Genomic DNA, 111,836 nt, shown 5'->3' with positions numbered 1-111,836 from the left:
TCCTCGAACGCCGCGTCGCTGCTGCCCCGGTAGGTGTAGGTCACCCGCATCGCCCCCTCCGCCCTTGCTGACACCGTCCCGGTGGAACACCGGAGCCGCCGGGGCGGTTCCGCGGCGGGCCTCAGGGCCGGTGCATGCGCGACAGCCGGTCGGCCAGCCGGATCGGCTCCGGCAGCCGCCATTTGGGGGTGACCCGCAGCACCAGCTCCACGGCGGTCTGCAACCCCACGCGGTGGCCGACCGACACGAACAGCGGGTTGGTGCCGTCGCGGGTGCGCAAGGCCACCCCCACCATCTCCTTGCGGTGGTACATGGGCGAGGAGGAGCCGCGCGCGAGCCCCGGCGGGTCGAAGCGCCCCACCAGGCGCGACTTGGCGACCCCCACCGTCGGCAGCCCGGTGACGACGCCGAGATGGCAGGCCAGCCCGAAACGGCGCGGGTGCGCCATCCCCTGCCCGTCGACCAGGACCAGGTCGGGCGGCTCCGGCAGCATGGCGAGCGCGGCCGCCATGGCCGGCACCTCGCGGAAGGACAGCAGGCCGGTGACGTAGGGGAAGCTGGTGGGCCGCGCCAGCAGAACCGAGCGGGTCAGCTCCAGCGTTGCCGGATCGACCTCCGCCACCGCCGCCCAGGTCAGCCGGTCGGCCTCGCTGTAGTGGGCGTCCACCGCCGCCAGGCGGCGCAGCGGTCCGACATCGTCGCGGGCGACGACCCGGGTGCGCAGGCGCTCCTGCACGGCCCGCGCCTCGGCCTCCGTGGTCGGCCAGCCCGCCGCGGTGCCGTCGTCATCGTCGGGATGGTCGCCGGGGAACCCGTCCATGGCCGCGGGCCCTCCGCCCTATTCCTCCACCGGGTGGCAGGGACGGCTGGCGGTGGGCCAGGGCTCCCCCAGGTCCTCGACCAGGCAGGTCCAGGACGGGCCGCACAGGCGGATGCAGCCGCCGCCGGCGAAGTGCAGCAGCACGTCGCCGTCCTCCGTGCCGAGGCTGAGCAGTTCGAGGATCTGCCGGCGGTCGCGCAGGTCGATGCCGCGGGTGCGCACCCGCTCCACCCCGTCGAAGCGCACGCCGCAATGGACGCGCTCGTAGGGGAACAGGTCGTCGTCCTCGGCCGTGGGGCCGTCGTCGGCGCGCGGCGCGTCGGCCGTTTCCCATCGGAAGCGGTTGACCACGAGCACGAAGCGCTTGTCGCCGGGGACGTAGCCCATCTCGCCGATCGGCACGATGGCGTCCTGCAGGCAGGCGGAGACCACCCGCAGGTCGTCCTCGTCCTCGGCGCGCAGGCGGATCGGCTTGCTCATGGCCCCTCCCTTCCTAGTCGTCGCCGCCCTCGCCGCCGATCCGCTCGATGTCGGCGCCGCAGGCGGCCAGCTTCTCCTCCAGGCGCTCGTAGCCGCGGTCCAGATGGTAGACGCGGTTGACCGTCGTCTCCCCCCTGGCTGCCAGCCCGGCCAGCACCAGCGACACCGAAGCGCGCAGGTCGGTGGCCATGACCGGCGCGCCGGTCAGCCGATCCACCCCCCGCACCAGCGCCGAGGCGCCGTGCACGGTGATACGCGCGCCCATGCGCATCAGTTCCGGCGCGTGCATGAAACGGTTCTCGAAGATGGTCTCGGTGATCATGCCGGCACCCTGCGCGGTGCACAGCAGCGCCATCATCTGCGCCTGGAGGTCGGTGGGGAAGCCGGGGTACGGCTCCGTCATCACGTCGACGCCCGCCAGCGTGCCGTTGGCGCGCGAGACGCGGATGCCGCCCTCGATCTCGGTGAAGGCGACGCCGGCCTGGGCCAGCACGGTGGCGGCCGACGCGATGAGGTCCAGGCGGGTGTTGAGGATGTCCAGCTCGCCGCCGGTGATGGCCGCGGCCATGGCGTAGGTGCCCGTCTCGATGCGGTCGGGCACGATGGAGTGGGTGGCGCCGTGCAGCCGCTCCACGCCGCGGATGCGCAGCGTGTCGCTGCCGATGCCGGTGATGTCGGCGCCCATGGCCACCAGGCAGTGGGCGAGGTCGCTCACCTCCGGCTCGCGCGCGGCGTTGACCAGCACCGTCTCGCCGCGGGCCAGGGTGGCGGCCATCAACAGGTTCTCGGTGGCGCCGACGGACACCTTGGGGAACACGATCTCCGCCCCGCGCAGACCGCCGGGGGCGCGGGCGATCATGTAGCCGCCCTCCAGCTCGATTGCCGCACCCATGGCCTGCAGACCCTTGATGTGCAGGTCGACCGGGCGCGCGCCGATGGCGCAGCCACCGGGCAGCGACACCTTCGCCTCGCCGAAGCGCGCCACCAGCGGCCCCAGCACCAGCACCGAGGCGCGCATCTTGCGCACCAGGTCGTAGGGCGCGGTGGTGTTGGTCACGCCGCGCGCCGTCAGCTCCACCGTGCGCCCGGCGCACGCGCCGCCGGCCCCGTCCAGGTGGATCGCCACCCCGTGCTGCAGCAGCAGGTTGCACAGGGTGTTGATGTCCGCAAGGATCGGCAGGTTCCTCAGGACCAGCGTCTCGTCGGTGAGCAGGCAGGCGGTCATCAGCGGCAGGGCGGCATTCTTGGCGCCGCCGACGGCGATGGACCCGCTCAGGGGTCGGCCGCCGCGGATGCGGATCTTGTCCATGGGAAACCCGGTGTCGTGCGGAAAACGTCGGTGAAGGGAAGCGGCGTCAGAGGCGCGGCAGCGTCACGCCCTGCTGGCGCATGTACTTGCCGGCCTTGTCGGCGTAGGAGACCTCACAGGGGCTGTCGCCCTTGAGGAAGAGGAACTGGCACAGCCCCTCGTTGGCGTAGACCCTGGCGGGCAGCGGCGTGGTGTTGGAGATTTCCAGCGTGACGTGGCCTTCCCACTCCGGCTCCAGCGGCGTCACGTTGACGATCAGGCCGCAGCGGGCGTAGGTCGACTTGCCCAGGCAGATCACCAGCACGTCGCGGGGCACCCGGAAATACTCCACCGTGCGGGCCAGCGCGAAGCTGTTGGGGGGGATGATGCAGACGTCGGTCTTGCGATCGACGAAGCTGTTGCCGGAGAAGTTCTTGGGATCGACGATGGCGTTGTCGACATTGGTGAAGATCTTGAACTCGTCGGCGACCCGCGCGTCGTACCCGTAGGAGGACAGCCCGTAGGAGATCACGCCCTCGCGCTCCTGGCGGTCGACGAAGGGCTCGATCATGCCCCTGGTCTCGGCCATTTCGCGGATCCACGCGTCCGGCATGATGCCCATCGCCACCAACTCCCCAGATCGAAAGAACAGGTCCGAACCGGGTTTGTAGCCGAGCGCAACGGGTGGCTCAAGCACGGCGACTCCGCGCCCGCGAATTGACGCGGATGCGGGACAGGCTCATCTTGCGGGGATGACGTCCTGGCGCGCGACATGGAGGGCGGCGGCATGACCACAACGGATCCCGTTCTCGTCCGCCTGCGCACGGCGCTCGACGCGTTGTACGGCGAGCGGCTGGAGCGAGTCGTCCTGTTCGGTTCACGCGCCCGCGGTGACGCGCGGCCGGACTCCGACTACGACGTCGCGGTGTTCGTGCGGGGAATGGCGGACCGCTGGGCGGAGGTCGATCGACTGAGCGACATCACGACCGAGATCCTCTATGACACCGGGGCATTCATACACGCCATGCCCTTCCGCGCCGGCGCCCAACGGGACCGCACGCCGCTGATGCACGAAGTGCGACGGGAGGGGCGCGATCTGTGAAGGAGGAAGCTGCCGCGTTTCTCGGCAAGGCTCCGCGCTGCCTCGGCTTCGCCCGCCGAAACCTTAACGTCGGGCTGACGAACGACGCCGGGCGCAACGCCTATCTCGCAGCGTTCCACGCTGCTCAGGCCATTATCGTGGAACGCACCGGGAAAGTGGCAAAGACCCACAGCGGCGTTCACTCGGAATTCGCGCGGCTGACCGGAAGCGAACCGGCTGTCGGGCCGGAGATCCGTAAGTTCCTTGCACAAGCCTACGATTTGAAAGCGCTGGCTGACTACGAAACCGGGCCGGACTCCGACGTTCCACCGCAACGCGCCAGCGAAGCGATCACAAGGGCGGAGCAGTTCGTCGCGTGCATTGCCTCATTGCTCGACGACTGCGGCTCCACCTGACGTCTAGGGCTGAGGACCACCCTCACCGTCCCCCTCATCCTCCCCCTTCTCGCGCGCCCGCGCCTGCTCCTTGCGCTTCTTCAGGTTCTCGCGCAGGCGCGCGGCCAGACGGTCCTGCTTGTCGGCGGGCTTGGGTCCGGGGCGCGGGGTGGTCTCGCTGCTCATGCGGCGCTCGCGGTCAGGGAGGGGGCGGCGGGGGCGGTGTCCCAGCGGTCCTGCCATGCCTGGACCATCAGGACGCTCCACAGCAGGTACTGCCAGTTGCGCCGGCCCGACAGATGCTCGGCCCAGCGGGCGCGGATGGGGGCCGGGTCGAACAGGCCGTCGTCGCGCAGGCGGCGCTCGTCCAGCAGGGCTTCGGCCCAGTCGCGCAAGGGGCCGCGCAGCCATGAATCGATGGGCACGCCGAAGCCCATCTTGGGGCGCTCCACCAGGTCGCGCGGCACGTGCCGGTCGAGCACGCGGCGCAGCAGCCACTTGCCCCGGCCATCGCGGATCTTCTGGTGCATCGGCAGGCGCCAGGCGAACTCCACCACCCGGTGGTCGAGCAGGGGCACGCGCGCCTCCAGCGCCACCGCCATGCTGGCGCGGTCCACCTTGGCCAGGATGTCGTCGGGCAGATAGGTGGCGGTGTCCAGATACTGCATGCGCTCGACGAAGTCGGGGACGCGGGCGGCCACGCCGTCGTCCCACAGCAGGCCGCGCGGCTCGCGCGCGCCGATGACCAGGGCGTCCGGCGCCTCCCAATGGGTGATCAGCCCGCGGTAGAGGGCGTCCGGCCCGCCGGCCGCCAGCACGCCGGCCAGCTTGTGCAGCTTGTCGCCGGGCAGGCGCGGCCGCAGCCGGGCGGGCACCGGGGCGAACAGGGCGTCCCATCCCGCCGGCGGCAGCGCGCGGATCGCCGCCGCCCCCGCCGCCCGCAGGCCGGCCGGCAGCGGCCCCAGGCGCCGCCACAGGCCGGCGCCCCAGAAATAGCGGTTGTAGCCGGCGAACAGCTCGTCGCCGCCGTCGCCGGACAGGGCGACGGTGACCGAGCGCCGCGTCAGCTCCGACACCAGCAGCGTGGGGATCTGCGAGCTGTCGGCGAACGGCTCGTCGTACCAGTCGGCCAGCCGGGGAATGACGTCCAGGGCGTGGCGCGGCTCGACGCGCAATTCGGTGTGGTCGGTGCCGAGATGGTCGGCGACGGCGCGGGCGGCGGCGGCCTCGTCGAAGCCGGCTTCGGCGAAACCGATGGTGAAGGTGCGCACCGGCCGGTCGGACTGCGCCTGCATCAGCGCCACCACGGTGGAGGAATCGATGCCGCCGGACAGGAAGGCGCCCAGCGGCACGTCGGCCACCATCTGCCGCCCCACGGCGTCCATCAGCAGGGCTTCCAGACGCTCCGCCGCCTCCGCGTCGGACAGGTCGAGGCGCCCGGCGATGCCGTCGCGCACCGCGGCCGACAGGTCCCAGTAGGTCTCGCTCTCCGGCTCGGCGCCGGGGCGCACGGTGAGGATCGTGCCGGGCTCCAGCTTGCGCACACCCCGGTAGATGCTGTGGGGTGCGGGCACGTAGTTGTGGCGCATGTACGCGGCCAGCGCGTCGCGGTCGACGGCGGCGCGGAAGGCGGGGTGGGCGCGCAGGGCCTTGGACTGGGAGCCGAACAGCAGCGTCCCGCCGAAGCGCCCCCAGTAGAGCGGCTTCACCCCGATCTGGTCGCGCACCAGATAGAGGGTCTGTGCCGCGCGATCCCACAGGGCCAGCGCGAAGATGCCGACCAGCCGGCGCGCCGTCGCGGCGACGCCGCGGGCGGCCACCATCTCCACCAGCACCTCGGTGTCGGACTGGCCGCGGAAGACGTGGCCGGCCGCCTCCAGCTCCGCCCGCAGGTCGCGGTAATTGTAGATCTCGCCGTTGTAGGCGATGACCCAGCGCCCGTCGGCCGACGCCATGGGCTGGCGGCCCAGCGGCGACAGGTCGACGATGGCCAGCCGCCGGTGGCCCAGAGCCACACCGGCGGCGGCATCGACCCATTCCCCGTCTCCGTCGGGGCCGCGGTGGCGGATGGTGTCGTTCATCCGCCCCAGCGCGTCCTGCATGGCCGCGGGGTCACGGTCGCCGTCGCTCGTCAGGAAGCCGCAGAAACCGCACATGGCCGGGCCTGTCCGCCGTCGTGGATTGAGCCGGAGGGGAAGATCAGTGGTCGGAGCGGTGCAGGATGCTGTCGCGCAGGCCGGTGTCGTACCCCATGCCGGCCGCCGTCAGCCGCACCCCGCCGGACTGCGGCGATCCGGCGATGACGCCCTTGCGCTCCAGCGCCTTCCACACCGCGGGGTTGGACAGGCCGGTGGCGTCGGCCGACGACACCACCGCGTCGCCGAGGTGGAAATGGTTGCCATGGGCATGCGGCAGGCGGGTGACCAGGAACGCCCCCTCCTCCCCCTCGGCCGGACGGTTCTCCAGCCGCGCCACCTCTTGCAGCAGCGTCAGCGTCTTGAGCTGAAGGGCGTTGAGGCCGAGCGGGTTCTTCTTCGGTGCCATGACGTCGCTTCGATCGGTCGTTTCGGGAAGCCAGTAGATCGACAGCCCGCCGCGCAAGTCAAGCCGCGGCGCATGCGGTCCCGCCGCCGCCGGCCACTGCGGGCTGGCGTTGGCGGACCGCCCGGGGCATAAGACGCCCATCCGCACGCCGGCGCCGACGCCCCGCCGCCGGCGCCGTTCCCGCCGATGAGTTTCCGCCCGTGACCGAGCGCGCCCGGCCCAAGCTGCTCTACCTCGTCACCGAGGACTGGTATTTCTGGTCGCACCGCCTGCCCATGGCGCGGGCGGCCCGCGACGCCGGTTTCGACGTGGCGGTGGCGACCCGCGTCGACGCCCACGGCCCCCGGATCGAGGGCGAGGGATTCCGCCTGCTGCCGCTCCCCTGGCGCCGGCGCTCCGTGAACCCCGCGGGGGCGCTGGCCGACGTGGCGGCCATCGCGCGCCTCTACCGGCGCGAACGGCCCGACATCGTCCACCACGTGTCGCTGAAGCCCGTCGTTCTGGGCGGCCTGGCCGCCGCCGCCGCCGGCGTGCCCGCCGTGGTCAACGCCCTGACCGGCCTCGGCTCCGCCTTCGGGCGGGGCAGCGTGAAGGCGCGCCTGGCCGGTGCTGCGGCGCGGCCGCTGCTGGGCGCCGTGCTGCGGCGGCGCAACAGCGTCACCGTCCTCCAGAACGGCGACGACCGCGACCATCTCGTGGCCACCGGGCTGGCCGTGGCGGAGCGGTGCCGGGTGATTCGCGGCTCCGGCATCGACACCGTCCGCTACGCGGTGCTGCCCGAACCGCCGGAGCCGCCGGTGACCGTCGGCTTCGTCGGGCGGCTGCTGGCCGACAAGGGCGTGCGCCCGCTGGTGGAGGCGCAGCAACACCTGCGCGCCGAGGGGCTGGACGTGGCGCTGATCCTGGCCGGCACGCCCGACCCCGAGAACCCCACCGCGATCCGCCCCGACGAGGTGGAGCGCTGGCGCGCCCTGCCCGGCGTCGAGCTGGCCGGCCACGTGGAGGACGTGCGCACCGTCTGGGCGCGCAGCCACATCGCCGCCCTGCCGTCCCGCCGCGAGGGCCTGCCCAAGAGCCTGCTGGAGGCCGCCGCCTGCGGCCGCGCCATCGTCGCCACCGACGTGCCCGGCTGCCGCGAGGTGGCGCACGCGGGGGAGAACGCGCTGCTCGTCCCGCCCGACGACGCCGCGGCCCTGGCCGGCGCCATCGCCACCCTGGCCCGCGATCCCGACCTGCGCCGGCGCTTCGCCGCGGCCGGGCGGCGCCTGGTGGAATCCGACATGGCGGCGGAGCGGGTGGGGGCGCGGACGCTCGACCTCTACCGCAGCCTGCTGGCCGCCGCCCGCGGCGCCCCGGCCGGCGCGCCGGAGCCGACGGCGCCATGACCGCGCAGATCCTGCTGCCCTTCGTCACCCTGGCCGGGTCGCTGGCCCTGTCGTGGCTGCTGGTCGGCCGGGTGCTGGTGTGGCTGCGCCGGCGCGCCATCCTCGACCACCCCAACGACCGCTCCAGCCATTCCGTGCCGACGCCACGGGGCGGCGGCTGGGGCGTGGTGCTGACGGTGCTGCCGGTGTGGGCGGCGATCGCGCTCGCCCACGGGACGGCGGCGACGGTGCTGCCGCTGCTCGGCGCGGCGGCGGCGCTGGTCGCCGTGTCGTGGGCCGACGACCGCCGCGGCCTGGGGCCGGCGCCGCGGTTCCTGGTGCAGATGGCGGCGGTGGCGGCCGGCCTGGCGGTCCTGCCGCCCGACGGCCTCGTGCTGCAGGGGCTCGTGCCGTGGTGGCTGGACCGCGTGCTGGCCGGCTTCGCCTGGCTGTGGTTCGTCAACCTCTTCAACTTCATGGACGGCATCGACGGGCTGGCGGGGACGGAAGCGGCCACCGTCGGCATCGGCCTGGCGCTGGTCGCCACCCTCGCCGGGGCGGCCCCCGACCTGACGCTCCACGGCCTTGCCGTGGCCGGGGCGGCGCTGGGATTCCTTGCCTGGAACTGGCATCCCGCGCGCGTCTTCATGGGCGACGTCGGCAGCGTGCCCCTGGGGTACCTGCTGGGCTGGCTGCTGCTGGCCGCGGCGGCGGCGGGGGCGTGGGAGGCGGCGCTGCTGCTGCCGCTCTACTTCCTGGCCGACGCCACGATCACACTGCTGCGCCGCGCCGCCGCCGGCAAGAAGGTGTGGCAGGCTCACCGGGAGCATTTCTACCAGAAGGCCACGCAGCGCGGGCGCAGCCACGACCGGGTGGTGCTGGCGGTGCTGGCCGCCAACGCGGCGCTGATCGCCCTGGCCGTGGCGTCGCTGAGCGCCGGCTGGCCCGCCGTGCCCGCCGGCCTGCTGGTGGTCGCCGGCCTGCTGGCGCACCTGGCACGCCCGGCGGCGGCCTGAGCATGGGGGGAACGGCGCGATGAAGATCCTCGTCACCGGCGCCACCGGCTTCGTCGGCCGCACCCTGGTGCCGCTGCTGGCGGAGCGCGGGCACGAGGTGCGCGCCGCCGTGCGGCGGCCCGACGCCACCGTCCCCGGCGCCGCCACGGCGGCGGTGGGGGAGATCGGGCCGGACACCGATTGGGCGGCGGCCCTGCGCGGCGCCGAGGCGGTCGTCCACCTGGCGGCACGGGTGCACGTGATGCGCGACCGGGCGAAGGACCCGCTAGCGGCGTTCCGGCAGGTCAACACCGAGGGCACCCGCCGCCTGGCCGAGGCGGCCGCGGCCGCGGGGGTGCGGCGGTTCGTGCTGGTCAGCTCGATCAAGGCGGTGACCGACGAGAGCCGCCCGGCCCCGGTGGCCGAGCGGGACACGCCGCGCCCCGGTTCGCCCTACGGCATCTCCAAGCTGGAGGCGGAGCAGGCGCTGGCCGCCGTGGGCTCGCGCACGGGGATGGAGACGGTGGTGCTGCGCCCGCCCCTGGTCTACGGGCCGGGGGTCGGCGGCAACTTCCGCACCCTGATGGAGTTGATCCGCCGCCGCGTGCCGCTGCCGGTGGGCAAGGTGGAGAACCGCCGCAGCCTGCTGTTCGTGGAGAACCTGGCCGACGCGATCGCCCTGGCGCTGGTGCACCCGGACGCCGCCGGCCACGCCTTCCTGCTGCACGACAGCTTCCCCATGTCGACGCCCGACCTGGTGCGCGGGCTGGCGCGGGAGATGGGGGTGAAGCCGCGCCTGATCGCGGTGTCGCCCGACCTGCTGCGGCTGGGCGCCCGCCTGGCCGGCAAGCGCGCCGCCTATGACCGGGTGGCCGGCTCGCTGGTGGTCGAGGACCACCTGATCCACCGCACCCTGCTGTGGCGACCGCCGCGCAACACCGCCTACGGCTTGCGCGCCACCGCCGAATGGTTCAAATCTTGCCGCGGCTGAGCCCCGGCCGGTACCGCTTTTGCCAGGTTGTCCCATGATGCGCATCCCGTCCCCGCGGGCGTTCGTCGTCTACGCCCACGATCTGCTGATGACGGGCGTGGCCTTCGTCGTCGCGCTGTATTTGCGGGTCGGCGGCCTCGCCTTCACCGACTATGCCGAGGCGCTGGCCCTGGGGGCACCGCTGATGATGGTGGTGTCGGCGGTGGTGTTCCGCCTGTTCGGCCTGTACCGCGGCATCTGGCGCTACGCCTCCATGCCCGATCTGGTGCAGTTGCTGCGCGCGGTGTCGGCGGCGGTGCTGATCTTCGTGCTGGCCATGTTCCTGCTGACGCGCCTGCAGGACCTGCCGCGCTCGGTGCCGCTGATCCTGTGGTTCGTCCAGCTCGTCCTGCTGGGGGGCCCGCGCTTCGCCTATCGTCTGCTGAAGGACCGCCGCCTGGGGCTGAGCGACGAGATCGGCGGCGTGCCGCAGATCCCGGTTCTGCTGCTGGGGGTGGGCGACGCGGCGGAGCTGTTCATCCGCTCCCAGGGCGGCGGCGGGCACGCCCCCTACCGGGTGGTCGGCCTGATCGACGACAAGAACCGGCGCGTCGGCCAGTCCGTGCGCGGCGTGCCGGTGCTAGGCGGCTCCGACGACCTGGCGGACATCGTGGCCGCCCTCGACCGCCGCGGCTGCCGGCCGCAGCGCCTGATCCTGACCAAGGAACAGGGGGAGATCCGCGGGGCGCCGGTGCGCGACCTGCTGGACCGCGCCGGTTCCCTGGGCCTCACCCTGTCGCGCCTGCCCAGCCTGACCGAGTTCAAGTCGGCCCTGGACGAGGGCAAGGTGGAGGTGCGCCCGATCGCCCTGGAGGACCTGCTGGGGCGTCCGCAGGCGGTGCTGGACCGCGGCGCCATCGCCGGGCTGATCGCCGGCCGGCGGGTCATCGTCACCGGTGCCGGCGGCACCATCGGCAGCGAGCTGGTGCGCCAGATCGCCGCCCTGGAACCGGACACTCTGGTTCTGGTCGATTGCGGGGAGTTCAACCTCTACACCATCGACCAGGAGATCCGCGAGCAGCACCCCGGACTGGCCCTGCACACGGTGCTGGCCGACGTGCGCGACCGCGAGCGCATCGCCCGCCTGTTCCAGGAGCACCGGCCCGCGCTGGCCTTCCACGCCGCCGCGCTGAAGCATGTGCCGCTGGTCGAGGCGAACCCGGCGGAAGGGGCGCTGACCAACGTGGTGGGCACCCGCAACGTCGCCGACGCGGCGCGCGCCGCCGGTTGCCTGGCCATGGTCTTCGTGTCCACCGACAAGGCGATCCGCCCCACCTCCGCCATGGGCGCCACCAAGCGCTTTGCCGAGAGCTATTGCCAGGCGCTGGACGTGCTGCCGCCGCCCGACCCGTCGCAGACGCCGACCCGCTTCATGACCGTGCGCTTCGGCAACGTGCTGGGCTCATCCGGTTCGGTGGTGCCGCTGTTCCGGCGTCAGCTCGCCCGTGGCGGGCCGCTGACCGTGACGCACCCGGAGATGCGGCGTTATTTCATGACCGTGCGCGAGGCGGTGGAACTGGTGCTCCAGGCATCCGCCCACGGCGTCACCCACCCCGACGGGCGTGGCAAGGTGCTGGTGCTGGACATGGGCGAACCGGTGAAGATCGTCGATCTGGCGCGCCAGATGATCCGCCTGGCCGGCCTGCGCCCCGACCAGGACATCGCCATTGCGTTCACCGGCCTGCGCCCCGGCGAAAAGCTGTTCGAGGAGATCCTGTCCGCCGCCGAGGCACCGACCCGCACCGAGGCGGACGGCGTGTTCCTGGCGTCGCCGCGGGTCATCGACTACGCCCTGGTCAACCGCGCGCTGGGCGAGCTGGAATCCGCCGCCCGCGCCGGCGACACCCGGCGTGTCCTGACCATCCTGGCGAACATCGTGCCCGATTACGGGGCCGAAGCGGGCAATGCGCGGGCCGATGCCCAGGCATGACGCACGCCTGCATTTTTTCCGTCCATGGGGCTTGCACCGGCCGGAACCCTGTGGCATATACCCGCCCACCCCACGACGGGGCTGCCGTAGCTCAGTGGTAGAGCACTCCCTTGGTAAGGGAGAGGTCGAGAGTTCAATCCTCTCCGGCAGCACCATCAAAAACAGTGGGTTTGCGGCTGAGGCCGGCAACGCGACTTCCCGAGTTTCGACCGTTATCCGACCGATACGCCGGTTATCCACGGGATTTCCGGCCGTTTTCGCATGTGCGTGCTTCAACGTCCGTTGGCGCTATCCAGGAGCGGCCCCGACTTGACGCGCCCTTCCCTCCCCGTCCCGAAGCGGCGGGCTGGCGGCGGGCCGGGCAGTGAGTTGGGTTGCTCAGGGCGGAAGCTGTCACGCCGCCCACGCCTCCCATGCCTGGACGCGCTGCCGGAGCAGATCGACGTAGCCGACCAGCGCATCGCGTCCGGCCGGTGCGACGCACGCGACGACGCCCTCGGTGTTGGGCGGCACGAAGACGGCATCCGGGTCAGCAATCGGCACCAACAGCTCCGCCGGCGGTTGAACGCGCACCGGGACCGGCACCTTGACTTCGACGGGCCCGGCACCGGCGCAGCCGGCCAGCAGGGCGCACAGGATCAGCGCGCGTACCATCGGTTCAGCTCCTCGACGGATTGCAAGTCGAGCTTGGCCCGCGGCTTCAGCGCGGCGACGACGCGCGCATCAGCCTGCACCGGCATGGGGCAGGATTTCGGTAAGCGTTGCCATTGTCTGGCTCTCCTGTAGCGAGGATTACTTCTTGAGCTTGGCGACGGCCGCGCTCCACCCAGGGGCGACGGGCACCGTCGGCTGGCGGGTGGTGTCTGTGACGATGGCCTCGTCCCGAGCCGCGGCGGCGCCAGTGGCCATGTTGCGGGCGACCTGCATGTCGCCCTGGCAGCCACGAACTGCACGAGGCTGCTCTTCATGTTCGGAGCGCGCAGGGTATCGCAGGCCGGCGGTCAGCATGGCGAAGCCGGCATTGGCGCAGGCCTCGACCACCGCAACGGCGTCGGCCGGAGTGTCCGCCTCGGGGGCGGGCGCCGGCTAAGCGCGGGCTCCCCACACGCGCGATTTCGCAAGCGCCACGATCCGCTCGGGCGCTTGGGCGTAGGCCCGGAACCGGGAAAAGGCGAGCGGCTCAGCGGCATCGGCACCGTCGGGCTCGGCATCGTCCGCAACCCCCTGGGCGACGGCTTCGGCCGGACCGAGCCACGTCTCGGTGCGCATCATTTCGCGCACCTCCTCGGGGCTCTTGCCGCAGCGGTCGGAGTAGACCTGGGCGTAGACGTTGCCCATGACGTCGAGGGCGCCGGCGACCCGGCGGTGTTCCTCGGACGTTCCCCAGGCCCGGGCAGACGGATCGTGGATCATCAGCAGGGCGCCGGGGCGCATGGTGATGGTGTCCCCGGCCATGATGAAGAGGCTGGCGGCACTGGCGGCCCATCCCTCGACCACCATGTGCACCTTACCCTTGTGCGCCACGAAGGCGGAATGAAGCGCCGCCCCTTCGGTCGCAATGCCCCCGCCGCTGTTCACGCGCACGGTCACGTCGGTGTTGCGCCCGACCTGCGCCAGCGCGTTGATCAAGTCGGACTGCGAGAACACCTCGCCGTCCCACCAGGGGTCGCCCCCGACCGTCCCGGTCAGCAGGATTTCGGTGCCGTTGACGATCACAGCCATGTGTCGTTTCCTTGAAATTGGAGAGGCAAGGGCCTATCCTAAGTGGGCCTGTTGAGGACGGAAGGCCCGCCCGTCACGCCTCCTTCGGGAGGTACGATTAAGGAGCTTCGGTTCCCCAAGGGATCCGTAATGGGGCACGGCTCAGGCGCAAAAAGGCTCGCTTCGGCGGGCCTTTTTGCTGTCACACCTTCTTCAGATGACCGCCCGCGAGCAGGGTATCGAGGCGGGACTGGTTGATGGCGAACCCGGACACCACGAGGTAATTGCCCTTCCGATCGGGCGTGACGGCAACAGGCACCTGGATGGCGACGTCGTTCCCAGGCAGGCCCTTGACCCTCAGGACGAAATCCACCTTGTCGGGGTGGCGCGGGTGGTGCCCGACGTAGTGGGGCCGGCTGTGGCACTTCTTCAGGTTACCCTTGAGCAGGACGTATTCCTTCCGGTGCTTAGTCGCCAATTTATCATGGTCGGGCTTGGGCACGACCGCGTTGCCCGCCCGGAGCTTGATCCCGAGCAGATCGGCGAGCACCCCGACGTTCAGCGGGCCCACCTTGAAACCGCCGGTGATCCAGCGCCCATCGGGCCCACGCCGCTGCGCGGGATCGTAGGCCATCCACCGGTCAAAAGGGTCGGAGGCAGCCTCCACCTGCAGCGGCAACTCCTGACCGACATGGTCCTGCTTGGCAGGCCCAATCTTCAGAGCGCGCTCGCGCTCGGCGTCGGCCGCACGTTGCGCGTCGATCATCTCAACGTCGTCGCCGCGGTGGGCGACGGTGTTGCCTGCCTCAGATCTGACATTTTACCGCGAACCGTTCGTGCGGCCCGATCCCCCGCGGCCACGGGCGCCGGTGCGCATCGTCGGCGGTCCGGCCATGCTGCGCACGTTGGCGCCGATCGGCGCCGCCCGCGGCATGCAGCTCGGCCTGGTACATGTGTTCGTGCACACCCCGAAGGGGTAGGGTCTCTACATCGCGGCGGCGTTCGCGGAGGGGGCGGGCTTGTCGACCGGGTCGTGGCGCCGATCGTTGGCGCGGTTGGCACGATCCTGCTGAGCGGAGTGTGGCCCCCTGGTTTCCGAGACAATAAGTGTATCGCAAAAAACCGATTCGAAAAGTATAGTCGACGCGACCCGGCCTCCGCCATGCTATAATGGCAAGCATACATCGGAGGAAACCATGCATCTGTCCGACGTCCGCGACGCCGACCTGATTCAGGAAGGTCATGACAGGAGGCGTCTCGGTTCCTGCTTCTTCGGGATGGGGCGGACGAGGTGTTCTATACCGTTCTCGCTGACGGCACCCTGAGGGAGCGGGGCCGGTCCCGGATGAGCGACGAACTACGGCGCCTTTTTGCCGCCAGGGAAGCGGCCGCCGACTTGTGATGCGCGTGCCGCACCACGGCGTGGTGCGTGTCCTGTCCCAGCTTGGTTCGGTTGCCCGAGCGCAGAGCAACGCTCATCCGGCTCAGCGGCCCCTGAAGATCGTCCGGCACCTTCGGGTGCCACTGTTCGATCTTGGCCGGGCCGTACGGTATCCTGCGGGTTGTCCGATCCCCTCCCTCACACGAGGTCGATGTCGCCGACGGCGGGAAGATACAGCGCACCCACCGCCGGGCCATCTGCGCGCATGCTGTTGCCTGCCACGGCGAGCCGATCGGAACCATAGAGACGGGGCTCAACTCCGCCGCTGGCCGTACCGGCATCCCGGATTGCACCCCTCATGCGCTGCGGCATACGGCTGCGATGCGGATGGCCGGCAAAGGGGTCCCGCTGTGCCGGATCAGCGGCATCCTCGGGCATCCGGAGTCGCGGATAACCGAACTCTACGCCCACCACCACCCGGACCATCGCCCCCTGGTAAGGGAGAGATCGAGAGTTCAATCCTCTCCGGCAACACCATCCTTCCTCGCGGGCTTCGCCGGATCTTCTTCCGGCACCTTCCCCTGATCCATCATTCACGCAAGCGTCATCGCCGGGACCACTTCGGGCGTTTCTTTGTCGTGACCATGCGCCATCTGGTGCCGGTGTGTGTCGCAAATGCCGCGCCGGGAGTCCGATGAACCGGCGGGGCCCCGGACCGCACCCGATAAAACGATTAATGGTTGCGGATCGCCTTCCGAATCCTTATACCTCCCGTTGCCGACGATAAATGATTCGCATGCAGCGAATACACCTTGATGGCCACCCCGGACCTGCGCCGGGGTGGCCGTTTTCCATTCCGGAACCCTGTGGATCCGGGGGCGACCAAGCGGGGTTGCCGCCTCGCGGCGGGAGTGGCACAACGGATATCGTTCGTACACCCAACAGGAATGCGCCCATGACCGGGGACACCGCAGGACACGTCGGCATCGTCGCCTGTTCCGCCGAAGGGGCGGCGTTGTGCTATCGCACGGTGTGTGCGGAAGGCGCGGCGCTGCTGGGCCCCCACGCGCATCCCGAGGTATCGCTGCACTCCCTGCCCCTGTCGGCGTACGTGGCGTGCCTGGACCGCGGCGACTGGCAGGGGGTGGCCGACCTGATGCTGGTCTCGGCGGACAAGCTGGCCGGTGCCGGGGCGGACTTCCTGATCTGCCCGGACAACACCATCCACCGGGCCCTGCCGCTCGTCCTGCACCGCTCCCCCCTGCCCTGGCTCCACATCGCGGAGGTCGTCGCGGCCGAGGCGGCGGCGCGCGGGTTCCGCCGGCTCGGCATCACCGGGACGCGCTGGCTGGTCGACGGCCCCGTCTACCCCGACGCGCTGGCGGCGTGCGGGCTGGAGTGCGTGCGTCCGGCCGAACACGAACGCGACGCCATCAACCGCATCATCATGGACGAACTGGTCTATGGCGTGTTCATGCCCGCAGCCGTCGCCCGCTTCCGGGAGATCATCGGCCGGATGAAGGAGGCGGGCTGCGACGCCGTCGTGCTGGGCTGCACCGAGATCCCGCTGATCATCGACGACTCCAACTCCCCCCTGCCGACGCTCGATTCCACCCGCCTGCTGGCGCGGGCGGCGCTGCGCCGGGCCGTGCCGCGCTGAAACGGCCGCGCCCCTGTTGAGTGGCGGTAGCACCCCGCAGCCGCTCATGAAAGGGCACAGGCCATGTCGATCCGCATCCACGTCGCCGCGCTGGCACTGTTTCTCCTGTCCGCCTGTGCCGCCAACCACACCGCCACGCGACCGGACGCCGCCCCCTATCAGCCGGGGGTGCAGTCCCCGTCCCTCGACGTGCCGGTGTTCGATGCGATCGGCCTGTTCTGATACGGCCGGAAAAAGGATCCGTTCCATTGGTTTCCGGCCGTGAAACCCGACAGATCAATGCTCTGCATTGATTGATAGGGGCAGACCGACGGCATCATTCTGATGCCGTCGGTTTGACGCAGCGTTTCACCGCCACACTCCTTGCTGAACGGCCCCCGGTTGCAGGATCGCGCAACCGCAGCCGACGCCCACCGCACGCGACCGCCGGCGACGGCTGCGCCCGCGGAGAAACCCCATTGACAGACCCCTGCTGATCCCGCATTTTGAAAGCCATTCAAAATGAGGCCGGATGGCAAATCCAGGCCATGAACAGGGACTGCACTCGATGCAATACCAATGGCAATTTGCCATAGTACTAGAGTATTGGCCGATCTTTGCGCGCGGGGCTGTGACCACGCTTCAGATTACGTTATTGTCGTCTATAATTGGTTTATTCATTGGTTTGTTGGTCGGCGTCAGCCGTGAATCCGCCGGTACTGCCGTCCGCGTCGTAACATCTATATATGTGGAACTGATCCGGGCAACGCCGGCGCTGGTCCAGATCGTCTGGCTCTACTACTGTTTTCCGATCATCTTCGGGGTCCAACTCAGCGCCATGACCTCCATCATCGTCGCGCTGGGCATCCATTCCGGGGCCTACATCTCGGAGATCGTCCGGGCGGGCATCAACGCCGTGGACACGGGCCAGTTCCTTGCCGCCAAGTCCATCGGCATGAACCACTTTACGGCGCTTCGCCGGATCATCCTGCCCCAGGCCGGCCAGAAGATGATCCCGCCCCTGATCAACGAATTCGCCAACTTGATGAAGCTGACGACGCTCGGATCGACGATTGCCGTCTACGAGCTTCTGCAGGAATCGAACAATCTGATCGCGACAACGTACAGACCTTTGGAAATCTACACGTTCCTCGCGATCTTCTTCTTCATCATCACCTACCCCTGGATCTGGTTGTCGCAGCGCCTGGAACGGCGCCTGAAGATGCGCGCCTGACCGATCCCGCGCCCTCCACCGCCGGAGTTCCATTCATGCTGCGCATCACCAACCTCGGGAAGAGCTACGGCAGCGCCCGTGTCCTGAGCGGCATCGACCTCGACGTGCAGCCGCACGACGTCCTGGCCATCATCGGGCCGAGCGGCTCGGGCAAGAGCACGCTCCTCAAATGCATCAACTTCCTGGAACGGTACGACGAGGGCGAGGTCCGCTTCGGCGGGCAACTCGTCGGCTATGTCGAGGCCGGCGGCCGGCGGCGGCCGGCCACCGAGCGGGAGACCAACCGCATCCGCGCCGAGATCGGCATGGTGTTCCAGAACTTCAACCTGTTTCCCCACATGACGACGTTGCAGAACGTCATCGAGGGGCCGATCCGGGTCCGGGGCGTCGCCCGCGACGAGGCCGTGCGCGACGCCGAACGCCTTCTCGCCAAGGTCGGGCTCGCCGACAAGCGCGACGTCCGGCCGACCAAGCTGTCGGGCGGCCAGCAGCAGCGCGCCGCCATCGCCCGCGCGCTGGCCATGCGGCCCCGGCTGATGCTGTTCGACGAACCCACCTCGGCGCTCGACCCGGAGCTGGTCGGCGAAGTGCTCACCACCATGCGCGAGCTGGCGGCCGAGGGCATGACCATGGTGATCGTCACCCACGAAATGAGCTTCGCGCGCGACGTCGCGAGCCGGGTCGTCTTCATGGAAGGCGGCCGGATTGTCGAAGAGGGGCCACCCGGCAAGATTTTCACCAACCCGGACAACGCGAGGACCCGAGAGTTCCTCGCCCGTGTCCTGCATTGATGAGGCTGACCATGTCCGTTATGCGCACGCTTCTCTTCACGTTGCTGGTTGGTACCCTGGTGGCGTTTACGGGATTGGCCCGGGCCGCCGGCGAGGTGGAGGCGATTCTCCGCCAGGGCGAGCTGAAGATCGGCTACATCCCGTCGCCGCCCGGCACCGCCAAGGACCCCAAGACCGGCGAGCTGACCGGGTTCTACGTGGATGCGGCGCGGAGCATCGCCGAGCAGATGGGGGTTCGCCCGGTCTTCGTGGAGACGACCTGGGCGAACTTCGTCGCCGGACTCCAGGCCGGCCAGTTCGACATGTCCATCGGCGCGACCTTCGCCACCGTCAAGCGCGCCACCGTCGTCGACTTCACCCGGCCGATCTTCTATCTCGGCAGCGTCGCCGTGGTGAAGAGTGACGAGGAGCGCTTCGCCTCGCTGGCCGACATGAACAAGCCGGACGTCCGCATCGCCGTGGTCCAGGGCACCGCCGCCGAAGACTTCGTGCGCCGCACCATTCCCAACGCCCGGATGACCTCGCTGGCCGGCGGCAACCTGACCGCGGGCTTCATGGAGGTGGCGGCCGGCCGCGCCGATGCCAGCTTTGAAGACCTCTTCACCGCCACCCGCTTCACCGAGCAGCAGCCGGGCGTGAAGATGCTGTTCACCGACCGTCCGGTGAACTTCCTGCCGATCGCCTGGACCGTGCGCAAGGGCAACAGCGAACTGCAATCGGTCCTCAACGTCGCGCTCGACAATCTGCTGACGTCCGGCCAGTGGGACATGATCGCCGCGAAGTACATCACGGGCGGCCGCTACGTGAACGAGCCCAACCTGCGGGAATTCCCCAAGCAGGCCCCCTGATCGGGCCGGGAGGGCCGCCGGCCCGCCCGTTACCCCGGGCCGCCGCCCTCTCCGCCACCCTTCCCCATTCCCCCTGAAGGACACCGCAGTCCATGCCGCACTACCCGAGCTGGCAGGAAACCCTCGCCGGCAAAACCTGGCGCACGACCCATTTTCCGCGCATCAAGGCGGACATGCCCACCTTCCTCGGTGTTCCCTACGCCATCCGGGACGAGGATCTCGCCGGGGCCGACGCCGTGATCATCGGCGCGCCCTTCGCCGCCGGCTGGGGCACCAAGTACAGCGGCGTCGACAAGGCGGAATGGCTGGCCGCCACGGTGCGCGTCCGCCAGCAGTCGATCCGCTACCGCGGCGGCTATGTCCAGGACTTCGACCTCGACATCTTCGAGCATCTGAAGGTGGTCGACTACGGTGACGTGGACATCCCCGTCGAGGCGAGCTACGAGGGCACGGTCGAGCGCATCCTGGAGGCCCAGGAGGGGGTGGAGCGCAAGGTCAGGGCGGCCCTGGCCGCCGGGGCCGTCCCCATCGTCATCGGCCAGAACTCGCCCTGCGCCTCCTACGCCATCGGCCGGCCGGTGGCCGAGCACGTGAAGGGGCCGGTCGGCATGATCAGCCTCGACACCCACTGGGACTGCTGGCCCTACGACTGGGCCACCATGAACGAGCACATCGCCGGCTCGACCAACTGGAAGGACAAGCTGTTCCGCGACTGCCCCGGCTACGCCATCCGCAACCTGGTGGAGATCGGCGAACGGGGCATGCTGGAGAACCCGGAGATCGTCCGCCACTATCTGCGCAACGGCGCCTGCTTCATGCCGATGTGGAAGATCCGCACCGAACTCGGCATCCAGGGCGTGATCGACAACCTGCGCCACGCCTACGACGGCACCGCCGGCGTCTACGCCCATTTCGACATGGACGTGCTGGGCGGCGCCGGCCCGACCGAGGGCGACGTGCTGGGGGAACTGGCCGAGCCCATCGGCATGACCGACTACGAGGCGATCCGCATCGCCCACGAGGTGGGCAAGCGCGGTTGCGACGGGTTGTCGTTCCTGTGCATCCCGCCCGGATCGGCGATCATGTACCGGGTCATCGTCTATGCCGTGACCTACTTCCTCGCGGGGCTCGCCATGCGCAAGGCCGGCCGCACCGGTGCGTGACCGCCCGGCGGGTGGCCACCGCCCGCCGCGCCCCCCTTCCCCGTACCCCTGACTTTTGCGGCCCGATCCGCCGCCGCTGCCGGCGGCGGATCGGGCCGGGGATGACCGAGCGATGATTGACGTCAACGGCGACGCCGTGCTGGCGACCCTGCGGACCCTGGCGGGGTTCGGTGCGTCGGGGACCGGCGTGTGCCGCCCCGCGCTCTCGGCGGCGGATCTGGCCGCCCGACGCTGGCTGGCCGGCGAGATGGAGGCGATCGGCCTCGCGGTGACCCTCGACGCGGTGGGCAACCTCTACGGCGCCGCCCGCGGGGTCGAACGGACGGTGCTCATCGGGTCCCATTCCGACAGCGTGCCCACCGGCGGCTGGCTGGACGGCACGCTCGGCCTCGCCTACGGGCTGGAGATCGCCCGCGCCCGGGCGGCGGCCCACCCCGGCGCGCCGGTGGGCATCGACCTCGTCGACTTCTCCGACGAGGAGGGGCGTTTCCTGAGCTGTCTGGGCAGCCGCTCCTTCTGCGGTGAACTGACGGCGCTGCCCGCCGGATTCGCGGCGGCCGCCGCCGCGGCCGGCCTGCCGGAGGTCGGGCCGGCGCGGCTCGACCCGGCGCGGCACCGCGCCTTCTTCGAGGCGCACATCGAGCAGGGGCCGCGGCTGGAGGCGGCCGGCCGGTCGATCGGGCTGGTCACCGGCATCTTCGGCATGCGCCGCTACGCCGTGCGTTTCGCCGGCCGGGCCGACCACGCGGGCACGACGCCGATCGCGCTGCGCCGGGACGCCGCCCGCCTGCTCTACCGCTTTGCCGACGCCTGCGACGCGCGTTTCCGCCGGGCCGGCTCGGCGGACAGCGTGTGGAACCTGGGCAAGGTGGCGCTGGAGCCCGGCGCGGTGAACGTGGTCACCGAACGGGCCGAGCTTCTGCTGGAGATCCGCGACCTCGACCCCGCCGCTCTGGACGCCCTGAGCGACGCCCTGGCGGCACTGGTCGCCGAAACCGACGGGGAGCTGGGCGTGCGCGTCACGCTGGAGGAGATGGGGCGGCTGCCGCCGGTGTCGCTCGACCCCGGATTGCAGGCGCTCGTGGCCGCCGGTGCCGCGGCACTCGGCGCCCCGGCCATGCCGCTGCCGAGCGGGGCGATCCACGACGCCATGGTGCTCGCCCGCCGCGTGCCCTCGGCCATGCTGTTCGTGCCGAGCGTCGGCGGCCGCAGCCACACTCCGGTGGAAGACACCCGGCCCGAGGACATCGTGCTGGGGGCACGGGTGCTGGCGCACGCCGTCTTCGCCTGCGCCGACACCCTGTGATACGGCCCGGCGCCGCCACGCGCGGCGGTGGCGGAGGGTGGTCCGGCAGAGTAGGATGAGGCGTGGGGGGCCGGCCGGCGCCGGCGATCCCCCGGAACATCGAAGGGAGTCATGGTGGCGGGGATGACGCAGGACGAGTTGCTGTCGGAGAATCTCGGCAAGCGGCTGCATGAGCTGCGCGTGTCGCGGCACCTGACCCTGTCGAGCCTGGCGAAGAGCTGCGACTGTTCGATCGCCCTGCTGTCCAAGATCGAAAAGGGTAAGGCGCGGCCGTCGCTCAACACCCTGCACCGGATCGCCACGGCCCTCGACACCAACATCGGCAACCTGCTGCCCACCGCGCGCGCGCAGCCGGCCACCGTCGTGCGCAAGGGGGACCGCCCGATCCTCTCCGACAACCTGCTGCGCGGCCGCGACGGCGTGCAACTGGAAGCGCTGTCCATCTTCGCCCCGGGCAGCTCCTTCCAGGTGAACATCCACCATGTCGCGGTGGGCGGCCGCTCCGACGGCTGCATCACCCATCCCGGCGAGGAGTTCATCTACGTGCTGTCGGGAACGATCGATCTGATCCTGGGCGAGGAGACCACGCGCATGGAAGCCGGGGATTCCGCCTTCTTCGCCTCGGTGATCCCGCACGGCTACGCCAACCCCGGGGACGTCCCGGCCGCGGTGCTCTGGCTGAACTCGCCGCCCACCTTCTAGGCGGCAGCTACGCCGCGCCGCCGCGGTCCTCGCTGAACCGCAGGCGGTTGCCGAAGGGATCGGTCACCTCCATGACGTCGGCGTTCCAGGGGGCGCGTTCGATGCCCGGGCGCATGTAGGGGTAACCGGTCGCCGCGATCTCCCGGTGGAAGTCCGCCAGGCCGGTCATGGGAACGAAGACGGTGGAGCCGGGGCAGGCATCCCCGTGGTGTTCGCTGAGGTGCAGCACCAGCGTGCCGCGCGACACCCGGAGGTAGACCGGCGCGGTCGCGTCGAAACGGTGCTCCCAATCGACGGTGAAGCCGAGGAAGCCGACGTAGAACTCCTTCGCCTTCTCCACGGAGAAGATCCGCAGGATCGGCACGGCGCCTTCGAAGCGGGGGGTCATGGGGCACGTGTTCCCTTCATTCCACCGGCACACAGTCCCGGACGATCAGCATGTCCATGGCGCGGTCGGGCGGAGTCACGCGGGGGGCGGAGCCGCGGATGAGATGGCACTCGCCCCCGGTGTACAGGATGTCCGCCACGGTGAAGCGGATGCGCTTGACGTTGGAGGCGAAGGCCACGATGAACGTGTCGCCGACCCGGATCACGTCGGGGATGGCGATCCCGCGGCCGTAGTGCCGGCAGCTTTCCCACATCAGCCAGTCGCGGCAGAGCTGGAGCACCGGCGGCCCCTGCACGCGTACCGCCGCGGGCCGCTCGGGCTGCGCCCCGCTCCCCGGTCCGGACGCCGCGGCGGGGAGGGACGCCAGCAGCGCCGCGAGGATCAGGACCGCCCGCCCCGTCCCCGGCCGCCGGCCGCCATCACGGCCCGACATAATGGTCCATGACCGCCGCCTGGTCCGCCACCCACACGGTGCAGCGGACATCGGGGTCCTGAAAGAAATAGACCTTGCCCGGCAGCCGGCGGTTCTGCGGATCCACCAGGTTCGCACCGCCGGAGAAGGCGACGCCGTAGCTGCGCCCCGGCGTGCGCGCCCAATAGAAGCCGTTGACCTCCTGGATGAAGGCGCCCAGCCGGCACAGGCGGGACAGCGTCGGGTCGGCCGTGGCCACCTCGGGAATCGCCATGGGCAGGCGGTAGACGACCTGTGCGCGCGCAAAGCGGGGACGCAGCGGCGGCCGTTCCGGCCGGTCGGGCGGCGGGCGCAGCAGCCCGCCCATGTGGTCGCGCTCCGGCCGGTCGGGCTTCATCGCCTCCACCGCCGCAGCGGGTGCGCTGACCGCCAGCAGGCCGGCCAGGGCCACCGTGAGCAACCGCACCATGACGCGCCCTCCTTCCGGCACCGCTCCTGCGGAGCCGAACGGGCAGTCTACCACGTCCGGTCGGTGCGGCGAAGTCCGGCCGGTTCAGGCACGGGGCGAGCGGGTGAAGCGTAAAAGGCACCGAGAGGCACCCCCCACCTTCTTCACCACCGGCACGTTGACCATTGTTGAGGTGGTCTGTCGCACCGGCAAACCGGCCGGCGTCGCCACCCGGCAGGCGCATCCCAAGGTCCGCCAAACCGCGCCGGCGAAAGGCCGGACGTGTTATGTCTCTCGAAACGCCACGCGCTCATGCTATGCTGAAGCGTGCTCCGATAGCGGGTTGAAGGGAGGCATTGCCTCCCCAGATTTCTTTGCCGGTAGTCTGTGCGCATACGGAGGGACCGATCGGTCTGATGAACATGACCAACGTCAAAGATCTCTATGCAGCACAAACGCGTGCGGCGAAGAAGCATCTTACCGAGGCTGCCGGCAATGCCAAGCCATCCGCCGGCTACGAGGAGGAGGAGAGGCTGATTGCACGCTTCCGCAAGCGTGCTCGTGAAGATTTCAAGACACTGCGTCCGGCCTCCTCATCGTCGGGAGCCTGAGCGGCCGGTCCCGCTGTGAATCCACGCCGGGCAGGACGTAGCCGTCACGCCGACATGATGGTCGTACTCCCACCGGTGCGAAGAGCCGCCGTCGGAACGGCCATCCAGCGTATGTTCGGTCTTGCCGACCGATTTCAGGTGCAGGACCAGCGCATCCGCTTCCCGCGGCAGTTCGAGTTTCTTGACCCCCTGCACCTCGTCTTTCCACAGCGCAATGCTGCTCGCCTGCTCGAATGTGCCGATGTCGTTTTGGCGCGCCATCAGGCCCAACGACGTAAAGCTGAGGACCGATGTCCCGGGGTCGTCCGCCAACACGGTGGCGTAGCGCCCCGGCCAGCGGGCGCCAAATTGCGGGCCATCCATCAACAGGGCGATCAGCAGATTGGGCCCGATGGCGCGGACCACTGCCTGGCACGGATCAACGCGGGCGAGGTCCTCGCAGATCAAAGTCGTCAATGTGGTGTTGCCGCGATAGACCAGCACATCGAGGCTGCGACTCAGGATGGTGATGTTTTCCCACCAATTCTTGCCCCCATCAAGGGTATCGAGCCCATAATCCTTGATCTGTCCGCGGTCGAGCTTCCAGCGATGATGTTTCTCACGGATCAGCACCAGCGGCTCCCATCCGGTGATGGCACCTTTGCGCTCGTCGCCCAGCAGGAAGAATGGAGCGATGGCAACGAAATTTCCTGACCGGCCGGTGCGGTCGCATGACATGCCGGCGATCAGGAAATCGATGCCGCCGTCGCGCGCCAGTGCCCGGCCCAGACGCAGGAACTGGTCGTAGTCCAACGCAAGTTCCGGCAGCACAACGCCATCCACGCGCTCGCCGCGGGCGCGCGCCTCCTCGATCAGGGCCAGGACGAACGTAACGAAGCCGCGGCGCTTGCGCCGGTCGTCCTTCTCGGGCAGCCAGATCTGATCGGTGTCGAACCAGCCCCAATGCGCATCAGCGACACTGCCGGCCGGGCGAAAGGCGCCGTGGCCAACTCTGTAGGGGAATGGAATCAGCAGAAGGCCAAGTCCGTTCGTGTTTGCCCCCGGTTCGGTATCGAACGGCGACACCACCCACCGGGCTCGCACCAATCCGCGCGGCGGCAGAAGAGCGAGATGGTGGGTCAGGGATCGCAGCGTACAGCCGGTGGAAGGGGTGCGCGACTTCGGCTGGACGCACAGCACGTCTTCGGCCGCCGCCGACAGCGAGAACGGAGCGTGCTGGACCCGCCGGAACACGCCACCGGTGGGCACGTCCTCACGGATGTACGCGCCCGCCATCAAGGCGTAGAACGGATTGCTGCCGGAGAAGCCGATGCCGAGCGACGCTTCGTCGGCGATCATCATCAGCTCAAGACACATCGGCCACCACACCGGCACCGCGGCCCTGTCGTCGAGCACGGTGTAGACGTCTTCGTTCCCGTGGCATCCGAGTTCGCGCCACAACTCCTCAACCTCACCCGGAGGGGCGGGAAGACGCCGGGGTGGTGTCACCGTTCCCGTCCGCCATGCCTTGCCGATTGCAGTGGCACGGTCGCGGAGGGTGTCGTCCACCAGTATCCTCCGGTATCCGGAGTCGGGCAGGTCCGGCACGGCGGGGGACACGTGATGATAGGCACCGGACCGTTCGAGGAGATGGCCGGTGAAGGCGAACAGGTCGGCAGGCAGCAGCGGCGCCCGACCGAACGGAGCGTGCCGTTGCGGCTCATGGGGAAACAGCGAAGCATAGACCTGAAGCAGGGTGGCCATCGTCGCCTCACCAATCGCCCTGTTCAGCCCGTTGGTCCTCGCGCACGGCGTCGTGTTCGTAGCTTTCGGCGATGCGCTCCAGCGTCGCGGCGGTCCTGGGCCAATCCAGCGCGAGCGCGCGGGCGTCCGCACGATAGGTCCGCGCCAGCACCCGTTCCTGAACTCCACCATCCCGCAGGGAACGGGAAGTGACGCCGCGGCGGTTGTACACACCGATCTGAAATCCCAGTTCGACGTCCCGGCTGCGGCAGATCTCGATGATCTCCCGCACCGGCTCCGGCGGCCAGGACTCGCCCTCCCGGCGCCGGGCGGCCGCCAGGATCTCGCCGATCTTCTGGTCGCCGATCGCACCCCGGCCAGCCCGGGCGCAGAGCCGGCGGGCCTCCTTCACCCAGGCCTCCAGGGCGGCACCATCGATCTCCCCGGCGTCGTCGCTGCCGGGGATCCGTGACCAATGGTGCAGCACGAAATAGGCCTGCTTGGCGATGCATGCAGCCGCTTCCCGGTCGGCCGGTTCGGGATCAGCCACGCCGCTTTCCTCTGCCGGTCGGAATATGGTGCAGAGGATCTGTACAAAGAGTTCCGGATCGGAGGCCATGGCCTTCCCCAGGGTTCTCGGGGGACGCTCCGAACGTCGCAGAACCCGAAAATAGGCCCATTCAAGGCGGACAAGCTCCGCTTCGCCGATGCTGCCGTCCTCATCCAGGCGCTTGAAGAGCAGCCCGATATGGTAGCTGAACATCGTGGCGTCATGCGACGCCGGGCGGTCATCGGTCGACGGCTCCTGCACCGCGGCGTCGAGCACGCGGATGAGAAGGTCGCCGGATACCGCCACGGTCTCGATGTGGCTGGCCAGCCATTCGATCGCGCTGCGGCTCCGCCCGACGGCCATGAGCTTGCCACAGACGACGTCCGGATCTGCGTCCTTGTCGAGCGTCCAGGCCCAGATCCGCTTCCAGTACTCCCGTTCGAGATCGGCATCGACCTCGGCAAGGCGCATCCAGGTTGCCGCGGACATCGGCAGAATGAGCGCGATCCGGAGCCGCATGCGCGCGCTCCACCCCTCGGCCAGAGCCCGGTCAAAGAGGCGTTCCACCCAGTCGCTTCCGTGGTCCTGCCCATAGCGACGGAGCATGCCCTGTGCCAGCATCTCGGCGTTGGCGTCCTCCGCGTCCAGAGCGGCCATGAGGATGGCGGTTTTCACGGTCTCGCCAGCGTCGCAGGCCACGATGGCCCGGCCGAGCGCACCGGGATACTGAAGCGACTGCGCAAACCGCAAAACGCCTTCGGCATCGTTTTCCGCAACGATCTCGCCGGCTGCTGCCTCCTGCTGAGCCGCCCGGACCCGCTCTCTGACTTTCCATGAAACGTTGTGCTGATGAGGCGCCCCCGCCGTCTGGAAAAGCCACGCGTGGCGTGCCGTTGCCGCTTCCGGCTCAAGCGCTTCGTAAATGGGATCGAGTGGCTTGAGGTCCTCTTCCCTCATGGCCCATTCGGCGTCGGCAAATCCCCGGTGCCGGTCGAGCAGCTCACGCAACGCCCCGCGCAGGTCTTCCCGGGTTGCCGGATCACGGAAAATGGGAACCGCTTCGGCAAGTCGCTTGGCGGCATCAGCCTGCCATTCCGCGTCGAAGTTCTCCCACACCTCCAACAATGCCTTCCAGCGGCCTGCGTTCACGCCGGCGCCGTCCAGCAGCCTTGTCCCGATCTCCCGGTACCCTCTGATGATGCCGGCACGCGTCACGGATTCCTGCCGTCCCCCGGCAAAGTCACGCCACTGCGGCAGATGGGAGGGCATCAACATATCGTTGGGCGTGGGAGCCAGGGCCAGCAGGGTCTCCCAGCCCACCTCGGGATGGCGGCGCAACAAGCCATCCAGCACCCGCAAGCGATCTGCCTCGCTTGCGTGGGTCTGCGGGTTCCATACCAGGAAGATGCGGCGCAACGAGGCAGACGGGCGGTTGGCCATCCGGCCGCCGGGATCGCGTTCGGCCAGCAGGGCCAGGATTTGCACCACGCGGGCAAGGCAGTCCGGACTCCAGGCGAGCATCTCCAGGGCCCAGAGGAGGTCGGCCAGATATTCCGAGGGTCCGAGCCGCCCCTCTTCGCTGCGGAACAGCGCGCGAAGCGGCTGTTCGGGTGCGTCCTGCGCCTCATCCAGGGCCTTCAGAAAGGCGCTCGGCGCCGCCTCGGCCAAGCGGCTGAAATCGTCGGACAACGACCACCATAGTCGCTCGTCCGCTCCGCGCAGGAGGGCGCGCACGGCATCTTCCGCCCGCCGCGCGGCGTTGCTGACATTGACCGCCCGGTCATGGAATACCCCGAGCGCGATCATCGCTTCGGCAAGGCCGCGGCGCAGAGCAGCGGAAGCACGGCCTGTTTCGGAGTCCATCCGCCAGCGCTGGTCGGCGCTGATGTCGAAGGCGGGGTCGGGGACGCCCAGGACCTCCCGGAACGCCGCGGCGTGCCGCTCCACTTGGGAGTCGGTCAGGCCGGGCGCCAGCAGAAACCACGCATCACGCAACGAGGCAAGCGTCCACATCGATCCCGAGCGACGCAGAGGACCGTCAAGCGAGGCTGCCAGCGGCGCCAGGGTCGCTTCCACCTCCGGATACGGTTTACCGGCCAGTCGTTCTATGATGCGGCGATCAGCCTCCGAATCGCCGTTCCACGCCCCGGCCAGCATCGCAGCCAGCAGGATGGGGGAAGGTGTCATGGCCCACGCCGGCCGGCGGCCGGGAGCGGCGGGCATGATGCGGCGCAGGATCGACAGACTGCGTCCGGCGTCGGCGGCCAGCGGCTGCGCCCTTTCCCGTGCCACGCCGAGATCCACGAGCGCTGTCTCGATGTCATGCCGCCATGGCCGCGCCAGGCGGACCACCCCGTCGGGAAGCCCCGCCTCCGAACCGTACGCGGCGTACACGTGGTGTCCGTCCTTGACCAGCCCGGCGGCCAGGCCGGGGTCGCCGCCGTTCAGCACGACGATGAGCTTCGGACCGATCCCCATGAGGTCGCGCGCGACATCGTCGGTGCCGGCAACGAGGCAACGGCTGTGAAGGGCGGCGGAGTAGGGTGCTGGCAGTTGGCCAATGGCGGCGTGCAGGAACGCCATCGCCTCGTCGGCGGCTTCGGCCTGGACGGACAGCAGGGCCGGGGCGCCGCCCAGCCATTTCAGAACGGCTGTCGCCTGCGCGTCGCGGCCGGTGAGGATCAGGTCCGGGCTGAGGCGGGGCTCGGTCGCCAGTGACCACGTGTCCCACACTTCATCGAGGTTGCTCAGTTCCGCCGGTCGCCGTCCGATCCGAATCGCCAACCATTGCGCGACCGCAGGGCAAGCGTCGAGCCATTGGATCAGATCGTCGGCATCGATCACACGGACCTCACGCCAGACTCCGTCCGCTGCCTTTGCCTTGGCCCAATCGGTCTTGCCCGGCCAGCGATGCGGCGTGACGAAGATGAAAGCCGTCTCTGCCGGATTCACATTTTTCGGTGCGCCGGACCGCTTTGCGTAATCCGCTTCGGCCTTGTCGCTGATCCTGGTCCGCTGCACGCCGAGTTCCCAAGCCGAGCACCCGGCCGGCACGAACGGCACCGCGTGATCGGTTTCACACAGCCCGTCCCAACCGGGAAGATGGATGCTGTCGCCAACGGGAAAGCGCAGCCTGGCCGCGAACCCGCAGGACGCATAGATCAGACGGCTGATCAGTTCGGGAAGGTCGTTCTGCGCATCCCGGCGCTCCCCCCATTGGGTCAGGTCGGTCGCGTTGATCCACCGCACGGGCATGCCGGGACCCGGCTCCGCAAGCGGTGCCGCCGGCTTGGCGGCCGTGGTCACCCCTCCGTCCACGAAGCTGAGCCCCTTGGCTTCCAACGCCTCGCGAATCGCCTGGGCGTTGTTGGGCATCGGCGTCCGTTGCCCGCGTTCAAAATCCGCCACGGTGGAGACGCCCACACCCGCTGCCGAGGCCAAATCCTGTTGGGACCAGGCGAGCAGCGCGCGCGCGGCACGGACGTGTTGAGGCTTCAGAACGTTGGTCATGCGCCACGTCATAAAAAATCGCTGACCCCAGTATGAAGGTCTGAACACTCGCGGTCAAGGGGTCCTGCCAATGCACGCCGCTGGTGTGCCGTCCACGCGTCCACCGACGCAGACGCGTGGCGAAGCGTTCGGCTGCCGGTTCTCCAACCGCACGGGGCGGCTGACGCGGGACTGGATTTCGTAGACTTCCAACATCGGGGGGATGTGATCGGAAATCAGCTCGGTCCGGAGTTGGGACCGTTGGCTGTGCGAGCGTTGCTGAAGGTCGAAAGTGACTTCAGGCCCGCTCCCCCCGGTCGCTGCGCAGCCGCTCCAGCACGCCGGCCACCGGCATGAGGGCGAGCAGGAGCAGCCCCCCCGGCAACCCGGCGAAGCCGGCGGCCAGCGCCGCGGCGAGGGCGGGGACGGCGGCGTCGCCCGACACGGCGGCCGTGCGCGCCGGCACCGGCCGCGGGTCGGAGGCCGCCCACAGGGCGTCGGGCAGGATGCGCCACGCCAGGATCAGCACGAAGGGCAGCGCCGCCAGCCCTGCGTAGCCGGAGCCTCCCCACCCCAGCATCAGCGGCAGCAGGACCGCCGACGCCACCAGCCCGAGCGCCCCGTAGGCGGCCCGCCGGTCGCCCCGCCAGGACGGTCCGCAGGCCAGCATGGCGATCCCCGCGCCGTAGCTGAAGAGGACCAGTGCGGCCACCCGGACCACCGCCGGCTCCGCCGCGACGCCCCCGGTGCCCAGCAGGAAAAAGCCCGCCAGCGCCGTCCCCGCGGCCGGGGAGGCCAGCCACGGACGGCCGCCGGACACCGCATGCACGGCCAGCGCCGCCGCCGTGGCCACCGCCATCCAGCCGGTCCCCGCCGACACATGGGCCGCCGCCGGCACCGCGGCCGAGACCAGGACGCCCGCCGCCACCGCGGCCACCGCCCGCACGACCGGCGCCTCGCCCTCGGCCAGCGCCCCGGACAGCAGCGCACCGGCCAGCGCCAGCGCCGCGGCGGCAAGGCCCGGCAGCCAGACCGGGACGTCGCCGGAGACCGCCACGCCCGCGGCGTGTCCGGCCAGCGTCGCCGCCAGCGCACCCGCCACGGCGACCGGCCGCAGCAGGCCGGCAACCGCGTGCAAGGGGTGTGATCGACGGGACGCGAGCGTGCCAGTGGACGACGACGGCATCGGGCCGTGCTCCGGTTGCGCAGGATGGGGTGTGTGCATGAACAACCCCGGGACGGCGGTCCTGTTCCACGCAGCACCTTTCGGAGGGGCGGCGCCCCTTAAGGAGTGCATGCCTCGTTCGTTCGTGGACATTCCTCTGGCGCGGCGGTGCGCAGCTTGGCATCGTCACGGGACACCATCATCCGGGGAGGTTTGCATCGTGACCGCCGCCTACACCGTCCATGGCCATTTTGCGTCGCAGCCGGCGACGCGCGTCGTCCTGTTCCTCTCCATGGCCGACCAGCCCTTCGTCTACCGCCATGTGGATCTTGCCGGCGGGCAGCAGAAGACACCGGAACACCTGGCGGTGACCCGCTTCGGCCGCGTCCCGGCGCTAGAGCACGGCGATGTCCGGCTCAGCGAATCCGGCGTGATCCTCGGCTATCTCGCCCGCACAACCGGGCGGTTCGGCGGATCGGACCCGCGGGAGGATCTGCGCATCGCCGAGTGGCTGTCGTGGATGGCCGACGCCCTGCTGCCGATCCAGCGCGCCCGCGCCATCCGCCGCTTCAACCTGGACCCCGCCGCCCTGCCCTTCATGGACGCCGCGGCGGCCGGCGGGCTGCGGCAGTTCGACGCCCACCTCGCCGCCGGAACCGGCTTCGTCGAGGGCGGCCGGGTCACCATCGCCGACATCTTCGCCTTCCCGTGGATCGACCTGCTGGAAGAATCGGGCATCGACGTCGCCGATTTCCCCAACGTCCGGGCCTGGCACGCCCGCATGCTGGAGCAGCCGGGCTGCCGGCGCCAGTACGACCTGATGCCGCGCCCCGACGCGGGATGATGGGTGCCGGCACTCCTGGACAAGGGCCGTGAAGTCCGACTAGAGGTGGGGTCTTCGCGGCATCCTTCCCGGACGGTCGAGCATGAGCTTCCGACGGCGCCTCATCCTGCTGGTTACCGCCCTGCTGTCGGTGGCCGTCCTGGCGACCACCGCGGTGCTCGCGTGGAACACCCATGCGGCGCTGCTGGACAAGGCGCGCGCCGACGGCCGGCTGGTGGCCACCCTGCTGGCCCGTTCGGCCAGCCTGGCGCGGGACATCCCGCGGGAGGTGGAGGCGGTGGTGGGCGACCAGATGGTCGCCCAGGCCACGCTGGCCGCCCATCTGGTGGCCGTGGCGGAGGCGGCGAAGCAGCCGGCCCGGGCGATCAACGACCGCCTGAAGACGATCGCCGCGGCCACCGGCATCGCCGAGTTCTGGATCACCGACCCGCGCGGCCGCGCCTACCTGCACAGCGTACCCGGAGTCGATTTCACCTTCAGCCCCGACGCCAAGGCCCAGCCACAGGCGCACGTGTTCCACAAGCTGCTGCAAGGGGCGCCTCCGGTGGTCCAGGAGACGCGCAAGCGCGAGATCGACGGCAAGGTGATGAAGTATGTGGGCGTGGCCGGCGTCGACAAGGCGCGCATCGTCCAGGTCGGCATCCCCGCCGAGCGCCTGGTCGAGATCGGCCGCCGCGTCGGGCTGGAGCGCATGGTCGATGCCCTGCTGGCAGGCGGCGGCATCGACGCGATCTGGGTGCTGGGGGGCGACCTCGCCACCCTGGCCCACGGCACCGTGCTGGGGACCGACCGCAACCCGGAGCCTTCGGAGCGTGAACTGGCGGAATTGCGCACCGCCATCGGGGAACGGGAAACCCGGGCGATTCTCACGGGCGCCACGCTGACAGTCATGGCGCCGATCCCGGCGGAGGACGGTGCGGTGTTGGGCGCTGCCCTGGTGCGTTTGCCGGCAGACCAGCTTCTGGCGACCCTGCGCACCCAGCTCTGGCTGGCCGGCGGCGTGGCCCTGCTGGTACTGGGTGGCGGCGTGGGCGCATCGGTCGCCCTGGCACGCCGGCAGGCCGACCCCATCGACCGCATCACCGAGGCCGCGGCGGCGGTGGAGACCGGCCGCTTCAACCCCTTCTCCCTCAATCCCGTGATCGAGCGCGACGACGAACTGGGCCGCCTCGCCCGCGTCTTCCGCGCCATGGCACGCGAGGTGGAAGCCCGGGAGGAGCATCTGGACACGCTGGTGCGCATCCGCACCGCCGCCCTGGAGGAGAGCACCGCCAAGCTGCAATCCGCCTACGACCGCATCGAGGCGGAGTTGGACATCGCGCGGGAGATGCAGCTCGCCATCCTGCCCACCCGCTTCCCGGTGCGTCCCGACCACCAGGTGTTCGGCACCATGACGCCGGCGCGCGAGGTGTCCGGTGATTTCTACGACGTCTTCGACCTGGACGACCGCACCGTCGCCATCGTCATCGGCGACGTGTCGGGCAAGGGGGTCCCGGCGGCCTTCTTCATGCTGATGGCGCGCACCGCCATCCAGGACCTGGCGCGCGAGGGGCTGCCGCCCGGACGGCTGCTCGCCGCCGCCAACGAGCGGCTGTGCGGCCAGAACCCCATCGACCTGTTCGTCACCGTGTTCTACGCCACCTACGACCGGGTGACCGGCGAGGTGCGCTATGCCAACGGCGGGCATTGCCCACCCCTGCACCTGGGGCCCGACGGCACCATGGATCGGCTGCGTCCCACCGGCGGGACGGCGCTGGGGGTGATGCCCGGCCTGCTCTACCGTGAGGACCGGGTCCGGCTGGAACCCGGCGGCACGCTGTTCCTCTACACCGACGGGGTCACCGACGCGCTGGCACCCGACGGTGTAGCGTTCGGCGAGGAGCGTCTGGTCGCCTGCCTGGCGGTGCCCGAGGGCAGCCGCTCGGCCAGCGCCCACGCGGCGAACGTGATCGAGACGGTGAGTGCCTTCACGGCCGGCGGGGAGCCGTTCGACGACCTGACCTGCCTGGTGCTCCGCCGGCTCGCGACGCCGGACCCCGCGGCAGTGCCGCCCTCCTGACCGGTGCGGCCATGACCGCCGGTCAGGTCGGCATGCCCGGCTGGCGCAGGCCGAAGAAGTCCTTCTCGGTGGCGACGATGCAGGCGTGCTCGCCGTCGATCTGCACGGCCGTCCAGGTGGAGCCGTCCGGCGCGCCGAACAGTTGCAGCGTCAGTCCGTCGTCGTCGCTCACCGGCGCCGTCGCGGGCAGTTCACCGAAATTGTCGACGATCAGGGTGGCGATGTCGTCGTAGAGCGGGCAAGTCGTGGTTCCCTGCGCCACGAACAGGGACGCGGCGGCGATCAGGCTCAGCATGGCGCACCTCGCGATTGGTCATCCTGCCCTGATAAACACTCGCCGACGGGTCCGGGTTGCCGGCCCGCCGGAAGAGGTGCAAGGGTTCTTTCGGGGAACCGCATGACCGAAGGGGGCGCGATCGTGCGACTGTGCGCATTGGGTGACAGTGTGGTCAACGGAACCGGTGACGATGCGATGCCGGGCCGGGCCGGACGGCTGTGCGCGGCAGCGCGCGCCGGTGTGGCCGCCTGCGCCGCGTGGAGGGACGAGGCCGCCGCCGGGGACGGCACCCATCCCGGCGCCGGCGGCTACGCCGCACTGACACCCGGCCCGCCCGACCATCGGCGGCCCCCTCACCGTCGGTCGTGACGGCTGGCGTCGTGGTCGCCGTGCTCGCGGCGGTCCACGGTGTCCCGTCCGACGATCTTGTTGAAGCGGCTGTCGTCGTCATAGAGCAGGGCCAGCTTCGACGCCTCGAACTGTTCGAAGAAGTCATCCCACGAGATGGAGTCCATCGCCCCGGTGTCGCTGTTCGGCGCGTCGGGAAAGGTGATGCGCAGGATGCCGAGGCCGGGTCCGTCGTCCCCGGTGCCTTTCACCACCGCGGGCTTGCCGCCATGGCCCTCCGCCCAGCGGCGGATCTGCTGATGGTCGGTCGTCGCTTTCGCCATGGTTCGTCTCCCGGACGGCGTGCGCTGTGCCCCCCTCAAACAGACGGCGCCCCGCGGCTGTTGCGGCGACCGGATTCGCGGGCGCGGGCATCGCTTTCGCGTTGCAGGCGGTCGCGCAGGAAGGCGAGCACCGCCGCCTCCTCCGCCTCCAGCCCGGACAACTCCTCGCGCAGGTCACGCTCCACCTCCCGCTTCAGGGCGTCCAGGAGTTCACCCTCCAGGTAGGCGTCGACCACCTCGGGGTGGACATAGCTCTTGCGGCAGACCGAGGCGGTGTTGCCCAGCCGGGCCGCCACGGATTCGATGGCGCGGGTGACGTTTCGTTTGGCCTTGGTTTTGCTGTCGAACGCCTCGAATTCGGTCAGGGCCATGGCCGCCAGCACGGTGCCGGCCCAGGTGCGGAAGTCCTTGGCGGTGAAGTCCCGGCCGGTGATCTCCCGCAGGTAGTCGTTGACGTCGCCCGAGGTCACGACCCGCCGCTGCCCGTCGTCGTCCAGGTATTGGAACAGTTCCTCGCCGGGCACGTCACGGCTGGCGCGCACGACGCGGGCCAGGCGGCGGTCGCGCAGCCGCACGTTCCATTCCTTGCCCGACTTGCCCTTGAAGGTGAAGCGGATCTCCGACCCGTCGATGCGCACGTGGTCGTCGCGCAGGGTGGTCAGGCCGTAGCTGCGGTTCTCGCGCGCGTACGTCTCGTTGCCCACCCGGATCAGCGTCGTCTCCAGCAGGCGCACCACGGTGGCCAGCACCTTCTCGCGCGGCAGGCCGCGCCGCGACAGGTCGGCGTCGACGCGCGCGCGGATGGCCGGCAGGGCGCGGCAGAACTCCAGCATGTGGCCGTACTTGGTGCCCTCGCGCACTTCGATCCAGCGGGGATGGTAGCGGTACTGCTTGCGCCCGCGGGAATCCCGGCCGGTCGCCTGCAGGTGCCCGTCGGGATCGGGGCAGATCCACACCGACGTGTAGGCCGGCGGGATCGCCAGCTTGCGGACGCGGGCCAGCGTCTCCTCCTCGGTCACGGTGCGGCCGTCGGGCCAGCGGTAGCAGAAGCCCTTGCCGGCGCGGCGGCGGCGGATGCCCGGTTCCTCGTCGCTGACATAGGCGAGGCCGGCGCAGGCGGCCGCCTCGCGCGGGTCCGACGACGGCGGAGGGAGCTGTTCGGGCGGGGTGCGGGCGTCCATGGGCGGGGATCCGAAAGGAGAGGTGTTCTCATCAACCGTGGCGAGGCGTGTTCGGTTGCCGTATCGTCGGCGCCGGACCACCGACGGGAGCACCGGGACCATGGACGAAACGCGCGCCACCGCCGCCCTGCCCCACCTGGACGTCGCCATCGTGCACCGCGCCCTGCCGGAGGAGGGCGCCGAGGCGATCTCCATCACCCTCAGGGCGACCCCGTCCTTCGACGCGGCCTTCACGGCCCTCGCCCCCATGCTGGCGGCGCCCATGCTTATGGCCGCCGCCCATCCGGCCGGACCGTGGGCGGCCCCCATGCTGGCGTGGGCCGGGATGATGCAGCGGGCCTGGACGCCCTGGCTGGCCCTGATGGCACCGCCGCAACGCCCCGGTGAAAAATAAGGGCCGGTAAGGATTCGTTAGCCCGCGGCCGTCACCGTCGCGCCGTTCCGCCGGACCCCATCCGGCGCGAGGCGCGGAGTGATCGATGGCCAACACGGCGTCCTGGCTGCGCGGAGCGGCCCTGTACCAGATCTACCCCCTGAGTTTCCTGGACGCCGATGGCGACGGCTGGGGCGACCTGGAGGGGGTGCTGTCCGGGCTCGACCACATCGCGTCGCTGGGGGTGGACGGGGTGTGGATCTGCCCCTTCTACCCCTCGCCGCTGGCCGACTTCGGCTACGACGTGGCCGACCACCGCGACGTCGACCGGCGCATGGGCAACCTCGCCACCTTCGACCGGGTGCTGGAGGCGGCTCATGCCCGCGGGCTGAAGGTGATCATCGATCTGGTGCTGGGCCACACCTCGGACGAGCACCCGTGGTTCCGGGCGTCGCGCCGCTCCCGCAGCGGGCCGCTGGCCGACCGGTACGTCTGGGCCGACCCCGCCCCCGACGGGATGCCGCCCAACAATTGGCTGTCGGTGTTCGGCGGCAGCGCCTGGACGTGGGAGCCGCGGCGGCGCCAGTACTACCTGCACCATTTCCTGTCGAGCCAGCCGTCGCTGAATCTGCACGACGCGGCCTGTTTGCAGGAGATGCTGGACACCGCGGCCTTCTGGCTGGAGCGCGGCGTCGACGGCTTCCGCATCGACGCCGTCGACTTCTTCGCCCATGACCCGGAGCTGCGCCCGAACCCGGCGCTGGGTTGGCAGGGGGAGCCGCCGGTGAAGCTGTTCGGCCTTCAGCGGCACGTCCACGACATGATGCACCCGACCATCCGCACGGTGCTGGAGCGATTGCGCGCCGTCGCCGACCGCTACGAGGGCCGGGTGCTGCTGGGCGAACTGTCGAGCCAGCCCGGCGGATCGCAACGCATCGCCCGCTACACCGCCCCCGGCGGCCTGCACGCCGCCTACACGCTGGGGGTGGCCAAGCAGCCCTTCGGCGCCCGCCCCTTCGCCGAGGCGCTGACCGGCGTGGACGACCCCGGTGCCATCTGCTGGAGCCTGTCCAACCACGATGTGGAGCGCGCGATCAGCCGCTGGCTGCCCGACGGTGCCGACCCCGAGCGCTTCAACGCCCTGCTGGCCGCCCTGTTCTGCGCCCTGCCCGGCACCGTCTGCCTCTACCAGGGGGAGGAGCTGGCGCTGCCCCGGGCGACGCTGGCGCAGGCGGAGCTGCGCGATCCCTTCGGCAAGACCTACTGGCCGGAGTTCCAGGGCCGCGACGGCAGCCGCACCCCCCTGCCCTGGCGGGCCGACGCCGACCATTGCGGCTTCACCGCCGCCTCCGCACCCTGGCTGCCGGTGCCCGCCGCCCACCGCGCCCACGCCATCGACCGCCTGGACGCCCGCCCCGACGGCCCCCTGGCCGTGTGGCGCACCACTCTGGCGCTGCGCCGTGCCCACCCGGCACTCCGCCACGGCGCCGTCGCCGCGGTGGAGGCGGAGGGCGCCGTCCTCGCCTTCGAGCGGGTGGCGGAGGGCGAACGGGTGCTGGCCGTGATCAACACCGCCGATGCGCCGGCCGAACTGTCGCTGAAGCACCGCCCGCGCGCCACCCCCCTGGACCTGCCCCGCCCCGCCGGCGCCCCCCCGGCCGAGGTCACCGCCGACGGCCGAACCCTGGTGCTGCCGCCGCTCACCGCCTGGCTGGGCCTGGCGTGATCAGGGGCCGGGCAGCGGCGGAACAGGGCATCCGGCCCGGCATCCAATCGGAGGTCTACCGGTCCGCCATACTCGCCGAGATCGCGCACGCCGCCAGTCATCTCCGTTCCGAGCGGGGCGCGTCTTCCCTTCCTCCACCACTCGCCTTTCCGTATAAAAGTCTTCCTGGGAGTGAACATTAAGATGGGGGCGGCAGGTGGACGGTATCGCGGAAATCGTCAGTTCTGCTGCTGCGGTGGTCGCCGCCGTAGTCGCCATTGTCGCCGCCAGGGACGCCCGCCGCTCCGCCGTCGAACAGGGCCGGGAAACCGCTCGTCAGCACGAAGAGACGAAGAAGCAGGCGGTGATTGCATTGGAAGCCTTACTGACCGAGCAGAGTCACGCACTGCAGGCATGGGCGGACGAGGTCATAGACCGCATGTCCGAAGCTCACGCCCTATGTGGTCTTGATCCCCGGGGGATGCCGGAGGGTGCATTGTTCCACAAGCGGGTTGAACTCAGGTGGCGCCTGTCAGCCCTGGCTGACCGCGGCCGCCTGTTTTTGCCCAACACCCACACCCAGGAAAGGGGGCTCCGGAAGCAGGCCGCCTTTCGCGGCTTTCGCCAAAAGGCGCTGGATCACGTTGTCGACGCCTGCAAGTTGCTCGACCACCTGACGGCGGAGCCAGCCGCTTACCCCGGATCCGACGTCGCCAATGCGTTGATCGGGGCAAGACGGGAGTTTGTCAGCGAGATCCAGACAATTATCGATCCGCGCGCGCGCCAGGATCGGCTGCGGGTGCTGGCGGGCCGCCAACAGAGTGACCCGACGGAATGCAGTCCAGGCACGGTGAGGATGACAGCACCCTGATGCTGCCGCCGCTCACCGCCTGGATGGGCCTGGCGTGATCCCGTCCCGCAGCGTTTCATTCCCGGCCGCCTCTACACCCCCGCGGTGACCACGGTTCCGTCCGCCCGCGTCAGGCGAGCGGCGGCGCCCGGCACGGTGGCGAGGGCGGCGAGCGCCTCGTCCTCCGGCAGGACCGACAGGGCGGTGGACAGGGCGTCGGCGGTGGTGGCGTCAGCGGCCAACACCGTCACGGATGCCCAACGCGGCTCCGCCCGGCCGCTGCGCGGGTCGAACAGGTGGACGAAGCGGCCGGCCGGGTCGAGGCGCGTGCCGTAGCCGCCCGACGTGGCGACGGCACGGCGCACCACCGGCAGCGTCGCCGCGATGCGGGCGGGATCGCGGGGGTCGGCCAGCCCCACCGACCACGGACGCCCATCGGGATGGGGGTCCAGCGCCCGCACCTCGCCGAGGTCGACCAGGACACGGGTCATGCCCGCCGCCTCCAGCCGCTCGGCCACCCGGTCGGTGACGTATCCCTGGGCGATGCCGTTGAGGGTGGCGGCCATGCCCGGCCGGGCGAAAGCGATGCGGCCGGGCTCCACCCGCAGCGCCCGGTGATCGACCAGCCGCCGCACCGCCGCCACGGCAGCCGGCGGCGGTCCGGCCGGATCGGCGCCGGGGCGCCCGAAGTGGCCGGCGTAGAGCTGCCACAGGGGCTGCACGGTCACGTCGAAGGCGCCGCCGGTGCGCTGCGCCATGCGCGCCGCGTCGTCCAACAGCCGCACCAGATCGGTCGGCGGGTCGCGCAGCTCCCCGTCGCGGTTGAGGCGGACCAGCGCGGAGTCCGGGCGGTAGAGGCTGAACACCCGCTCCAGCCGCTCCACCTCGGCCAGGCACAAGCGGATCAGCCGATCGGCCTCGGCGGTGTCGGGGTGGTGCAGCGCGATGGCGGCGTCGGCGCCCAGCACCGTGCCCCGCCAGACCCGCGGCCCCGCGGCCGCCTCCGCGGACGGCGTCATCACGGCGGCGACACCGGCCGCCGCCGTGATGGTCAGGAAGCGCCGGCGGGTCAGACCGACGGTCATCGCGGGCTCCGGTCGGCGGTGTGCAGGTCGTGGCCGCCGCCGGCGAACGGGTCCTCGCCCGGCAGCAGCGGGGTGAGGATCTCGTCCTCGTGCACCTCGGCGAAGCGGCGCACCACGCCGCCGTTCGCGGCGGCGAAGGCGCGGGCCTCCGCTTCCCCGGCGAAGGGATAAGGCTCGGCCAGGCCCATGCCGCCCGTCAGGCGGCTCCCCAGCACATACCAGGCCTGCCGCGCCTCGATCCAGCGGGTGAGGTCCGGGTGCGCCGGGTCGGCCGCGCCGCTGACGTCGGTGACGTACAGGGCGCGGTAGTCCCGGGGCTCCTCCGGCAGCATGGAGAAGGCGAAGGCGTCGCGCACCGACGACATCCACACCACCCGCCCGGACTTCAGGATGGCCTGACCCTTGGGGCCGGGGTGTTCCGACAGCTCCATGCCGCAATAATGGCCGACGGCATCGGCGGCGATGGGCAGCGGCGGCGGCAGGGTGGCCGCCACCTCCTCCTTGCAGGCGGTCAGGGACAGCAGCAGGGGCGCGACCAGCAGGGCCGCGGCAAAGGACATGCGCATCAGATCTGCCTCCGGGAGAACAGGACGGCGGCCAGGGCGAGCGGCGCCGCCACCCAGGCGGCGAGCGCCGCCAGCAGGGTGCCGGCGGTGAAGCCCGCGGTCGCCGCCAGCCCGCCGGTGCCGGCGACGCGGCCGACCCCGTCGAAGCCGGTGAGGTTGAACAGACGGTAGGCGTCCGCCGGGTTGGCCAGGAGCAGCCAGTTGACCACCTCGGCGGTCAGGGTGCGGCCCTCGTCGGCGACCACCAGCCCCAGCAGCCCCATGTCGTAGAGCAGGACGAAGCCCAGCCAGATCGCCACCGCGATCCCCGCCGCCGTGCCGCGGTCGCGCACCAGCGTGCTGGCCAGATAGCCCAGCGCCGTGAAGGCCGCCCCCAGCAGCACGCTGGAGCCGATCATGGCGGCGAACGCCTGCCAGCTCTCGGCGGCGATCTCCACCTCCCCCAGCGCCAGGGCGGCCCCGGCGGCGCCGTAGCCCAGCACCGTGGCGATGGCGACGATGGCGGTGTGCCCCAGGAACTTGCCCAGCAGCACCTGCCAGCGCGCCAGCGGGTAGGACAGCAGCAGCGTCATGGTGCCGCGGTCGATCTCCCCCACCACCGCGTCGAAGGACAACAGCAGAGCGATCAGCGGCAGCAGAAAGATGGTCAGGCTGGACAGGCTGACCACCGTCACCTCCAGCGGGCCGACGCCCACCGTGCCGGTGGGGGCACTGCCGAGGAAGGTCAGCGTCAGCGCCAGCGAGGCCATGAGCAGCGTGGTCGCCACGACCCAGCGGTTGCGCAGGCCGTCGCGCAGCTCCTTGGCGGCGATGATGAGCAGGGTGTTCATTCCGCGGCCTCCCGGCGCAGGAAGTGGGCGTACATCTCGTCCAGGCTGGGCTGCACGATCTCGATGTCCTGCACCGGCAGGTCGCGGCAGGCCAGCCGGCGGACCATGCCGACCTTGTCGTCGTTGGCGCAGGCCAACTCCACCACGCCGCCGGCGAGCCGGGTGAGCGAGCCGCCGAGGCCGGCCAGCGCCTCCACCGCGTCGGTGGAGCCGTCGGGCAGCGTCAGGCGGATGCGCACGGGAAGCTGCGCCAGCGTGCGCAGGGTCGCCAGCGAGCCCTCCGCCACCTTGCGGCCGCGGTTCATGACGATGACGCGGTCGGCCTGCCCCTCCAGCTCGGTCAGGGCGTGGCTGCACAGCAGCACAGTGGTGCCGGCGTCGCGCAGGCCGCGCACGATGTCGTAGAAGCTCTGGCGCAGCGCCGGGTCGAGGCCGGTGGTCGGCTCGTCCAGAAAGAGGAGACGCGGCTCGCCCAGCAGCGCCTGCGCCAGACCGAGGCGCTGGCGCATGCCCTTGGAATAGGTGCCGATGCGCCGGCGCACCGCCTCCGGCTCCAGGCCGACGCGCTCCAGCAGCGCCGGGTTGCCGGCCGGCGGAGCACCCTTGAGGCGGGCGTAGAAGTCCAGGCACTCGCGCCCGGTCATCGAGGGGTTGAAGGCGATGGTCTCCGGCAGGAAGCCGATGCGCCGGCGCATGGCGGTGCCGGCGCGGCCCGACGGGTCGTGGCCCAGCACGCGCAGCGTGCCTTCGGTCAGCGTCGTCAGGCCCAGCATCAGCTTTATGAGCGAGCTTTTGCCGGCGCCGTTGTGGCCCACCAGGGCGACGCATTCGCCGGCGCCCAGCGTCAGGTCGACGCCGCGCACGGCGTACCGGTCGCCATAGCGCTTGCTGACGCCGGCGGCGTCCACCGTCGGGGTGGTGGCGGTCATGATGCGGTCCTCCGGTGGCCGGCATCGGCCGGATCGGTGGTGGAAGGATCGGCGGGGCGCGCCAGCGCCGCGGGCAGGGTCACCGGCGGCGGCGCCATCAGGGGGGCGGCGTCCACCACCCCGCCGGGGTGCAGGGCGGGAAAGCGCTTCTGCGCCCAGCGGATCACCTGCACGCCGGGGCTGTTCATCAGCAGCTTGGCCATGGGGTAGGCCCACATGACGCGGTCGACCACGTCGTTGGGCCGGTAGGGTTCGTCGGCGATGCCGTCACCGTTCAGGTCGAAGGCGGCGTTGTCGGACCAGTGGTTGCCCCGGCCCTCCGCCGACCAGTCCAGGTGGCGGGTGCCGACGTACTTCACCTGCGTGCGGTTGCCCAGGAAGGCATTGCCGGAGATGGCGTTGCGCTCCGACCCCGCGGTGAAGTGGACGCCGATCTCGCAGCCCTCGAAGCGATTGCCGCGCAGGGCGTTCTTGTTGGCGTTGTAGATGAAGACACACTTCCAGGTGCCGGCCTGCGGCCCGGCGGGGGCGTCGGCGTCGCGGGGGATGTCCTTGTCGGCGTCATCCGCGGTGTCGGCGCCGCGGTAGAGGGTGGCGTACTGCCCCTGGACGGTGTTGCCCTCGATCACCGAGTTGTTGGCGTAGTTCAGCAGCAGCCCGTGGTCACGGTCGCCGCGCGACAGGTTCCCCGTCACCTTCAGGTTGTGGGAGAACATGACGGCGAAGCCGACGTCGTTGCCGATGGAGACGTTGTCCGACAGCTCGCCCCGGTCGGTGTACATGTAGTGTACGGCAATGCGCACCTGTTCGAACCGGTTGCCGCGGAAGACGTTGTTCTTCGACGTGGTGACGAACAGGCCGTCGCGGCCGTGGCGGACGTCGTTGTCGATCACCTCGGTGCCCGGCGCGTTCCACACCTGGATGCCGTTGCCGCGCTCGCTGACCCGCAGGTCGCGCCGGCCGCTGACGGAATTGCCGCGCACCAGCGCATCCCGCCCGCCCCAGACGTAGATGCCGATCAGGTTGTCCACCAGCCGGTTGTTCTCGATCCGCACGCCGTCGGCGTGCTTGTCGACGAAGATGCCGGAGTGCTGGTCGGCCAGGCTGAGGCCGGAGTTGCGGATCTCCAGCCCGGTGACCACCGTGCCGTCGGCGGTGTCGGCGATGGTAAGGGTGCTGGCGATCCCCTGCCCGTCCAGCACCGCGCCGGGCCGGCCGGTCAGGGTGACCGGTGTGCGCACGACGACGGGGCCGGGATGGACGCCGGGCTCCAGCACCAGCGTGTCGCCGGGTTCTGCGGCATCCAGTGCCGCCTCCAGCCCGCCGGGCGGGACCGCGACCGTGGCCGCGGTGGCGGCGGCCGGCAGGGCGGCGGCGAAGACGGTGAGCGCGACGAGGTGGCGGATCATGGTGACTGCCCTTCCGGCCCTCCCCCGGCAGAGCCGGGGGAGGGTTGGGTGGGATTAGGCCGAGCGCGGCTCGACAATCATGCGGCCGCCCATTTCCATGTGCAGGGCGTGGCAGAACCACTGGCAGTAGTACCAGTGCACGCCCGGCCGCTCGGCGACGAAGGTGACGGACGAGGTCTGCTGCGGTCCGATCTCCATGGCGATGCCGTGGTTGGTCAGGGTGAAGCCGTGCGTCAGGTCGTCGATGTCGTCCATGTTGGAGACGTACACCGTGACCTCGTCGCCCTGCTTCACCGTGAACTCCTCCAGGCCGAAGGCCGGGGCGCGGCTCCACATGTAGACGCGGACCTTGTTGCCGTCGCGGATGACCGTGGCGTCATCGTCCAGCGACACGCCGTCCGCCGCCGCCTGCCGGCGCGCGTCGTCCCACATGGGGTCGGCACGGTCGTAGGCGTCGTGCGGGTTCACCTTGGAGCGGTGGACGATCAGCGTGTCGTGCGGCTCGGCGAAGGTGGGGCCGTCGTGCACCAGCTTCATCTCCTCGCCGGAGATGTCGAAGAGCTGGTCGTTCTCCGGCTTCAGCGGACCCACGTTGAGGAAGCGGTCCTTGGAGAACTTGTTCAGCACCATCAGCCACTTGCCGTCGGCCTCCTTGGTCTGGCCCATGGAGGAGTGAAGGTGTCCCGGCTGGTAGTGCACGTCGTGCTTCTGCAGGATCGGCTCGACCTTCTCACCCTTGTAGGCGCGCCGCGCCTTGTCGATGTTCCATTTCACCACCTGGCTGTCGAGGAACAGGGTGGTGTAGGCGTTGCCGCGGCCGTCGTAGGCGGTGTGGAGTGGCCCGAGGCCCAGGTGCGGCTCGGCCACGACGACGTCGCGCGGCTTGATCTTGTCGTCGAACAGGTCGTCCAGCAGGCGGACGTCCAGCACCGTCACGGTCGGCGACAGCTTGCCGGCCAGCGTCAGGTGGATGCCGTCGGGGGCCATGTTGCAGCCGTGCGGGTTCGACGGGATCGGGATGTAGCGGGTGTAGGCGGAGCCCTTGCGGCCGTCCACCACGGGGACGCCGTTGACGACCTCGACCTTGCCGGCCTTCACCGCCTCCTCGATGCGCTTGATGTTGAAGACGACCACCCAGTCCTGTTCGGCCGAGGTCATCTCGGCGGCGGTAACGCCTTCCTCGGAGTTGTAGCAGGTGGAGAAGGCGTATTTGCCCTGGTAGTCGGCCTCGGTGTTGTCCAGGTTGCCGCTGACCCACACCTGCCAGGCGATCTTCATGGTGTCGCCGTCGATGGCGGTGAAGTGCGCCCGGTAGTTCTCCGGCTTGGTCAGGTCGCGACCGTCGTTGGGGGTCGGCACGCGCTGTTCGCCGTTGGCGAAGACATAGCCGGTGCGCGGATACTTCTGCAGGCGCAGGCCGTGGATCGCCGAGGCGTTGGGGATCTCGATGATCCGGTCCGGCTTCATGATGTCGCAGCGGATGCGCGCGACGCGGGTGTTGGCCTTGTCGTTGCAGAACACGTAGCGGCCGTCGTAGGTGCCGTCGGTGAACGACATGTGCGGGTGGTGCAGGTCGCCGTTCAGCCAGACGCCGCCCTGCTTTTCCAGGAAGGCCCGCGTCTCGGGCAGCAGGTCCTGCGTGAGGATCTTGCGGCTCTCGTTGGTCTGGCCCCAGCCGGTGGCGCTGCACCGGTTGAACACGGGAATACGCATCAGCTCGCGCATGGAGGGCACGCCCATGATGCGGATCTCGCCGCTCTGCCCGCCGGAATGGAAGACGTAGTATTCGTCCAGATCGCCCGGCTTCACCTCGTAGCTCTGCTTGCCGGCCGTCGCCGCATGGGCGGTGCCGGCGCCCAGAAGCGACCCGCCGGCCAGCGCCCCGGCGGCCCCGCCGCCGACAGCGCCGGTCAGGCCGGCCAGCGCCGCCGCTTTGGCGGTCCCGCCCAGCAGATCACGGCGGTTCATGCCTTTTTGCGGTTCGTTCTCGTTGGACATGGAATGCTCCTTGGGACAGGACGTCATCAGGCGCCCGGGCGGGCGGTCAGCACACCCGAGGCGGGGTCGGTGGTGAGGACGGCGGCGCGCGGCGGCGCCGCAGCCGGGGAGAGGGCGCCGTCGGCCGCATGGCCGGCGTCGCGCCGCTTGCGCTTCAGGGACTTCTGGACCAGCACGGGGCACTTGGCGTCGTGGTGGTAGAGCACCTGGCAGTGCAGGCATTGGATGCATTCGTTGGGGTTGATCCGGCCGTCGGGGTGGATGGCCTGGACCGGGCATTCGTTGGCGCAGCGCCGGCAGGGGTTGCCGCACTCCCGGTAGCGCTTCAGCCAGTCGAACATGCGCAGCCGTCCGGGGATGGCCAGCGCCGCGCCCAGCGGGCACAGGTAGCGGCAGAAGAAGCGCTCGATGAACAGACCGGCGGCGATCAACGCCAGGGCGAAGGCGACGAACCACCATTCGCGAATGAAATGCAGGATGATGGCGGTCTTGAAGGGCTCCACCTCGGCCGCCCGCTCGGCATCGGCCAGCGAATAGAGCGACAGCCCGAACAGGACCAGGAACAGGATGTACTTGATCGGCCACAGCCGCTCGTGCAGGCCGAAGGGAACGTTGAATTGGCGGACCTTGAGCGCCCTGGCGCCGCGGTTGGCCAGTTCCTGGAGCGCGCCGAAGGGGCACAGCCAGCCGCAGAAGGCGCCGCGGCCCCAGAACAGCAGCGACGCCGCCACCGAGAACCACAGGATGAACACCAGCGGGTCCATCAGGAAGTAGCTCCACTGGAAGTCGGCGCGCAACGCCCCGGCAAAGGTCAGCACGTTGACCACCGAGAGCTGGGCCGAGGCGTACCAGCCGAGCCAGACCAGGGTGAAGACGAGGAAGCCCAGACGCACCCGGTCATAGAGCCGGGGACGCCTGACAAGCTGGTCCTGGAAGAAGAAGATGCCGGTCAGCAGGGCGATGGCGGCGGTGACGACGGCGATGTCGACCACCCGGTTCTGCCAGATGCGCTGCCACAGGGGGATCTCCTCCGCCTCCTCCGCGGCGGCCGCGGCGGCGACGGCCGGGTCGGCCGCAGGGGGCGGCGCGGGAGGCGCCACGGTTTCCACCGTCACGTAACGGTCGGGAAGCTGATAGCCGAGGTCGACCGTGAGGAATGCCTTGTCCATGGCGCCGACGGCGCGCTGCACCAGGAGCTGGAGGTGCCACGGCTCGGCCGGGTTGAACTCCGTTCCCTCGGGCAGGGCGAAGACACCGATCTCCGGCAGGTCCGGCGCGCCGGCCGCGGCGATGGCGCCCAGGCGCTTGTGGCCGCGGTCGCGGAAGCGGATGCCGGCCTCCTCCTGGATCAGCTCGAACCGGTCGAAGATGCCGCCGCGCACGTAACCCGACCCTTTGAAGGAGTAGTGGCCGCGCGCCGCCACAACGATGGCGTGCTGGCCGGGCTTCAGGCGGCGGACCAGCGTCTGATACTCGGCATCCCCCAGCAGGCTGCGGCCGATGCGCGGGATGGTGGCCAAACCGGCGTAGAGGTCGATGAACACGTCGTCGGGAGCGCCTTCGGGGCGGGCCGCCGCATCGGGCTTGCCGGCGCGGGCGAAGGCGGCGTCCACCTCGCCGACGCTCAGCACCAGCCGCCGCACCGACCCGTCGCCCACCAGCGTCTCCCAGTCGGCGGCCGCGTCGTCGGCCTGCGGGTTCAGGCTACGCCGCTGCGGCGGCGCCGCGGCGGCGGCACCGCCGGTTCCCAGCGCCTGCAGCACCCTGCGGCCGGAGCGCACGATGGAATCACCGATCACCATCACCGTCACGGTGGCGCCGGACACGATGTCCACGGGCGGGGCCGCGGTGCCCTGTGCCGCCAGCTCCAGCACGTTGCGGCCGATATAGCCGTCGATGAAGGCGGTGATCCGCTCGGTCGGAATACCGATCAGCACGATCGGCTCGTGGTGGTCCACCATCCGGGCGCCCGACACCACCCCGTCCGGGGTCAGGCCGACGATGATATGGATGGGACGGCCGGAATAGCCGGTGGTGTTGACGAGGTCGGAGTTCAGGAAGGCATAGCCCAGCAGCGTGTCGCCCCGGTACACCGGCATCACCGGTGCGCGGCCGTCCATGGGGCCGAACCGGTCGGCACCGGCGAACAGTGCGTCCGGCGTCACCCGGTCCAGGTAGCGCGCCAGCTCCGGCTCCCGCGCCGCGGCGGGGACGGCGGCGGACAGCCACGCCGACAGCAGCACCAGCAGCGCGACCAGCGCGCACACCGGGGCGCTGCCCGTCGTCCCTGTTCCGTGTGAGCGTGCCTCGTTCATCCCTGCGTCCGTCCGTTGCCGTGTCGCGAACGAAGGGATGAAGACACAGAAGCGCGCGCGGTCTCTTGACGGCGGTCAAGCCGCCGCCGGCGCCGCCGGCGCACGATCCGCTCCGGGCTTCATCGGCAAGGGACCGTCACCGTGAGACGATTGCTGGACCACGAACCGGACACGGCGCTGGAAACGGTGGACGAGTTGCTGGCCTTCGCCATGGCCATGGAGGAGGAGGCGGTGCGCCGCTACACCCAGTTGGCGGAATTGATGGAGCGACGCGGCGATGGCCGCACCGCGGCCGTGTTCCGCGCCATGTGCGAGGAGGAGCGCGACCACGTCGCCGGCGTCGCCGCGTGGGCGCACCGGCTGAACCGGCCGCGTCCCGCCGGCGGCGCCTTCGTGTGGCGCTTGCCGCCGGAAATCGCCGCGTCGTGGGAGGAGCTGACCGGCTCCGTCACGGTGACGCCCTACCGGGCGCTGGCCCTGGCCGTGCTCAACGAAATGCGGGCGTTCGCCTGCTACGGCTACATCGCGGCCCGCGCCGCCCGGCCCGACGTGCGCGCCCGGGCCGGGGAACTGGCGGCGGAGGAGTTGGGCCACGCCGAACGCCTGCGCCGGGAGCGCCGGCGCGCCTTCCACCGTTGCCGCACGGCGCCCCGCCCCTTACCGCCGCTGCCGCCGGCGGATCTCACCGCCCTCTGCGCCGCCGCCGAGGGGCCCGACGCCCTGCGCGCCGCCCTCGCCCGCTGCGAAGCCGTCGCCGAATCCCTGGAGGCGGAGGCCGAACGGGCCACCGACGAGGCGGCACTGCTGGAGGCGCAGCGGCGGCTGGCCGAGGTCGTCGGCCTGATGACGGCCCTGTCGGACCGGCTCACCCGGGGGTGAGCACCCTCACCACGCGAACGACGCCATCCACCATGCCGCCGCGCCCGCGGCCAGCAGCCAGAGCGCGATGATGGCCGCGGCACCGGCACGGCTCACCGGCCGGCCGGCGCGACGCTCCGCGTCCGCCCGGAACGCCGCCATCAGATCGGGCGGGATCAACCGCACGGCCAGCAGAATGCCCAGCGGCACCAGGATGACGTCGTCGAGGTAGCCGAGCACCGGCACCACATCGGGGATCAGGTCGATGGGGCTCAGCGCATAAGCGGCGACCGCCGCGGCGACGGCCTTGGCGAACCACGGCACCCGGGGGTCGCGGGCGGCCAGCCACAGGGCGACCACGTCGCGCTTCACCGCGCACGCCCGGCGCTTCAGACGGGCCGGCAGGCGTTCGGGTGCGGAGGCATCGGCCATGATGCCGCGATCATGGCACGTGCATCGGGTCGACTCAATACCAGAACCCGTGCGGGCGGAAGCGGGGGCGCCGGACCACCACGGGGAACGGCAGCATGACCGGCATCGGCTCCCATTCTCCCGGTACGGGATCCGGTGGGTGCATCTCCAGAAGACGGCGGATACGCTCCCGCGTGTCGGGATGGGTGCGCAGCAGCGAGGGGTCGGCGCTGCGCCGCCGGCCCGGCAGGAACAGTCCCTCGGAAAAGCCTCCCTGCACCCGCTCGATGCGCTCCAGCGCCGCAGCGAGTCCGACGGGATCGCCGGTCAGACGGGCCGCGTCGAGGTCGGCATCGAATTCCCGCGTGCGCGACAGCGCCAGTTGCAGCAGCGCCCCCGCCAGCGGCGCCGCCGTCAGCAGCAGCGCCAGCCCCCAGGGCACCGGCTCCTGTTCCAACATGGTCAGGGGCAGGTTCAGGATCAGCAGCATCATGCCGAACAGGGACATGAAGCGGGTCAGGCTGGCCACCGTGTCGGCCAGGCCCATGACCAGAATGTCATTGTTGCGGATGTGGCTGATCTCGTGGGCCAGCACCCCCGCCAGTTCCCGCAGCGACAGGGCGCGCAGCAGCCCGTCGGTGACGGCGATGGCGGCCGTGTCGCGGCGGCCGACCGCGAAGGCGTTGAGGGCGGCACTCGGCACATAATACAGATCCGGCGGCCGCGGCAGCCCGGCGCGCCCGGCCACGGCGGCCACCACGTCGAACAGGCGGGGTGCCTCGCGGTAACCGAGGCGCCGTGCGCCGAACAGGCTCAGCACCAGATGCGGTGACACGCGCGGGCTGATCACGAGACCGACCGCGCCGGCCACGAACGCCCACACCACACCCTCCCACCCCGCGACCACCCAGCCGCAGACGGCCAGCAGCAGCACCATGCCGCCGAGCAGCAGGGCGGAATGCAGCAGATTCATCACCTTGTGCCGGGCATGCACCTCCTCCGGTCGGAAGGGCACGGCCCGGGAGCGCATGTCGTACATGCCCTGATATCTGGGCGTGCCCGCGGCCCCTGTCACCCCCGGCGCACGGGCTTCACCGCGCCGGCGGCGGCCCGTCGCCCTCCCCGGTCGCCTGCGTGTCGGCAAGCAGGGGCTCGGCGGCGGCAAGCTTGTCCCGGCACTCGGCGTCGCGTCCGTCCGCCGCGGCGGCGCGCGCCTCCCACAGCAGGGCTTCCGCCTGGATGCGGCGGGCCTCCGTCTCGGCTTCGCTGCGGGCCGGCTCGTCCGGCGCGGCATCGTCACCCGCCGTGTCCGGCCGCACGACGGCGTCGGGTTGCTCCAGATGATCCATCACCGCCACGCCCATGGACTCGCTGGTGGCCGGCGGGCTGGGGCTGGTGGCGGCACCGGACTCCGGAGCCGTCAGATCGATGCCGGCGTCGGCGGCAAGCCGCTCCACCGCATCGCCGCAGGTCCGGGCAAAGCCTGCCGCCGGCGTGGCGAGCAGCAGGGCGAAGGCGAACAGGGTCGGCCGCATCATGGCTCGGGATTCCTTTTCTCGACGGTTCATACAGGGAAAACGCTCCGGGGCCCCCGCTTGTGCCCGGAGCGGGCGGTGGAGTCGCGCAACAGTGTGACAACCGCGCCCGTCCTATCGGCATAGGGGCACCCCCCTATCGACATAACACCGTGCGTTCTGCTAACAGCGGGCGAGGCAATGGGCGGTTCGAACGCGAACATGTCTCGTGCTGCGGTGCACGGTTGAGTTACCGCGCAATGATTGATTAAAATGCGCGAGACGGGTTGATCCGGAAGACCGATCGGTCCGGCCGTACGATGGACGAGGCGGGAGACATGCAGGACGCGGTTGTGCAGAAGCGCCGATGCCGCAACGGGCGACGCCGCCGCCCGTGCGCCGGTGCGCCGCGCCGCTGCGACACGACCGGCCGGGTGGAACGGCGATGACGACGCTGATCCTCGAGCGGCAAGCCTCCCGGACGGAGACTCCGCCTGCTCCGCCATCGGCCGGCCGGCGGATCGTCATCCACGACTATGCCGGGCATTTCTTCCCGGCGCAGCTCAGCCGCTGGCTGGCCGCCCGTGGCAACCACGTCCTTCATCTCCATTGTCCCGACCTGGAAACCCCGCGCGGCCGGCTGGAGCGGGCACCGGGTGATCCCGACGGCTTCCACGGCGAAGCGGTGTCCATTGCCCGGCCCATGGCCAAATACGCCCTGACACGGCGCTGGATGCAGGAGCGCGCCTACGGCCGCCGGCTGGCGGACCGCATCGCGGCCTTCGCCCCCGACGTCGTGCTGTCCGCCCAGGCCCCGCCCGCGGTGCTGGCCCACCTCGCCGGTCGCCTGAACCGGCCGGGCGTACCGCTGGTCGCCTGGGTGCAGGATCTGTTCACGCCGGGCGTCGCCGTCGCCGCCGCGCGCTGGCCGGCTCCCCTGCGCCATCTCGCGCGCCGGACCGTTCAGGCGGTGGAGTTCGGAGCGCTGCGCCGCGCGGCGGCCCTGGTGGTCATCTCCCCCGACTTCGTGCCCGTGCTGCGCGCCCATGGTCTCGACCATCCCGACTGCTCGGTGATCGAGAACTGGGCTCCGCTCGGTGAACTCACCGCCCGTCCCAAGGACAACCCCTGGGCGCGACGCCACGGGCTGGCGAACCGCTTCGTGTTCCAGTTCTCCGGCACGCTCGGGATGAAGCACGATCCGGAATTCCTCGCCGATCTCGCCCGCGCGTTCCGGGACGACGACGGCGTGCGGGTCGTGGTGGTCAGCCAGGGTCTCGGGCGGCGGCACCTGGAGGAGGTCAAGGCGCGCGAGGGGCTGGACGGGCTGATCCTCCTCGATTTCCAGTCCCGGGAAGAGTTTCCCGACACGCTCGCCGCGGCGGACGTGGCGGTGGTGTTGCTGGAGCCGTTCGCGGGCGGTCTGTCGGTGCCGTCGAAGGTCTACAGCTATTTCTGCGCCGAGAGGGCGATCCTCGGGGCGGTCCCCGCGGCCAATCTCGCGCGCCGGCTGATCGAGCGGGAGGGTGCGGGGCTGTGCGTCGACCCCGGCGACAGGGACGGCTTCATCGCCGCCGCCCGCCGCCTGCGCGATGATCCGGACCTGCGCGCCGCATGCGCCCGCCGGCAGGCTGCGTACGCCGCCACCGCCTTCGCCATGGACCGCATCGGCCCGCGCTTCGCCGACATCCTCGATCGCGTGTGCACCGCAAGGGTGCCGCGATGATGGGGCGCTTCTTCCCCGACGGGCTGTTCGGGTTCCGCCGCGCCCGGCCGCGGCGGACTGCCGCGCCACGGGTTCCGGACGGCCTGCGGGTCTATGCCGTCGCCGACATCCATGGCCGCCGCGACGCGCTGGACCGCCTGATCGCGCTGGTCGCGGAGGACGCGGCGGACGCGGCCGAGCGGGGGCTGACGCCGGTGATGGTCTTCCTCGGCGACTATGTCGATCGCGGCGCCGACAGCTACGGCGTGCTGGACCGGCTGTGCCGCCCCGTCATCGAGGGGGTCGCGTGCCGGTTCCTTCTCGGCAACCATGAGGCCGCCCTGCTGGAGTTCCTGGAGGCGCCGGCCGCCGGGGCGGAGTGGCTGGACTACGGCGGCGTCGAAACGCTGGGCAGCTACGGCGTGCGGGCCTCGGTCGGCATCCGCGAGCGGGCGCGCTGCGAAGCGTTGCGCGATCGCTTCGCCGGGAGCCTGCCCGACGCGCACCTCGCCTTCCTGAAAAGCCTTGAACCCATGGTCGTGCTGGGCGACTACGCCTTCGTGCACGCCGGCATCCGGCCGGGCCGCAGCCTGGAGCGCCAGCGCCTCGACGACCTGCTGTGGATCCGCGAGCCCTTTCTTTCCGACCCGCGGCCGCACGACAAGGTCGTCGTCCACGGCCACACCATGGTCGACCAGCCGGACCTGCGCGACAACCGCATCGGCATCGACACCGGTGCCTACGTCACAGGCGTGCTCACCACGCTTGTCCTACAGGAGGACCAGCAATGCCTGATTCAGGCCCGGGCCTGACCCCCGCCACCGGCGGCGGATCGCCGCAGCCGGCGCGCGTTGGCTTCGACGGGCCCGCAGACCGTCCGCCGCTGTCCGACGGGCTGCTGCAGGACGGTCTGCGCCAGCAGTTCCGCTGGGCGTGGAGGGTTCTGTGGCGCGGCAAGCATCTGGTCATCGCCTGCCTGATCCTGGCGCTGACGCCGACCATCCTCGTGCTGGAACAGACGCGCCCGCTGTACACGGCCGAGGTGCGCCTGGTGGTGGAATCGCCGGACGTGCGGGACGCCCTGTCGGAACGCGCCTTCCGCCCGTGGCTTTCGGAACAGGTCATCCAGACCGAGGCCAACCTGATCTCATCAACCGTGGTGGCGCACCGGGTGGCCGACAAGCTCCGCCTCGCCGAGGATCCGGAGTTCAACGGCACGGCGCGCCAGCCGGCAACGCTCGCCACGTACCTGCGCTACCTCAACCCGTTGACGTGGATTCCCCGCGGCGATGACGACACGACCGGCGCCGGGCTTGACCCGGCGGCAAAATCCGACATGGAGCGGGCCGCCCTGGTGCGGCGCCTGCTGGGTGGACTGCAGGTCGAGCCGCAGCGGCGTTCTTATGTCATCAGCGTCCGCTACACCACCCATGACCGCGAAAAGGCACGGCTGATCGCCAACACGGTTGCCGAAACCTATGTGCTCGACCGCCTCGAAGCCGGGTTCGAGGAGGCACGCCAGGTGTCCTCCTGGCTGGGCGAGCGGCTGGACACCCTGCGCAACGACGTCGTCGCGGCGGAAGGCGCCGTCGAGGACTACCGTGCGCAACACGGGCTGCGCCGCAAGGGCGGGCAGCAGACCACCGTGACCGACCAGCAGATGTCGGAACTGAACTCGCGCCTGGTGATGGCGCGCGCCGACCTGGGGCAGAAGCAGGCTCGCCTCGATCAGGTGCGCAATCTTCTGCGCTCGCGCGGCAGCATGGACTCGACCTCCGACGTGCTCCAGTCGCAGCTGATCCAGCGCCTGCGCGAGCAGGAGGCCGGGCTGCAGCGCGAGATGTCGGATGCGCAGAAGACCTACGGCGAGCGTCACCCCCGCCTGGTCGGCCTGCGCGCCGAACTGGGCGAGATCCGCGGCAAGATCGCCGGCGAGATCGAGAAGATCGCCGCGTCCTACGCCAACGAGGTGGAGGTGGCGATGGCCGGCGTGCGCACGCTCGAGCGCGAGCTGGAGGCGGTGCGCCAGCAGGCCAACGTTGCCGGCGAGGCCGAGATCCGGCTGCGCGAACTGGAACGCCAGGCCGAGGCGACCCGCACCCTCTACGAAGCCTTCCTCAACCGCTTCAAGCGCGAGGCGGAGCAGGAGCGCATGCAGCGCGCCAACGCCCGGATCGTGTCTCCGGCCGAGGTGCCCATGGCACCGTCCTATCCGCGCAAGCCGCCGGTCATCATCATGGCCGCCCTGATCGCCCTGGCCGCCGGCGTCGCGCTGGTCTTCCTGCTCGACCATCTCGACAACGTCATTCGCTCCAGCGACGAGGCGGAGGAACTGTCGGGCCTGCCGGTGCTGGGCGTCATCCCGCTGCGGCGCAACCGCCGCGTCCGCGGCTTCGAGGAAATCCTGAGCAAGCCCCGCTCCGCACTGGCGGATGCGGTGCGCAGCCTGCGCACCTCAATCGATCTCGGCTCATCCGGCCCGGCCCGCGTGGTCATGGTCACGTCATCGGTTCCCAAAGAGGGGAAGACCTTCGTCTCGCTCAGCCTGGCGCTGATGTACGCCCAATCCGGCGGACGGGTGCTGCTGATCGATGCCGACATACACCGTCCGCGCCTGCATTCCGAGATCGGAGCCGAAGGCGACCGCGGTCTGGCCCAGATCCTGGGCGGCGACGGCGCCTTCGAGGACCTGGTTCAGCGCGGAGCCGTCGGCACCCTCGACTTCCTGCCGGCCGGCCGCGCCGCCAACGTCGCCGAACTGGTCCGGGCCCCGGTGCTCGATCGCCTCATCAAGGACCTGCTGGAGCAGTACGACCGGATCGTCATCGACACCGCCCCGGTCCTGGCGGTGTCCGATACCCGCGTGATCGGCCGGCTGGTCGACCGCGTCGTCTATCTGGTCCGCTGGAACGCGACGCCGCGCGATGCCACGCGCAACGGGCTGAAGATCCTGCGCGGCTCCGGCGTCAACGTCTTCGGCATCGTGCTGTCGCAGGTGAACCAGCGCAAGCACGCCCGTTACGGGTACCGCGACTATGGCCACTACTACGGGCGTTATCGTGACTATTACGCCGAGTGAAGGAAAGCCGGTTCGGCGCACCGTCGCCTTCGGTGCCGCCGTGGTCGGGGCCGGGCTGGGTGCGATGGTGCTGGCCATGGGTGTTCCGCGGCTCATCGCCGGCCTGCATGCGGCGCAAGCCGGCGATGTCCTGTGGGCCGTGGAATCGGGCACGCCCGTGGACGCCGACTCCCTGGCGGCGGCGATCGAGGCGCTGGAGGCGGCCGATCGGCTGGAGCCGGCGGCGGAACGGCGGGTCGCGACGGCGTTCCTGTTGACCCGCCTGGCAGAGGCGACGGAACCCGGCCCGGAACGCGAAGCCCTGTACGTGCGAGCCGCCGCGACCACCGAGGCGGCTGTGGCCATCGGTCCGGTGCAGCCGCACGGCTGGGCCATGCTGGCGGTGCTGCGCGAACGCGCGGGCAACCCCGCCGGGGCGGCGGACGCGCTGCGCGTGTCCATGCTGTCGGGCGCGATCGAGCCGGCCATCATGCTGTGGCGGCTGAACACCGGGCTGCGTCTGCTGCCCTACATGGACGATGACACGGTGGCCCTGCTGCGGCGTCAGGTGCGGCTCACCTGGGTGCTGTCACCCGACCGCGTCGCGGCGCTGCCGGCCGAGGGGGTTGCCGGCACCCTGATCCGCCGCGCCCTCGACGACCTCAGCGAGGAGGAGATCGCCGATTACCTGCGCCGCCACGGCCGCCGCTGACCCATCCCGGCACGGGACGTCGAAGAGGGCGTGCCGGACCGCCGCACGCTACAGCACGTCGGAGGAGGCCAGGACGGTGTGGTGCTCCAGGTCCCGTGATCCGAGAACCGCCCAGCGCAGCAGGGACCGGCGGAATCCGATACGGGCTTTGAAGCCGGCATAGGTTTCCCTCTCCACGTCGAAATCGGTTTTCCAGGCCCGCGTCGGCCCGATGTAGCGCAGGACCGCGTTCTCATAGACCTTGGCGCCGGATTGCCCGCTGCCGTAGAGCGGATCATGGGCGTTGGCGAGAAGCGCGATCCCGGCTGCGGCGCAGTCCCGGCGGAGCTGTTCGATCCCCGCGTCGTACGCTTCCAGCGACCGGCTGAGATCCTTATCCGCATAGGCCGTGTTGCCCAGATCGATGATCGGCCGGATCTGGATCGTCGCGGGCGAATAGGGTCCGAAGACGGCCGGAAGTTCGGCTATCTGCCCCACATTGTCGTTGTTCACCGTGAAATTGATGCGAAGGGCCGGCGTCTTGCTGCCGAGAGAGTCCCGAACCGCGGTCAGAGCCTTCAGGTTGTCGTGCAGCCGCGTCCACCGCGCGCCCTTCATCAACCGTTCATAGGTGGCGGCGTCGGTGCCGTGAACGGAGACGATGATCTCGTCCAGGCCCCGGGTGACCAGGTCTTCAATCGTCCGCTGCGTCAGCAACTGGGCGTTGGTGACGAGCGAAACGAACGGGACACCGTACCGTTTGGCGAGGCCGACGATGTCCGGATACCCCTTCCACATCGTGGGCTCCGAGCCGCAGCCGATGAACACCTGGACTGCTTCCGGAAAGAAGGCGCCGGCCAGCCGTTCGACCCGGGCCGCGGTGAGGCGTGGTCCGGCGTTGGCCGCGTACCAGTCCCCGTCGCTGTAGTAGCACATGGCGCAACGCAGGTTGCACGCGGCGACCGGATCCATGCGCACGATGGTGTAGCGCAATCCCAGGACGTCGGCCGCCAGGGCGGCTGCGAACTTGAGGCGATTGCTCCGCACCAGCCTGTTCAGTTTGAGCAGTGTGCGGCTGTCAGCCTTCAGCATGGCACTCCCGACGCTACACATCATGGGATGACTGATACGGCCGCAACGTGATCACGTTCACCACGTGCCGGCTGTGATCCGGGTCCCGATGCCGCTCCCGTCCCGGATATTCCGCATTTTAGATATTAGACGGAACATCGGAACCTGGCAAGGCAGGGGTCCCGAGCACCGGCGCAAGCCCCCGTCAATACGCACCGTGGCGGCTGAGGACGGTACGAACCGTCCGCGCCAGGATGACGATATCGATCCACAGGGACCAGTTGGTCACGTACCAGGTGTTGAGCTGCGTTCGCCGCGCGTAATCCAGGTCGTTGCGGCCGCTGACCTGCCACAGGCCGGTGATGCCGGGCTTCGCCTGCAGATAGAAGGCGACCTCCTCCCCGAACCGTTCCAACTCATCACGGGTGACCGGCCGGGGTCCGACCAGGCTCATTTCACCGCGCACGACGTTGATGAGCTGTGGCAACTCATCCAGGCTGTAGGCGCGCAGGAACCGGCCGATCCGCGTCACCCGCGGGTCGCCCCGGAGCTTGTGATCGGCTTCCCACTCGCGACGCCGTTCGGGATCGGCGTCCAGGACGCGGGCGAGCACCGCCTCGGCATCGGGGACCATCGTACGGAACTTCAGGCATCGGAACGGCCGGCCGTTGGAACCGATCCGGGTGTGTCCGTACAGCACCGGCCCGCCGTCCCGCGCGATCAGCACCGACAGCACCGCGAAGACCGGCATCAGCAGAACCAGAAGTGCGAGGGCGGCGGCATAATCGAACAGAAGCTTTGTGGCATGGCCGAGCGGCCGGGACAACGGGTGCTGTCCGGTCAGCAGCAGCACGTCGTGGCCGACCAGATAATGGACATCGACGGCGATGACCGGGAGACCGCCGGGGGAGCGCACGCTGACAAACGGCACCCGCTCCAGGGGCAGGCGCGATACCAGGTACCGGTTCCCGTCGGGCTCCGCTCCCTCGCCGGCGATCACCAGCATGTCCGCCCCGTACCGGTGCAGCACGTCGATCCAGGAGCCCCGCCAGTCCGCCCGGATGCGCTCCAGCGATTCCATTCCGACAACGGAATAGCCGAGGTTGCCATCGGCCCGCAGCAATGCCGCCGTCTCGTCCAGGCGCACACCCGATCCGACGACGAGCACCGGAATCTCCCACAGCCCCAGGGCCGACAGCAGCCGGCGAACCATGTACCGGTACAGCAGCAGGAGCGGCACGGACAGCAGCCAGGTGTGGACCAGCCAAAGACGGGAAAATTCGCCCTTGGTCGCATACTGCGCAAAGCCGTCGGCCAGCATCGCCCCGATACACCCCATCACCACATAGCGCATTTCGGTCCACAGCGGCAGCCGCAGGCCGTATCGCCCCTTGTGATAGAACCAGATCAACAGAACGGCCGAGAGGACCAGCATCTGCGGCACCCGGAGGGGCCCGTTGATGCCGAGGAGTTCCACCGGCGTCAGGGTATCGCCGTGACCACCGAAGAGAAGCACCGGGAGAACGGCGGCCAACAGGGCCGATGCCAGCGCAAGCACATCGGCCAGCACCAGAACGACACCGCGAACGGTGCCCAACCGGAACAGGCGGTGCCGATAGCCCTGCGGTCCGGCGACGGGAGGATGGGTCATGACCATGACGATATCGCCGTACGAGACCTTCTACCGCTCCGCCTCTCGTATAGCATCCCCGCAGCCCCGAAATCCGACGCATTTGCGGGAAACCGTAAAGTGATATCCTACCGATTGCAATGGCGACAGCGACAGCGCTCCGCCCGTCGGCTCGCGGCTCCGAGCGCACGGAGCAACGGCATGCGGGTGCTGATCCGCGACGGTGCAACACCCGTCCGGAGCCCGCCGCCACCGGGGCAGTGGGGGATGCGCCACGGATCGTCCGATGCACTTATGGCTGTCACGAGGTGGCCGGCTCTGCTACCGTCCCGGCGTCTTCCCTCCCGAACCGTCCATGCCCCCGTCTCCATGCCATCTCCGGCATATTGCGGCGCCCGCAGCCGGGCTGCCGGCGATGAGAATGGCTGTGGCGGGCAATGTGCAACCCCGCGGAACCTGCCGGCACCGGGCATTGATGGAGCGGTGTCGGTGTTGTCAGGAACCCTCTGCCCAATGAAGCGACCTCACATCACGGCGGAAGACCACGGCACTCGTGTCCGTATCGGTATCGTCACCACCCACATCGCGCCGGCCCGCGGGTACGGCGGCATCGCCGAGTCAACCGCCCGGATTGCCAAAGGCTGGGCGGCGGCCGGACACGCGTTTTCCCTGTGCGCCAGCGATGCATCCGAGGGGGCGCCGCTGCAGGCCGGCGACGTGGGGATGCCCGCCGACGTGCCGGTCCACCTCTACCCCGCCCGGCTCTGGCCGCGCTGGGGGCTGGGGGCCGGAGCCATTCCCGCCATCCTCCGGCTGTGCCGCGATGCCGACGCGGTGTACATCAGCGGGACCGCGACGTGGCCCACCACGCTCGCGGGCGTGATATGCCTGCTGCTTCGGCGGCCGTTCGTCATCTCGGTCCATGGCGCACTGATGCCCGGTCACGTCGACCACATCCGCCGGCGCAAGCCGGTGAAGTGGCTGTACTACCGCCTCCTGACCCTGCCAACCCTGGCGCGCGCGCGCGCCGCCCACGCCACGGGAATCCCGGAAGCGGACGGCGTGCGGGCCCTTGTGCCCTCGGTTCCCGTCGCCGTCGTTCCAAACGCCATCGACCTCGTGGAGTGGCCCGTGCTGCCACCCCGCCGCCCGGACGGCGGTCTGACCATCGCCTATGTCGGCCGTCTGTCGCCGGAAAAGGGCATCCTGCCGTTCCTCAGAGCATGGCTTGCCGTCCGTCGCCCGAATGATCGCTTCGTGATCGCCGGGAGCGGCACCGGAACGTATATGGAGGACATCGCGGCGCTTGCTGCTTCGGCGCGCAATGCGATCGACCTGCATGGCTACCTGCCCGCGGATGGCGTCCGGGCTCTGATGGCCGGCAGCGACCTGGTCGTGCTGCCTTCCGGACTTGGCGAGGGAGGCCTGCGCGAGAACTTCGGAATCGCGGTCATCGAGGCCATGGCCGCCGGCCGGCCGGTCATGGTGACCCGCGGCATGGTCTGGGACGATCTGGAAGACCTGGGTGCCGGAATCGTGTTTGCGGCCGACGATGCCGGTGCACGTGCGGCGCTGGAGCGCGTGCAAGTCCTCTCACCCGATGCGCTGGCGGCGATGGGGGCGGCCGGTCGCCGCATCGTCGAGGAACGGTACGCGCTGGCCGCGGTTGCGGACCGGATGTGGCGTGTGGTTGCCGGACCGGGCGAGGCGTGAACGGCACCATCCCTCCATCCTCCGCCACCGGCCGGCGGCAGCGGCGTTCGCGTGGACACGCCGCCGTGGTGCGTGCCACAAGAGGCACCGGGACCGGCGGGCGGAAGGGGGAGAGGGCATGGACGTCGGCGAGGTGATGCGCAAGGCCCGCAAGCTCTTCCGCCTGATGCCGGAGCGGACGTTCCGGCAGGGGCTGCGACGGGGGGTTGCCGCGGTGGTCGAGATGGACCCGCTGCTGAACGGGCTCCGGCCGGCTGCGGTGATCGACGTGGGCGCCAACGTCGGGCAGTTTACCTTGCTGGCCCGGACGCGGTTCCCCGATGCCATCATCCATGCCTTCGAGCCCCTGGACGGCGCGGCCGCGGTGTTCGAGCGGCTGTTCGGCGCGGACCCCTGGGTCCACCTGCACAAGATCGCCGCCGGCGCCGTTCCGGGGGAGACGGTTCTGCACGTATCCGGGCGTCCCGATTGTTCGTCCCTGCTGCCCATCGGAGCGGAGCAGCAGCGCGCCGCACCGGGCAGCGCCGCCGTCGCCCGCATTCCGGTGGTGGTGCGCCCACTCGATTCGCTGCCGGATCTGGCGGATCTGCCGCGCCCGATCCTGATGAAGGTCGATGTCCAGGGGGCCGAACTCGACGTGCTGAGCGGTGCCGCCGGCCTCCTCGGGCGGATCGACCATCTGATCGTGGAGGCGTCGTTCACGCCCCTGTACGACGGACAGGCCCTGGCCGACGAGGTGCTCGCCCGGCTGCGCGACGCCGGCTTCCGCCTGGCCGGCGTCAACCGCCCCTGGTTCGGCCCGGACGGCCGCTGCCTTCAGGCCGATTTCCGATTTGACCGCACCGTCCCCGCAACGGGCCGGCCCCCGGGCGCATCATAAGCGCGGCACGCCGACGAGAAGGGACAACGAGGCGCCGTCAGGGCGCACCATTCGCCGGCCGGTCGGCGTTCTCCGCCGTGCTCCAGGATTGGGCATAGCCGATTCCCAACAGCAGGGCCAACGTCGCCGCAATCGCCGGCATCTGCACGCTGAAGTCGATCAGCCCGTGCAACCCCAGCAGAGCCGCAGCGGCGATCGCCATCGCCGGGTGTATCTGGTCCCTCCGCCGCCGCATCAGCCCGCGCACGCAGACCGCGACGATCACCGCCAAACACACGTACAGCATCGCCGCCGCGGGGATGCCGAGGTCCATCGCCAGTTCCAGATGGACGTTGTGGGCATAGTCCCAGCTCACCGGATAGGACAGGAGGGAATCCCGGTAGATGCGGAACGCCGGCAGAAAGGCACCGAGACCGGAGCCGGTGAGCGGGGCATCGGCGATGGCATCGGCGGTGAGACCGTACACATGGGCGCGGGCCGCATCATGCTCCGGCCCCGTCTGCTCCGTGAGCCGCTCCAGGGTCCGGTCGCCGCTGACCGCCAGCGCGACGAGGCCGACCGCAAGGATCGCACCGACGATGACCAGGGCCATTCGGGTACGCAGCACCCCTGCCACCATCAGCAGCACCAGCAGGATGACCAGGGCCGCCGCGGTTGCCAGCAGGGCGCCGCGGGAATGGGTCAGCAACAGTGCCGAACCCGTGACCAGCGCGCCCAGCAGATAGGGAAGCGCACGGACGATCACCGCTTCCGCCAGATCCGTCATGCGCCGGCCCCGGCCGCCATGGGACGGCCGCAGCACATAGACGAACACGCCGGCGCAGTACACCATGGCCAGCCCCGCATAGGCACCATAGGAATTGCGATTGACGAAGGTCGACGTCAGGTCGCTGTGGTAGGCCCATTTCGGCAGCCAGAGGATCACGTTCAATCCGGCGAAATGGACCGCAAGCCCATAGGCCGCGTACAGACCTCCGGCAAGGCAAAAGGCAACGGACGCCTCGTGGGCCCGCGCCCGCTCCCGTCCGAGCTGAACGGCCAGCCAGAAGATCCCGCCATAGCACGCCAGGCGCAGGATCGCCGTATAGGTCATCGCCGCATCGACGGTGATCGCCCCCGCCACGGCCGTTCCGCCCAACGCCGCCGACGCTTCCGCCCACAAGGGATGGTGGAGGTCGACCGGCATCAGCGGCGATGTCTGGACGAAGGCCCACGCCAACACCAGGCCGAAGGGAACGGCAACCGGCCACAGGCGGCCGAGCCCGACCGGCGCGCGCGCGCGCCCCAGCGCGACCAGAACCGCCCAGGCCACCAGCAGCCCGCCGACGGCGACAGCCATCAGGCTCCACGCCCATGGACGGTTGGCCCCGAGCGGGATCGGGGCCAGCACCACCAGGCCGAGGAGCAATCGGAAGAGAAGCGAACTCGCCGTCATCGGCCTCATACCGTCGGCATCGGACTGATGCCGACGGTAAGCCCCTCTCGATCAATGCCACGGCATTGATCTGCCGGGTTTGGCGGCCGGAAAAGAATGGAAGGGATCATGTTCCGGCCGTATCAGAGTCTCAGGCCGAGTCGCACAGAGATGATGTACTGGTCGTATTCGGAGGAGGCCACGTTGGAGGTACGCTTGCGGTAGGCAAGTTCACTCCCGACATAGTATTCCGGAGCCAGAGCCCAGATGACGCGACCGCGGCCGTCGTAGGTCCAGTTGGTCTGATCGACGCCCTTGAAGTCATCCATGGTCACGCTGGCGGCGGCCGTGAGGACGATGTTGCGGCTGTATTCGTGGCGGATGAGCAGAGACGCGGTGCTGCTGACGATCGACGAGGCGCCGCGCGTCGTCGTCTCCTGCACCCGGCGCTCCAGCGACGGGATGATGACGGTCAGGCGGCTGGGCGTCCAGTTGAACACCGCCCGGAACGCCAGGCCCCCGGGGTCACGGAGTCGCGAGTCCTCGTAGTCCTGCTGCAGGTAGCCGACCAGGAAGTCGCCGCGGATGAGCTGGGTGACGTCGACACCGATACCGGCCTCCGCCCGCCAGCCGTGGCTCGACCGGTTGTACCCGAGGTCATCGAACTCGTCGTCATACTTGCGCCGGTTGGCCTGCAGTTCGGCAACGGCCGAATAGCCGGGGAACATCTCGTACGCGCCGCGCACCAGGGCACGGTATTCCATGCGGTCACGGTCGGAGTTGTTGATCGTCGCGCCGCCGCCGGTGCCCACGTCCTCGAAATGGCGGCGCACGGCCTGCAGATCACCGGAGAAGGTGTAGCGCCCGGTCACCACCTTGGTGCCGACCTGGCCGGTGAAGCTGTTGGTCGGAGTCGGCTTCTCGCCGCCCGCCTCGTCCGGGCTGCCGCGGTCCTCGTGCTGACGGGCATACTCCAGCAGCCCCGTGCCTTCCCAGCTCCGGTCAAAATCGTAGCGGCCCTGGCCGACGATCTGACCGTTCAGGTGATTGTCATTGGTGAAGCGGCGGAAATAGTTCTGCTCGGCGCGGGCCGTCAGGTTGAGGGCGTGGCGCGAGAAGCGGGAGCGAAGCTGGAACTCCGGAGCGATCCGCGTCTGGAAATCCGATTTCTCGTCGGTGGGGCGTGCGTAGAGGTTGGAGTTGTAGCGCTGCTCGAACTCGACCTGCGGCAACAGCAGGAAGCTTCCCAGCTCAACCCCCTTGGGCTGGTACGATTCGTCGACCCGGTCAGGATCCTGCTTGCCTTCCACATCGTTCTGCGGATTGGCCTCCCCCGTCACGTTCGCCGCACCGGCGGCGCCGCGACGCGTATCCTGGGCGTCCGCCGCCGACCACGGCGCGATCGTCATACCGAGTGCAAGCGCGGTGGTGCACAGCCAATAACGGTTGATTTTAATGTTTCCAAGCACGTGAAAATTTGTGATCTGCATGCCGGATCGCCGCCGCTTGCTGGGATTGCGCTCGTGTCCATACCACCATCACGTGCTTTGTTCCAGCCTGAAGGCGACACATTGCCCATCAAATTGTCGCAATTTGCGCGCCGCCGCCGCCGGCGGCGGCGCTCCCGGCACCGCGCACCCCGCCTCCTTCCCGAACTTGCAGCGGTCGGGCGAGTTCTGATAGGTTTGTTCTGGTTTTGCGCGTTGGATTCATGTGAGGGCTGTCAGCATGGTTGCTTCCCGGAGTCTGGTGCTGTCGACGGCGATGGCCGCACTGGCCCTTCTGGTCACCGCCACCCCTGCCGCGGCCCAGGGGCAAGGTCAGGGGCAAGGGCAAGGCCAGGGCCCCACCCAGAACCGGGGCCAGGGGGATTCGGCGGCGGTCACCAGCCTGCCGCCGGCCCTGCGCGCCGCCATGCTGAGCGGAAACCCGCAGCAGGTGACCCAGGCGATCAACACCCTGGCCGGCGGCAACCCGCAGCGCGCCGCGGAACTCGCCGGCGCGGTGGTGACCGCGGCCGAGCAGTTGGTGAACGTCAACCCGCAGGCGGCGATCAAATCCGCGGCCGCCGCGGTCGAAACCGTGCGCAGCACGACGGTTCAGTCCACCGCGCCGCAGGCGACCGAGACGGTGCTGACCACTGCCGCCCGCATCTTCGTGTCACCGCCCGTGCAACGGGTGGCCCCGGAAGAGGCCGCGGCGGTTGCGTCGGCGGCCATGCAGGTCGCCTCCACCACCGGATCGCCCGCCATCGTGGCCAACGTCGCGGCGCAGGCCGTCGCCACCGCGGAGCGGATCGTGGCGACCAACCCGGCCGCCGCCGTCCAGATCGCCAGCGCCGCAACCCAGGCGGTCCAGGCCACCCAGGTTCTGCAATCGTCTCCCACCCAGGCGCTGACCGTTGCGACCACCGCCGCCCGCATCATCGTCAACCCTGACGCGCAGCGTGTCGCCCCCCAGGCGGTGGCAACGATCGCCACGTCCGTTGCTCAGACGGTGACGAACCCGGCGGTGTATCAGGTGTCGCCGCAGACGGCCATCCAGGTGATGGCCAACGCGTTCGCTGCGGCGACCAGCCAGGCCGTGGTCACCGCGGCCCCGCAGACGGTGCAGGTCGTCACCCAGGTTCTCAACCAGGCAAGCACGTCGCAGACCCTGGCCCAGTCGAACCAGACCAACGCGGCCCAGGTGAACGCCATCACCGCCGGGCAGGTTCCGGCCAACCCGCAGGTCACCGCCCAGGGACAGGGCCAGCAGACGACCGGCACCACCCAGACGACCCAAACCAACACCCAGACCAACCAGACCACCACCCAAACGGCCACCACCAACCAGAACACCACGACCACGCCGATCGAGGTGCCCACCGTCGTCTTCACCTCCAGCCCGAGCTGACGGTAAGGCACCGGTCCGGGAGGCATTGGCATTCGCGCCCTGCTCCGCCTTCGGTGGTGGAGCAGGGCGCTGATGCTTATGGGGTCGCTCCGCCGGGAGCGGGAGCGGCGACCGCCGGATCAGCGAAAACACGAACGCAAGGCACGCCATGGCTGACACCGCCGCTTCCGGGGCAGCCGACCGCAGCGACCGCTCCCGCGGGGTGAACCCCGGGGACGACGGCCCCTCCGGATCGGAGGGTCCGCTGGACGGTCCGGCATGACCCCCGCCAAAGGCGCTTGCGCCGGAACGGCGAGGGAGCGCCTGGACGGAGTCCGCGGCATTCTCGCGACCGTTGCGGCCGTCGGCCGGCGCCGCGTTGCGGGTGTGCTGGTCCTGGCCGTGGCGGCGGCGGCGGCGCAGGGCGCCGGCCTGCTGATCCTGGTTCCCCTGCTCGATCATTTGGGCATCGAGGGCGACCCGTCCGGTGCCGGCCTCGGCCTGGAACCGGCACTGCTGCTGTACGTCGCCATCGTTGCGGCAGCGGCGGTGGCGGTGCGGGCGCGGGTGCTGGTGGCGCAACGGCTGCGGCTGGCGGTGGTGGACGGTCTGCGCCGTGACCTGCACGGCGCGCTGCTCGGAATGGAATGGTTCGCCTTCGCGCGGCTGCGCACCTCGGACGTCACGCAGACCCTGTCCATGGAGGTCGGCCGCGTCGGCTTCGCTGTCGATTTCCTGCTGGGACTGGCGGCACGGGCGGCGGAGGTGCCGATCCTGCTGGCCGTCGCGGCGTCCCTGTCGCCGACCCTGACGCTGATCGTGGTGGTGCTGGCCCTGCTGGCCGTCGTCGCCGCGAGCCTGCTCGACCGCGGCACGGTGGCGCTCGGCCGCGCCCTGGGCCAGGCGAACCTCGCCTTCCAGGCCGATCTCGCCGACGATCTCGCCGGATTCCGTCTCGTCAAGACGCTTGGACTGGAGGAACAGCGGCACGCTCGGCTGGCGGCCCGGATGAGCGACCTGCGCGACCGCCAGACCGCGCACCAGCGGGTCGTGGCGAACGCCCGGGCAGCGGTCCAGGTGGGTGCCGCCGTCGGGGCCGCGCTGGGCGTCACGGTGGCGGTGCGCGGCTTCGGCCTGGCGCTGGCGGATGCCCTGGTCCTTGCCCTGACCTTCGCCCGCCTGGGCCAGACCCTGCTGAACACGCGCGAATCGTGGGCGCAGCTCATGCACGCCCTGCCGGCCTACGAATCGGTGACCGCGCTGACCGCAAACGCCCGCGCCGCCGCCGAACCGTCGGCGGCGGGGGCCCCCGCCGCCGGGGGCGGGCAGCCGCCGGACATCCGCCTCGACGGCGTCACCGTCCGCCATCCCGACAGCGCGCGGGCGGCGCTGGTCGGTGTGTCGGCCACCATCCCCGCCGGCCGGATCACCGCCGTCGTGGGCCGCTCCGGGGCCGGCAAGTCGACGCTGAGCGACCTGATCCTCGGCCTGCCGGTTCCCGCCGCGGGACGGATGCTGGTCGACGGCGTGCCTCTGGAAGCGGCGGGCCGCCGCGGCTGGCGGACGCGGGTCGGTTATGTGCCGCAGGACTCCTTCCTCTTCCACGACAGCGTGCGCGCCAACCTGCTGCTCGCCCGCCCGGACGCGGACGAGGCGGCGCTGTGGGACGCCCTGAAGCGGGCGGCCGTGGCCGACGTGGTGCGGCGGCTGCCGCGCGGGCTCGACACGGTGGTGGGGGAGCGCGGCGACCGTCTGTCGGGCGGTGAACGCCAGCGCCTGGCGGTGGCCCGCGCCCTGCTGCGGAATCCGGACGTGCTGGTCCTGGACGAAGCGACCAGCGCGCTGGACGCGGAGTCGGAACGCCGGCTCGTCGACACGGTCGAAGGGCTGAGGGGGCGGGTGACCATCGTCGTCGTCGCCCACCGGCCGGCCATGGCCCGCATGGCGGACCATCTGCTGGTGCTTGATGCCGGCCGCCTGGTCGCCGCCGGCACCCGGGCCGAGGTCGAGGCGGCAGCCGGTCCGCTTCCCGCCGATTGATACGGCCGGAAGCGGACCGGCCGCCGCTGCGTTCAGAAGCGGCGTTCCAGCACCTTCACGATGTCGCCGGGCAGGATCGGCGTGCGCTCGACGGCCCGGTACTCGATCTGGTCGCCGTCGATGGTGCGCACCAGCACGACCTCCCCCTGACGGGCGCGGTAGTCGTAACCGCCGGCCTTGGCGATGGCGCTCAGCACCGTCATGCCGGTCATGTAGGGGAACTCGCCGGGCTGGCGGACCTCGCCCAGAACATAGAAGGGCCGGAAGGTCTGGATCTCCACGGCGACGCTGGGATCGTTCAGGTAGGCGTCCCGCTTCAGCGTGTCCTCGATGCGCTTGGACAGCGCCTTGGCGGTGACGCCGCTGGCCGGGATGTTGCCGACCAGGGGCATCGCGATGTTGCCCAGCGGGTCGACGGTGAAATCGCCCGACAGGCTCTGTTCATTGAACACGATCACCCGCACCCGGTTGCCGGGTTCGAGCAGGTAGCTTTCCGCCGGGTTCCCCGCGGTCCTGGGCGCTTCCTCACCGGGGAACACGGCCACCGGCGCGCAGCCGGCCGCAAACCCCGCCGCGATCGCGATGGCCACCGTCACAACCCGAAAGGCGCGCCAGATGCGTCCGAATACCATGTGGGGAAGCACTCCTCTTGCTTGCTCGATTTCGGCCGGCCGTACCGGCGGACCACCGCGCCGTCCGCGCGAACGGACCATGGTCGGACGGCGCCTGAGATAAACAAGATCCTCAGCCGACTGCAACGCCGGAACCTCGCGGAATGGTATTTATCATAAGAGCGGCTGCGCCGGTATCGGTGTGCCGGGCCGTCGGCAACAGCGCCCGACCCATTGACCGGGGCGCCGCCATCCGGCATCGTTCCCGCGGCCACGGTCACGCCGGGCCGGCCCGGCCCCGAAACGGCCGCGGCCCGGGGACTATCCGGGGAACGCCCATGCCCTCCCGCCTCGCGCGCTTTGTCCTGCCGCTGGCCATCGCCCTTCCGGGCACCCTGTCAGCGCAGATGCCGGAGCCTCCCGCTGTTCCGGCCACGCGTCCGCCCCTGCAACTGCACGGTGAACCGCCACCGGCGCCGGCCGCCGGCCGGCAGGATTCCTCCACCCCGCCGGCGGGCATCATCGTCACCCCGCTGCCCGAGGCGCCGGCCCCCGCACCGTCCCCCGCACCCATGATGGCGCCCCCCGCGGCCGCCCCGCCGCCCCGCCCCGCCCCCTCCGCCGTCCCGCCCTCCGCACCACCCCCGCCGGCCCCCGTCCCCGCTCCTGCACCGACCGCCGGCATGGACGACGCGGTGGCCGTCGTGCACGCCTTCTACGAGGCGTTGAGCCGCGCCGACGGCGTGGCCGCCAACGCCTACGTGGTGCCGGAGAAGCGCGGGCAGGGAGCCTACGATCCGCAGGGGATCGCCGCCTTCTACGGTGCGATGAGCGAGCCGCTGCGCCTGCTCGCCACCGGTCGGCCGGACGAGCGGGTGGTGCGCGTGCGCTACGCCTACACCCACCGCAGCGGCCGGCGGTGCGACGGGTCCGCCGACGTCCTGCTGGCCGTGCGCGAAGGCCGGTTGCTGATCGAGCGCATCCGCCCGCTGAACGGATGCTGAGGCGGCGGTGCGATAGGGCTTGACTTCCTGTCGCAGCGCACAACATACAGCAGCGTATTTGCTGTTTCCCGTCGCGACCGCGGCGTCCCGGCCGCCTCGCCCCTCTTCGGACGGGCCTGGCGCCGTCGCCCGGGACGGGATGCACCCGCCTTGCGCACCGCCGATCGGTGCACGCCCGTCCGGCAGCGTCGAATGCCGGCATTCGATGACTGTTCGTACGATTGCGAAAAGAGAGTTCATGACCGTTTCCAGAAACCGTGGGCGCGGCGCGTCCCACGGACGGGCGGCCGCGTCCCGCGGCGCCGCCTTGCACGACCACACCCGTGCATCGCTTCACCGCGGCCCGTCGCCGGCCGCGACGTTGAAAACCGGCCCGGTAAAGGCCGCATCCGCGAAGACCGGCCCGGTGCCGGGTGCCGACGAGGTTCTGTTCCTGCCGCTGGGCGGCTGTTCGCGCATCGGCATGAACATGGCACTCTACGGCCACGCCGGAAAATGGCTGATCGTCGACGCCGGCGTCGCCTTCATGGGCGACGAGGCGCCGGGCATCAACGCCCTGATGGCCGATCCCCGCTTCATCGAGGAGCGCATGGCCGACGTGGTCGGCCTGGTGGTTACCCACGCCCACGAGGACCACATCGGCGCCATCCACCATCTGTGGCCGCGCCTGACCTGCCCGATCTACGCCACCCCCTTCGCCAGCCACGTCATCCGCGAGCGGCTGAAGGAAAAGGGCGTGATGCGCGACGTGCGCCTGCGCACCTTCGAGGTGGGAGCAACCTTCGACCTCGGCCCCTTCCGGGTCGAGAGCATCGCCGTCACCCACTCCATCCCCGAACCGGTATCCCTGGCCATCCGCACCGCGGCCGGCACGGTGCTGCACACCGGCGACTGGAAGTTCGATCCCGACCCGCTGGTCGGGCAGACCGCCGACCTCGCGGCCTTCCGGCGCCTGGGCGACGAAGGCGTGCTGGCCATGCTGTGCGACAGCACCAACGCCGACGTGGACGGCACCACCGGGTCCGAGGCGTCGGCCCGCGCCGGCCTGATGGAGGCGTTCGCGGGCCGCAAGGGCGCCATCGCCGTCACCGGCTTCGCGTCGAACGTGGCGCGCATGCGCGCGGTCGCCGAAGCGGCGGCGGCCAACGGCCGCAAGGTCGTGCTGGCCGGCCGTTCGCTGCTGCGCATGGAGAAGGCGGCGCGGTCCTGCGGCTATCTCGACGGCCTGCCCGGCTTCATCGGCATGGACGAGGCGTCGTGGGCCGACCGCCGCAGCCTGGTCATGCTGTGCACCGGCAGCCAGGGCGAGGAGCGGGCGGCGCTGAGCCGCATCGCCCGCGACGGCCACCGCGAGCTGTGGCTGGAGCGCGGTGACACCGCCATCTTCTCCGCCCGCGCCATCCCCGGCAACGAGGAGTCGATCGGGGCCGTCCAGAACCACCTGCGCGCCCGCGGCGTCGAGGTGCTGACGCCGGCCGACGCGCCGGTCCATGTCTCCGGCCATCCCAAGCGGGACGATCTGCGCCTGATGTACGAGCTGGTGCGCCCGCGCTTCGCCGTGCCGGTGCACGGGACGATGGAGCATCTGGAGGCGCACGCCCGTCTTGCCCGCACCTGCGGCGTCGAGCGCGCGCTGGTTCTGGAGGACGGCGACCTCGTCCGCCTCGCCGCCGAGGGCACCGCGGTGGTCGGCCACGTCGAGCCGCGGCGCCTCGCCGACGATGGCCGTGCGCTGCTGCAGTGGCGCGGTTCGGTGGTCCCGGAGGACGAGCGGCACCTGGCCCTGGCGGCGTAATCCCGCGGGGCGTGCGGGACCTGCCCATGGACGCCTGCCGTCTGGTGGTCGACACCAACGTCTTCGTAGCCGCCGGCTTCAAACCGCACAGCGCCGCCGCCGCGGTGCTGGCGGCGGTGCGCGATGGCCGCGCCCGGCTGGTGTGGGACGCCCCGACGCAGGCGGAGACCCGGGCGGTGCTGACCCGCATTCCCCGCCTGGACTGGGACGCCGTCCGTCCCCTGTTCCGGCCGGAGGACGCGTTCCCGGACCCCACCGACCCCGCCTCCTTCACCGTCGTGGAGGACCCCGGCGACCGCAAGTTCGCGGCCCTGGCCGCCGCCGCCGGCGCGGTGCTGGTCACCAACGACGCCGACCTGCTGTCGTGCCGCGACGCCATCGGCGTGCGCGTCCTCACCCCGCGCGAAGCCCTCGCCGACCTCCCCTGACGGGCGGCCTCCGACGCGGAAGCGGGCGTTGACAGGCGGTCCCGGCGGTGGTCTCCTGGGGCCAGGGGGCGCTCGCGATCGCCCCGTGAGGCGGCAGCCGAAGATCGCGCCAGACCCTCTCGTCAGGAGTTGGCGCCATGCCGTCGAACACGGAGATCACGGTTTCACAGTTGTTGCGCCTCACCGGTCTTCCGGATGCGCCTTCCATCCTGGATGTCCGCACGGCAGAGGATTTCGCCGGCGACCCGCGCCTGCTGCCTGCGGCAACGCGGCACGACGCCACCACCCTTCCGGCGCGTGCCGCGGAATGGCGCGGACAGCATGTGGTCGTCGTCTGTCGGCACGGCCGCAAGATCAGTCAGGGTGCCGCCGCCTGGCTGCGGCACGCCGGTGCACGCGCGGAGACCCTGGACGGCGGTTTCGAGGCGTGGTGCGCCGCCGGCGGACCGCTGATTCCGGCAGCCGCCATCCCACCGGGGGACGCGCAGGGCCGCACCGTGTGGGTTACGCGCGCCCGTCCGAAGGTGGATCGCACGGCCTGCCCCTGGCTGATCCGCCGCTTCGTCGATCCCCGCGCCGTCTTCCTGTTCGTCGCGGCCGCGGAGGTCGGGGCGGTGGCCGAACGGTTCGGCGCCACGCCCTTCGATATCGAAGGATGCCATTGGAGTCACCGCGGCGAACGCTGCACCTTCGACGCCATGGTGGAGGCGTTCGGTTTGTCGTCGCCGGCGATGGAGCGGCTGGCGACCATCATCCGGGGCGCCGACACCGCCAGGCTCGACCTTGCCCCGCAGGCGGCCGGATTCCTCGCGGCGGCGCTCGGCTTCTCACGCATGTTCCGTGACGACCTGGCGCAGCTCGACGCGTGCATGCCGTTGTATGACGCGCTCTACCGCTGGAGCCGTGACGCGGCGGATGAAACCCACGACTGGCCATCGCCCGGTGCGAGGGCCTGATCGTGACGGATCACACCCTGGCAACCCACAGCCCCCCGGCGGACGCCACGCCGCTGCCTGACATGCGCGAGTCCCTGCGGACCTGGGGGTGGATCGCCCTGCTCAGCTTCGGCGGGCCGGCCGGGCAGATCGCGGTGATGCATCGCATCCTCGTGGAGGAGAAGCGCTGGATCGACGAGCGGCGTTTCCTCCATGCGCTCAACTATTGCATGCTGCTGCCCGGGCCGGAGGCGCAGCAGCTCGCCGTCTATATCGGCTGGCTGCTCAACCGCACGGCCGGCGGGCTGATGGCGGGCACGCTCTTCGTGCTGCCGGGCTTCCTCAGCATCCTCGTGCTCAGTTTCATCTATGCGCTCTGGGGCTCCGGCGGCTGGGTCGCCGGCCTGTTCTTCGGGCTGAAAGCGGCGGTGCTGGCGATCGTCCTCCAGGCCACCATCCGCGTCGGCCGGCGGGCATTGCGCACGCCGGCCATGCTGGCCGTGGCCGGTGCGGCGTTCGCCGCGATCCACCTCTTCGACGTGCCGTTCCCCGCCATCGTCGCCGCCGCGGCCCTTGCCGGGTTCGTCGCCGGCCGTCAGGGCTGGGTCAGCGGTACCGTCGCGGGCGGCCACGGCGGCGGCCGGGGCAGCAACCATGGCCGTGCCGCCGGCGAACGGCCGGCGGCGCTCGGCACCGATATTCCCGCCCATGCCCGCCCCTCCCGGGCCTGGTCGCTGCGGATCGCCGGCATCTTCCTGGTGCTGTGGCTGACCCCGGTCCTCATGCTCCTGGCGACGTTGGGACCGGATGACGTCTTCACGCGGATCGCCGTGTTCTTCAGCCAGGCGGCCGTGGTCACCTTCGGCGGCGCCTATGCGGTGCTGGGCTATGTCGCACAGGAGGCCGTGCAGGCCCATGGATGGCTGATGCCCGGCGAGATGCTGGACGGGCTCGCCATGGCGGAGACGACGCCGGGTCCGCTGATCCAGGTGGTGCAGTTCGTCGGATTCATGGGGGCGCTGCGCGACCCCGGCGCGCTCCACCCGCTGGTCGCCGGCACGCTGGCCGCGGTCCTGACGACCTGGGTGACCTTCGTTCCCTGTTTCCTCTGGGTCCTCGCGGGAGCCCCCTGGGCCGAGGCGCTGCGCGGTCACCGTGCCGTCAGCGGGGCGCTGGCGATGGTTACCGCCGCCGTTGTCGGCGTCATCCTCAACCTCGCCATCTGGTTCGCTCTGCACACGGTCTTCGGCGCCGTCGACCGGATCGGCTATGGACCGCTCTCCGTCGACGTGCCGGTGTGGTCCAGCGTCGATCCCGCTGCGCTCGCCCTGTCCGCCGGGGCCGTCCCGGCGGTCCTGTGGCTGCGCGTCGGCATGATTCCGCTTCTGGCCGCCTGCGCCGCAGCCGGCGTGGTGCTTCAGGTCCTCCGCTCCGGGTTGGGCTGACCATCGCCGGCTCGGGCAGACCGTGGGAGCGCCGGCAGCGGCTCATCCTCCGGCAGCGGCATGCCACGCCGGACCCAGGCGCGCAGACGCAGCGCCAGGTCCGGCGACGCGGCGGCGTTCCACATCAGCAGCGCCCAGATGGCGACCGGGTCGGCAGCGCCCAGGGCCCGCGCCAGCCGGTCGCAGCGGCTCTCGAACGACACCGGGCCGCAGGCGTCCAGCCGGGTGCGGATGCGGGCGGGCCACAGGCCGCGAAGCTGATTGCGCTCGTCGAACGGGTCGAGCGGTGCCGGGCTGGACGGCATGGGGATGCTCCCGGTACGGGGTAACGACTCCGAAAAACAGTCGGGAGGGCCGGTGCGGCGCGCCATACCGAACGGCGTACGCCCAAAGGAAGCGTCGGCGCCGGCCGCGCCGTCGCCATCTGCATTCCATGGACACGGGATTCGACGTCGCCGCCCTGCGGCCCCATCTGGCCCGGATCCGGGGCCGGCGCGCCGCCATGGAGGCGCTGATCCGCCGCTGGGCGGCCATCAACTCCGGCAGCGGCAACCGGGCCGGGCTGGCGGCCATGGCGGATGCCCTGGCCGAAGCGTTCGCACCGCTGGGCACCCCGGAACGCCGGCCGCTGCCCGCCGTCGCGGCGGTGGCGGCCGACGGCACCGTGCGGGAGGAGGCCACCGGCGACCTGCTGGTGCTGACCCGCCGGCCGGAGGCGCCCCGCCGGGTGACGCTGGCCATCCACTACGACACGGTCTATGGCCCCGACCATCCGTTCCGGACGGTGCGTGAGGCCGGCGCCGACACCCTCGTCGGGCCCGGCGTGGCCGACGCCAAGGGCGGCATCGCCGTGCTGCTGCACGCCCTGCTGGCGCTGGAGGACAGCCCCTTCGCCGCCGGGATCGGCTGGCGCGTGCTGCTGAACCCGGACGAGGAGACGGGTTCCCGCGCCTCGGCCGCCGCCATGGTCGAGGCCGCCGCCGGGGCCGATTTCGCGATGCTGTACGAGCCGGCGCTGGAGGACGGCACCATGGCCGGCGCGCGCAAGGGCAGCGGCACCTTCGCCCTGGTGGCCCGCGGCCGCGCCGCCCACGCGGGCCGCGACTTCGCGGCCGGGCGCAACGCCCTGACCGCGCTGGCCGGCGCCATCCTGGAGCTGGACGCCCTCAACGGCCGGGACGACGGGGTGACCGTCAACGTCGCCGGGGTGGAGGGCGGCGGCCCGGTCAACGTGGTGCCCGACCTGGCCCTGGCGCGCTTCAACGTCCGCGTGCCGACCCCCGGCGACGCCGCCCGGGTGACCGCCGCGCTCGCCCGCATCACCGCCGGCCTGAACGCCCGCGACGGCATCCGGGCCGAGTTGCACGGCGGCTTCGGCCGCCCGCCCAAGGTGGCGGATGCGCGCCAGCAGCACCTGCAGGCGTGGGTCGGCGGGCTGGGCGACGCGCTGGGCATCCCCGTGCGCTGGCGCGACACCGGCGGGTGCTGCGACGGCAACAACCTGGCGGCGGCCGGCATTCCCAACATCGACACGCTGGGCGTGCGCGGCGGCCGCATCCACAGCGACGGGGAGTTCGTCCGGCTGGACAGCCTGGAGGAGCGCGCCACCCTGTCCGCCGCCCTGCTGATGGCGGCGGGGGCCGGCGCCTTCGTCCCGCCCGGCGCGGCGGGAGACCGGCCATGAGCGCCGGCAGCGACACCCTGGTGCTGCGCCCGGCGCGCCCGGCGGACCTGGGGGCCCTGGTGCGCCTGGCGGAGTCGGCGGGCACCGGCCTGACCACCCTGCCCGCCAGCCGCGAGGCGCTGGCCGCCCGCATCGACCGCTCCGCCGCCGCCTTCGCCGCCGCGGACATCGCCGAGCCCGGCCCGGAATCCTACCTCCTGGTGGCGGAGGACACCGCCGACGGCGCGGTGGTCGGCACCACCGGCCTGTTCGCCGCGGTGGGGCTGGAGAACGGCTTCTTCAACTACCGCATCGTCCGGTTGACCAAGACCTCGCGCGAGCTGGGGGTGCGCCTGGACACCCGGCTGCTGACGCTGGTCAACGACTTCACCGGGGCCACCGAGGTCGGCACCCTGTTCCTCGCCCCCGGCCACCGGCGGGGCGGCAACGGGCAGCTCCTGGCGCGCAGCCGCTACCTGATGCTGGCCGAGTTCCCCGACCGCTTCGCCGCGACGGTGCTGGCGGAGATCCGCGGCTGGCTGCGCGACGACCACGCCTCCCCCTTCTGGGATGCCATCGGCCGCCACTTCTTCCGCATGCCCTTCCCCGAGGCGGACCTGCTGAGCGGTCTCGGCCATGCCCGCTTCATCGCCGATCTCATGCCCAGGTACCCCATCTACATCGACCTGCTGCCGCCCGAGGCGCAGGCGGTGATCGGCAAGCCGCACGACCGGGCGCAACCCGCCCTGGCCCTGCTGCTGCGCGAGGGGTTCCGCTTCAACCAGACCATCGACATCTTCGACGGCGGCCCGGTGGTGGAGGCGCGGCGCGACGACATCCGCACCGTGCGCGACAGCGCCGCGGTGACCGTGGACCGCATCGCGCCGGCCGCCGACGGCCCGCCCACCCACATCGCCTGCACCACGCGCCTCGGCGACCTGCGCGTCGCCCGCGTGCGAGCCCGCCGCGACGGCGGCGGCGTCATCATCGACGCGGCCGCCGCCCGGCGGCTGGGTGCGGTCCCCGGCGACCGGCTCCGCCTCGCCCCCCTGGACGGAGGTCCGCCATGAACGATGCCCGGCGGCAGCGGCGCGGCCCCCGGCTGCGCTCGGAAGACCCGGCCACCGGCGCCATCCTGTGGGAGGGCGCCACCGCCGACGCCGCCGACGTGGACGAGGCGGTGTGCGCCGCCCGCGCCGCCTTCCCCGCGTGGGCCGACGCCCCGCCGGACGAGCGGCTGGCCATCGTCGAGCGGTTCGGCCGCGCGCTGGAGAGCGAGCGCGACTCCGTTGCCGCGGCCATCGCCGCGGAGACCGGCAAACCCCGGTGGGAAGCAGCCACCGAGGTGGCGAGCATGGTCGGCAAGGTCGCCCTCTCCATCGCCGCCTGGCGCGAGCGCACGGGGGAGCACACCGCCGCGGCCGCCGGGGCCACGGCGGTGCTGCGCCACCGCCCCCACGGCGTGGTAGCGGTGTTCGGTCCCTACAACTTTCCCGGCCACCTGCCCAACGGCCACATCATCCCGGCCCTGATCGCCGGCAACACCGTGGTCTTCAAGCCCAGCGAGCGCACGCCCCTGGTGGCGGAGCGCATGGTGGACCTGTGGATCACCGCCGGCCTGCCGCCGGACGTGCTGACGCCGGTGCAAGGCGGCCGCGCGACGGGCGAGGCGCTGGCCGCCCACCCCGGCATCGACGGGCTGTTCTTCACCGGCAGTTCCGCCACGGGCATGGCCCTGCACCGTCGGTTCGCCGGCCGGCCGGGGGTGATCCTGGCGCTGGAGATGGGTGGCAACAACCCGCTGGTGGTGTGGGACGCCGCCGACGCGGCCGCCGCGGCCGGGATCGTCGTGCAGTCCGCCTACGCCACCGCCGGGCAGCGCTGCACCTGTGCCCGCCGGCTGATCGTGCCGCAGGGCGACGCCGGCGACCGGGTACCGGATGCCCTGGCCGGGCTGATCGATCGCATCCGCGTCGGCCCGCCCGACGCGGACCCGCCGCCTTTCATGGGCCCGGTCATCGACAACGCCGCCGCCGACGCCCTGCTGGGGGCGCAGGCCGCGCTGGTCGCCGCCGGCGGCGTGCCGCTGCGCGCCATGGCGCGGACGGTGCCGGGCCGCCCCTTCCTGACGCCCGGCCTGATCGACGTCACCGCCATCGCCGATCGCCCGGACGAGGAGCTGTTCGGGCCGCTGTTGCAGGTGATCCGGGTCGGCAGCTTCGACGCCGCCCTGGCCGAGGCCAATGCCACCCGCTTCGGCCTGGCCGCCGGGCTGGTGAGCGACGATCCGGACCTGTGGCGCCGCTTCCGCACGGGCGTGCGGGCCGGGGTGGTCAACCGCAACCGGCCGCTGACCGGCGCCTCCGGCGCCCTGCCCTTCGGCGGGGTGGGCGACAGCGGCAACCACCGGCCCTCCGCCCGCTACGCCGCCGATTATTGCGCCTATCCCGTGGCGTCGCTGGAGGCGGAGCGGATCACCGACCCGACACCCGCCATCACCGGGCTGGACCCATGAGCGGAAATCATACAACCGCGGTCGAGGCGAACTTCGACGGGCTGCCGGGGCCGACGCACACCTACGCCGGCCTGTCCTACGGCAACGTCGCCTCCGCCGCCAACGCCCGCACCCCAGCCGACCCGCGCGCCGCGGCGCGCCAGGGGCTGGCGAAGATGCGCCTGCTGGCCGGGCGCGGCTTCGTCCAGGGCGTGCTGCCGCCCCACGAACGCCCCCACCTGCCCACCCTGCGCGCGCTGGGCTTCACCGGCAGCGACGCCGCGGTGCTGGAGGCGGCGTGGCGGGCCCACCCCGGGCTGCTGGCGGCCTGTGCCTCCGCCTCCGCCATGTGGACGGCCAACGCCGCCACCGTGTCGCCGGCCCCTGACACGGCGGACGGGCGCCTGCACCTCACCCCCGCCAACCTGGTGGCGATGCCCCACCGCGCCATCGAGGCGGCGGTGACCGCGCGGGTGCTGCGCGCCGTGTTCCCGGAGGGCAACCGTTTCGCCCACCACCCGCCCCTGCCCGCCCACGCCGCCTTCGGCGATGAGGGCGCCGCCAACCACACCCGCCTCGCCGCCGCCCACGGCGCGCCGGGGGTGGAATTCTTCGTCTACGGCCGCACCGCCTTCGACTCCGGCGCCCCGGCCCCAACCCGTTTCCCCGCCCGCCAGACCTTCGAGGCCTCGGCGGCGGTGGCGCGGCGGCACGGCCTCATTCCCGCCCGCACCGTGTTCGCCCGGCAAAACCCGGCGCTGATCGACGCCGGCGCCTTCCACAACGACGTGGTCTGCGTCGGCAGCGCCGGCACCTTGTTCTTCTACGAAGACGCCTTCGCCGACACCCCGGGCGTGCTGGACGCCCTGCGCCGGGCGCTGGCCGCCGTGGAGGCGGAGCTGACGGCCATCGCAGTGCCCGCCGCCCGGGTGAGCGTGAACTCGGCGATCCGCAGCTACCTCTTCAACTCCCAGCTCCTGCTGCGGCCGGACGGCGGACTGCTGCTGGTCCTGCCGGCGGAGGCCCGCGAGGACCCGGCGGTGCGCGCGTACGTGGAGGACCTGCTGTCCTCCGGCGGCCCGATCCGCGAGGCGCTGCACGTCGATCTGCGCCAGAGCATGCGCAATGGCGGCGGCCCCGCCTGCCTGCGCCTGCGCGTCGTGCTGACCGACGCCGACCGCGCCGCCGCCAACCCCGCCGTCTTCCTGGACGACGCCCTGGCCGCCCGGCTGGAGGCGTGGGTGGACCGCCACTACCGCGACCGCCTCACCATCGACGACCTGCGTGACCCCGGCCTGGCGGACGAGGGCCGCCGGGCGCTGGACGAACTGACCGGCATCCTGCGCCTGGGGCCGGTCTACGATTTCCAGCAGTGAGGTTCATACGGTTTCCGCCTGAAGGCTTCAACCGTATGCCCCTTTCATTGAAGGCCGGCGGCCTTCATCTGTCGGGTTCGACGGCTTCCAACAGATCCTACGGATCTGCCGGAAGCCTTATCACACGCACGGGCGGATGAACGGGCGGTTGATCTCCCACAGCTCGTCCAGCAGCGCCACGGCCGCGTCGGTGGAGGTGATGACCGGATCGATCAGCAGGGCCTGCAGCGCGATCTCCTTCGAGGCGTGCACCGCCGCCTCGACGGCCAGTTGCTGGACGCTGGCCTGGACGTGCAGCAGCTTGGCGATGGCGTCGGGCAGCGGGCCGAGGGACACGGGGTGGACACCGCCGGCGTCCACCAGCAGAGGCACCTCCACCGCCAGGTCGGGGGGCAGGTTGGGGATGGCGCCGCGGTTGCAGACGATGCCCGACTCGATGTAGCGGTGCCGGTTGTGCAGCACGCCGCCGATCACCGCCACGGCGCGCTCCCCCCACGACGGCTTCAGCCAGTCGTCGGGCACCGGCTTGGCCCCGGACGCCACGTCGTCGATCAGGGTTTTCAGGTATTCCCGGTTCTTGTCGTCGCCGGCGAAGTCGAAGCCGTGCTCGCCGCCTTCCCAGCCGTAGGGCAGGTACTCGCCCATATGGTCGTCGGAGCAGGTGGGCCACAGGCCGAAGCTGTGGAACAGGCGCCGGGTCAGCGGCGTGAAGGCGGGGTCGTGCGCCTTCTCGCGGGTCCGCAGTTCGGGGTAGAGGTCACGGCCGGTCGCCGCCTCGCGCACATGGGTCAGCCACTGGAAATGGTTCAGGCCGGCGCCCGCCACCTCCACCTCCGCTTCCGCACGGCCAAGTATCTGGCAGACGAACCATCGCGCCAGGAAGATGCCGTGGCACAGACCCAGCACCTTCACGTCCGTGTGCTTCGCCAGCGCCAGGACGATCCGGCTCTCCGGGTTGGAGAAGTTGATGAACAGGGCGTCCGGGCACAGCTCCGCGACGTCGCGGGCGAAGTCGAAGATCAGCGGCAGGGTGCGCAGGGTGAAGAACAGTCCGCCGGGACCGCCGTTCTCGCCCAGCGTGTGGCGCACCCCGTGCTTCTTCGGGATCTCGAAATCGAGCTGCCACAGCCGGTTGCGGTCGATGGCCACGGAGTTGATGACGAAGCCGGCGCCGTCGAGGGCGGCACGCCGGTCGGTGGTGTGTTCGATCACCAGGTTGCGGTCCGTCGCCGCGTTCAGCACGCGGGCCAGTCCGGCCATGCGGTCGAGCGCCGCGGGGTCGGTGTCGACCAGCGTCAGCGTGCTGCCCGCCAGTTCGTCCGTCGCGAACAGGTCCTGGAAGAAGCTGACGCCGAAGGCGGCGCTGCCGGCGCCGATGAAGACGATCTTCGTGGTGTTCCGGACTTGCCCGCTCATGACACGCCTCCGTGGACGCTTATGCCGAAAGTCTAGACCCGTTCGGCCGAGGTTCCCACCGCTACTTTCATACCGACGGCAACAGAATGATGCCGTCGGTCCGCCCCGACAGATCAATGCAAAGCATTGATCTGTCGGGTTTGACGGCCGGAGATCAATGGAACGGAACTTTTTCCGGCCGTATCGGGTGCGCCATAGCATCGACGCCGCCACCCCGTTCATGGTGGCCGCGCCGGCCGGGCAACCTCCGTTCCGTATGGAACGGTCTCGATCATCGGGTGAATTGCACTGGCACGGGCGGGGCCGCTCGTGGTTCAAAAGGGGGCGACGAATGTCGCGCCCGAGGATGTGTTGGCGAGGGTTTTCCGTGCGGCGACCGCCATGACCGAGTCCACCGCGCCGGCGGGTTCGCCGCCACCCGGCATCGGCCGCCGCCTTGCGGCGGGGATCGGTGCACAGGGGCTATCCAACATCGTCGTGATCGTCGGACAGCTCGCCTCCGTCCCGGTGTTCCTGACCGCCTGGGGGCCCGGGCTCTACGCGGATTGGCTGGTGCTGGCGTCGGTGGCCGGGCTGCTGGCGCTGGGCGACTGCGGCCTGCATGGTTTCCTGAGCAACGCGTTGCGCGCAGCCTGGGCGCGCGGCGACGAGGCGGCGGGGCGCCGGATCCTGCAATCGGGTCTCGGCGCCTATGCGGTGCTGACCGGATGCCTAGCCGCCGCCGTGGTGGCCGCCGTGGCGCTGGACGCCCCCGCCCTTCTCCGTCTGTCGACGCCGGAGAACGCCGGTGCCACGCTTCTGTTGCTGGCCCTGGCGGTCGTCGTGCTGCTGCCGCGCGGTCTGGTGGCAACCGTCCATTCCGCACGGGGCCGGTTCCACCGCGAGGTGATGGGGATCACGCTGACCTACGGCGCCCAGATCGGTGCCGGCATTCTGACAGCGCTTGCCGGCGGATCACCGCTGCACGCGGCGGCCGCCCAACTCGCGGCGGCTGTGGTGGTGGGCTGGGGCGTACTACTGCGGGAACTGCGCTGCGACTATGGCCACGTGTCGTTGCGTCCGCTGCCGCCGACCCGCGCCGAGCTGCGGCTGCTGGCGAGGAAGGCGCCGCTTTACGCCGTGGATCAGGGCAGCGTCGTCATCGTCGTCAACGCGCCGGTCATTCTTCTGGGGTGGCTGGCGCCGGCGGCGGCGGTCGTGACCTTCACCACCGTGCGGACCTTCACCGGCCTCGTGCGGCAGACGGCGCGGCAAGCGGCAACAGCGCTGGGACTGGAGATGGCGCGCATGCACGCCTGCGGCGACCGCGCGGGCGCCGGCCGCCTCTACGCCGCCGGCGGGCCGGTGGTGGGCTGCGCCGTCGCTTTGCTCGCCGCGGCTGCCTGGGGCGCGGGGCCGGCGGTCTTCAGGCTGTGGACGCACGGAGCCATGCCCTTCGACCCGGTGACGGGGGCCGCCTTCCTGGCAGGGGCGCTGATTCAGGTGCCGGCCTATGGCGCGGCGGGCCTGTTGCGCCTGGTGGACCGGCCGGAAAGCGTCGCCACCGCGCAGGCGGCCGAAACCGCGGCCATCATCCTTTTGGGACTTTTGCTGATACCGCGCGGCGGAGCGGCGGGGGCGGCGCTGGCGGTCACCCTGGCCGAGGCGGTCGCCTCGATGCCGCTGCACCTCAGGGCCGCCGGCCGGCTGCTGGGGCAATCGACGCTGCGGCTGGCACTTCGCAGCTACGCGGTAGCGGCACTGGCCCTCGTCCTTGCCATGCTGGCCTTCATCGCATCCAGCCGGGTCGCTCCGCCGGACGGCATCTTCGGCCTTGCCCTCTTCATGGCGGCATGGACCGCCGTTGCGATCCCCGCCCTGATAGGGGCATTGTTCATCGGGCACCGGGTATGGGTTCGGGAACGGCTGGAACGCATGCTTTGCCGGGTCCGATGGCCCGGCCGGGCGATTCTACCGGGAGGTCGACATGCCCGCCGCTGACAGCACCGGATTCATGTGGAGCGACGCCGGCCACACCGACGCCCATCGCTGCCTGGTCGAACCCGTCCTGCGAACCCTGGAGCGCAGCACGGCCCGTCGGGTCTTCGACCTCGGCTGCGGCAACGGCTCCTTTGCCAATCTCCTTGCCGACCGGGGATACGATGTCACCGGTGTTGATCCGTCCGAACACGGCCTTGCGACGGCGACATCGGCTTATCCGGGGCTCAGGCTCGCCCGGGGGTCGGCGTACGACGATCTGGCGGCAACATACGGGCAGTTTCCGGCGGTCATCAGCCTGGAAGTGGTCGAGCACGTGTACAGTCCGCGCCTCTACGCAAAAACCCTGTTCGCATTGGTCGCCCCCGGCGGCCTCGCGATCGTCAGCACGCCCTACCACGGCTACTGGAAAAACCTGGCGTTGGCGCTGAGCGGCAAAATGGACAGGCACTTCACGGCACTCTGGGATCACGGGCATATCAAATTCTGGTCCATCGACACGCTGGGCACCTTGTTGACCGAGGCCGGGTTCTCCCGGATCATGTTCGAGCGGGTTGGTCGCATACCGCCTCTGGCCAAGTCCATGATCGCTGTCTGCCACAAGGATTGATGCCGCCCCGAGCGTCGGCACCGATGCTCACCCGCCATGATCGGACCCTGCCCGCCGATCGGCGCGGCCCGCCCCCTCCCACTTCTCTTCCCTCTCTCGGACGCGATGCATGTGGAACGCTCTGGTCAAACTCGGTGATGCGATCTGCCGGCGCGCCCAGTTGCGACGCGAACTCACCCGCTGCCGACGCCTCGGCGTGGACGTTCCCGACTGGCTGGCGCGGCGGGTGCTGCGCAGCCCGTCCGCCGCGGAGGATCTGGTCAATTTCCTGCGCTTCCTCCGGCCCGATGAACCGGTCTTCCTGATGGACATCGGCGCCAACCGGGGCGAGTGGGCGGCCGACTTCCTGGCGCTTTTCCCCGACACGGCGGTGGTGGCGGTCGAGCCGGTCCCGGCCACCTTCCATCGGCTGCGCCGGCGCTTCGAGGGGGATCCCCGCGTCCGCCCGATCAATGCCGCCGTGTCGGACCGGCCGGGGTCGGTAACCCTGCGGATCGGCACCGACGACACCCTGGCAAGCCTGTACGACTACGCCGCGCCCTTCGCGGCGGCACGCGGGCAGACCGACGACCGTGAGGCCGTGACGGTGGAGGCGCTGCGGCTCGACGATGTGCCGACCGACGGCGCAGAAGGCCGCCGGCGCGTGCTGAAGATCGACGTGCAGGGCCATGAGGCCGCCGTGCTGGCCGGCGGCCCCGGCCTGCTGGCGCAGACCGACATCGCCATCGTCGAGTTGTGCTTCGCTGAGGAGTATGAGGAGATGGAACCGTCCTTTGCCCCCTGCTCCCGCCTGCTGGCCGAAGCCGGACTCTATCCGGCGATCTTCCAGGAACACGGGCGCCACGCCATGGCCTACGCCATCGAGCGGGACGTCATCTTCGTCCGCCGCCCGCTGCTGGACCGGATTATCGGCTGATGCCGCCGCAAACGGTCGCCGAAGGGGCTGCACCGGACCGCGCGCGGCAAGGTCGGCAGCGAAGGACGGCAGCCGCGGGGAATCTTGCAATCGGGACACCCGGGCGCTACTGAAGGGCGGTCTCGGTCATTCCGGCCCCTCCATGTCAGCCATACCCCCGTCAGGCGATCAGGATCGGCAGCCTCCCGCAGGCTCTCCGACCCGCGTGGCCGTGCTCATCACCCACCCGGTCCATTATTCCAGCGCCCTCTTCCGCCGGGTGGCGGAGGAACCCGACATCGCGTTGACCGTCTTTTTCGAATCAGACATCTCGCTGCGCCGGCATGCCGATCCGGGATTCTCGGCTGATGTCGAATGGGACGTCCCCCTGGTGGGAGGCTTCGAGCATACGGTGCTGCCCGCCCTCGGAGCGGGCCGCGGCCCGTCCTTCTGGTGGCCTTTCGCCTATGGCCTGCGCCGTCGGCTTAAGGAGGGACAGTTCGACTGGCTGTGGGTCCACGGCTACAACCGGCCGTCCCACTGGCTTGCCATGGCCGCGGCCCGCAGCCTGGGAATCCGCGTGATGATCCGCGACGACGCCACCGGGATCAGCCGTCCGCGCGGACGGCTGAAGCGTCTGGTCAAGCCGCTCTATTTCGCCGCGCTCAACCGGGTGGCGGAGCGGTTCCTCGCCGTCGGCTCGCTCAACGCCGCCTATTTCCGCGCCCTGGGCATACCCGACGAGAAGATCGTCCTGACCCCGTGGGCCGTGGACAACGCCTTCTTCCGGGTGGGGGACGGCACCCGCCGGGAGGCGCTGCGCCGCGAATTCGGCATCCCCGCCGATGCGCCGGTGATCCTCTTCGTCGCGCGGCTGCAACGCCTCAAACTGCCCGACCTTGTGCTGGAGGCGTTTCAACACCTCGCACCGGGTGCGGCGTCGCGCAGTCCTCACCTGATCTTCGTCGGGACGGGCGAGATGCTGCCCCACCTGAAGGAGGCCGCACGCGGCCTCGACCGGGTCCACTTCGCCGGCTTCCGAGGACAGCGGGAGTTGCGCGGTTTCTATGATCTCTGCGACGTCTTCGTGCTGCCGTCCATGTACGAGACATGGGGGCTGGTGGTGAACGAAGCCATGAACCTGGGCAAGCCGGTGGTGGTGAGCGATCAGGTCGGCAGCGGCCATGACCTGATCCGGCAGGGCGAGAACGGCTACAGATTCCCCACCGGGGACGCACCGGCGCTTGCGGCGGCCCTGTCCGACATCCTTGCCGATCCCGAGCGCGCCCGGCGCATGGGCCAACTGAGCCGGGACATCATCAGTGGCTGGGACTTCGACGCCGACGTCCGGGGACTGCGCACCGCGCTCGGCCTGCCGCTGCGCACCGGCGGCGAAAAGGCGGCAGCATGAACGGCGCGCACCGTCGGACGCAACACTACGGTTGGGGCCTGGTGCCGGGTCTCGTGGTCGGCCTGGTCGTCGGCATCGACGTCGAACTGGTCGGCCGGATCACCGGAAGCGAGCTGGCGCTCCTGCTTCTGCTGCCCGCCGCCGTTGTGACCGGCCGACTGCCGCCGGTGACATCGCCGATCCGAACGCTGGTCCTTCTGGCGCTGGTCTGGCTCGCCGTCCAGTTCATCAGCGATCTGGTCAACGACAGCGAGATTGACAACATGGCCCGGGGTGCCGCCCGCGCGGGGGCCACGGTCCTTCTCGTCCTCGGATTCTTCACGCTGATCGGCGACCGGTTGCGCAGCATCCGGACGGTCTTCCTGGCCCTGGCCCTGGGCCTCCTGGTCTCTCCGTTGCTCAACCCCTCTGACTATTTCGAAGGCGATCCCTGGAAGTTCGGCTACGGCGGCGGCGTGACCATGCTGGTGATCAGCGCCGCCGGTATTTTGTGGGTGATGGAGCAACGTTCCGCCGCCATCCTGCTTTGCCTCGGTGCCGGCGGGTTGAACCTGTTGCTGGGTTTTCGCAGCCTGGCGGGCATCGCCATCATGACCGCGTTGATCCTGCTCCTGTCGATGGTCTTCGGACGGCGCGGGCGCGCCTTCTCGCCGATTCAGATGGGTGCGACGCTGCTGGTGCTGATGATCGGGAGCCTCGGTGTGATCGAGGTCTACTCCCACGCCGCGCAGACCGGGTTGCTCGGCGAGTGGGAGCGGGAAAAATTCCTGGCGCAGGTCGACGAGCGCGGCGTGCTGCTGTCCGGCCGCGCGGAATTCCCGGTCGCCTTCGAAGCTGTACGGGAGAAGCCACTGCTCGGCCACGGGTCCTGGGCGGCCAACGAGCACTATGCCATTCTGCTCCTGGAACTCTCCGGAGTAAGCCTGGACAACATTCCGGTCGATGTGCCGGACCTGATCCCCACCCATTCCCACCTGATGGGCGCCTGGGTGGAAGGGGGCATTCTCGCAGCCCTGTTCTGGTTCTATGTGGTGGCGATCCTGGTGCGGGCGATCTTCTCCACGGTGCACAACATTCGCCTGGCCGATCCGGTCATCATCTTCTCCTTGTTGAATCTCGCCTGGGCGATCCTGTTCTCTCCCTATGGACTCACCAACCGGGTGCTGAGCTGCTTCGCCATCGTCATCGCCGCGACCGTGCTCCGCCTCGACACCGGCCGCGATGCCGGAGGGGGCATCGGCCGATGAAGGTGTCCATCGTCACCATTTCCTTCAACCAGGCGGAATTCCTGGAGCACACCATCCTCTCGGTGCTCGGCCAGGACCATCCGGACATCGAATACATCGTCGTCGATCCCGGCTCGACCGACGGCAGCCGCGCGATCATCGAACGCCACCGCGACCGGATCGCCCGGGTGATCCTCGACCCGGACGACGGTCCGGCCGACGGGCTGGCCAGGGGGCTGGCGGCGGCGACCGGCGGGATCTTCGGCTATCTCAACGCCGACGACCGATTGCTGCCGGGCGCCGTGTCGCGCATCGTCCGGGGATTCGCGCGCCATCCCCGGGCCGATGCGGTCTATGGGCACGGCATCATCGAGGATCACCGCCTGGGCCTGCATTACCGCGTGCACGCGAGCCGTCCGCCGCTGAAGCCCTGGTTGCTGGCTTTCGGCGGCATCGGGATTCTGCAACAGAGCATGTTCTTCCGCACCGGCGCGGTGCGTGCAGTCGGCGGCTTCAACCCGGCCAACCGCACATGCTGGGACGGCGAGCTGCTGGCGGAACTGGTGCTCGCCGGGGCGCAGTTCCACCGCATCGACGCCTTGCTGTCGGTCTTCACGCTGCACGAACGGTCGATCTCCGGTTCCGGCCGGCTTGAGGACCAATACCGCAAGGACGCCGACCGGATCTTCGCCCGGCTGATGGGACGGGGACCGGCGCCGGGCGACGGGCTGCGCCGTGCTGCGGCGCGGTTGCTGAAATGGGCGCGCGACCCGGTGGCGACGGCCTGGCGGTTGCGCCGCCTGATCGACCGCCGCCCGCAGCCGCTGCCGACCGTTGCGCAGGAGCGCTGACCCGTGTTCGGCGTGGCGTCGCGCAACCGTTTGCGCCGGCTGGCCCGGGCCGTCGACCCCGACTACCGGCTGCGCCGCGTGCCGCGGCAACTGCGCGGTGCCCTGTTCGCGCTCACCCACGAGGTGGCGACCCCCCCGGCAGGCAACCGGGCAATCGCGCAGGCGATTCGCGACGGCCGGCCCGCCGCCATCGGCAAGATCGGCAATTCGGAGCTGCGCATCGTGCTGCGCCGGCTGGCAGGCCGCGCTGCGCCGTATCCCGACTGGCTGCGGGAAGAGGCGCTGGTCGGCCCCGGCATCTTTCCGACGGACGACCGCACGCTCGATCGCTTCTCGGACGTCTACCTGGAGAGCCTGGGCAGCGTCGATCTGCTCGGCGTCTGGTACAATCACGGCGAGGCCCGCGTGGTGGCCGCCGCCGCCTCCCGGGCCCGTTTCATGGAGTTGGAGGCGCTGGAGCCCTACCTATGCGAGGAGCCCTGGAGCCACGCGCTCCTGGGACGCCGCGTCGCGGTGGTGACTCCCTTCGCGCGGACCGTCGCCGCGCAGTACGAACGGCGCCGGGCGATCTGGACGGCACAGCCGACCCCCCTGCCGGATTTCGACCTGCGCGTCGTGCCCGTCCCCTTCAGCCCGGCGCTGGAGCCGCCCCGCCACGCGACCTGGTTCGAGCGCTACGACGCGGTGGCCGAACGGCTCGAATCCAAGCCCTTCGACGTGGCGCTGGTGGGGGCCGGCGGGCTGTCCATCCCGCTGTGCGCGCTGGCCCGGCGGCTTGGCCGGATCGGCATCCACATGGGCGGCGGCACGCAGGTGCTGTTCGGCATTCAGGGCCGCCGGTTCGAAGACAACCCGGAGATCGTGCGCCGGATGAACGAACACTGGTGCCGCCCCCTGCCCGAGGAGACCCCCTCCGCCAACGGCCTGGTCGAGAACGGCGCCTACTGGTAGCGGGGCGGAACGGGCCTGAGGCCGTCGTTCCCCCATGGCGCGCGGGCGCGACTTGGAGCATGATTCCCTCTCACGTCCCGCCTGCTACGGACCCCGACCATGGCCAGCCACACCTTTCCCCCGGACTTCCTGTGGGGCGCCTCCACCGCCGCCTACCAGATCGAGGGCGCCGTCGACGCCGACGGGCGCGGCCCGTGCGTGTGGGACACCTTCACCGCCGCCGGCCGCATCCAGGACGGCAGCAGCGCCGCCGTCGCCTGCGACCATTACCACCGCTGGCCGGAGGACATCGCGCTGATGCAGCGGGCGGGCTTCAACGCCTACCGCTTCTCCATCGCCTGGCCGCGCATCCTGCCCGCCGGCAGCGGGGCGGTGAACGGGGCGGGGCTGGATTTCTACGACCGGCTGGTGGACGGGCTGCTGGCGGCGGGCATCCGACCCATGGCCTGCCTCTACCACTGGGACCTGCCGCAGCCGCTGGAGGACGCCGGCGGCTGGCAGAGCCGCGCCATCGCCGGCTCCTTCGCCGAGTACGCCCGCATCGTCGCCGCGCGCCTGGCCGACCGGGTGAAAGACTGGATGATGCTGAACGAGCCCAACGTGGTGGCCACCCACGGCTACGGCACCGGCGAGCACGCTCCCGGCCACCGGCTGGGGGAGGAGGGCATGCTGCGCGCCCTGCACCACCAGAACCTGGCCCAGGGTGCGGCCCTGCGCGCGCTGCGGGCGGAGCACGCCGGGCTGACGCTGGGGACCGTCATCAACCTGCAGCCCTGCCGCGCCGAGGACGACCGGCCGGAAAACGTGGCCGCCGCCGCGCGCTGGGACGCGGTGTGGAACCGCGTGGCCCTGGACGGTGTGCTGCGCGGCCGCATCCCGCCGCTGCTGGCCGAACGCATGGCCGCCATCGTGCAGCCCGGCGACGAGGAGGCGATCCGCTTTCCCATCGACCTGCTGGGCATCAACTACTATTCCCGCATGACCATGAAGCACGAGGAGGGGCACCCCTTCGACGTGTGGTGGGGGGACGCCCACTGCGACCGCTGGACCGCCATGGCCTGGCCGGTCCAGCCCGACGGGCTCTACGACCTGCTGTGCGAGTTCCGGCGCGACTACGGCAACCCCGCGGTCTTCATCGCCGAGAACGGCGCGGCCTATGACGATGCCGTGACATCCGACGGCCGCGTCCACGACCCCGAACGGGTCGCCTTCCTGCGCGACCACCTGATCGCCGTGGCCCGCGCCGCGGCGGAGGGCTGCAACGTCCGCGGATACCTGTGCTGGAGCCTGCTCGACAACTTCGAGTGGGCGTTCGGCCTGTCCAAACGCTTCGGCATCGTGCGCGTCGACTACGACACGCTGGAACGCATCCCCAAGGACAGCTACCGCTTCCTTGCCGAGGTGATCCGCACCGGGCGGGTGGAGGGGTAGGAGCCCCCTTACGCCATTTTGGTTAAAACGTTTGGTAACGCCTGCGCGTTACGATAGGGTCCTCGTCCTTCCGAACCGGGGTCGCGCGGGAAATGCCCAGCATGGAGTCATCGAAGGAGGTGGCCGGATTCGCCCGCCGGTTCCTGGATCTGACCGGAGGGTACTGGTCGGGCCCCGACCGGTGGAAGGTGCGCCTGCTGTCGGTCGCCCTGCTGGCGCTGACCGTCGTGGGCGTTGTCGTGCCGGTGTTGATCAACCTGTGGAGCCAGCGCTTCTTCGACGCGCTGGAGCAGCGCTCCATGGACCGGTTTATGACGATGATCGTCGCCATCATCGGCATCATCGCGCTCAACATCCTGAACACGGTGCTGCATCTGCGGGTCAAGCGGCGCCTGCAGCTCGGCTGGCGGGCGTGGCTGACGGAAAAGCTGCTGGACGACTGGGTGTCCAAGGGCCGGCAGCACCAGGTGACCTACCTGCCCGGCGACCACGACAACCCCGACGGCCGCATCGCCGAGGACATCCGCATCTCCACCGAGTACGCCATCGATCTGGGCCTGTCGCTGATCTATTGCGTGCTGCTGCTGGCCAGCTTCACCAGCATCCTGTGGGAGCTGTCGGGGGCGCCGGAGGTGACGGTGTTCGGGTACACGGTCACGGTGCCCGGCTATCTGCTGTACGTCGCCCTGCTGTACGCCGGGGCCGGCACCACCATCGCCATGCTGATGGGCCAGCCGCTGGTGCACGCCGCCAACCGGCGCCAGGGCTACGAGGCGGATTTCCGCTTCGGGCTGGCCCGCGTGCGCGAGCACGCCCAGGCGGTCGCCCTGCTGCACGGCGAAGGGGACGAGCGGCGGCGCCTGTTCGGCCTGTTCCAGGGCGTGCGCCAGGGCTGGCACCGCCAGACGCGCGCGCTGTCCAACATGATGACCTTCACCTCCGCCTATTCGGTGCTGTCCACCGCCTTCCCGATCCTGGTGGCCGCCCCGCGCTACATCTCGGGCGCCATCTCGCTGGGGGTGCTGATGCAGACGGCGCAGGCGTTCCAGCAGACGGTGGCGGCCCTGTCGTGGCCCATCGACAACCTGCCGCGCGTGGCGGAATGGAAGGCGTCGGTGGAGCGCGTGCTGGGCCTGCACGACGCGCTCAAGCGTCTGGACGCCGAGGTGGCCGGCAACGGCGGCGCCCGCATCCTGGTGGAACGCCTGGATACGGAGCACAACCTTAGCTTCCGCAACGTCGCCATCGCGGAAACCGACGGCCGGCCGCTGGTGGAGCCCTTCGACCTGGAGATCCGGCCCGGCGAGCGGGTGCTGATCGCCGGCGACGCCGGCGCCGCCATCCGCCTGTTCCGCGCCGTCGCCCGGGTGTGGACCTGGGGCAGCGGCCGCATCTCGCTGCCCGCCCACACCCGCGTGTTCTTCATGCCGCAACGCCCCTACCTGCCCCACGGCTCGCTGCGCGCGGCGCTGAGCTATCCCGGCGGGCCGGAGAAGGTGGACGACGGGCAGGCCCGCGACGCGCTGGCGCGGGTCGGCCTGACCCACCTGCTGCCCCGCCTGGACGACAGCGACCATTGGGACGAGATCATGGCCCTGCCGGAGCAGCAGCGGCTGGGCTTCGCCCGCCTGCTGATCCGCCGCCCCGACTGGATCTTCGTGGAACACGCCACCGATGCCCTCGACCCCGACGGGGAGGAGGACATGCTGCGCCTTCTCGATGCGGAGTTCCCCGCGGCCACCCTGCTGACCATCGGCAGCCACCCCGGCCTGGAGGCGCACCACCGCCGCAAGGTCACCCTGGAGCGCACCGGCGACGCGGTGCGGGTGCGCGACGAGCGCCTCGTCCCGCTGGAAGATCGGGTGGCGTGACGCGGCCGGTCCTTACCCCACCGCCTCCCCCGCCATGAGGGCGGCGAACCAGCGGGCCGAGTCCTTGGGCCGCCGTTCCTGCGTGGCGTAGTCCACGTGCACGATGCCGAAGCGGGTGCCGTAGCCGCCGCCCCATTCGAAATTGTCCAGCAGCGACCAGGCGAAATAGCCGCGCACGTCCGCCCCGGCGCGCAGCGCCTCGCCCATGGCGGCGACGCAGGCGCGGAAATAGGCGACGCGGCGCGGGTCGTGCACCCGTCCTTCGGCGTCGGGGGTCTCCGCCTCCTTGGTGCCGAAGCCGTTCTCGGTGACGTAGACCGGCAGCCGGTAGCGGCGGGTCAGGTGCAGCAGCGTGTCGCGGAAGGCGCCGGGATCGACCGGCCAGCCGATGTCGGTGCGTGCCATGCCGTCGGGCGGGGAACCGAAGGTGAAGCCCCGGGGCTCCGCCGGGTCGGCCTTGCCGTACATGGGGGCGTAGTGGTTCAGGCCGAACCAGTCCAGCGGCCGGGCGATGCGCACCATGTCGCCGGCCTCGACGTACGGCTCGATCAGCGCCGCCAGCCGCGGCGGGTAGTGGGCGCGCAGTTGCGACTCGGGGAAGCAGCCGTTCCAGAACTCGTCGAACAGGGCCGTCGCCTCCACGTCCTCCGGCCGTTCGCTCTCCGGCCGCAGGGGCTGCACGCTGTGGATGGCGCCGATGGAGGCGCCGGGGACCAGGGCGCGCAGCGCATCCACGCCGGCCCCATGGGCCAGGTTGACGTGGTGGATGACCCGCAGGTGGTGGGCGGGGTCGGAGATGCCGGGCGCCCCCCAGCCCCAGCAATAGCCGAACAGGGTGAAGACCGAGAACTCGTTCATGGTGGCCCAGCGCTTCACCCGGTCTCCGTAGCGCCGGGCGCACAGGGCGGCGTAGTCGGCGAACCAGCCGGCGCTGTCGCGCCGCGACCAGCCGCCCAGGTCGTGCAGCGCCTGCGGGAAGTCCCAGTGGAACAGGCAGGCCCACGGCTCGATCCCCGCCTCCAGCAGCCGGTCGATCAGCCGGTCGTAGAAGTCCAGCCCGGCCTCGTTCACGGCGCCGCGCCCGTTGGGCAGGACGCGCGGCCAGGCGATGGAGAAGCGGTAGGCGCCGAACCCCAGCCCCTTCATCAGGGCGACGTCCCCGGCGTAGCGGTGGTAGTGGTCGCAGGCGACGTCGCCGGTGTCGCCGCGGTCGATCCGGTCCTTCATGCGGCAGAAGGTGTCCCACACACCGGGCCGCCGCCCGTCCTCGTTCGCCGCCCCCTCCACCTGGTAGGCGGAGGTCGACGCCCCCCACAGGAAGCCGTCGGGAATGCCCAGGTCGGCCGCGGTGCGGCCGGGTTCGTCGGGGGTGGCCATGGCGGGGAAGGTCCGTCGGTGAGGGGGAGCGCCATTATGCCCGTTCCGCGGCGGACGCGCCAAAGCTAGGATCGCACCACCCCCGCCCTGCTCCGGAGTCCCCGGCCATGCCCTCCGCCGCCCCCGCCCCGCCGCCGCTGCGGCCCGATTTCGTGTGGGGTGTCTCCACCTCCGCCTACCAGATCGAGGGGGCGGCGGAGGCGGATGGCCGCGGCCCGTCCATCTGGGACCGCCACTGCCGCATCCGCGACGCGGTCTACAACGGCGACTCCGGCGACGTCGCCTGCGACCATTACCACCGCTGGCCGGAGGACGTGGCGCTGATGAAGGGGCTGGGCGTGAATGCCTACCGCTTCTCCATCGCCTGGCCGCGCGTCCTGCCGACCGGGCGCGGCGCCGTGAACGAGGCGGGGCTGGACTTCTACGACCGGCTGATCGACCGGCTGCTGGCCGCGGGGATCGAGCCGTGGGTCTGCCTCTACCACTGGGACCTGCCGCTGGCCCTGCACGAGCTGGGCGGCTGGTCGTCCCGCGACTGCGCCGGCCGCTACGCCGACTACGCCGCCCTGTGCGCCCGGCGCTACGGCGACCGGGTGACGCGCTGGATCACCTTCAACGAGTTCTCGGTCTTCACCCTGTTCGGCTACGCCATTCCGTGGGCGGCGCCACGCATCACCGACCGGGCGCAGCACCTGCGCGCCGTCCACCACGTCAACCTGGCCCACGGGGCCGGCGTGGATGCGCTGCGCGCCCTGGTCCCCGGCGCCTCCATCGGCGCCATCCACAACCGGCAGGTGGTGATCCCGGAGAGCGACACCCCGGAGAACCGCGCCGCCGCCGCCCTGCTGGACGAGCACTGGAACCGCGCCTTCCCCGACCCGCAACTGCTGGGCCATTACCCGCCGCAGCTTGCCGCGGCGCTGGAGCCGTACGTGCAGGGGGGCGACATGGCGCGCATCGCCCGCCCGGTCGACTGGTTCGGCCTCAACCACTACGGCCCGATCTTCGCGAAGGCCGACCCCGCCGCCACCTGGGGCTACGGCTGGGGCGAGGCGCCGCCCGGCGGGGACGACCACGGGGTCGGCTGGGCCATCTTCCCCGACGCCTTCCGGGACGAGCTGCTGGAGATCCAACGCCGCTACCGCATCCCCATCGTGGTGACCGAGAACGGCTGCGGCGGCAACGATGCGCCGGACGCCACCGGCGCGGTGAACGACCCCCACCGCATCGCCTATCTGACCGTCTACCAGAAGGCCCTGCGCGAGGCGGTGGCGCGGGGCGCCGACGTGCGCGGCTTCTTCCTGTGGTCGCTGCTCGACAACTTCGAATGGGGCAGCGGCTACGGCAACCGCTTCGGCCTCGTCCACGTGGACTTCGCCACGCAAAAGCGCACGCCCAAGGCTTCGTTCCGCTGGTACGCCGACCTGATCGCGCGGGAACGGGCGGGGGTACGGCCGTATCCGTAGCGTGGCGCGACCGCATGATCTAGTTTGCGGCCGGGATTAACCGCACGCCCCTGCCGTCCCGGAGCACCCCTCCATGCTCACCGAATTGACCATCAGGAACTTCAAGACCCTGGAAGACGTCACCATCGAGCTTGGAGACCGGGTCATCCTCATTGGCCCGAACAATTCGGGAAAGACGACCGCGCTTCAGGCCCTCGCCCTCTGGGACATCGGCGTCGGAAGTGAGTTCGGTGCTGGACGCCATTCACGAGACGGCGTCCCGGGCTTGCCCCCGGCGCGAGGGCTGATGCTGCAAGCATGCCCGCGTCGTTGACCACCCCCGACCACCTCTTGCGCGTGCACGCCTTCACCGGCGGGGCCGCCGTGCCCGCCGCGCGCTTCCGCGTGCGCCAGTACGTGGCGCCGCTGGCGCGGCTGGGCGTCGCCGTGACGGAGCGCTTTCCGGCGCTGGGGGCCTATCCGCCGGCGGCGCGGCTGTTGCGGCCGGCCTGGGCGGCGGGGACGCTGGCGCAGCGGCTGCCGGGGGTGCTGGCCAGCCACGGGGCCGACGTGGTGCTGTTGCAGCGCGAGATGCTGTCCACCCTGGTGACCCTGGAAGGGCTGACGGGACGGCCGCGGGTGCTCGACGTGGACGACGCCATCCACCTGTTCCGCGGCGGCCGCACGGCGCGGCGGCTGGCCGGGCTGTGCGATCTGGTGATCTGCGGCAACGGCTGGCTGGCCGACGTCTACCGCGACCGGATGCCGAACGTGGCGGTGCTGCCCACGGCCATCGACACCGACGCCCTGACGCCCGCCCCGTGGCCCGATGCCGATCCGGACACCGGTTACGGCGTGGTGATCGGCTGGATCGGCACGTCGGGAAACCTCCGCTACCTCGACGCCGTAGCGCCGGCCCTGGCCGCGGTGCTGGCGCGCTTCCCGCGCGCCCGGCTGGAACTGTGCTGCGACGCGCCCCCCGCCCCGGCCGCCCTGCCCGGCCTGCCGGCGGAGCGCATCGACTTCACACCCTGGTCGGAAGCGGCGGAACCCGGCTTCTTCGCCCGCCTGACGGTCGGGCTGATGCCCCTGGCGGACGGCGACTGGGAACGCGGCAAGTGCAGCTTCAAGATGCTGCAGTACATGGCGGCCGGCCGGCCCTCGGTGGTGTCGCCGGTGGGCATGAACCGCGACGTGCTGGCGCATGGCAACCACGACGTGCCGGCGCACGGCAACGACGCCGTGCCGGCGTACGGCCCGGTGGCGCTGGGCGCCGCGGCGACGGAGGAGTGGGCCGCGGCCCTGAGCGGCCTGATCGCCGACCCGCCGGCGGCGCGCGCCATGGGGGCGGCCGCGCGCGCGGCGGTCGAGGCGCACTACGCCGTGGCGGTGCTGGCGCCGCGGCTGGCCACGCTGCTGCGCGGCGTGGCGGGCTGAAGGGTTACGCCGCCGCGGCCAGTTCCAGCACGCGCCGCGCCACCTTCTGGAAGGCGCGCTCCTCGATCTGGCGGATGCGCTCGCGGCTGACGCCGTACTCGCCGGCCAGATCCTCCAGCAGCCTGGGCGTGGCGCTGAGGCGGCGGGCGGCGAGGATGGCGCGCTCGCGCTCGTTCAGGATGTCCATGGCCTGACGCAGCAGCGCGCTGCGCCGCGCCGCCTCGCCGCGCTCGACCAGCACGTCCTCGACGCTGGGGCGGTCGTCGGCCAGGAAGTCCTGCGCCTCGGCGGTGCCCTCCAGGGACACCGGGGCGTTCAGCGAGGCCACCGGCTGGGCCAGGCGGCGGTTCACCTCCACCACGTCGCTTTCCGGCACGTCGAGGGTGCGGGCGATCGCGGTGACGTTCTCCGGCCGCAGGTCGCCGCCGCCGATCTCGCCCAGCTTTCGCTTCAGCCGCGCCAGGCCGAAGAACAGCTTCTTCTGGGCGGCGGAGGTGCCGAGCTTCACCAGGCTCCACGAGCGCAGGATGTATTCCTGGATGGCCGCCTTGATCCACCACATGGCGTAGGTGGACAGGCGGAAGCCGCGGTCCGGCTCGAACTTGCGCACGGCGGTCATCAGGCCGAGGTTGCCCTCGCTGATCAGGTCCGACAGCGGCAGGCCGTAGCCGCGGTAGCCCGATGCGATCTTCACCACCAGGCGCAGGTGGCTGGTCACCAGCCTGCGGGCCGCCTCGACGTCGCCGTGCTCGCGGAACGCGTTGGCCAGCACGTATTCCTCCTCGGCGCCGAGCACCGGGAAGCGGTGGACCTGGTCGATGTAACGGGACAGGGATTCGCCGGACGACGGTACCGGCAGCGCCAGGGCAGTGCTCATGTCACATCCTCATCCAAGCGATATGACGATCATGCCGGCCCCCGGGCATGGGCGGCCGGCACCCCCGCGAACGGCGAGGGCACCGCAGATTTTAGGCGCCCCGCCGGCCAAGTCAACGGCGTGTGTTACGTTCCGCCGTCCGGCTGCGCCAGGGCCGCCTCGATGGCGGCCGTGACCTTGCCGGAGTCGGGGGCGGTGATGCTGGAGAACCAGTCGACCAGCCGGCCGTCGCGCCCCACCAGCAGCTTGTGGAAGTTCCAGCGGGGCTGCCCGATGAAGCCGGTGGCGTCGGCCGCCCAGCGGTACAGCGGGTGGGCGTCGGTGCCGGTGACCCGCTGCTTCTCCAGCAGCGGGAAGTCGACGCCGTAGTTGATGCGGCAGAAGTCAGCGATCTCGCTGGCCGTCCCCGGCTCCTGCCCGCCGAAATCGTTGGACGGCACGCCCAGCACCACGAAACCGCGGTCGCGGTAGCGGGTCCACAGGGCCTGCAACGCGTCGTACTGCGGCGTGAACCCGCAGTGCGAAGCGGTGTTGACGACCAGGACCACCTTGCCGCGAAACAGGTCGGCCGGGTGGCTGCCGCCGTTCAGCGCCGGCAGCGGCAGCGCCCCCCAGTCCAGGGACGGCGGACCGGCCGCGGCGGGCGGCGCCGTCATCAGGACCATGGCGGCGGCGGCAAGGGCGGCGGTGGCTTTGATCGGCGTGCGGATCGGCATGGGGCCCTCCTTCCGGTGCTGTTACGCGGCCGCCGCCGCCGCGGATCACCCGTCCGACGGCGGGGAGGCGTTGACCAGGTCCGGCTCCATCACGAAGGGCAGCGTTGCCACCTGGTCGGCGCGGGGGGTGCGGGGGCGGCGCACCGGCTCCACGGCGACGGGGCGGCCGGTGCGCAGGGATTCCTGTATCGCCAGCACGACGCGCACGTCGGCCAGCCCCTCCTCCCCGTCCGGCTGCGGTTCGCGGTCCTCCAGGATGCAGTCGGAGAAATAGCGCAGCTCGCCGCCGAACTGATCGGTGTGGGGGAAGCGCCGTTCCTCGGTGCCGGCGGGGGTGGTCAGGCGGAATTCGAGCGGCGCCATGAAGTCGAAGCCGGGCTGTGCGTGCAGGTTCCCCTCGGTGCCGACGATCCGGTAGGCGTCCAGCGCCTCGGCGCCGAAGCTCACCACGAACTGGGCCAGGCGGTCGCCGGGGAAGCGCATCAGCACCGCCACCGATTCCGGCACGTCGCCGAACCGCCGTTCGTCGCCGCGGGTGCTCAGCGCCATCACCTCCACCGGGTCGGCCTGGAAGACGTGGCGGGCCATGTTGATGGGATAGGGGCCCATGTCCGCCACCGGGTCGGCCCCATAGCCGTCCCTGGCGCGGTGGTTGGCCCCCGCCACCTGCTGGGTGAAGGTGGAGTTGAACAGGCGCACCTCGCCGATGCGGCCGGCATGGACCAGCTCCAGCGCCTCCACCGTCGCCGGCTCGAAATGCAGGCGGTAGGCCACCATCAGCTTAGCCCCGCCGGTGCGCGCCGCGTCGATCATGGCCTGCGCGTTCTCTTCGGAATCGGCCAGCGGCTTCTCGCACAGCACGTGCACCCCCGCCTCCAGGGCGGCGACGGCGTGCTCCCGGTGCAGGGTGTTGGGGGTGGCCACGTACACCGCGTCGATGGCGCCGGAGCGCAGCAGGGCCTCGTACCCGTCGTAGCCGCAGACCCGGGGAATGCCGTACTTGGCCGCCAGGGCCCGCCCCTTCTCCGGATCGCCGGTCACCAGACCGGCCAGCACGGAGTTGCCGGTGTGGGCGACGCCGGGCATGAACACCTGCTGTGCGATCCAGCCGGCCCCCACCACGGCATAGCGCACGGCGCGCCCCTTGGTCGGATCGTCGGACATGATGAACCTCTCCCCGGTGGTCCGGCGGGCCTCATGCCCGTTGCCGGCGCATTGCAGCCTGGACGAGCGGCAGCTTGTTGCCCACCCCACCTGGCGTTATATGACGGACGGCTCGCCCGCCGAGCCCCGCGGGCGCCGGCACGGCCGCCGCGGTCCTCCGGGGCCCCGCCCATGTCCCTCGAACCCTTCGCGCTCGTCCTGTCGCTGCTGCAGCAGACCTGCGTCTATCTGGTCGTCGCCTGGCTGCTCAGCCGCACGCCGCTGGTCCTGCCGGTGATGCACGTGACGGTGCGCTGGCCGCACAAGCTGGCGTGCTACGCCATCTTCTCCGCCTTCTGCGTCATGGGGACGTATTTCGGGCTCCAGATCGACGACTCCATCGCCAACACACGCGCCATCGGGGCGGTGCTGGGCGGCCTGTTCGGCGGGCCGTCGGTGGGGGTGGCGGTGGGGCTGACGGGCGGGGCGCACCGCTATTCCCTGGGCGGCATGTCGGCGCTGGCCTGCGCCATCTCCACCGTGGCGGAAGGGCTGATCGGCGGGCTGGTGCACCGCCACATGGTGCGCCGCGGCCGCATCGAGGCCCTGTTCAACCCCGTGCGCGTCGGCGTGGTGACGCTGGTGGCCGAGGTCGTGCAGATGGCGATCATCCTGGCGGTGGCACGGCCGTTCCCGGCGGCGGTGCACCTGGTGGAGGTGGTTGCGGTGCCGATGATCGTCGCCAACGCCCTGGGTGCCGCGCTGTTCATGCGCATCCTGCTGGACCGCCGGGCGCTCATCGAACAGCAGGCCGGCGCCTTCTCCACCAAGGCGCTTAAGATCGCGGCGCGGGCCGACGGATTGCTGCGCGGCGGCTTCGACCGGGACAGCTCCATGCGCGTTGCCCGCATCCTCTATGAGGAGACCGGCGTCGGCGCCGTCGCCATCACCGACCGGGAAAAGCTGCTGGCCTTCATCGGCATCGGCGACGACCACCACACACCCGGCACCCCCATCAGCTCCGCCCAGACGCTGGAGGCCATCGCCGCCAACCGGGTGATCTACGCCGACGGCAACGAGGTGTCGTACCGCTGCTCCATCAGTCCGAGCTGCCGGCTGGGGGCGGTGCTGGTGATCCCGCTGGTGGGGGAGGACGATCGGGTGATCGGCACCATCAAGCTGTACGAGCCCAAGACCAAGATCTTCTCCACCATCAACCGGGCGCTGGGCGAAGGCATCGCCCGGCTGCTGTCGGGCCAGATCCTCGCCGGCCGCTACGAGCGGCAGAAGGCGCTGCTCGCCCGCTCGGAGATCAAGCTGCTGCACGCCCAGGTCAACCCGCACTTCCTGTTCAACGCCCTGAACACCATCTCCGCCGTCATCCGGCGCGATCCGGAGCGGGCGCGCCGGCTGCTGCGCAACCTCTCCACCTTCTTCCGCAAGAACCTGAAGCGGCCCAGCGAGACCGCGTCGCTGGCCGACGAGGTGGAGCACGTCAACGCCTATCTGCAGATCGAACAGGCGCGTTTCGCCGACCGCCTGAGCGTGGCCATCGACGTGCCGGAGGAGCTGCGCGCCGCCCGCCTGCCCGCCTTCTCGCTCCAGCCGCTGGTGGAGAACGCCATCAAGCACGGCACCTCCCAGCTTCTGGACGCCGGGCGCGTGCGCATCGCCGCACGGCGCGAGGGGGACGACCTGCTGCTGTCGGTGGAGGACAACGCCGGCCTCTACGACCCGGCCCGCACCGGCGGCGACGGGCTGGGCATGGCGATCGTCGACGGCCGGGTGCGCAACCGCTGCGGTGCCCCCTACGGCCTCACCGTCGCCTGCGAGCGGGACGCGCACACCCGCGTCACCCTGCGCCTGCCCCTCGATCTGCCCGAAACGGACCTGCCCGCAACCACCGAGGCCGCCGCCCCATGATGTCGGTCCTGATCGTCGACGACGAACCGCCGGCCCGCGAGGAGCTGCGCCGCCTGCTGGAGGAGGCGCCGGACCTGCGGATCATCGGCGAATGCGCCAACGCCATCGAAGCCATCGGCGCCATCAACCGGCAGGCGCCGGACGTGGTGTTCCTCGACATCCAGATGCCGCGGGTGAGCGGACTGGAGCTGCTGTCCATGCTCGATCCCGAGCGGATGCCGCGCATCGTCTTCCTCACCGCCCACGACGAGTACGCGGTGCAGGCGTTCGAGGAGCATGCCTTCGACTACCTGCTGAAACCCGTGGAGCCCGGCCGGCTGGAAAAGACTCTGCACCGCCTGCGCCGCGAGCGCGCGCCGCAGGACCTGCGCGCGCTGAAGGGAACCGACGAGCTGACGCGCATCCCCTGCACCGGCGTCAACCGGATCGTCCTGATGACCGTGGCCGAGGTGGAGTACGTGGTGTCCCGTCCGGCCGGCGTGTACGTGGTGGGGGAGGACGGGCAGGAGCGTTTCACCGAGCTGACCCTGCACACGCTGCACGATCGCACCCCGCTCCTGCGCTGTCACCGCCAGCACCTGGTCAACCCCGAGCGCATCCGCGAGATCCGCTTCGTCGACAACGGCCTGGCGGAGATCCTCACCCGCGGCGGCCACACCGTACCGGTCAGCCGCCGCTTCCTGGCACCGCTGAAGGAGCGGCTGGGGATCGTATGAAACCGGCTACGCCCGCACCGGCTCCCCGGCCGCGTCGTCCCAGCGCCAGGGCCCGGCGCCGGGAACGATGCGCACGCCGCCGACCCAGCGCTCCGGCGGCCCGAGGGACAGCCAGTCCCGGGCGCCGCGCAGCACCGCGGCACCGGCGTCGGTGATGCGCAGCGGCCACTGCGGCCACGGCCGGCCGGCGCCGTCCCCGTCGATGGCGAACGGCGGTTCGGCGGCGCGCAGCATGGCCTGCACGATGACCAGGAACATCAGGTCGCTCAGCCACGGCCGGGGTTCGCGCCGGTTCATCACCTCGGCGTAGATCCGGCCGACGGTGAAATCCCCGCTCCCGACCAGCTCCAGGATGAAGCGTTCGGTCAGCGACAGGCCGTCGCCGGTCCACGGCAGCTCCCGCAGGTGGCGGTGCAGCGCCCCCGGCAGGTCCGGCAGTCCGGGCATGGCGGAGCGGGCCAGCGCCGCCAGCGCGCGCGGGTCGGGGCTGCGCAGGGCGTCCCACGCCCGCCGCCCGGCCGTCAGATCGGCGGGTGCCAGCCGATGGCGCGTCGGCCACAGCAGCCGGAGCCCTTCCGGCGGCAACTGGCCCAGGCCGATGAAGCGCGCGGCACCGGGGAAATGGCTGATGGACACCAGCTCCGTCACCGGCGGCGCCCCGGATTCGGCGAAGCGGGCCAGCCAGCGGGCCAGGCAGAGCTGGTCGTAGCTGTCGTGCTCGCACCACAGCACGACCCGCTCGTACCCCGCGGCGGCAGCCAGCCCCTCCTCCTCGCGCCGCAGCTTGTCGGCGATGGCGTCCGCGGAGAGGTCCATGAGGCCGCCGAAGGCGCCGGTGAGGAAGCGGACGCGGACGGCGTGCAGGTCCGGCCCCTCGGGAACGGGACCCTGGCAGCAGGGGTCGGAGTGCTCCAGGAAATCACCGGCGAACCCCGCGTCGCCCAGCGCCGTCCGGATGTCGGAGCCGCAGCGGACGTGCAGCGTGCGCCGGTCGCCGTCGGGGGGCGGGTCACCGCCGGTGATGGCGGCGCGGGCGCGGCCCATGGCCAGGATGTGCGCCTTCAGGCGCGGCCAGCTCGGGCTGCCGAGTTCGCGGGCGATGACGAACTGGGCGTCGGCCAGGCGGGCCGCTTCCGGAGCGGCGGCGGGCCGGTGCGTGCGCCAGCGGGCCAGGGCCGCGGCATCCCCCGCGCGCACGGCGCGCAACAGGTCCCTGGCGCGGGTCTTCTGCTGGTCGAGGTTGAGACGGAACGGCACCGCGGGCCGGATGGGCCTTTCGGTCATGGCGATCCCTTTTCATCCACGTCCGTGTCCGCCGACAGACTGAAAAGGGAGATGGCAGGCGTCCCGTGCTCAGTGGTTGCGGGCGCAGCCCTTTCCGCGGACGTGGAGGACCCAACCCGGCCCGTCCGCCAGTAAAGACCGTCCGGCGGCCGGCGTCAATCGTCGCAGCACATGCGCGCGGCGTGCGCCATCGCCTCGGCGCGGCGGAAGGCGGGCAGATCCATGGGCGGATCCCGCCGCCCGAGACGGGCGTGCTCGGCCAGATAGCGTTCGTAGGAATCGTCCTTCAGGAACCGGCACAGGCCGGTCCAGGCGGCGCGCAGGTCGGGGCGGGGCATCGGCGGGGCTCCGGAGGAAGCGTTCGACGCCCCACCCTACCCCGCCCGCCGGCGCCGCAGCCGGCGAACCGGCCGAGCGGCGCCGGGAGCGGGCCGAGCGGCCGGCCGGCGGGGGTGAGCGGCGGCACCGCCGTTCCCTGTGCCACCTGCTGCACGCTGCCGGAGATCTCGCGGGTCGCCGCACCTTGCTCCTCCACGGCGGCGATGATGGCCGCCGCACCCTCGCTGATCCGGCGGATGGTGTCGGTGACGACGCGGATGACCGCCACCGCCGCCGCCGTGGTGCGCTGGATGCGCTCGACCTGTTCGGAGATGTCCCCGGTGGCGCGGGCGGTTTGGGTGGCCAGGCTCTTCACCTCGTTGGCCACGACGGCGAAGCCCTTGCCGGCGTCACCGGCGCGGGCCGCCTCGATGGTCGCGTTCAGCGCCAGCAGGTTGGTCTGTGCCGCGATCGTGCTGATCAGGCCGATGACGTCGCCGATGCGCTGCGCCGCGTCGGCCAGCGCCTCCACCGTGACGTTGGTCTCGGCCGCCTGTTCGGCCGCCGACCGGGCCATGTCGGCGCTGGCGGTCACCTGCTTGGAGATCTCGGCGATGGACGCCGACAGTTCCTCCGTCGCCGCCGCCACGGTTTGCACGCTGTGGGATGTTTGTTCGGCGGCACCGGACACTCTGGCCGCCTGATGGCTGGTGTCGGTCGCCACCGAGCGCATGGTGCCCGACGTGTGCTCCAGGGCCCGCGAGGCGTCGCCGATGGTGGTCAAAGCGCTGTGGGCCGCCCGATGGAACGCATCGCACAGGGTGCGGATGCTGGCCGCACGCGCCAGTTCCGCCTCCCTGCGGGCCGCGGCTTCCCGCTCCAGGCGCTCCGCTTCCAGCGCGCCCAGGCGCAGGGTTTCCAGGGCATCGGCCATGCTTCCCAGTTCGTCGCGATAGCGCTTGGGCGGCACCGGCCGGGCGAAGTCGCGCCGCGACAGGTGGCCGATCGCCTCGGTCAGGTCGCTGATCGGACGCATCACCCGGGCGCGGATGGCCGCCACGCCGGCAACCGACAGCAGGATGGCCAGCCCCGGCCCGATTCCCGAGGGGACGAGGACCAGCAACGCCTCGGTCCGGCGCTCGTCGGCGTGGGACACGGCCTCGTCCAGCGCCCCGAAGGCGATGGCGACGATGCCGTCGAACGGGCCGTTGCACATCCCGGTGTAGGCGCGCCCCTCCATCGCCGGCCGGCCGGAGCCGCTCAGCCCGCTGATGAGGTCGTCCATCTGCTTTTGCACCGCCCCGATCTCCGTCGCCGCCTTGCCGATCAGGCTGCGGAGCGCTGCCGGAGTGTCGGGACGGGCGGCGAAGTCCTGGATCTGGCGCAGTTCGACGCCATCCGCCGTCTTGTGGTCATACCAGCGCCGCAGGGTTTCGGCGTCGGGAGGGGTGTCCTGCGCGACGAACGGCCTCAGCAGCGAGCACTGCAGCCCGTACCGGTCCCGCAACCGCCACGCGGATTCCCGCGTCGTCAGCATCGCCGCCACCACGGCGTCGCGGCTGCGCACGCCGTTGGCCACGGCGATGGCCACCTCGTCCAACTGGCCGGTGGTCCGCTGCACGGCCTGCCGCCACGGTTCGATGTCCGGCAGCCGGCGGTCCGCCATGGGAAGCCTGAGGTGGGCCTCCACCAGGGACCAGGAGTCCGACTGACGGCGCCAGGCGTCCTGCAACTGCGCGGCAAGGTCCTGCCGGTTCACCGGGTCGGTCCGCTCCAGTTCCGCGAGCGCCTGCCCGATTGCCTCGTCGGCGGCCCGGCGCACGCCCGCCAGACGCTCCTGCGGTGCCTCCTCGGTCGTCAGCCCCGTCTGAATCGCCGAGATCTGGCCGCGCGTCTGCAACATTGCAGCGAACAGGCCGCGGTTGCTGATCGTACTCCGTTCCGTGGCTTCGGCCACCACAAAGTTCGAGTAGGCGTTATAAATCCAAGCTGAGCGTCGCCGCGAGCAACCCGCACAGCATCAGGACCTGAATGACGATCAATAGTCTGGAAACTGACGTGCGGAACATGGATACCCCCGCCCTGGATGACGACGGGGCTTCAGGTCCATAGAATAGGGCAAAGCGGACGTGATAAGCACTAATGTAATATTGTTATTTTCAGAAATGAAGATACTCTTCGCGATTGCAGTTGCAACCCGGGCGTCGCAACGCCCGGGTTTCCGGCGTTCCGCTCCTCACCACCCGATGGCGCGGGGCAGCCAGGTGGCCACCGGCGGCCACAGAAAGATGATGGCGACGGTGAGGAGCTGCATGGCGATGAAGGGCAGGACGCCGCGGTAGATGTCCAGCGTCGCCACCTCCGGCGGGGCAACGCCGCGCAGGTAGAACAGCGCCCAGCCGAAAGGCGGCGTGAGGAAGCTGGTCTGCAGGATGGCGGCGATCAGGGTCGCGGTCCACACCGGGTCGACGCCGGCGTTGTGGAGCACCGGCAGGAACAGCGGCACGACGATGTAGCTGATCTCGATCCATTCGATGAAGAAACCCAGCACGAAGATCAGGGCGATCATGAACAGCACCACCCCCTCGGCGCCGCCGGGCACCAGGGCGAAGGCGTCGTGGACCAGCTTCTCCCCCTGAAGGCCGCGGAAGGCCAGGGCGAACACCTGGGAACAGACCAGGACGAACATCATGATGGCGGTGATGCGCGCCGTGGTGTGCACCGTGTCCACCAGCGTCGCGCGCGACAGGCGGCCGGCCAGCGCCACGACCAGGACGCTGCCGATGGCGCCCATGGACGCGGCTTCCGTCGGGGCGGCCACGCCGCCGATGATGGAGCCCAGCACCAGCAGCACCAGGGCCACCGGCGGCAGGCCGACGGTCAGCACCTTGCGCACCAGCACCCGCCGCGGCAGGGCCCGGCGCTCCTCCAGGGGCACCGGCGGCACCATGTCCGGGCGCAGCACGCCCAGCACCAGCATGGACAGGCAGAACACGCCGGCCAGCAGGATGCCGGGGCCGACGGCGGCGGCGAACAGGGTGCCCACGGACTGGCCCAGGATGTCGGCCAGCAGGATCAGGATGAGGCTGGGCGGGATGAGCTGGCCCAGCGTGCCCGACGCGCAGATGGTGCCGCAGGCCAATCCCTTGTCGTAGCCGCGGCGCAGCAGCGCCGGCAGGGTCAGCAGCCCCAGCGTCACGATGGTGGCGCCGACGATGCCGGTGGTCGCCCCCATCAGCACGCCCACCAGCACGATGCCGATCCCCATGCCGCCGCGCAAGCCGCCGGCGAGGTGGCCGATCACCTCCATCAGGTCGTCGGCGATGCGCGACTTCTCCAGCATCACCCCCATGAAGACGAACAGGGGAATGGCGATCAGCGTGTAGTTCGTCGTAACGCCGAAGATGCGCGCCGGCAGCAGGTTGAACAGGAGCGGCCCGAACCCCAGCCAGCCGAAGACGAAGCCGCTGACCGCCAGAGTCAGCGCCACGGGAATGCCGATCGCCAGCATGGCGAAGAACGACAGGATGCAGCCGATGGCGAGGATCTCATTCAGCGGCATGGCGGTGGCCCTCCCCGCGGTCGACGCGCACGAGATCCGCCTCCGGCCGCGGCTGCGCCAGGGGGATCGCCGCCCGCAGGACCGACGCCAGGCTGTGCAGACCGAGCAGCGCGAAGCCGGCCGGGATCATCGCCTTCAGGATGTAGCGGTGGGTCAGCCCGCCGGGGTCCGACGACCGTTCGCCGATGGCATAGCTTTGCAGGGCGTAGGGGATGGACAGCTTGACCACGATCACGCACAGCGCCAGCGCCAGCAGGCAGGAGACGAGTTCGATGACCTGGCGGGTGCGCAGGCCGAAGCGGTTGTAGAGCACGTCGACGCGGACGTGCCCGTCGTGCTTCACCGCGTAGGCGATGCACAGCAGCGCCAGCGGCGACATCAGGTGCCACTCCAGCTCCTGCATGGCCACCGAGCCGGTGCGCAGGCCGTAGCGCAGCAGCACGTTGCCGGCCATCACCAGGACGAGGGCCAGGGCGCTCCACGCCGCCAGCCGCCCGCACACGTCGACGACGCGGTCCAGCGCGTCGGCGCAGCGCCCGAGGGCCGCCAGATCGGCGGCCTTCGTCGCGAACCGGGATCGGTGCACCGGTCAGGCTCCCCGGCCACCGCGGATCTGGCTCTGGTACACCGCCTCCGAGATGCCGGCCCAACTGTCGTGGGTGGTCTTGAAGGCCGTGAAGGAGTCGTGGACCTTCTTCACCAGCGGGTCCTTCGCCGCGGCATCGGACAGCACCTGGAGCGTCGCCTCGCGCAGCTTCGGCACCATCGATTCGGGCAGCGGCTGCGCCTGCACCCCGTGGTTGGTCACCAGGTCCGCCAGCGCCTCGGCGTTGGTCGCCTCGCACCAGGTGTGGCTGATGGTGTTGCAGGCGGCGGCGGCGGCGCGCACGATGGCCTTGAGGTCGTCGGGCAGCGACTCCCAGGCGGCCTTGTTGATGATCAGCTCGGTGACGTTCGACGTCTCGTGCCATCCCGTCGTGTAATAGTGCTTGGCCGCCTTGTGCAGGCCCAGGCGGCGGTCCTGGTAGGGCCCGACGAACTCGGCCGCGTCGATCACGCCGCGCTCCAGCGCCGGGAAGATCTCCCCGCCGGGCAGCAGCTTCACGTCGACGCCGAACTGGGCATAGACCTTCCCGGCCAGGCCGGGGATGCGCATCTTCAGGCCCTTCAGCCCCTCGATGGAATCGATGGGATTGCGGAACCAGCCGGTCATCTGCACGCCCGTGTTGCCCATGGCCAGGGGCACCAGGTTGAAGGGGGCGTAGACCTCCTCCCACAATTGCTGGCCACCGCCGTGAAGAAGCCAGGCGGTCATGCCCTGGAAGTTCAACCCGAAGGGCACGGCGGTGAAGTACTGCGCGGCGAAGGTCTTGCCGGCCCAGAAATAGGCGTTGGCGGCGTTCATCTCGATGGTGCCGGCGGACACGGCGTCGAAGCCCTCCAGCGCCGGAATCAGCTCGCCCGCCGCGAAGTGCTGGATCTTCAGGCGGCCGCCGGACATGGCGTCGACCATCGCGATGAAATCGGTGGGGCTGCCGGGGCCGGTCACGTAGAAGGGCGATCCCGGCCCGTAGGCGTTGGTCATCTTCCATTGGAACGTCTTCTGCGCCCGCGCGACATGGGGTGCCGCAAGAGTGGCGGCGGCGGCCGTGCCCGCGACCGCGGCCGTGACGAACGAACGTCGATCCATGCTGTCCCTGCTCCCGTCTTCCTGACTGGCGTTGATGGGAGCGGTGCTGCATGTGGCATGCCAAACGCCGGGAGTCGGCATACACGGGTGTTCGGCCGCCGGGCGGGCGATGCTGCGCGGTTTAATTGTGCAGACTCCGCCGCAGTGCACAATCAATGGTCAGCGCGCTCACCGGCGCGGGGTGGCGCCGCTCACCTCCCGCCGGCGACCGCTCGGGCCCCCATCCGACCGCTCGCCCGATCCGACCCCACGGCGGGTGGGGGCACTCCTACAGTGACGGCGGAACCCTTCCAGGAGAGCCGTCATGGATCACGCCATTACGTTTGTGATCGCGACACTCTGCATCCTCGCCATCTGCTACCGCTTCTACGGTATCTTTTTCGTGCGCAAGGTGCTCCGTGCCGACGATTCGGAGATCACGCCGTCCCACGCCCTTGAGGACGGGCGCAACTACGTTCCCACCAAGAAGTGGGTGACTGCCGGGCAGCATTTCGCGGCGATCGCCGCCGCCGGCCCGCTGGTCGGCCCGGTTCTCGCCGCCCAGTTCGGCTATCTGCCGGGCTTCCTGTGGCTGCTGGTCGGCGTCGTCGTCGGCGGTGCCGTCCACGACACGGTGGTGCTGTTCGCCTCGATGAAGCACAAGGGCCAGTCCCTGTCCGAGGTCGCCAAGGCGGAGCTGGGGCCGGTCGCCGGCTGGTGCACCGGGCTGGCAATGCTGTTCATCATCACCATCACCATGGCCGGCCTGTCCATGGTCGTGGTGCACGCGCTGGAACGCAACGCGTGGGGCGCCTTCGCGGTGTTCATGACCATCCCGATCGCCATCGGGCTGGGCCTCTACGAGCGCTTCTCGGGCCATTCCAAGGGCGCCACCTATGTGGGCGTGGGCGCCATCGCCGCCTCCGTGCTGGCCGGCCCCTACATCCAGGGCACCGTGCTGGGCGCCTGGCTGACCCTGCACGCCGATACGGTCGCCGTCATCCTGCCCGTCTACGCCTTCTTCGCCACGGCCCTGCCGGTGTGGCTGCTGCTGACGCCGCGCGGCTACCTGTCCAGCTTCATGAAGATCGGCGTGTTCGGCGCGCTGGTCGTCGGTGTGGTCTTCATCAACCCGGAAATCCGCTTCCCCGCCCTGACCGACTTCATCCACGGCGGCGGCCCGGTGCTGAGCGGTCCGGTGTGGCCCTTCATCTCCATCACCATCGCCTGCGGCGCCATCTCGGGGTTCCACGCCTTCATCGGGTCGGGCACCACGCCCAAGCTGATCGACAAGTGGAGCGACATCCGCCCCGTGGCCTTCGGCGGCATGCTGGCGGAATGCATGGTCGGCGTCATGGCGCTGATCGCCGCCACCGCCCTGCACCCGGCCGACTATTTCGCCATCAACTCCGCCCCCGCGGCCTTCGCCAAGCTGGGCATGGAGGTGGTCGACCTGCCGCGCCTGTCGGAAGCGATCGGCCTGGATCTCTATGGCCGCACCGGCGGCGCCGTGACCCTGGCGGTCGGCATGACGGAGATCTTCACCCGCGTGCCGTGGTTCACCACCATGGCCTCCTACTTCTTCCAGTTCGTCATCATGTTCGAGGCGGTGTTCATCCTGACCGCCGTGGACAGCGGCACCCGGGTGGCCCGCTACCTGATCCAGGACCTGGGCGGCGACCTCTACGCGCCGCTGAAGCGGCTGGACTGGATGCCCGGCTCCATCGCCGCCAGCGTGCTGGCCTGCGTGGCCTGGGGGTACCTGCTGACGTCGGGCGACATCAACTCGGTCTGGGCTCTGTTCGGTGTGTCAAATCAGCTCATGGCCTCGGTCGGCCTCATCATCGGCGCCACCATCATCCTGCGCCTGGCCGAAAAACGGGTCTACATGCTCACCTGCCTGGTGCCGCTGGCGTACCTTTTTGCAACCGTGAACTACGCCGGCTACTGGATGATCACCAACGTGTACCTGAATCCGGCGGCCCGCGGGTACAGTCTGTTCAATGCCTTGATCTCGATCATCATGCTGACGCTGGGTTTCGTCATACTGTTCGCGGCGTTGCGGAAGTGGCGGGACCTGCTGCGGGCGATACCCAAGCCCGCCGTGGTCCCCATGGCCGCGACCGCCGCGGAATGAGGACGCGCCCACGGGACGACACGAGCGGGGCGGGGGGGCGCATCCGGCGACCGCCCGCCCCGGACCCGGGACAACGAATCGGAAAGTCACGATCATGGACACCCTGTTGACGGAACCGCTCGACGCTGCGCCGGAAACGGCCCGGTCACTCCAGCCCTGGCGGGGCTTTGCCGGGGGAGCGTGGCAGCGCACCGTGGACGTGCGCGACTTCATCACCCGCAACGTCACGCCCTACGAGGGCGACCAGACCTTCCTGTCCGGCCCGACCGAGCGCACCGGCGCCCTGTGGGCCACGGTGGCGGAGCTGCTGAAGCGGGAACGCGCGGCCACCGGCGGCGTGCTGGACGCCGACACGGAGACCATCTCCTCCATCACCGCCCACGCCCCCGGCTGGATCGACCCGGCGCTGGAGGT

The 111,836-nt window shown here is 70.7% G+C and carries 101 protein-coding genes, 1 tRNA gene and 2 pseudogenes (1 of these 104 running past the window's edge); 56 read left to right on the top strand and 48 right to left on the bottom strand.

Annotation, left to right across the window (positions count from 1 at the left end; genetic code table 11):
• The 5 genes from G472_RS0104240 to dcd form a co-directional block, all read right to left on the bottom strand.
• Nucleotides 1–50, bottom strand: the start of a protein-coding gene (locus tag G472_RS0104240) for a hypothetical protein (protein WP_029007375.1). 223 nt of this gene lie to the left of the window's left edge; 50 of the gene's 273 nt are visible here — the first part of the coding sequence; the start codon lies at nt 48–50; its stop codon lies beyond the left edge, outside the window.
• A 71-nt stretch (nt 51–121) separates the two neighbouring features.
• Complete coding sequence (nfi, locus tag G472_RS31185; RefSeq protein ID WP_051340393.1) at nt 122–820, bottom strand: deoxyribonuclease V; 699 nt, start codon at nt 818–820, stop codon at nt 122–124.
• A gap of 18 nt (nt 821–838) precedes the next feature.
• Nucleotides 839–1,300, bottom strand: a complete 462-nt coding sequence (locus tag G472_RS0104230) for a DUF2948 family protein (RefSeq protein WP_029007374.1) — start codon at nt 1,298–1,300, stop codon at nt 839–841.
• A gap of 13 nt (nt 1,301–1,313) precedes the next feature.
• Complete coding sequence (murA, locus tag G472_RS0104225) at nt 1,314–2,609, bottom strand: UDP-N-acetylglucosamine 1-carboxyvinyltransferase (protein WP_029007373.1); 1,296 nt, start codon at nt 2,607–2,609, stop codon at nt 1,314–1,316.
• Nucleotides 2,610–2,655: 46 nt separating this feature from the next.
• Complete coding sequence (gene dcd, locus G472_RS0104220) at nt 2,656–3,210, bottom strand: dCTP deaminase (RefSeq protein ID WP_029007372.1); 555 nt, start codon at nt 3,208–3,210, stop codon at nt 2,656–2,658.
• Nucleotides 3,211–3,375: 165 nt separating this feature from the next.
• Here dcd and G472_RS0104215 point away from each other — a divergent pair, with 165 nt between their 5' ends.
• Nucleotides 3,376–3,690 carry a nucleotidyltransferase domain-containing protein gene (locus tag G472_RS0104215; protein WP_029007371.1) on the top strand — a complete coding sequence of 105 codons (315 nt, stop codon included), beginning with the start codon at nt 3,376–3,378 and terminating at the stop codon, nt 3,688–3,690.
• The gene (locus G472_RS0104210) at nt 3,687–4,085 is read left to right on the top strand and encodes a HEPN domain-containing protein (protein WP_029007370.1); all 399 of its coding nucleotides are present in this window, start codon (nt 3,687–3,689) and stop codon (nt 4,083–4,085) included. Before G472_RS0104215 ends, G472_RS0104210 begins: the two co-directional genes overlap by 4 nt.
• Before the next feature lie 3 nt (nt 4,086–4,088).
• Here the strand turns inward: G472_RS0104210 and G472_RS38665 are convergent, their stop codons facing one another.
• The 3 genes from G472_RS38665 to G472_RS0104195 are packed head-to-tail and all read right to left on the bottom strand — an operon-like array spanning nt 4,089 to nt 6,608.
• Entirely contained in the window at nt 4,089–4,250 is a 162-nt protein-coding gene (locus G472_RS38665) for a hypothetical protein (protein WP_156926987.1), read from the bottom strand.
• Nucleotides 4,247–6,220, bottom strand: a complete 1,974-nt coding sequence (gene asnB / locus G472_RS0104200) for an asparagine synthase (glutamine-hydrolyzing) (RefSeq protein WP_029007369.1) — start codon at nt 6,218–6,220, stop codon at nt 4,247–4,249. The genes G472_RS38665 and asnB overlap by 4 nt, the downstream gene beginning before the upstream one ends.
• Before the next feature lie 43 nt (nt 6,221–6,263).
• Complete coding sequence (locus G472_RS0104195) at nt 6,264–6,608, bottom strand: hypothetical protein (protein ID WP_029007368.1); 345 nt, start codon at nt 6,606–6,608, stop codon at nt 6,264–6,266.
• A 200-nt stretch (nt 6,609–6,808) separates the two neighbouring features.
• Here G472_RS0104195 and G472_RS0104190 point away from each other — a divergent pair, with 200 nt between their 5' ends.
• The 5 genes from G472_RS0104190 to G472_RS0104170 all read left to right on the top strand — a co-directional run bounded on the left by G472_RS0104190 (nt 6,809) and on the right by G472_RS0104170 (nt 12,082).
• Nucleotides 6,809–7,993, top strand: a complete 1,185-nt coding sequence (locus tag G472_RS0104190) for a glycosyltransferase family 4 protein (RefSeq protein ID WP_051340391.1) — start codon at nt 6,809–6,811, stop codon at nt 7,991–7,993.
• On the top strand, nt 7,990–8,988 hold the full coding sequence (locus tag G472_RS0104185) for an MraY family glycosyltransferase (RefSeq protein ID WP_084536435.1): 999 nt from the start codon (nt 7,990–7,992) through the stop codon (nt 8,986–8,988). Before G472_RS0104190 ends, G472_RS0104185 begins: the two co-directional genes overlap by 4 nt.
• Nucleotides 8,989–9,007: 19 nt before the next feature.
• Complete coding sequence (locus tag G472_RS0104180) at nt 9,008–9,958, top strand: NAD-dependent epimerase/dehydratase family protein (RefSeq protein WP_029007365.1); 951 nt, start codon at nt 9,008–9,010, stop codon at nt 9,956–9,958.
• Nucleotides 9,959–9,995: 37 nt separating this feature from the next.
• The gene (locus tag G472_RS0104175; protein ID WP_029007364.1) at nt 9,996–11,927 is read left to right on the top strand and encodes a polysaccharide biosynthesis protein; all 1,932 of its coding nucleotides are present in this window, start codon (nt 9,996–9,998) and stop codon (nt 11,925–11,927) included.
• Nucleotides 11,928–12,007: 80 nt separating this feature from the next.
• Nucleotides 12,008–12,082 (top strand) — tRNA-Thr (locus G472_RS0104170).
• Between the two features lie 238 nt (nt 12,083–12,320).
• Here the strand turns inward: G472_RS0104170 and G472_RS0104165 are convergent.
• The 4 genes from G472_RS0104165 to G472_RS0104145 form a co-directional block, all read right to left on the bottom strand.
• Nucleotides 12,321–12,581 (bottom strand): hypothetical protein, encoded by a 261-nt coding sequence (locus G472_RS0104165; protein ID WP_029007363.1) that lies wholly within the window; start codon nt 12,579–12,581, stop codon nt 12,321–12,323.
• A gap of 138 nt (nt 12,582–12,719) precedes the next feature.
• Nucleotides 12,720–12,968 carry a hypothetical protein gene (locus G472_RS0104155; RefSeq protein ID WP_029007362.1) on the bottom strand — a complete coding sequence of 83 codons (249 nt, stop codon included), beginning with the start codon at nt 12,966–12,968 and terminating at the stop codon, nt 12,720–12,722.
• A 45-nt stretch (nt 12,969–13,013) separates the two neighbouring features.
• Entirely contained in the window at nt 13,014–13,649 is a 636-nt protein-coding gene (locus tag G472_RS31180) for a head maturation protease, ClpP-related (protein WP_051340390.1), read from the bottom strand.
• Between the two features lie 181 nt (nt 13,650–13,830).
• A complete protein-coding gene (locus tag G472_RS0104145; protein ID WP_029007361.1) occupies nt 13,831–14,394 on the bottom strand; it encodes a hypothetical protein in 564 nt (187 codons plus the stop codon).
• A gap of 768 nt (nt 14,395–15,162) precedes the next feature.
• On the opposite strand from G472_RS0104145, the gene G472_RS40780 reads away from it, so the two are divergent.
• From G472_RS40780 to G472_RS0104095, 9 genes are all read left to right on the top strand, one after another.
• Nucleotides 15,163–15,594, top strand: a complete 432-nt coding sequence (locus tag G472_RS40780; RefSeq protein ID WP_169732773.1) for a tyrosine-type recombinase/integrase — start codon at nt 15,163–15,165, stop codon at nt 15,592–15,594.
• 370 nt (nt 15,595–15,964) lie between these two features.
• Nucleotides 15,965–16,669, top strand: coding sequence for an aspartate/glutamate racemase family protein (locus tag G472_RS0104130; protein ID WP_029007360.1), 705 nt, complete (start codon nt 15,965–15,967; stop codon nt 16,667–16,669).
• 63 nt (nt 16,670–16,732) lie between these two features.
• Nucleotides 16,733–16,891, top strand: a complete 159-nt coding sequence (locus G472_RS38660; RefSeq protein ID WP_156926986.1) for a hypothetical protein — start codon at nt 16,733–16,735, stop codon at nt 16,889–16,891.
• Between the two features lie 289 nt (nt 16,892–17,180).
• A complete protein-coding gene (locus tag G472_RS0104120; RefSeq protein WP_084536433.1) occupies nt 17,181–17,882 on the top strand; it encodes an amino acid ABC transporter permease in 702 nt (233 codons plus the stop codon).
• 35 nt (nt 17,883–17,917) lie between these two features.
• Nucleotides 17,918–18,673 carry an amino acid ABC transporter ATP-binding protein gene (locus tag G472_RS0104115; protein WP_029007358.1) on the top strand — a complete coding sequence of 252 codons (756 nt, stop codon included), beginning with the start codon at nt 17,918–17,920 and terminating at the stop codon, nt 18,671–18,673.
• Between the two features lie 11 nt (nt 18,674–18,684).
• Entirely contained in the window at nt 18,685–19,521 is an 837-nt protein-coding gene (locus tag G472_RS0104110) for a substrate-binding periplasmic protein (RefSeq protein ID WP_029007357.1), read from the top strand.
• A 92-nt stretch (nt 19,522–19,613) separates the two neighbouring features.
• Nucleotides 19,614–20,684 carry an arginase family protein gene (locus G472_RS0104105; RefSeq protein ID WP_029007356.1) on the top strand — a complete coding sequence of 357 codons (1,071 nt, stop codon included), beginning with the start codon at nt 19,614–19,616 and terminating at the stop codon, nt 20,682–20,684.
• 112 nt (nt 20,685–20,796) lie between these two features.
• On the top strand, nt 20,797–21,990 hold the full coding sequence (locus G472_RS0104100; protein ID WP_029007355.1) for a hydantoinase/carbamoylase family amidase: 1,194 nt from the start codon (nt 20,797–20,799) through the stop codon (nt 21,988–21,990).
• A gap of 111 nt (nt 21,991–22,101) precedes the next feature.
• A complete protein-coding gene (locus G472_RS0104095; protein ID WP_051340387.1) occupies nt 22,102–22,692 on the top strand; it encodes a helix-turn-helix domain-containing protein in 591 nt (196 codons plus the stop codon).
• Nucleotides 22,693–22,699: 7 nt separating this feature from the next.
• Here the strand turns inward: G472_RS0104095 and G472_RS0104090 are convergent, their stop codons facing one another.
• Genes G472_RS0104090 through G472_RS0104080 form a run of 3 tightly spaced genes read right to left on the bottom strand, consistent with a single transcriptional unit; the run spans nt 22,700 to nt 23,961 of the window.
• Nucleotides 22,700–23,080, bottom strand: coding sequence for a glyoxalase superfamily protein (locus G472_RS0104090; protein ID WP_029007353.1), 381 nt, complete (start codon nt 23,078–23,080; stop codon nt 22,700–22,702).
• Nucleotides 23,081–23,096: 16 nt separating this feature from the next.
• Nucleotides 23,097–23,513: a hypothetical protein gene (locus tag G472_RS0104085; RefSeq protein WP_029007352.1), complete on the bottom strand. Its 417-nt coding sequence runs from the start codon at nt 23,511–23,513 to the stop codon at nt 23,097–23,099.
• Nucleotides 23,500–23,961 carry a hypothetical protein gene (locus G472_RS0104080; protein ID WP_029007351.1) on the bottom strand — a complete coding sequence of 154 codons (462 nt, stop codon included), beginning with the start codon at nt 23,959–23,961 and terminating at the stop codon, nt 23,500–23,502. Before G472_RS0104080 ends, G472_RS0104085 begins: the two co-directional genes overlap by 14 nt.
• 395 nt (nt 23,962–24,356) lie before the next feature.
• On the opposite strand from G472_RS0104080, the gene G472_RS38655 reads away from it, so the two are divergent.
• Nucleotides 24,357–24,551 (top strand): hypothetical protein, encoded by a 195-nt coding sequence (locus G472_RS38655; RefSeq protein WP_156926985.1) that lies wholly within the window; start codon nt 24,357–24,359, stop codon nt 24,549–24,551.
• Here the strand turns inward: G472_RS38655 and G472_RS0104075 are convergent.
• From G472_RS0104075 to G472_RS0104065, 3 genes are all read right to left on the bottom strand, one after another.
• On the bottom strand, nt 24,534–26,294 hold the full coding sequence (locus G472_RS0104075) for a hypothetical protein (protein WP_029007350.1): 1,761 nt from the start codon (nt 26,292–26,294) through the stop codon (nt 24,534–24,536). The two genes, G472_RS38655 and G472_RS0104075, sit on opposite strands and share 18 nt — an antisense overlap.
• 7 nt (nt 26,295–26,301) lie before the next feature.
• Nucleotides 26,302–30,333: a helix-turn-helix domain-containing protein gene (locus tag G472_RS39655; RefSeq protein ID WP_029007349.1), complete on the bottom strand. Its 4,032-nt coding sequence runs from the start codon at nt 30,331–30,333 to the stop codon at nt 26,302–26,304.
• Between the two features lie 277 nt (nt 30,334–30,610).
• The gene (locus G472_RS0104065) at nt 30,611–31,450 is read right to left on the bottom strand and encodes a hypothetical protein (protein WP_029007348.1); all 840 of its coding nucleotides are present in this window, start codon (nt 31,448–31,450) and stop codon (nt 30,611–30,613) included.
• Between the two features lie 247 nt (nt 31,451–31,697).
• Here G472_RS0104065 and G472_RS0104060 point away from each other — a divergent pair, with 247 nt between their 5' ends.
• Together G472_RS0104060 and G472_RS36730 are read left to right on the top strand one after the other, a co-directional pair.
• Complete coding sequence (locus tag G472_RS0104060) at nt 31,698–32,321, top strand: glutathione S-transferase family protein (protein ID WP_029007347.1); 624 nt, start codon at nt 31,698–31,700, stop codon at nt 32,319–32,321.
• A gap of 82 nt (nt 32,322–32,403) precedes the next feature.
• Complete coding sequence (locus tag G472_RS36730) at nt 32,404–34,380, top strand: PP2C family protein-serine/threonine phosphatase (protein ID WP_051340382.1); 1,977 nt, start codon at nt 32,404–32,406, stop codon at nt 34,378–34,380.
• A gap of 22 nt (nt 34,381–34,402) precedes the next feature.
• On the opposite strand, the gene G472_RS0104050 is transcribed toward G472_RS36730, so the two are convergent.
• The 3 genes from G472_RS0104050 to G472_RS0104040 all read right to left on the bottom strand — a co-directional run bounded on the left by G472_RS0104050 (nt 34,403) and on the right by G472_RS0104040 (nt 36,509).
• Nucleotides 34,403–34,675, bottom strand: coding sequence for a hypothetical protein (locus G472_RS0104050; RefSeq protein ID WP_029007346.1), 273 nt, complete (start codon nt 34,673–34,675; stop codon nt 34,403–34,405).
• A 335-nt stretch (nt 34,676–35,010) separates the two neighbouring features.
• Entirely contained in the window at nt 35,011–35,328 is a 318-nt protein-coding gene (locus G472_RS31165) for a hypothetical protein (protein ID WP_035691045.1), read from the bottom strand.
• Nucleotides 35,329–35,363: 35 nt separating this feature from the next.
• Nucleotides 35,364–36,509 carry a DNA topoisomerase IB gene (locus G472_RS0104040; protein WP_029007345.1) on the bottom strand — a complete coding sequence of 382 codons (1,146 nt, stop codon included), beginning with the start codon at nt 36,507–36,509 and terminating at the stop codon, nt 35,364–35,366.
• Nucleotides 36,510–36,609: 100 nt separating this feature from the next.
• Here G472_RS0104040 and G472_RS0104035 point away from each other — a divergent pair, with 100 nt between their 5' ends.
• The 3 genes from G472_RS0104035 to G472_RS0104025 all read left to right on the top strand — a co-directional run bounded on the left by G472_RS0104035 (nt 36,610) and on the right by G472_RS0104025 (nt 39,458).
• Nucleotides 36,610–36,903, top strand: coding sequence for a hypothetical protein (locus G472_RS0104035; RefSeq protein ID WP_029007344.1), 294 nt, complete (start codon nt 36,610–36,612; stop codon nt 36,901–36,903).
• 85 nt (nt 36,904–36,988) lie between these two features.
• The gene (locus G472_RS0104030; protein WP_029007343.1) at nt 36,989–38,608 is read left to right on the top strand and encodes an alpha-amylase family glycosyl hydrolase; all 1,620 of its coding nucleotides are present in this window, start codon (nt 36,989–36,991) and stop codon (nt 38,606–38,608) included.
• 196 nt (nt 38,609–38,804) lie between these two features.
• A complete protein-coding gene (locus tag G472_RS0104025; protein ID WP_156926984.1) occupies nt 38,805–39,458 on the top strand; it encodes a hypothetical protein in 654 nt (217 codons plus the stop codon).
• 71 nt (nt 39,459–39,529) lie between these two features.
• On the opposite strand, the gene G472_RS0104020 is transcribed toward G472_RS0104025, so the two are convergent.
• The 7 genes from G472_RS0104020 to G472_RS31150 are packed head-to-tail and all read right to left on the bottom strand — an operon-like array spanning nt 39,530 to nt 48,569.
• Nucleotides 39,530–40,522 carry an FAD:protein FMN transferase gene (locus G472_RS0104020; protein WP_029007341.1) on the bottom strand — a complete coding sequence of 331 codons (993 nt, stop codon included), beginning with the start codon at nt 40,520–40,522 and terminating at the stop codon, nt 39,530–39,532.
• Entirely contained in the window at nt 40,519–41,088 is a 570-nt protein-coding gene (locus G472_RS31160; protein WP_156926983.1) for a nitrous oxide reductase accessory protein NosL, read from the bottom strand. Before G472_RS31160 ends, G472_RS0104020 begins: the two co-directional genes overlap by 4 nt.
• The gene (locus tag G472_RS0104010; protein ID WP_029007340.1) at nt 41,088–41,918 is read right to left on the bottom strand and encodes an ABC transporter permease; all 831 of its coding nucleotides are present in this window, start codon (nt 41,916–41,918) and stop codon (nt 41,088–41,090) included. The genes G472_RS31160 and G472_RS0104010 overlap by 1 nt, the downstream gene beginning before the upstream one ends.
• On the bottom strand, nt 41,915–42,847 hold the full coding sequence (locus tag G472_RS0104005) for an ABC transporter ATP-binding protein (RefSeq protein WP_029007339.1): 933 nt from the start codon (nt 42,845–42,847) through the stop codon (nt 41,915–41,917). Before G472_RS0104005 ends, G472_RS0104010 begins: the two co-directional genes overlap by 4 nt.
• The gene (locus G472_RS31155) at nt 42,844–44,256 is read right to left on the bottom strand and encodes a nitrous oxide reductase family maturation protein NosD (protein ID WP_051340380.1); all 1,413 of its coding nucleotides are present in this window, start codon (nt 44,254–44,256) and stop codon (nt 42,844–42,846) included. Before G472_RS31155 ends, G472_RS0104005 begins: the two co-directional genes overlap by 4 nt.
• Before the next feature lie 54 nt (nt 44,257–44,310).
• Nucleotides 44,311–46,254, bottom strand: coding sequence for a TAT-dependent nitrous-oxide reductase (gene nosZ, locus G472_RS0103995; protein ID WP_029007338.1), 1,944 nt, complete (start codon nt 46,252–46,254; stop codon nt 44,311–44,313).
• 26 nt (nt 46,255–46,280) lie between these two features.
• Nucleotides 46,281–48,569 (bottom strand): NosR/NirI family protein, encoded by a 2,289-nt coding sequence (locus G472_RS31150; protein WP_084536429.1) that lies wholly within the window; start codon nt 48,567–48,569, stop codon nt 46,281–46,283.
• A 141-nt stretch (nt 48,570–48,710) separates the two neighbouring features.
• Here G472_RS31150 and G472_RS31145 point away from each other — a divergent pair, with 141 nt between their 5' ends.
• Nucleotides 48,711–49,448: a ferritin-like domain-containing protein gene (locus tag G472_RS31145; protein ID WP_245593386.1), complete on the top strand. Its 738-nt coding sequence runs from the start codon at nt 48,711–48,713 to the stop codon at nt 49,446–49,448.
• A 6-nt stretch (nt 49,449–49,454) separates the two neighbouring features.
• Here G472_RS31145 and G472_RS31140 read toward each other — a convergent pair.
• The 3 genes and pseudogenes from G472_RS31140 to G472_RS0103970 form a co-directional block, all read right to left on the bottom strand.
• A pseudogene (locus G472_RS31140) lies at nt 49,455–49,835 on the bottom strand (YkvA family protein); the annotation flags it as partial.
• A 58-nt stretch (nt 49,836–49,893) separates the two neighbouring features.
• A complete protein-coding gene (locus tag G472_RS31135; protein WP_084536428.1) occupies nt 49,894–50,877 on the bottom strand; it encodes a zinc metalloprotease HtpX in 984 nt (327 codons plus the stop codon).
• Nucleotides 50,878–50,929: 52 nt separating this feature from the next.
• Nucleotides 50,930–51,376, bottom strand: a complete 447-nt coding sequence (locus G472_RS0103970; RefSeq protein WP_029007337.1) for a hypothetical protein — start codon at nt 51,374–51,376, stop codon at nt 50,930–50,932.
• Nucleotides 51,377–51,797: 421 nt separating this feature from the next.
• Between G472_RS0103970 and G472_RS31130 the strand changes: the two genes are divergently transcribed.
• The 4 genes from G472_RS31130 to G472_RS0103950 are packed head-to-tail and all read left to right on the top strand — an operon-like array spanning nt 51,798 to nt 56,827.
• Nucleotides 51,798–53,078: a glycosyltransferase family 4 protein gene (locus G472_RS31130; RefSeq protein ID WP_051340375.1), complete on the top strand. Its 1,281-nt coding sequence runs from the start codon at nt 51,798–51,800 to the stop codon at nt 53,076–53,078.
• Nucleotides 53,075–53,869, top strand: coding sequence for a metallophosphoesterase family protein (locus G472_RS0103960; RefSeq protein WP_245593385.1), 795 nt, complete (start codon nt 53,075–53,077; stop codon nt 53,867–53,869). The genes G472_RS31130 and G472_RS0103960 overlap by 4 nt, the downstream gene beginning before the upstream one ends.
• Nucleotides 53,845–56,136, top strand: a complete 2,292-nt coding sequence (locus G472_RS0103955) for a GumC family protein (protein ID WP_084536426.1) — start codon at nt 53,845–53,847, stop codon at nt 56,134–56,136. The genes G472_RS0103960 and G472_RS0103955 overlap by 25 nt, the downstream gene beginning before the upstream one ends.
• Nucleotides 56,117–56,827 (top strand): hypothetical protein, encoded by a 711-nt coding sequence (locus tag G472_RS0103950; protein ID WP_156926982.1) that lies wholly within the window; start codon nt 56,117–56,119, stop codon nt 56,825–56,827. Before G472_RS0103955 ends, G472_RS0103950 begins: the two co-directional genes overlap by 20 nt.
• A gap of 48 nt (nt 56,828–56,875) precedes the next feature.
• On the opposite strand, the gene G472_RS31125 is transcribed toward G472_RS0103950, so the two are convergent.
• Together G472_RS31125 and wbaP are read right to left on the bottom strand one after the other, a co-directional pair.
• The gene (locus G472_RS31125) at nt 56,876–57,898 is read right to left on the bottom strand and encodes a radical SAM protein (RefSeq protein ID WP_051340371.1); all 1,023 of its coding nucleotides are present in this window, start codon (nt 57,896–57,898) and stop codon (nt 56,876–56,878) included.
• 184 nt (nt 57,899–58,082) lie between these two features.
• Nucleotides 58,083–59,528, bottom strand: coding sequence for an undecaprenyl-phosphate galactose phosphotransferase WbaP (wbaP, locus tag G472_RS31120; RefSeq protein WP_169732771.1), 1,446 nt, complete (start codon nt 59,526–59,528; stop codon nt 58,083–58,085).
• 492 nt (nt 59,529–60,020) lie between these two features.
• On the opposite strand from wbaP, the gene G472_RS37890 reads away from it, so the two are divergent.
• Nucleotides 60,021–61,220, top strand: coding sequence for a glycosyltransferase (locus G472_RS37890; protein ID WP_051340367.1), 1,200 nt, complete (start codon nt 60,021–60,023; stop codon nt 61,218–61,220).
• 118 nt (nt 61,221–61,338) lie between these two features.
• Nucleotides 61,339–62,100: an FkbM family methyltransferase gene (locus G472_RS0103930; RefSeq protein ID WP_051340365.1), complete on the top strand. Its 762-nt coding sequence runs from the start codon at nt 61,339–61,341 to the stop codon at nt 62,098–62,100.
• A gap of 37 nt (nt 62,101–62,137) precedes the next feature.
• Here G472_RS0103930 and G472_RS31110 read toward each other — a convergent pair whose 3' ends face one another.
• Together G472_RS31110 and G472_RS0103920 are read right to left on the bottom strand one after the other, a co-directional pair.
• Complete coding sequence (locus G472_RS31110; protein WP_169732770.1) at nt 62,138–63,535, bottom strand: O-antigen ligase family protein; 1,398 nt, start codon at nt 63,533–63,535, stop codon at nt 62,138–62,140.
• 122 nt (nt 63,536–63,657) lie between these two features.
• Entirely contained in the window at nt 63,658–65,004 is a 1,347-nt protein-coding gene (locus tag G472_RS0103920; protein ID WP_084536423.1) for an outer membrane beta-barrel protein, read from the bottom strand.
• 238 nt (nt 65,005–65,242) lie between these two features.
• On the opposite strand from G472_RS0103920, the gene G472_RS31105 reads away from it, so the two are divergent.
• Both G472_RS31105 and G472_RS31100 read left to right on the top strand, forming a co-directional pair.
• A complete protein-coding gene (locus G472_RS31105; RefSeq protein ID WP_156926978.1) occupies nt 65,243–66,409 on the top strand; it encodes a hypothetical protein in 1,167 nt (388 codons plus the stop codon).
• A gap of 258 nt (nt 66,410–66,667) precedes the next feature.
• Nucleotides 66,668–68,428 carry an ABC transporter ATP-binding protein gene (locus G472_RS31100; protein ID WP_051340357.1) on the top strand — a complete coding sequence of 587 codons (1,761 nt, stop codon included), beginning with the start codon at nt 66,668–66,670 and terminating at the stop codon, nt 68,426–68,428.
• 32 nt (nt 68,429–68,460) lie between these two features.
• On the opposite strand, the gene G472_RS0103905 is transcribed toward G472_RS31100, so the two are convergent.
• Nucleotides 68,461–69,060 (bottom strand): polysaccharide biosynthesis/export family protein, encoded by a 600-nt coding sequence (locus tag G472_RS0103905; RefSeq protein WP_029007331.1) that lies wholly within the window; start codon nt 69,058–69,060, stop codon nt 68,461–68,463.
• A 317-nt stretch (nt 69,061–69,377) separates the two neighbouring features.
• Here G472_RS0103905 and G472_RS38650 point away from each other — a divergent pair, with 317 nt between their 5' ends.
• From G472_RS38650 to chrA, 5 genes are all read left to right on the top strand, one after another.
• On the top strand, nt 69,378–70,043 hold the full coding sequence (locus G472_RS38650) for a nuclear transport factor 2-like protein (RefSeq protein WP_029007330.1): 666 nt from the start codon (nt 69,378–69,380) through the stop codon (nt 70,041–70,043).
• A gap of 406 nt (nt 70,044–70,449) precedes the next feature.
• On the top strand, nt 70,450–71,838 hold the full coding sequence (locus G472_RS31090; RefSeq protein ID WP_245593384.1) for a ribonuclease J: 1,389 nt from the start codon (nt 70,450–70,452) through the stop codon (nt 71,836–71,838).
• A gap of 26 nt (nt 71,839–71,864) precedes the next feature.
• Entirely contained in the window at nt 71,865–72,266 is a 402-nt protein-coding gene (locus G472_RS0103890) for a PIN domain-containing protein (RefSeq protein WP_029007329.1), read from the top strand.
• A gap of 137 nt (nt 72,267–72,403) precedes the next feature.
• On the top strand, nt 72,404–73,222 hold the full coding sequence (locus G472_RS0103885; RefSeq protein ID WP_029007328.1) for a chromate resistance protein ChrB domain-containing protein: 819 nt from the start codon (nt 72,404–72,406) through the stop codon (nt 73,220–73,222).
• A gap of 2 nt (nt 73,223–73,224) precedes the next feature.
• Entirely contained in the window at nt 73,225–74,646 is a 1,422-nt protein-coding gene (chrA, locus tag G472_RS31085; protein ID WP_245593383.1) for a chromate efflux transporter, read from the top strand.
• Here chrA and G472_RS0103875 read toward each other — a convergent pair.
• Nucleotides 74,619–74,951 (bottom strand): hypothetical protein, encoded by a 333-nt coding sequence (locus G472_RS0103875; RefSeq protein ID WP_029007327.1) that lies wholly within the window; start codon nt 74,949–74,951, stop codon nt 74,619–74,621. The two genes, chrA and G472_RS0103875, sit on opposite strands and share 28 nt — an antisense overlap.
• Nucleotides 74,952–75,079: 128 nt before the next feature.
• Between G472_RS0103875 and G472_RS31080 the strand changes: the two genes are divergently transcribed.
• From G472_RS31080 to astB, 4 genes are read left to right on the top strand one after another with little or no spacing between them, the layout of a single operon-like run.
• A complete protein-coding gene (locus tag G472_RS31080; RefSeq protein WP_051340352.1) occupies nt 75,080–76,330 on the top strand; it encodes a hydrolase in 1,251 nt (416 codons plus the stop codon).
• The gene (locus G472_RS0103865) at nt 76,327–77,379 is read left to right on the top strand and encodes an arginine N-succinyltransferase (protein ID WP_051340349.1); all 1,053 of its coding nucleotides are present in this window, start codon (nt 76,327–76,329) and stop codon (nt 77,377–77,379) included. The genes G472_RS31080 and G472_RS0103865 overlap by 4 nt, the downstream gene beginning before the upstream one ends.
• Nucleotides 77,376–78,824: a succinylglutamate-semialdehyde dehydrogenase gene (gene astD, locus G472_RS0103860; RefSeq protein ID WP_029007325.1), complete on the top strand. Its 1,449-nt coding sequence runs from the start codon at nt 77,376–77,378 to the stop codon at nt 78,822–78,824. Before G472_RS0103865 ends, astD begins: the two co-directional genes overlap by 4 nt.
• Nucleotides 78,821–80,179 carry an N-succinylarginine dihydrolase gene (gene astB / locus G472_RS0103855; protein WP_029007324.1) on the top strand — a complete coding sequence of 453 codons (1,359 nt, stop codon included), beginning with the start codon at nt 78,821–78,823 and terminating at the stop codon, nt 80,177–80,179. The genes astD and astB overlap by 4 nt, the downstream gene beginning before the upstream one ends.
• A 120-nt stretch (nt 80,180–80,299) precedes the next feature.
• Here astB and G472_RS0103850 read toward each other — a convergent pair whose 3' ends face one another.
• Complete coding sequence (locus tag G472_RS0103850) at nt 80,300–81,595, bottom strand: family 4 glycosyl hydrolase (protein ID WP_029007323.1); 1,296 nt, start codon at nt 81,593–81,595, stop codon at nt 80,300–80,302.
• A gap of 381 nt (nt 81,596–81,976) precedes the next feature.
• Between G472_RS0103850 and G472_RS0103845 the strand changes: the two genes are divergently transcribed.
• The 9 genes from G472_RS0103845 (at nt 81,977) to G472_RS31065 (ending at nt 92,818) form a co-directional block, all read left to right on the top strand.
• Nucleotides 81,977–83,575 carry a hypothetical protein gene (locus G472_RS0103845; protein ID WP_029007322.1) on the top strand — a complete coding sequence of 533 codons (1,599 nt, stop codon included), beginning with the start codon at nt 81,977–81,979 and terminating at the stop codon, nt 83,573–83,575.
• A complete protein-coding gene (locus G472_RS0103840) occupies nt 83,562–84,182 on the top strand; it encodes a class I SAM-dependent methyltransferase (RefSeq protein ID WP_029007321.1) in 621 nt (206 codons plus the stop codon). Before G472_RS0103845 ends, G472_RS0103840 begins: the two co-directional genes overlap by 14 nt.
• A 109-nt stretch (nt 84,183–84,291) precedes the next feature.
• Nucleotides 84,292–85,098, top strand: coding sequence for an FkbM family methyltransferase (locus G472_RS0103835; RefSeq protein WP_029007320.1), 807 nt, complete (start codon nt 84,292–84,294; stop codon nt 85,096–85,098).
• Between the two features lie 205 nt (nt 85,099–85,303).
• Complete coding sequence (locus G472_RS31075; RefSeq protein WP_051340347.1) at nt 85,304–86,488, top strand: glycosyltransferase family 4 protein; 1,185 nt, start codon at nt 85,304–85,306, stop codon at nt 86,486–86,488.
• Nucleotides 86,485–87,735, top strand: a complete 1,251-nt coding sequence (locus G472_RS0103825; RefSeq protein ID WP_029007319.1) for a hypothetical protein — start codon at nt 86,485–86,487, stop codon at nt 87,733–87,735. Before G472_RS31075 ends, G472_RS0103825 begins: the two co-directional genes overlap by 4 nt.
• Nucleotides 87,732–88,565, top strand: a complete 834-nt coding sequence (locus G472_RS31070; protein WP_051340345.1) for a glycosyltransferase family 2 protein — start codon at nt 87,732–87,734, stop codon at nt 88,563–88,565. The genes G472_RS0103825 and G472_RS31070 overlap by 4 nt, the downstream gene beginning before the upstream one ends.
• 3 nt (nt 88,566–88,568) lie before the next feature.
• Nucleotides 88,569–89,516 (top strand): hypothetical protein, encoded by a 948-nt coding sequence (locus G472_RS0103815; protein WP_029007318.1) that lies wholly within the window; start codon nt 88,569–88,571, stop codon nt 89,514–89,516.
• A 99-nt stretch (nt 89,517–89,615) separates the two neighbouring features.
• On the top strand, nt 89,616–90,947 hold the full coding sequence (locus G472_RS0103810; RefSeq protein WP_029007317.1) for a GH1 family beta-glucosidase: 1,332 nt from the start codon (nt 89,616–89,618) through the stop codon (nt 90,945–90,947).
• A gap of 101 nt (nt 90,948–91,048) precedes the next feature.
• Nucleotides 91,049–92,818: an ABC transporter ATP-binding protein/permease gene (locus tag G472_RS31065; protein WP_245593382.1), complete on the top strand. Its 1,770-nt coding sequence runs from the start codon at nt 91,049–91,051 to the stop codon at nt 92,816–92,818.
• A 12-nt stretch (nt 92,819–92,830) separates the two neighbouring features.
• Here G472_RS31065 and G472_RS0103800 read toward each other — a convergent pair whose 3' ends face one another.
• A complete protein-coding gene (locus G472_RS0103800) occupies nt 92,831–94,195 on the bottom strand; it encodes a GH1 family beta-glucosidase (protein ID WP_051340343.1) in 1,365 nt (454 codons plus the stop codon).
• Between the two features lie 107 nt (nt 94,196–94,302).
• Here G472_RS0103800 and G472_RS0103795 point away from each other — a divergent pair, with 107 nt between their 5' ends.
• The 3 genes from G472_RS0103795 (at nt 94,303) to G472_RS0103785 (ending at nt 97,077) form a co-directional block, all read left to right on the top strand.
• Entirely contained in the window at nt 94,303–95,661 is a 1,359-nt protein-coding gene (locus G472_RS0103795; protein WP_029007315.1) for a GH1 family beta-glucosidase, read from the top strand.
• Between the two features lie 73 nt (nt 95,662–95,734).
• The gene (locus G472_RS0103790; protein ID WP_029007314.1) at nt 95,735–95,974 is read left to right on the top strand and encodes an AAA family ATPase; all 240 of its coding nucleotides are present in this window, start codon (nt 95,735–95,737) and stop codon (nt 95,972–95,974) included.
• A complete protein-coding gene (locus G472_RS0103785) occupies nt 95,959–97,077 on the top strand; it encodes a glycosyltransferase (protein WP_029007313.1) in 1,119 nt (372 codons plus the stop codon). Before G472_RS0103790 ends, G472_RS0103785 begins: the two co-directional genes overlap by 16 nt.
• Before the next feature lie 4 nt (nt 97,078–97,081).
• On the opposite strand, the gene rpoH is transcribed toward G472_RS0103785, so the two are convergent.
• The 3 genes from rpoH to G472_RS0103770 form a co-directional block, all read right to left on the bottom strand.
• A complete protein-coding gene (gene rpoH / locus G472_RS0103780) occupies nt 97,082–97,954 on the bottom strand; it encodes an RNA polymerase sigma factor RpoH (protein WP_029007312.1) in 873 nt (290 codons plus the stop codon).
• Between the two features lie 125 nt (nt 97,955–98,079).
• Entirely contained in the window at nt 98,080–98,670 is a 591-nt protein-coding gene (locus G472_RS0103775; protein ID WP_029007311.1) for a glutathione peroxidase, read from the bottom strand.
• 45 nt (nt 98,671–98,715) lie between these two features.
• Nucleotides 98,716–99,834 carry a Gfo/Idh/MocA family protein gene (locus G472_RS0103770; RefSeq protein WP_035691035.1) on the bottom strand — a complete coding sequence of 373 codons (1,119 nt, stop codon included), beginning with the start codon at nt 99,832–99,834 and terminating at the stop codon, nt 98,716–98,718.
• Nucleotides 99,835–100,005: 171 nt separating this feature from the next.
• Here G472_RS0103770 and G472_RS0103765 point away from each other — a divergent pair, with 171 nt between their 5' ends.
• A complete protein-coding gene (locus G472_RS0103765; RefSeq protein WP_029007309.1) occupies nt 100,006–101,736 on the top strand; it encodes a sensor histidine kinase in 1,731 nt (576 codons plus the stop codon).
• Entirely contained in the window at nt 101,733–102,452 is a 720-nt protein-coding gene (gene btsR, locus G472_RS0103760) for a two-component system response regulator BtsR (protein ID WP_029007308.1), read from the top strand. The genes G472_RS0103765 and btsR overlap by 4 nt, the downstream gene beginning before the upstream one ends.
• A 6-nt stretch (nt 102,453–102,458) precedes the next feature.
• Here the strand turns inward: btsR and G472_RS0103755 are convergent, their stop codons facing one another.
• The 6 genes from G472_RS0103755 to G472_RS0103725 all read right to left on the bottom strand — a co-directional run bounded on the left by G472_RS0103755 (nt 102,459) and on the right by G472_RS0103725 (nt 109,306).
• Complete coding sequence (locus G472_RS0103755) at nt 102,459–103,736, bottom strand: DUF1835 domain-containing protein (protein ID WP_156926977.1); 1,278 nt, start codon at nt 103,734–103,736, stop codon at nt 102,459–102,461.
• A gap of 155 nt (nt 103,737–103,891) precedes the next feature.
• Nucleotides 103,892–104,074, bottom strand: a complete 183-nt coding sequence (locus tag G472_RS31060) for a hypothetical protein (protein WP_035691033.1) — start codon at nt 104,072–104,074, stop codon at nt 103,892–103,894.
• The gene (locus G472_RS31055) at nt 104,023–106,011 is read right to left on the bottom strand and encodes a methyl-accepting chemotaxis protein (RefSeq protein WP_156926976.1); all 1,989 of its coding nucleotides are present in this window, start codon (nt 106,009–106,011) and stop codon (nt 104,023–104,025) included. Before G472_RS31055 ends, G472_RS31060 begins: the two co-directional genes overlap by 52 nt.
• A 279-nt stretch (nt 106,012–106,290) precedes the next feature.
• On the bottom strand, nt 106,291–107,616 hold the full coding sequence (locus G472_RS0103735) for a TRAP transporter large permease (protein ID WP_029007306.1): 1,326 nt from the start codon (nt 107,614–107,616) through the stop codon (nt 106,291–106,293).
• Nucleotides 107,603–108,202, bottom strand: coding sequence for a TRAP transporter small permease subunit (locus tag G472_RS31050; protein ID WP_245593381.1), 600 nt, complete (start codon nt 108,200–108,202; stop codon nt 107,603–107,605). Before G472_RS31050 ends, G472_RS0103735 begins: the two co-directional genes overlap by 14 nt.
• A 3-nt stretch (nt 108,203–108,205) precedes the next feature.
• Nucleotides 108,206–109,306 (bottom strand): TRAP transporter substrate-binding protein, encoded by a 1,101-nt coding sequence (locus tag G472_RS0103725; protein WP_029007305.1) that lies wholly within the window; start codon nt 109,304–109,306, stop codon nt 108,206–108,208.
• 304 nt (nt 109,307–109,610) lie between these two features.
• Here G472_RS0103725 and G472_RS0103720 point away from each other — a divergent pair, with 304 nt between their 5' ends.
• Complete coding sequence (locus tag G472_RS0103720) at nt 109,611–111,422, top strand: carbon starvation CstA family protein (RefSeq protein ID WP_029007304.1); 1,812 nt, start codon at nt 109,611–109,613, stop codon at nt 111,420–111,422.
• Between the two features lie 94 nt (nt 111,423–111,516).
• Nucleotides 111,517–111,836 (top strand): annotated as a pseudogene (locus G472_RS31045) (formate acetyltransferase); the annotation flags it as partial.

Source organism: Azospirillum halopraeferens DSM 3675 (assembly GCF_000429625.1).
Classification (GTDB): domain Bacteria; phylum Pseudomonadota; class Alphaproteobacteria; order Azospirillales; family Azospirillaceae; genus Azospirillum; species Azospirillum halopraeferens.
Note: the sequence above shows the minus strand (reverse complement) of the source record. Positions and strands in the feature narration are given on the sequence as shown.

What these genes read in the sequence shown, in the direction of transcription:
- nfi (WP_051340393.1), bottom strand. Translation starts at nt 820, where the DNA reads ATGGACGGGTTCCCCGGCGACCATCCCGACGATGACGACGGCACCGCG.
- G472_RS0104230 (WP_029007374.1), bottom strand. Translation starts at nt 1,300, where the DNA reads ATGAGCAAGCCGATCCGCCTGCGCGCCGAGGACGAGGACGACCTGCGG.
- murA (WP_029007373.1), bottom strand. Translation starts at nt 2,609, where the DNA reads ATGGACAAGATCCGCATCCGCGGCGGCCGACCCCTGAGCGGGTCCATC.
- dcd (WP_029007372.1), bottom strand. Translation starts at nt 3,210, where the DNA reads ATGGGCATCATGCCGGACGCGTGGATCCGCGAAATGGCCGAGACCAGG.
- G472_RS0104215 (WP_029007371.1), top strand. Translation starts at nt 3,376, where the DNA reads ATGACCACAACGGATCCCGTTCTCGTCCGCCTGCGCACGGCGCTCGAC.
- G472_RS38665 (WP_156926987.1), bottom strand. Translation starts at nt 4,250, where the DNA reads ATGAGCAGCGAGACCACCCCGCGCCCCGGACCCAAGCCCGCCGACAAG.
- asnB (WP_029007369.1), bottom strand. Translation starts at nt 6,220, where the DNA reads ATGTGCGGTTTCTGCGGCTTCCTGACGAGCGACGGCGACCGTGACCCC.
- G472_RS0104195 (WP_029007368.1), bottom strand. Translation starts at nt 6,608, where the DNA reads ATGGCACCGAAGAAGAACCCGCTCGGCCTCAACGCCCTTCAGCTCAAG.
- G472_RS0104185 (WP_084536435.1), top strand. Translation starts at nt 7,990, where the DNA reads ATGACCGCGCAGATCCTGCTGCCCTTCGTCACCCTGGCCGGGTCGCTG.
- G472_RS0104180 (WP_029007365.1), top strand. Translation starts at nt 9,008, where the DNA reads ATGAAGATCCTCGTCACCGGCGCCACCGGCTTCGTCGGCCGCACCCTG.
- G472_RS0104175 (WP_029007364.1), top strand. Translation starts at nt 9,996, where the DNA reads ATGCGCATCCCGTCCCCGCGGGCGTTCGTCGTCTACGCCCACGATCTG.
- G472_RS0104165 (WP_029007363.1), bottom strand. Translation starts at nt 12,581, where the DNA reads ATGGTACGCGCGCTGATCCTGTGCGCCCTGCTGGCCGGCTGCGCCGGT.
- G472_RS31180 (WP_051340390.1), bottom strand. Translation starts at nt 13,649, where the DNA reads ATGGCTGTGATCGTCAACGGCACCGAAATCCTGCTGACCGGGACGGTC.
- G472_RS0104145 (WP_029007361.1), bottom strand. Translation starts at nt 14,394, where the DNA reads ATGATCGACGCGCAACGTGCGGCCGACGCCGAGCGCGAGCGCGCTCTG.
- G472_RS0104130 (WP_029007360.1), top strand. Translation starts at nt 15,965, where the DNA reads ATGACCGGGGACACCGCAGGACACGTCGGCATCGTCGCCTGTTCCGCC.
- G472_RS38660 (WP_156926986.1), top strand. Translation starts at nt 16,733, where the DNA reads ATGTCGATCCGCATCCACGTCGCCGCGCTGGCACTGTTTCTCCTGTCC.
- G472_RS0104120 (WP_084536433.1), top strand. Translation starts at nt 17,181, where the DNA reads ATGGCAAATCCAGGCCATGAACAGGGACTGCACTCGATGCAATACCAA.
- G472_RS0104115 (WP_029007358.1), top strand. Translation starts at nt 17,918, where the DNA reads ATGCTGCGCATCACCAACCTCGGGAAGAGCTACGGCAGCGCCCGTGTC.
- G472_RS0104110 (WP_029007357.1), top strand. Translation starts at nt 18,685, where the DNA reads ATGTCCGTTATGCGCACGCTTCTCTTCACGTTGCTGGTTGGTACCCTG.
- G472_RS0104105 (WP_029007356.1), top strand. Translation starts at nt 19,614, where the DNA reads ATGCCGCACTACCCGAGCTGGCAGGAAACCCTCGCCGGCAAAACCTGG.
- G472_RS0104100 (WP_029007355.1), top strand. Translation starts at nt 20,797, where the DNA reads ATGATTGACGTCAACGGCGACGCCGTGCTGGCGACCCTGCGGACCCTG.
- G472_RS0104095 (WP_051340387.1), top strand. Translation starts at nt 22,102, where the DNA reads ATGGTGGCGGGGATGACGCAGGACGAGTTGCTGTCGGAGAATCTCGGC.
- G472_RS0104090 (WP_029007353.1), bottom strand. Translation starts at nt 23,080, where the DNA reads ATGACCCCCCGCTTCGAAGGCGCCGTGCCGATCCTGCGGATCTTCTCC.
- G472_RS0104085 (WP_029007352.1), bottom strand. Translation starts at nt 23,513, where the DNA reads ATGTCGGGCCGTGATGGCGGCCGGCGGCCGGGGACGGGGCGGGCGGTC.
- G472_RS0104080 (WP_029007351.1), bottom strand. Translation starts at nt 23,961, where the DNA reads ATGGTGCGGTTGCTCACGGTGGCCCTGGCCGGCCTGCTGGCGGTCAGC.
- G472_RS38655 (WP_156926985.1), top strand. Translation starts at nt 24,357, where the DNA reads ATGAACATGACCAACGTCAAAGATCTCTATGCAGCACAAACGCGTGCG.
- G472_RS0104075 (WP_029007350.1), bottom strand. Translation starts at nt 26,294, where the DNA reads ATGGCCACCCTGCTTCAGGTCTATGCTTCGCTGTTTCCCCATGAGCCG.
- G472_RS39655 (WP_029007349.1), bottom strand. Translation starts at nt 30,333, where the DNA reads ATGACCAACGTTCTGAAGCCTCAACACGTCCGTGCCGCGCGCGCGCTG.
- G472_RS36730 (WP_051340382.1), top strand. Translation starts at nt 32,404, where the DNA reads ATGAGCTTCCGACGGCGCCTCATCCTGCTGGTTACCGCCCTGCTGTCG.
- G472_RS0104050 (WP_029007346.1), bottom strand. Translation starts at nt 34,675, where the DNA reads ATGCTGAGCCTGATCGCCGCCGCGTCCCTGTTCGTGGCGCAGGGAACC.
- G472_RS31165 (WP_035691045.1), bottom strand. Translation starts at nt 35,328, where the DNA reads ATGGCGAAAGCGACGACCGACCATCAGCAGATCCGCCGCTGGGCGGAG.
- G472_RS0104040 (WP_029007345.1), bottom strand. Translation starts at nt 36,509, where the DNA reads ATGGACGCCCGCACCCCGCCCGAACAGCTCCCTCCGCCGTCGTCGGAC.
- G472_RS0104035 (WP_029007344.1), top strand. Translation starts at nt 36,610, where the DNA reads ATGGACGAAACGCGCGCCACCGCCGCCCTGCCCCACCTGGACGTCGCC.
- G472_RS0104030 (WP_029007343.1), top strand. Translation starts at nt 36,989, where the DNA reads ATGGCCAACACGGCGTCCTGGCTGCGCGGAGCGGCCCTGTACCAGATC.
- G472_RS0104020 (WP_029007341.1), bottom strand. Translation starts at nt 40,522, where the DNA reads ATGACCGTCGGTCTGACCCGCCGGCGCTTCCTGACCATCACGGCGGCG.
- G472_RS31160 (WP_156926983.1), bottom strand. Translation starts at nt 41,088, where the DNA reads ATGCGCATGTCCTTTGCCGCGGCCCTGCTGGTCGCGCCCCTGCTGCTG.
- G472_RS0104010 (WP_029007340.1), bottom strand. Translation starts at nt 41,918, where the DNA reads ATGAACACCCTGCTCATCATCGCCGCCAAGGAGCTGCGCGACGGCCTG.
- G472_RS0104005 (WP_029007339.1), bottom strand. Translation starts at nt 42,847, where the DNA reads ATGACCGCCACCACCCCGACGGTGGACGCCGCCGGCGTCAGCAAGCGC.
- G472_RS31155 (WP_051340380.1), bottom strand. Translation starts at nt 44,256, where the DNA reads ATGATCCGCCACCTCGTCGCGCTCACCGTCTTCGCCGCCGCCCTGCCG.
- nosZ (WP_029007338.1), bottom strand. Translation starts at nt 46,254, where the DNA reads ATGTCCAACGAGAACGAACCGCAAAAAGGCATGAACCGCCGTGATCTG.
- G472_RS31150 (WP_084536429.1), bottom strand. Translation starts at nt 48,569, where the DNA reads ATGAACGAGGCACGCTCACACGGAACAGGGACGACGGGCAGCGCCCCG.
- G472_RS31135 (WP_084536428.1), bottom strand. Translation starts at nt 50,877, where the DNA reads ATGTACGACATGCGCTCCCGGGCCGTGCCCTTCCGACCGGAGGAGGTG.
- G472_RS0103970 (WP_029007337.1), bottom strand. Translation starts at nt 51,376, where the DNA reads ATGATGCGGCCGACCCTGTTCGCCTTCGCCCTGCTGCTCGCCACGCCG.
- G472_RS31130 (WP_051340375.1), top strand. Translation starts at nt 51,798, where the DNA reads ATGACGACGCTGATCCTCGAGCGGCAAGCCTCCCGGACGGAGACTCCG.
- G472_RS0103960 (WP_245593385.1), top strand. Translation starts at nt 53,075, where the DNA reads ATGATGGGGCGCTTCTTCCCCGACGGGCTGTTCGGGTTCCGCCGCGCC.
- G472_RS0103955 (WP_084536426.1), top strand. Translation starts at nt 53,845, where the DNA reads ATGCCTGATTCAGGCCCGGGCCTGACCCCCGCCACCGGCGGCGGATCG.
- G472_RS31125 (WP_051340371.1), bottom strand. Translation starts at nt 57,898, where the DNA reads ATGCTGAAGGCTGACAGCCGCACACTGCTCAAACTGAACAGGCTGGTG.
- wbaP (WP_169732771.1), bottom strand. Translation starts at nt 59,528, where the DNA reads ATGACCCATCCTCCCGTCGCCGGACCGCAGGGCTATCGGCACCGCCTG.
- G472_RS37890 (WP_051340367.1), top strand. Translation starts at nt 60,021, where the DNA reads ATGAAGCGACCTCACATCACGGCGGAAGACCACGGCACTCGTGTCCGT.
- G472_RS0103930 (WP_051340365.1), top strand. Translation starts at nt 61,339, where the DNA reads ATGGACGTCGGCGAGGTGATGCGCAAGGCCCGCAAGCTCTTCCGCCTG.
- G472_RS31110 (WP_169732770.1), bottom strand. Translation starts at nt 63,535, where the DNA reads ATGACGGCGAGTTCGCTTCTCTTCCGATTGCTCCTCGGCCTGGTGGTG.
- G472_RS0103920 (WP_084536423.1), bottom strand. Translation starts at nt 65,004, where the DNA reads ATGCAGATCACAAATTTTCACGTGCTTGGAAACATTAAAATCAACCGT.
- G472_RS31105 (WP_156926978.1), top strand. Translation starts at nt 65,243, where the DNA reads ATGGTTGCTTCCCGGAGTCTGGTGCTGTCGACGGCGATGGCCGCACTG.
- G472_RS31100 (WP_051340357.1), top strand. Translation starts at nt 66,668, where the DNA reads ATGACCCCCGCCAAAGGCGCTTGCGCCGGAACGGCGAGGGAGCGCCTG.
- G472_RS0103905 (WP_029007331.1), bottom strand. Translation starts at nt 69,060, where the DNA reads ATGGTATTCGGACGCATCTGGCGCGCCTTTCGGGTTGTGACGGTGGCC.
- G472_RS38650 (WP_029007330.1), top strand. Translation starts at nt 69,378, where the DNA reads ATGCCCTCCCGCCTCGCGCGCTTTGTCCTGCCGCTGGCCATCGCCCTT.
- G472_RS0103890 (WP_029007329.1), top strand. Translation starts at nt 71,865, where the DNA reads ATGGACGCCTGCCGTCTGGTGGTCGACACCAACGTCTTCGTAGCCGCC.
- G472_RS0103885 (WP_029007328.1), top strand. Translation starts at nt 72,404, where the DNA reads ATGCCGTCGAACACGGAGATCACGGTTTCACAGTTGTTGCGCCTCACC.
- G472_RS0103875 (WP_029007327.1), bottom strand. Translation starts at nt 74,951, where the DNA reads ATGCCGTCCAGCCCGGCACCGCTCGACCCGTTCGACGAGCGCAATCAG.
- G472_RS31080 (WP_051340352.1), top strand. Translation starts at nt 75,080, where the DNA reads ATGGACACGGGATTCGACGTCGCCGCCCTGCGGCCCCATCTGGCCCGG.
- G472_RS0103865 (WP_051340349.1), top strand. Translation starts at nt 76,327, where the DNA reads ATGAGCGCCGGCAGCGACACCCTGGTGCTGCGCCCGGCGCGCCCGGCG.
- astD (WP_029007325.1), top strand. Translation starts at nt 77,376, where the DNA reads ATGAACGATGCCCGGCGGCAGCGGCGCGGCCCCCGGCTGCGCTCGGAA.
- astB (WP_029007324.1), top strand. Translation starts at nt 78,821, where the DNA reads ATGAGCGGAAATCATACAACCGCGGTCGAGGCGAACTTCGACGGGCTG.
- G472_RS0103850 (WP_029007323.1), bottom strand. Translation starts at nt 81,595, where the DNA reads ATGAGCGGGCAAGTCCGGAACACCACGAAGATCGTCTTCATCGGCGCC.
- G472_RS0103845 (WP_029007322.1), top strand. Translation starts at nt 81,977, where the DNA reads ATGACCGAGTCCACCGCGCCGGCGGGTTCGCCGCCACCCGGCATCGGC.
- G472_RS0103840 (WP_029007321.1), top strand. Translation starts at nt 83,562, where the DNA reads ATGCCCGCCGCTGACAGCACCGGATTCATGTGGAGCGACGCCGGCCAC.
- G472_RS0103835 (WP_029007320.1), top strand. Translation starts at nt 84,292, where the DNA reads ATGTGGAACGCTCTGGTCAAACTCGGTGATGCGATCTGCCGGCGCGCC.
- G472_RS0103825 (WP_029007319.1), top strand. Translation starts at nt 86,485, where the DNA reads ATGAACGGCGCGCACCGTCGGACGCAACACTACGGTTGGGGCCTGGTG.
- G472_RS31070 (WP_051340345.1), top strand. Translation starts at nt 87,732, where the DNA reads ATGAAGGTGTCCATCGTCACCATTTCCTTCAACCAGGCGGAATTCCTG.
- G472_RS0103810 (WP_029007317.1), top strand. Translation starts at nt 89,616, where the DNA reads ATGGCCAGCCACACCTTTCCCCCGGACTTCCTGTGGGGCGCCTCCACC.
- G472_RS31065 (WP_245593382.1), top strand. Translation starts at nt 91,049, where the DNA reads ATGGAGTCATCGAAGGAGGTGGCCGGATTCGCCCGCCGGTTCCTGGAT.
- G472_RS0103800 (WP_051340343.1), bottom strand. Translation starts at nt 94,195, where the DNA reads ATGGCCACCCCCGACGAACCCGGCCGCACCGCGGCCGACCTGGGCATT.
- G472_RS0103795 (WP_029007315.1), top strand. Translation starts at nt 94,303, where the DNA reads ATGCCCTCCGCCGCCCCCGCCCCGCCGCCGCTGCGGCCCGATTTCGTG.
- G472_RS0103790 (WP_029007314.1), top strand. Translation starts at nt 95,735, where the DNA reads ATGCTCACCGAATTGACCATCAGGAACTTCAAGACCCTGGAAGACGTC.
- G472_RS0103785 (WP_029007313.1), top strand. Translation starts at nt 95,959, where the DNA reads ATGCCCGCGTCGTTGACCACCCCCGACCACCTCTTGCGCGTGCACGCC.
- rpoH (WP_029007312.1), bottom strand. Translation starts at nt 97,954, where the DNA reads ATGAGCACTGCCCTGGCGCTGCCGGTACCGTCGTCCGGCGAATCCCTG.
- G472_RS0103775 (WP_029007311.1), bottom strand. Translation starts at nt 98,670, where the DNA reads ATGCCGATCCGCACGCCGATCAAAGCCACCGCCGCCCTTGCCGCCGCC.
- G472_RS0103770 (WP_035691035.1), bottom strand. Translation starts at nt 99,834, where the DNA reads ATGTCCGACGATCCGACCAAGGGGCGCGCCGTGCGCTATGCCGTGGTG.
- G472_RS0103765 (WP_029007309.1), top strand. Translation starts at nt 100,006, where the DNA reads ATGTCCCTCGAACCCTTCGCGCTCGTCCTGTCGCTGCTGCAGCAGACC.
- btsR (WP_029007308.1), top strand. Translation starts at nt 101,733, where the DNA reads ATGATGTCGGTCCTGATCGTCGACGACGAACCGCCGGCCCGCGAGGAG.
- G472_RS0103755 (WP_156926977.1), bottom strand. Translation starts at nt 103,736, where the DNA reads ATGACCGAAAGGCCCATCCGGCCCGCGGTGCCGTTCCGTCTCAACCTC.
- G472_RS31060 (WP_035691033.1), bottom strand. Translation starts at nt 104,074, where the DNA reads ATGCCCCGCCCCGACCTGCGCGCCGCCTGGACCGGCCTGTGCCGGTTC.
- G472_RS0103735 (WP_029007306.1), bottom strand. Translation starts at nt 107,616, where the DNA reads ATGCCGCTGAATGAGATCCTCGCCATCGGCTGCATCCTGTCGTTCTTC.
- G472_RS0103725 (WP_029007305.1), bottom strand. Translation starts at nt 109,306, where the DNA reads ATGGATCGACGTTCGTTCGTCACGGCCGCGGTCGCGGGCACGGCCGCC.
- G472_RS0103720 (WP_029007304.1), top strand. Translation starts at nt 109,611, where the DNA reads ATGGATCACGCCATTACGTTTGTGATCGCGACACTCTGCATCCTCGCC.